This is a genomic window from Roseococcus sp. SDR (assembly GCF_019083995.1).
In the GTDB taxonomy this organism is placed as follows: domain Bacteria; phylum Pseudomonadota; class Alphaproteobacteria; order Acetobacterales; family Acetobacteraceae; genus Roseococcus.
This window is the reverse complement of record NZ_JAHRCU010000012.1, coordinates 1-109,688: the sequence shown is the minus strand read 5'-3', so window position 1 is coordinate 109,688 and position 109,688 is coordinate 1. Positions and strand designations below refer to the sequence as shown.

Genomic DNA, 109,688 nt, shown 5'->3' with positions numbered 1-109,688 from the left:
CGCCCGGCACGCCCATGGCGCCGGCGGCGAGGTCCTTGGCGAAGGAGGCGCCGACATTGACCAGCGCCACGCGGTCCTGCGGGCGCTTCGGGCCGGCCATGGAGGGCTCGACGGTGGAGAGATCGAGCTCGAGCGTGTCGGTGAAGACGGGGTCGGGCGTGTTCTCGTCGCGGAACATGCCCTGCGCCTTGCAGTATTCGCGAACGAGCTTGATGCGGTGCTCATCCCGGCCCGAAAGCGTGAGGTAGCCCAGCGTCATCTCATCCACGGGGAAGAAGCCGCAGGTCGCGCCGTATTCGGGGGCCATGTTCGCGATGGTCGCGCGGTCGGCCAGCGGCATATGCGCCAGGCCGGGGCCGAAGAACTCCACGAACTTGCCGACGACGCCCTTCTTGCGGAGCATCTGCGTCACCGTCAGCACCATGTCGGTGGCGGTCACACCTTCCTTCAGCTTGCCGGAGAGCTTGAAGCCGATCACGTCGGGGATGAGCATGGCGATGGGCTGGCCGAGCATCGCGGCCTCGGCCTCGATGCCGCCCACACCCCAGCCCAGCACGCCCAGGCCGTTGATCATCGTCGTGTGGCTGTCCGTGCCGTAGCAACTGTCGGGATAGACATAGGTCTCGCCGGCCACCGTGTTGGTCCAGACCACCTGGCCCAGATATTCCAGGTTCACCTGGTGGCAGATGCCGGTGCCGGGCGGCACGACGCGGAAATTGTTGAAGGCCTCCTGGCCCCAGCGCAGGAACTCATAGCGCTCGCCATTGCGCTCGAACTCGATGTCCACGTTCTTCTGCAGCGCGGAGGCGGAGCCTGAGACATCCACCATCACCGAGTGGTCGATGACGAGATCGACGGGCACCAGCGGGTTCACCTTGCGCGGGTCACCGCCCAGGTTCAGCAGCGCGTCGCGCATGGCGGCCAGGTCCACCACGGCGGGGACGCCGGTGAAATCCTGCAGCAGGATGCGCGCGGGCTTGAACGGGACTTCCTTCTCGGAATGGCCGGCCTGCACCCATTCGGCGATGGCCTTGGCGTCGTCCACCGTGTAGCTGCGGCCATTCTCGAAGCGCAGCACATTCTCCAGCAGCACCTTCAGCGAGAAGGGCAGGCGCGAGATGTCGCCGATCTGCTTGGCCGCCTCGGGCAGGCTGAAATAGTGGTAGGTCTTGCCATCCACCGTGAGCTGACGCGCCGCCTTGAGGGTGTCGGTCCCGTTCATTGTCTTCTTCCTCACTCTTGCGCCGCGCTTTTAAGCATGGCCTTGTTGAGAGGTCCATGGAGGCCGCCCTGCTGCAAGCGCGAGAATTGGCCTGTTGGCGGGCGGAACGATTGGTCTTCGCCGGGTTGTCCTTCGAGGTTTCCCCGGGCGAGGCCCTGCTGCTGACCGGGGCGAATGGCGCGGGCAAGTCCTCCCTGCTGCGGTTGCTCGCGGGATTGATTCCGGCGGCGGAAGGAACTCTGACCTGGGAGGGCGAGGATTGCCTGGCCGATCCGGCGGCGCATGGCGCGCGGCTGCGCTATATCGGCCACCAGGACGCGCTGAAGCCGGCGCTGACCGCGCGCGAGAACCTCTCCTTCTTCGCGCGCCTCTGGGGCGGGGATGTGGCGGCGGCACTGGCCGCGCTGGAGCTGACGCCGCTGGCCGATCTGCCGGCGCGGGTGCTTTCGTCGGGGCAGAAGCGGCGGCTGGCGCTGGCGCGGCTGGCACTCGCCCCCGCCCGGCTCTGGCTGCTGGACGAGCCCTCGGTCGGGCTGGATGCGGCGTCAGTGGAGCGCCTCGCCCCACTCTTCGCCGCGCATCGGGCGGCGGGGGGCATGATCCTGGCCGCCACCCACCTGCCGCTGCCGCTGCCCGATGCGCGGGAGCTGCGCCTGTGATCGCGTTGCTGGCCCGTGAGCTCCGCCTCGCGCTCCGCCACCCGGCCGATACGCTCTCGGCCGTCATGTTCTTCGTGCTGGTGGCGGCGATGTTCCCCTTCGGCGTCGGCCCCTCGCCCGAATTGCTGACGCGGCTCGCCCCCGGCGTGCTGCTGGCCGCCGCGCTGCTGGCGGCGCTGCTGCCGCTGGACCGGCTGTTCGGCGCGGAGGCGGAGGATGGCTCGTTGGATCAGCTCCTGCTCTCGGGCCTGCATCCGGCCGCCATCGCGGCGGTGAAGGCGCTGGGGCACTGGATCACCACCGGCATTCCGCTGGTGCTGGCCACGCCACTGGCCGCGGCCCTGCTCAACCTGCCGACCGAGGCCTGGCCCGCCGCCATGCTGGCGCTGGGGCTCGCTTCCGCCATCCTGTCCGTCTTCGGCGCGGCGGGGGCGGCGCTGACGCTCGGCGCCCGGCGCGGCGGCGTGCTGCTGCCGCTGCTGGTCCTGCCGCTTTCCATCCCCGCGGTGATCTTCGGCGCGGCCGCCATCGAGGCCGCGGCGAGCGGGCTCGAGCCGCGGCCCTATCTGCTGCTGGAGGCCGCGATCCTGGCGCTCGCGGCGCCACTTGCCCCCCTGGCGGCGGGCGCGGCGCTGCGCGGCGATTGACCGTGCGTGGCTTAGGCGGCGGTTAACCTTCATCCCATAGAGCGGGATCGTTCTCACTCGGATGGAGCGATCCCATGCGCCGCATTCTGGCCCTTTCGGCCTTTGCCTGCCTTCTCGCCGGCCCCGCCTTTGGCGCGAGCTCGCTGTGCGGCGGCCGTGTCGAGGTCCTGGCCATCAGCCCGAAATGGCATGAGCACGCGCCGGGCCTGGCCGCCACCGGCCTCACCGTCGCCGTCGCCAATCGCTCGGGGGAGGCGATCCTGCTGCAGCCCGTACTGACGACCGGCGGCGGGCGGCCGCAGATGGGCCTGCCCCTGATGCTGACCCGCCGCGGCGAGACGGTCTTCGCGCTGCGCGTGCCGGAGGAGCAATCGGCCGGCCTGCCGCCCGAGGCCCTGCTGCGCGGCCTCGGCGCCTCCTGCCGCATGGGGTGAGCGGGGATGGGGGCCCCGGCGGGGCCAGTTGGGGGGGATCGCCCCGCCGGGGGTGCCGCCGCGCCTGGGATGGGGAAGTGGCGCGACGACCTCTGCGAATGAGCCGAGGATCAGGGCTCATCCCGAGACTTGGGGCCGGCTCAGGCGCCCGAGCGGACCAGGACGCGGCAGGTGATGGTGGTGCCGGAAGCGAGGTCCATCGGCAGGTTCAGGCCACCGGCGCCCGACGGATTGCCCAGCGTCGCCACGCCCAGCTGGATCGGTTCGGAGGTGCCATGGGGCGCGAGGCACCGGCGAAGGGGAGCGCGCCCAGCGCGGCGACGGCGAGGCCGGTCAACAGGTGCTGTCTCATCTCGATCGCTCCTTCGTCTTCATGCCAGCGGGCAGGGCCGCCATGCCGATGACCGGAAGCTAGGGCGCAGGGCGGCGCGCGGCCAATCCGCTCTGGCATCGCCGGCCATCGGCGCCGCCTATCGCGGCCCATCCCTTGCCGAGTGACGACGTTCTATTTATGTTCTTGCCCATGGCCAAGGACCGCACCCGCTTCGTCTGCCAATCCTGCGGCGCCACGCACCCGAAGTGGCAGGGCCGCTGCGATGGCTGCGGCGAATGGAACACGCTGGTCGAGGAGAGCACCGCCCCGCGCGCGCCCGGCCCCGCGGGCAAGGCGCCGCCAGGCAAGGGCATCACCTTCGTGGGCCTGGCGGGCGAGAGCGCGCCCCCGCCGCGCCACCTGACCGGCATCGCCGAGCTGGACCGCGTGCTGGGCGGCGGCTTCGTCCCCGCCTCGGCCGTGCTGGTGGGCGGCGATCCGGGCATCGGCAAATCCACCATCCTGCTCCAGGCCGCGGCCCGCATGGCGATGGGGGGCAAACGCGTGCTCTACATCTCGGGCGAGGAGGCGGTGGCGCAGGTGCGCATGCGCGCGCGCCGGCTGGGCCTGGCGGAAGCGCCCATGGCACTCGCCGCCGCCTCGGCCCTCAGGGACATCCTGGCCAGCCTGGAGGCGGAGAATGAGGCGACGCTCGTCGTCATCGACTCGATCCAGACCATGTGGCTGGACGCGCTGGATTCGGCGCCGGGCACCGTGGCGCAGGTGCGGACCTGCGCGGCGGAGCTGATCCGCTGCGCCAAGGCGCGCGGCTTCGCGCTGGTGCTGGTCGGGCACGTCACGAAGGAGGGCACGCTGGCCGGCCCCCGCGTGCTGGAGCACATGGTGGACGCCACGCTCTATTTCGAAGGCGATCGCGGCCACCAGTTCCGCATCCTGCGCGCCACCAAGAACCGCTTCGGCGCCACGGACGAGATCGGCGTCTTCGAGATGACCGAGGGCGGGCTGGTCGAGGTCACGAACCCCTCGGCGCTGTTCCTGGCGGAGCGGCGGGGCAATATCTCGGGCAGCGCGGTCTTTGCCGGGCTCGAGGGCACGCGGCCGGTGCTGGTGGAGGTGCAGGCCCTGCTCTCGCCCAGCAATGGCGGCTCACCGCGGCGGCAGGTGGTGGGCTGGGAGGGCGGGCGGCTCTCCATGCTGCTGGCCGTGCTGGAGGCGCGCGCCGGGCTCAGCTTCGGGCAATCGGACGTCTATCTGAACATCGCGGGGGGCCTGCGGATCAACGAGCCGGCGGCGGATCTGGCCGTGGCGGCGGCGCTGACCTCGGCCATCACCGACCGGCCGACCGATCCGGATGCGGTGTATTTCGGCGAGGTGGGCCTCTCCGGCGAGATCCGGCAGGTCAGCCAGGCCGAGCAGCGCCTGCGGGAGGCGCAGAAGCTCGGCTTCTCCGCCGCCGTGCTGCCGCGCCGGGTGGCGCGGGGGAACAAGCCGCCCGCCGCCATCGAGGGGCTGCGGCTGACCGAGGTGGGCCATCTGGCCGATCTGGTGGCGCCCTTTGCGGCGGGAACGCTGAAGCGAACACGGGATTAGGCCCAAGGTGACAGGAATCGCCGCCCCGGCTACATGGCGGTGCAGCATGACCTGGGCGGATGGCATCCTTCTCCTCGTGATGGTGGCCTCCGCCATCCTGTCGTTCCTGCGCGGCTTCGTGCGGGAATTCCTCGGCATCGCCGCCTGGATCGGCGCGGCGCTGGCCGGTTTCGCCCTGCTGGATCACATCAAGCCGCTGATGGAAGGCACGATCGAGCCCGACTGGCTGGCCGATGGCGTGGCCGTGGGCGGCGTCTTCCTGATCGTGCTGGTGGTGCTGAAGCTCCTCATCCACGCATTGGCGGGCAGCGTCCAGCGCAGCCCTCTGGGGGGTGTGGATCGCTCGCTGGGCGCCATATTCGGGCTGGCGCGCGGCGCCTTCATCGCGGTTCTGGCCTATGTGCTGGCGGGGCTCTTCGTCCCCGCCATCGAGCGCTGGCCCGAGCCCGTGCAGGAAGCCCGCTCGCTGCCCTATGTGGTGGATGGCGCCCGATGGGTTGTCGGCCTGATGCCGGAGGAGTATCGCCCCCGCATCGCAGCCCCGCCGGAACGCCGCGTGCCCACGCAGGAGGAGCTGATGCGCCCGCCTGCCCGAAACCGAAGCTGAAGGTCCCTGCCATGCCCCTTCCCGCCGCGTCTGACGACGACAAATTCCACGAGGAGTGCGGGGTCTTCGGGATCTGGCGGCACAAGGATGCGGCGGCCCTCACCGCGCTTGGCCTGCACGCGCTGCAGCATCGCGGGCAGGAGGCCTCGGGCATCGTCACGCTGGATGACGCGGGCCGCTTCCATTCGCACAAGGGCCTCGGCCTGGTGGGCGATATCTTCGGCGATGCGAAGGTGATGGCGGGCCTGCCCGGCCGCACCGCCATCGGCCATAACCGCTACGCCACCACGGGCGAGACGGCGCTGCGCAATGTGCAGCCTCTGTTTGCCGATTTCGAGTTCGGCGGCTTCGCCGTCGGCCACAACGGCAACCTCACCAACGCCGCCGTGCTGAAGCGCGCCCTGGTGCGCCGCGGCTGCCTCTTCCAGTCCACGACGGACAGCGAGGTCTTCGTCCACCTCATCGCCATCAGCCTCTACTCCACCGTGCTGGACCGGCTCATTGACGCGCTGAAGCAGGTGCAGGGCGCCTATTCGCTGGTGGCGCTGCACAATGGCGGGCTGATCGGCGCGCGCGACCCGATGGGCGTGCGGCCCCTGGTGCTGGGCCGGCTGAATGATGGCTGGGTCCTGGCGAGCGAGACCTGCGCGCTCGACATCGTCGGCGCCGAATTCGTGCGCGACATCGAGCCGGGCGAGATCGTCGTGATCGACGACAGCGGCATCCGCTCGGTGAAGCCCTTCCCGAAGGATGAGAACCGCTTCTGCATCTTCGAATACATCTACTTCGCGCGCCCCGATTCCGTGGTCGAGGGCACGCCGGTCTATGAGACGCGCAAGCGCATCGGCGCCGAACTCGCGCGCGAGAGCCATGTGGCGGCCGATGTCGTGGTGCCGGTGCCCGACAGCGGCGTGCCGGCGGCCATGGGCTATGCCGTGCAGGCCGGCATTCCCTTCGAGCTCGGCATCATCCGCAACCATTATGTGGGCCGCACCTTCATCGAGCCGACGGACCAGATCCGCCACCTCGGCGTGAAGCTGAAGCACAGCGCCAACCGCGCCATGCTGGAGGGCAAGCGCGTCATCCTGGTGGATGACAGCATCGTGCGCGGCACCACCTCCAAGAAGATCGTCGAGATGGTGCGCCAGGCGGGTGCCGCCGAGGTGCACATGCGCATCTCCTCGCCGCCCACCACGCATTCCTGCTTCTACGGCATCGACACGCCCGAGCGCTCCGAGTTGCTGGCCGCGCAGCATGACCTGGCGGCGATGGCGAAGCTGATCGGCGTGGACAGCCTGGCCTTCATCTCGCTGGACGGCCTGTATCGCGCGCTGGGCCGCGAGGGGCGCGACCCGGCCGCACCCGCCTATTGCGATGCCTGCTTCACCGGCGAATACGCCATTCCGCTGACCGACCGCACCGACAACACCGAGGCGCGCGGCAGCCTTCTCAAGGCGGGCGTGTGAGCATGAAGGGGCAGGTTGCGCTCATCACCGGCGCCTCGCGCGGGATCGGCCGTGCGGCGGCGCTGGCGCTCGCCGGCGCGGGCGCGCATGTCGTGCTCATGGCGCGCAGCCAGGGCGGTCTGGAAGAGACGGACGACCTGATCCGCGCGGCGGGCGGGGCGGCCACGCTGCTGCCGCTGGACTTCATCAAGGAGGCCGAGCAGCTCGACATGCTGGGCCCCTCCATCGTGCAGCGCTTCGGGCGGCTGGACATCCTGGTGCATGCGGCCGGGCTGCTCGCGAAGCTGACGCCCGCCGGCCACATCCCGCCGCGCGACTGGGCCGAGAGCCTGGCGGTGAACGCCACCGCCGCCTATCGCCTGATCCGCGCCTGCGACCCGCCGCTGCGCGCCGCCCCCGCCGGCCGCGCGCTCTTCCTGCACGATGTGCATGCGGAGGAGCCGACGGCCTATTGGAGCCTCTACAGCAGCGCCAAGGCGGCGCAGGCCAATCTCGTCCGCTGCTGGGCGGCAGAGGTGACGATGTCGCCGCTCAAGGTCGCGCTGGTCGATCCGGGTCCGGTCGCCACCAAGCTGCGCTCGGCCGGCTTCCCGGGCGAGGACCAGAGCAAGCTGCGCCAGCCGGAGGAGGTGGGGGCCGCCATCCTCGCGCTGCTCGGGCAGGATTTCGCGCATGGGGCGACGCTGCCCATCTGAAGGGCCTGAACCATCAATTACCGCCACGCCTTCCATGCCGGAAACTTCGCCGACTGCATGAAGCACGCGCTGCTGGTCTGGCTGCTGCGCGCGCTGGCGCGCAAGCCGGCACCCTTCCGCGTGCTCGACACCCATGCCGGCATCGGCCGCTATGACCTGGCGAGCGACGAGGCCGAACGCACGGGCGAATGGCGCGCGGGGATCGGCCGGCTGCTCGACATCACCGAGGGGCCGCTCGCCGACTATCTCGACCTCGTGCGCGCCGATGGGGGCTATCCCGGCTCGCCCGCGCTCACCGCCGCGTTGCTGCGCCCGCAGGATCGCCTCGCGCTGGTCGAACTGCATGAGGAGGACCACGCCACGCTGCGCGCGCTGTTCCGGCGCGACAGCCGCGTGGCGGTGCACAGGCGCGATGCCTTCGAGGCGGTGCGCGCGCTGACGCCCTTCCCGGAGAAGCGCGGCCTCGTCCTCATGGACCCGCCCTTCGAGCAGCCGGGCGAGTACGAGCGCCTGACGGCGGCCATCACCGAGGTCTCGCGCCGCGCGCGCGGCCTGGTTCAGGCGGCCTGGTATCCGATCAAGGGCCGCGCGCCGGTGCGCGCTTTCCACACGGCGCTGGCGGAATCCGGCGTGCGGGACGTGGTGGCGGCCGAGCTGCATCTGCGCGAGCCGGTGGATGCGGCGCGGCTCAATGGCTGCGGGCTGATCGTGGTGAACCCGCCCTATGGCTTCGAGGAGGCCGCGCGCGCCATACTGGAGGCGCTGCGCGTGGAATTGTCAGGGGAGGCGGGTGCCGGATGGGCGCTGACGCGGATCGCCGATGAGTGAAGTCATCGTCTATGGCGCCGGCGCCTGGGGCACGGCGCTGGCCATTCATGCGGCACGGCTCGGCCATGGCGTCACCCTCTGGGCGCGCGACGCGGCCCGCGCGGAGGAGATTCAGCGCGCGCGGGTGAACACGCGCCTGCTGCCTGGCGCGAGTTTCCCCGAGGCGCTGCGCGTCACCCATGATCCGGCGCCGGGTGGTGCCAGGCTCGGCATCCTCGCCGTGCCCATGCAGCCGCTGCGCGAGGTGCTGCTGCGGTTGCCGCGCGGGCTTCCGCCGCTGCTTCTGGTCTGCAAGGGCCTGGAGGCCGATACGCTGCGCCTGCCGCTGGAGGTGCTGGCCGAGGCGCGGCCGGACCTCACGGGCGGCATCCTCTCCGGCCCCAACTTCGCGCATGAGGTGGCGGCGGGGCTGCCGGCGGCCAGCGTGGTGGCGGCGCGTGATGCCGCGCTGGTGGCGACCGCGCAGGGGCTGCTCTCCGGCCAGGCGCTGCGCCTCTACGGCAGCGAGGATGTGCTCGGCGTGCAGTTGGGCGGCGCGGCCAAGAACGTGCTGGCGATCGCGGCCGGGATCTCGACGGGGGCGGGACTCGGCGAGAATGCGCGCGCGGCGCTCATCACGCGCGGGCTGGCGGAGCTGTCGCGCCTCGTCATCGGGCTGGGCGGGAAGCCGGAGACTGCGGCGGGGCTGTCAGGCCTGGGCGACCTGATCCTGACCGCGATGGGAAGCTCGAGCCGCAACGCTTCGCTCGGCTTCGCGCTGGGGCGCGGGATGACGCTGGCCCAGGCGCTGGCGGGCCGTGCGGGCGTGACCGAGGGCATCGCGACCGCGCCTGCCCTGCTGGAGCGGGCCCGCGCGGCCGGGGTGGAGCTGCCGATCTGCGCGGCCGTCGTCGCGATGCTGCAGGGGCGCCTCGACGTGCAGGGTGCGCTGGCCGCGCTCATGGCCCGCCCCCTTCGGGGTGAATAGATTTTGCCGCCCTCAGACGCCGCGCGCCGCCTCCGGCGGCTTGGCTCCGCCGCGCCGCGGGCGCGCTGGGCCCGACATCCGGTTGGGCGGCGCCGGCCGCTGTGCGGCCGGATCGTCGGGATGAGGTCAGCGACCCTGGGTCACAGGAACTTGCCGCGCTCGAGGATTTCCAGCGTGTATTCCTTGTAGCTCATGCCCAGTTCCTCGGCCCGCGCCAGCCGTCGCAGCGCGATTTCGCGGGGCGGGGTCTTCCAGGCCTTCTTGTGCGCGCGGCGCCAGACCCAGCCGCGCCAGGCCGTGCCTTCATCCTCGAGCGGCGGACCGCCATTGTGGCCGATGCTGGTCATGCGCCACATCATCCACTAAAATGATCGAATGTCCACCATGATGGCTAACCTCGATGATCTCCTCGCCCGCCGAATCCGGCGCGAGCGCGAGGCGCGGGGCTGGTCCATTGCCATGCTCGCGGCGGAATCCGGCGTCTCCCGCGCCATGATCAGCAAGATCGAGCGTGCCGAGGCGAGCCCGACCGCCGCCCTGCTGGGCCGGCTCTCCGGCGCGCTGGGCCTCACCATCTCCGCCCTGCTGGCCCGCGCCGAGGGCGATGCGGGGGGCGGGCGCGTCTCCCGCGCCGCCACGCAGCAGCTCTGGACCGACCCCGGCACGGGCTATCGCCGCCGCGCCCTCTCGCCGCCCGGCGCCGAGCCCGAGCTGGTGCAGGTGGAATTGCCGCCCGGTGCGCGCATCGCCTACCCGGCGGCGTCCTACCGCTTCCTGCGCGGCCAGGTGGTGTGGCTGGAGAGCGGCGCGCTGGTGATCCGCGAGGGCGAGGAGGAAACCACCCTCGGCCCCGGCGATGCGCTCGCCTATGACCTGACGACGCCGCGCGACTGCGAATTCCACAACCCGTCGGCGACGGAGGAATGCCGCTACATCGTCACCCTCAGCCGGCGCTGAGGGCGGGCGGGGGCCGATTCACGCCTTCGGCATACTGCCGAAGACGATCGGACCAACACGCCGCGGGGCCGATTCACGCCTTCGGCATGCTGCCGAAGACGATCGGACCCGTTATGGCAGCTTCGTCGTCTGCGCGATGGCCAGCAGCGCCTTGGGGCGGGCGGCCTTTTCGGCGATGCCGGAAATCCCCTCGCGCCGGCGCAGCTCGGCCCAGACCTCGCCGGGCGTGATGCCGGCATCCACCAGCAGCAGCATCAGGTGATACAGCACATCGGCCGACTCGCTGATGGTGGCCGCGCGGTTGCGCGCCACCGCCTCGATCACCAGTTCGACCGCTTCCTCGCCCAGCTTCTGCGCCACCTTGGGCGTGCCGCGCGCGATCAGCCGCGCGGAATGGGAGGTGGCGGCGTCGCCGGACAGGCGGCGGGATTCGATAGTGGCCCAGAGCCGGTCCAGCACCGCCGCATCGCCATCCTCGGGCAGCACCAGCGGCTTCAGATGCGCGGCCTCGGCCTTCAGCACGGCCTTGGGGATGCGCGTCTTCTTCGCCGGGATGTTCTTCGGCACCGGCAGCTTGCCGAGCTTGGCCACCTTGACCGTCTTTGCCGCCTTCGGGGCCTTGGCGGCCGCCTTCTTCTTCGTGGCCTTCGCCATCACGCCATCTCCCGGACGCGGCGCACGGGCAGGCCCGCCGCCGCCAAGGCATCCTTGGCCTGTTCGATGCGGAACACGCCATCATGAAACACGCTGGCCGCGAGCAGGCCCGTGGCGCCCGCCCGCGCACCCTCGACGAAATGGTCCAGCACGCCGACGCCGCCGGAGGCCACCACCGGCACCCGCACAGCCGCCGTCACGCGCCGCAGCAGATCGAGGTCGAAGCCCTGCTTCGTGCCGTCGCGGTCCATCGAGGTGAGCAGGATTTCGCCCGCGCCCAGGCTCGCCATGCGGCGCGCCCAGTCCACGGCGTCCAGCCCCGTCTCGCGCCTTCCGCCATGGGTGAAGATCTCCCAGCGGCCGTCCGACACCTTCTTCGCATCCACGGCGACGACGATGCATTGGCTGCCGAAAGCCTCGGCGGCGCGGCGCACCAGGTCCGGCTCGGCCACGGCCGCGCTGTTGATGCTCGCCTTGTCGGCGCCGGCCAGCAGCAGCTTGCGGATATCCTCCACGCTGCGCACGCCGCCGCCGACGGTGAGCGGGATGAAGACCTGCGCGGCGGTGCGGGAGACGACGTCATACATCGTGTCCCGGTTCTCATGCGTGGCGCCGATGTCGAGGAAGGTCAGCTCATCCGCGCCCTGCGCGTCATAGGCGCGGGCCTGCTCCACCGGGTCGCCGGCATCGCGCAGCGAGACGAAGTTCACGCCCTTCACGACGCGGCCTTCCTTCACATCGAGGCAGGGAATGATGCGGAGCGCGAGCACGGATGAATCCCAGGCTTGTCCAGGCATCCGGATGATCCTGGGTGCATGCGATTGGGGTGTTTTTGCAAGGGCGTCAAGCGATGCTTTGGCGACTGGCCAATGACGCGGCGGGGTTCAGCCGCGCCGCATCTCGAAATGCGTCTTGGTCGCGCGGGTGAAGCCCGCCCCCTCGTAGAATCTCCAGGTGGAACCCTGGCGGGAGCCGGTGGCCAGCATCACCTTGTAGCAATCCGCCGCCCAGGCGGCCTCGACCGCCGCGGCCAGCACGGCGCGGCCCAGGCCCCGGCCGCGATACGCCGCATGGGTGACGACATTCTCGATCACGCCGAAGCTGCGCGCCCCGCGCGTGATGTTGGGCACAAGCACCAGCATGCAGCTGGAGACGAGCAACCCCTCATCCTCCGCGACGAAGAGGCGGATGAGGTCGGAGGCCAGCATGGCCCGCCAGGCCGTCTCGGCGGCGGCTTCCGGCACGCGCGGGTCGTTCGGGTTCAGGTGCTGGTAGAGGTCGAGCATCCCCGCCAGGTCGGGCGGAGCGGCGAGGCGGATCACGCCGCCGCCAGCGCCAGCGCCTCGGCCGGCACGATGCGGCCGTCATAGAGGGCGCGGCCCAGGATGCAGCCGGCGATGCCATCCGCCGCCACCGCCTTCAGCGCCTCGATATCCGCGATGGAGGCGACGCCGCCGGAGGCGATGACGGGCGTTTCCAGCGCCAGCGCGAGGGTGCGCGTCTGCTCCACATTCACGCCGCTCAGCATGCCGTCGCGGTCGATGTCGGTGTAGATGATGGCGGCGGCACCGGCATCCTCCAGCCGCAGCGCGAGGTCCCGCGCGGGCAGCGTGCTGGTCTCGGCCCAGCCTTCCGTCGCCACCATGCCGCCGCGCGCATCAATGCCGACGACGACGCGACCGGGGAAATGCCGGCAGGCCTCGCGCACGAATTGCGGGTCCTTCACCGCCGCCGAGCCGAGGATGACGCGGGTCACGCCGCCCTCCAGCCAGGCCTCCACCGTCGGCATGTTGCGGATGCCGCCGCCCAGCTGCACGGGGTTGGGGCTGGCCGAGAGGATGCGGGCCACCGCCTCGGCATTGGCGGGCTTGCCGGCGAAGGCGCCGTCCAGATCCACCACATGCAGCCAGGAAAAGCCCTGGGCGGCGAAGGCGGCGGCCTGCTCGGCCGGGTCTTCGGCATAGATGGTGGCCATCGCCATGTCGCCGCGCTGCAGGCGCACCACGCGGCCCTGCTTGAGGTCGATGGCGGGGTAGAGGGTGAAGCCGCTCACGTCTTGATCTGTCCCAATGCATCGGCCGTGCTGCGGCCGTGCTGCGGCTCCAGCAGGCGGTAATAGAAGAAGCCGGCCACCGTCTCGCCGCCCACGCGCGCATAGGCGGGGTGGCTGCCCCAGCGCACATAGCCCAGCCGTTCGAAGAGCGTGATGGCGCTTTCCTGCGTGGCGCGCACATCGAGGTTCAGCACGCGGATGCCCATGGCCGCCGCGCGCTCCTCGACACGGCGCACCAGCAGGCGCGCCAGGCCATAGCCACGCGCATAGGGCGCGATGAAGGCGTGGGTGAGCTGGGCGGCGAAGCCCTGGGCTTCGTTGTTGCGCGGCGGACGGACGAGCTGCGCGCTGCCCACCACCTGGCCGTCCAGCCGCGCCACGAAGAATTCGCGCTCGGGCACCAGCATCACGCCGCGGAAATGGCGCTCGAGGGCGGAGCGGCTCTGCGCCTCCACCCAGCCGAAGCCGCCGCCCTCCACGATGGCGGCGTTGGTCGCCTCGCAGAGATCGGCCAGGTCATGCGGGTCGAGCATGTCCACGCGGTCCACCTCCAGGCGATGGGCCACGGCCGGATCGGGGCTCATGCGACCTCCACCTGGGGGGTCCACCGCAGGAAATTGGCGAGGATACGCAGGCCGACGCCGGCGCTCTTCTCGACATGGAATTGCGTGCCGACGACGTTGCCGCGGCCGAGGATGGCCGGCACCGGGCCGCCGTAATCGGTGGTGGCGAGCACATCGCCGGCCTCGCCGCCGCGCCAGGCGTAGGAGTGCACGAAATAGGCGTGGTCGCCCGGGACCAGCCCCTCCAGCACCGGATGCGCGCCGGGCGTGAAGTCGAGCGCGTTCCAGCCCATCTGCGGCAGGGGCAGGGGGCTGCCATCCGGCGCCCGGGGGTCCATCTCCGCCACCTCGCCGGGCAGCCAGGCGAGGCCGGGGGTGACGCCATGCTCCAGCCCGCGCTCGGCCAGCAATTGCAGGCCGACGCAGATGCCGAGGAAGGGCTTTTGCCGCACCCGCACCTGCTCATAGAGGGCACCCACCATGCCCTCCAGCGCGTCGAGCCCCGCGCGGCAGGCGGCGAAGGCGCCCTGGCCGGGCAGCACGATGCGATCGGCGTGGATCAGCGTCTCCGGCTCGCGCGTGATCTCGACGGTGATGGGGCCATCGGCCGCATGTTCCAGCGCGCGACAGACGGAGGCGAGGTTGCCCGAGCCGGGATCGATGACGCAGACCCTCATCGCGCCACCTCACCCGCATAGAGCGGCAGCAGGCGCGGCTCGGCCTGGAGCAGGCGGGCCAGCGCGCCATCGGCGGTCTGCGCCTGGACGACATGCGCCAGCGTCCAGCCGCGGCGCCCGAGGGTCCAGCGGCGCAGATCCTGGCCCTGGAAGCCCAGCAGGAGATGCGCGCCGAGTGCGACGGCGATGCCATAGGGGTCGGGCAGCATGTTGATGACCACGAGGCCGATCAGCACGACGCCGCCGGCCAGCCAGGCGCGATGCCGGAACAGCCAGAAGGGGCCGAAGAGGAAGGCCCAGAAGGAGAACCCCTCGGGGATCAGCACCGGCGGTTGCTTCAGGCCGGTGGCGGGCACCGAGCCACGGGCGGCGCCGGGCGGCAGATGCACGGTCCAGCTGCGCATCACCCCTCCAGCACGCCCTTGGTGGAGGGGATGGCGCCGGCCTGGCGCGGATCGGGCTCGACCGCCATGCGCAGCGCGCGCGCGAAGGCCTTGAAGCAGGCTTCCGCGATGTGGTGCGCGTTGGTGCCGGCCTTCTGGGTGATGTGGCAGGTCAGGCCGGCATTCATCACCAGGGCGCGGAAGAACTCCTCGAAGAGCTCGGTGTCCATCTCGCCCACCTTGTCGCGGGTGAAGGTGACACTCCAGGCGAGGAAGGGGCGGCCCGAGATGTCGATGGCGCATTCGGCCAGCGCCTCGTCCATCGGCATGAGGCACTGGCCGAAGCGGGTGATGCCGCGCTTCTCGCCCAGCGCCGCCTTGATGGCCTGGCCGAGCACGATGCCGCAATCCTCGGCCGTGTGATGGAAATCGATATGCAGGTCGCCCTTCGCGTGTAGCGTCAGGTCCAGCAGGGCGTGGCGCGTCAGCGCGTGCAGCATGTGGTCGAGGAAGCCGATGCCGGTCGCGATCTCGGCGCGGCCGGTGCCGTCCAGGTCGAGCCGGGCGGTGATGTCCGTCTCGGCGGTCTTGCGGGCGATCTCGGCGCGGCGGGTCACGGGCTGCATGGGCGCACCTCTAATCCTCCCGGCGCGAGAAGACCAGCGCCGGAAGGCCATGCTATCGGCGCTGTCATGGAACCGATGGACCCAATGCGCCCCTGCGCCTTCCTGGACCGCGACGGCGTGCTGATCGAGGACACCGGCTACCCGCACCGGATCGAGGAGGTGCGCTGGGTGCCCGGCGTCATGGCCGCGCTGCGGCGCCTGAACGCGGCGGGGCTCGCCATCTGCGTCGTCACCAACCAGGCCGGCGTGGCGCGGGGCTATTACGACGAGGCGGCGGTGGGGCGGCTGCATCACTGGATGGCGGGCGAGGCCCGGGCGGCGGGCGCCCGGCTGGATGGCTTCGCCTATTGCCCCTTCCATCCCGAGGCCGAGGAGGCGCGCTATCGCCGCCAGAGCCCTCGCCGCAAGCCGGGGGCGGGCATGATCGAGGATTGGCTCGCCCATTTCCCGCTGCGGCGCGCCGGCAGCTTCCTGATCGGGGACCGGGAGACCGACCTGGAGGCGGCGGCGGCGGCGGGCATTCCCGGCCACCTCTTTCCCGGCGATGATCTGGATGGATTCGTCGCCGCCATCCTGAAGGGAATCTGACCGTGGACTTTCTCGCCCCCGCCTATCTCTGGGTGAAATCCTTCCATCTCATGGCGGTCATGGCCTGGATGGCGGGGCTCTTCTACCTGCCGCGCCTCTATGTCTATCACTCCGAGATCCCGGCCGGCGGCGGGCCGGAGCATGAGCGCTTCAAGATCATGGAGCGGCGCCTGCTGCGCGGCATCATGAACCCCAGCATGATCGCCACCTGGCTGCTGGGCCTGATGCTGGTGGCGACCCCCGGCATCGTCTCCTGGACCTCGGGCTGGTGGCACGTGAAGCTCACCTGCGTGCTGGCGATGACCTGGTTCCACATGTACCTCGCCAAGCACCGCAAGGCCTTCGAGCGGGATGAGCGCCTGTTTCCCCAGCGCCACTGGCGCACCATGAACGAGGTGCCGACGCTGCTCATGATCGTCATCGTCATCATGGTCATCGTGAAGCCCTTCTGAGGCCGCGCCGCGGGAGCCGTTGACGCGGCAGCCCCGGCTGCCTAGGTTATTCCGGTCGGTCCGTCCTGGGCCGATCCCTCCCTCCCGACCGCCGAATTCGCCGAAGCCCTTGCGCGCGGCACGAATTGCGGGGCCCGTGACATCGCCCCCGGCGTCTTCCCCACGATCCACACTCCCGGATGCTGCATGCACCTCTCTGAACTCAAGGCGAAGACGCCGCCAGAACTCCTCGCCTTCGCCGAGGAGCTGGGCGTCGAGAACGCCTCCATCCTGCGCAAGCAGGACATCATGTTCGCCATTCTCAAGACCTTCGCCGACAATGACCAGGCGATCTATGGCGAAGGCACGCTGGAAATCCTCAGCGACGGCTTCGGCTATCTCCGCAGCCCGCAGGCGAACTTCCTGCCCGGCCCCGACGACATCTATGTGAGCCCCGCCCAGGTGCGCCGCTTCGGCCTGCGCACCGGCGACACGGTGGAAGGCCAGATCCGCGCGCCGAAGGATGGCGAGCGCTACTTCGCCATGCTCAAGGTGAACGCGGTCAATTTCGAGCCGCCGGAGGCGCTGCGCCACCGCATCAACTTCGACAACCTGACGCCGCTCTACCCGACCCGTCGCCTGAAGATGGAGATCGAGGGCCAGCCGGAGGTGCCGAAGGGCCAGCAGAAGGACAACACGCATCGCGTGATTGACCTCATCGCGCCGATCGGCATGGGGCAGCGCGCGCTGATCGTCGCACCCCCGCGCACCGGCAAGACGGTGATGCTGCAATCCATCGCCAAGTCCATCACGGCGAACCACCCGGACGTCTTCCTCATGGTGCTGCTCATCGACGAGCGCCCCGAGGAAGTCACCGACATGGCGCGCACGGTGAAGGGCGAGGTCGTCGCCTCCACCTTCGACGAGCCGGCGACGCGCCATGTGCAGGTGACGGAGATGGTGCTGGAGAAGGCGAAGCGCCTGGTCGAGCACAAGCGCGATGTGGTGATCCTGCTGGACAGCATCACGCGCCTCGGCCGCGCCTATAACTCCGTCGTGCCCTCCTCGGGCAAGGTGCTGACGGGTGGTGTGGATGCGAATGCGCTGCAGCGGCCCAAGCGCTTCTTCGGCGCGGCGCGCAACATCGAGGAAGGCGGTTCGCTGACCATCATCGCGACGGCCCTGATCGACACCGGCAGCCGCATGGACGAGGTGATCTTCGAAGAGTTCAAGGGCACCGGTAACAGTGAGCTGATCCTCGACCGCAAGCTCTCCGACAAGCGCGTCTTCCCGGCCATCGACATCACGAAGTCCGGCACCCGCAAGGAAGAGCTGCTGGTGGATCGCGGCACGCTCAGCAAGATGTGGGTGCTGCGCCGCATCCTGAACCCCATGGGCACGCAGGACGCGATGGAGTTCCTCCTCGACAAGCTGAAATACAGCAAGACCAACCAGGACTTCTTTGATGCGATGAACACCTGACGGTGTTCACGCATCTGCGTTGCCTGGCACGCCTGCGGCGTGACGCCTGGCACGCCTGCGGCCTGACGCCCGGCACGCCTGCGGCGTGACGCGATGAACATCTGAGGCGTCATTCGCGGGTCCGCACGCCCTCCAGGATGCGGACCGCGCGGCGCGAGGCCCGGTGGGCGGCGGGCTCATCCATGGCATCGAGCGCCGAGCGGGCCTGCCGAAGGGCAGGCCGCACGGCGCGCCACGCGGTCTCGCCCTGGCTGATGGCCGCCTCCAGTCCCTGCTCAGCCTCCGCCAAGGCTCCCTGCGCCAGCATCGCGCGCCGCCTGGGGCGGTTCACGCCCTCGGCCTCGATGTCATTGTCGCAGCGGGGGCAGAGCACATCGCGCGCGAAGCGCAGCTGCTCCAGCGGCGCGGTGGGCGTTGCGGCAAGGGCGGGCATGGTCACAGGGGGCAACGTCACAATGGCCAGCAAGAGGGCGCGCGCCGCCCATCTTGCCGCCATCTTCCTGGCCGAGGCTTTCCCCATGCCGCTCTTCGCCCTCCTCGCCATCCTGCTGCTGTCCGGCCTCGGCGGCTGCGCGCCCCACGAAGCATATCCGCCGGGCGTCGTGCGCGGCCATGGCGCGCCGCCGATCATTTCGTGGTACGGTTTTCAACCGCGGCGGGAAGTTGCCAACCATCCTGGCAATTGAACGGGCGGGGTGGCTTGATGGGCCGGCTTCTCCATCTTGCTGCCATCTTTGCAACGAACCATGCCCATCTTGCACCTGTGGGAGGACTTCGCGATGAAATCCGTTCTGACGACCTTGGGCGTGATCGCCCTGCTCGGCCTCGGCGCCTGCACCAACCCCAATGATCCCGGCCAACGCGCCGCGGGCGGCGCGCTGATCGGCGCCGGCACCGGTGCGGCGATCGGCGCCATCGCTGGCGGTGGCCGTGGCGCGGCCATCGGCGCGCTGACCGGCGGTGCGGTGGGTGCGGCGACGGGCGTCATCACGACGCCGCAGCAGCAGCCGCAAGCCTACAAGTGATCGCTTGAGCGCGAATATTTTGGCGGCCGCGAGCTTCGCGGCCGCCGTGCATGCCACGCATCGCCGCAAGGGTGCCTCGGCCGAGCCCTATATCAACCATCCGCTGGAAGTGGCGCAGATCCTCGCCGAGCATGACGCGCCCGAAGCCGCCATCCTCGCCGCCCTGCTGCATGACACGGTGGAGGACAGCACGGATGACCCCGAGCCGGTGACGCTTGAGGCCCTGGCCGCGCGCTTCGGCGCCGAGGTTGCGTCCATCGTCGCCGAGGTGTCGGACGACAAGAGCCTGCCCAAGGAGATGCGCAAGGCGCTGCAGATCTCCCAGGCGCCGAAGAAATCCGCCGCCGCGAAGATGGTGAAGCTGGCCGACAAGGTCTCGAACCTGCGCGCCATCGTGGCGGCGCCGCCGGCCAATTGGAACCATGCGCGGCGCGTCGAGTATGTCGGCTGGGCCGGGCGCGTCGCGGCCGGGCTGCGCGGCGTGAACCCCGGGCTGGAGGCGCTGTTCGACCAGACCTACCAGAACGCGATGACCGAACTGGCAAAAGACGCCGCATGAATCTGCCACTCGTCCATGCGCTGGAGCGCGCAACACTGAACGCGCTGCCCTCGCCACGCGTCGTCTTCGACGGCCCCTTCGTCGTGCGCAGCTTTCTGGGCGGCACAGGGCGGGCCAATGCGGCCTGCTCGCTCGATCCCTCGCCCGATCCGGAACTGGCGCAGCGCATCGCGCGCGTGGCCGCGCACTACAAGCGCCTTGGCATGACGCCGCGCTTCCGCTCCGCACCGCTGGACCCGCCGGGTCTGGAAGCCCTGCTGCGCGCCGGCGGCTGGGCCGATGCCGATGAGAGCCACGTCACGCAAGGCCGGGTGGAGGCGCAGACGGACCCCGCGATCCGCATCCTCGACGCACCGGATGCCACCTGGTTCGACGTGCTGGGCACCGTCGAATACCAATCCGCCGCACGGCGCGCCGAGAAGCAGGAGGCGGTGCCGCTCTTCGCCATTCCCGCCGCCTGGCTGGTGCTGGAGGAAGACGGGCAGGCCGCGGCCGCCATGTCGGCCACCTGCGACGGCCGCTTCACCGGCATCTTCGATCTGGCGGTGCGGCCCGAATTCCGGCGGCGCGGGCTGGCGCAGCGGATGATCCGCGCGGCGGCGGCCTGGGGGCAGGGGCTGGGGGCGGAGACCTGCTTCGCGCAGGTGGCCATCACGAACAAGGCCTCCGTGGCGCTCCAGGCGGGGCTGGGGCTCACGGAGGCCTATCGGTACCGCTACTTCGTGCTGCGGTAGGCGCCTTACGGCAGCAGGACGGTGCTGCCGGTGGTCTTGCGGGCTTCCAGGTCGCGATGGGCCTGGGCCGCATCCTTCAGCGCATAGCGCTGGTTGATCTGCAGCTTCACCGCGCCGGACTTCACCACGTCGAAGAGCTCGGCGGCGACATGCTCCATGTCGCTGCGCTTCATCGTGTAGGAACCGAGCGTGGGGCGCGTCAGGTAGAGCGAGCCCTTGGCAGCAAGGATGCCGATGTCGATCGGCGGCACGGCGCCCGAGGCATTGCCGTAGCTGACCATCATGCCGAGCGGCGCCAGGCAGTCGAGCGAGGCGGTGAAGGTGTCGCGACCCACGCTGTCATAGACCACGGGCAGCATGGCGCCGCCGGTGATGCGCTTGACGGCGGCGGGCAGATCCTCGCCGGCCAGAACCACATGGTCGCAGCCATTGGCGCGGGCGAGCTCGGCCTTGGCCTCGGTGCTGACGGTCCCGATGACGGTGCAGCCCAGCGCCTTGGCCCATTGCACCATGATGAGGCCGACGCCGCCGGCCGCCGCATGCACCAGGATCGTCTCGCCCGCCTTCACGCGATAGGTGCTGCGCAGCAGATACTGCGCCGTCATGCCCTGCAGCATCATCGAGGCGGCCTGCTCGAAGCTGATGCCCTCGGGGATCTTCACCAGGCGGTCGGCCTTGTTGGTGCGGGCCTCGGCATAGGCACCCATCGGGCCCGAGGCATAGGCGACGCGATCCCCCACCGCGACTTCGGTCACGCCCTCGCCGATGGCTTCGACGATGCCCGCACCCTCCATGCCCATGGTGAAGGGCAGCGAGGGCGCCTTGTAGAGGCCGGTGCGGAAATAGACGTCGATATAGTTCAGCCCCACCGCCTTCTGGCGGATCAGCGCCTCGCCCGGCTTCGGGTGCGGCAGGGGCACCTCCTCCCACATCAGTTTCTCGGGGCCGCCGTATTCATGGACGCGGATGGCGTGGTTCATGGAGGGTTCCTGGTTCAGAAGAGGGAGGGGAAGGGCAGGTTCAGACTTCGCGCCTCGAGGGCGAGCAGATAGCGCTTCGTTTCGGGTCCATCCAGGCCCGAATAGCCGCCCAGCGCACCATTGGCCGCGACCACCCGGTGGCAGGGGATGAGGATGGGGATGGGGTTGCGCCCATTGGCCTGGCCCACCGCGCGGGGGTGCGAGGCGACCTCGCGCGCGATCTCGGCATAGCTGCGCGTCTCGCCAGCCGGAATGGCGCGCAGCGCGGACCAGACACGGCGCTGGTAGGGCGTGCCGTGCGGGGCGAGCGGCAGCTGGAACTGGACCCGCTTGCCGTCGAAATAGTCGTGCAGCTGGTCCCGCGCCTCACGCAGCAGGGGCGTCGCCTCCTGCTCGCTGCCGCGGCCCCAGTCGAGCGCCACGATGGCCCCGTCCTCTTCCGAGAGGGTGACTTCGCCGAGCGGAGTGTGGAGCGAAAGTTGCGGCATGTTTCCCGATGTTGCGCGCGTGACGGGATGCAGCACCCGGAGGGGGGCGGCGTCAAGCGGCCCCTCCCTTCCGTCGCTGGCGGCGCTTGCTACATGGAGGGTTGAACCCGACCCCAAGGAGGCCGCATGGCCGAGGCCGACCCCCCGCCCTATTTCGAGGCGCATGTCTTCGTCTGCTGCAACCGGCGGCCGGACGGGCACAAGCGTGGCAGCTGCGCGGCCTCGGGCAGCGAGGCGCTGCGCGATTTCATGAAGGCGCGCGCGAAGGAGCTTGGGCTCAAAGGCGTGCGGATCAACCAGGCGGGCTGCCTCGACCGCTGCGAGTTCGGGCCGACGCTGGTGATCTATCCGGAGGGCATCTGGTACCAGGTCCGCACCCGCGAGGATGTTGAGGAGGTGCTCCAGGCGCATCTGGTGGCCGGCGGCCGGGCGCGGCGCCTGATGCTGACCGAGAAAGACGTGCCCCCGGCCAAGGCGTGAGCGTGATCTTCGCGCTGGCCACGGGGGCAGGGCGCTCCGCCGTGGCGGTGATGCGGCTTTCGGGGGCCGGCACGGGCGAGGTGCTGGCGGCCTTGGCCGGGAGGCTGCCGGCGCCGCGCCGGGCGAGCCTGCGGCTGCTGCGGCATGCGGGCGTCGAGCTGGACCGGGCGTTGGTGCTGTGGTTCCCGGGCCCTGGCAGCTATACGGGCGAGGACAGCGCGGAACTACACCTGCATGGCGGGCCGGCGGTGATCGCGGCCGTCGCGGAGGCGCTGGCGGCGCTGGGTGCGCGGCCGGCGGAGCCTGGCGAATTCACCCGCCGCGCCTTCCTGCACGGAAGGCTGGACCTGACCGCGGCCGAGGGCATCGCGGATCTGATCTCGGCCGAGACCGAAGCGCAGCGGCGCCAGGCCCTGCGCCAGGCCGAGGGCGGGCTGGCCGCGCGGCACGCCGCCTGGGCGCAGCGGCTGACGCAGCTCCTGGCGCGGCAGGAGGCCTTCATCGAATTCGAGGAGGAGGACCTGCCTGGCGACCTGGATGCGCGGGTGGAGGCGGATGCGGCGACGCTGCGCGGCGAGCTGGAGGCCATGCTGGCCGAGGGCGATCGCGGCGAGAAGCTGCGCGAGGGGCTGACCATCGCGATCCTGGGCGCGCCCAATGCCGGGAAATCCTCGCTGCTCAATGCGCTGGCGGGGCGGGAGGCGGCGATCGTCTCGGCGCGGGCGGGCACGACGCGGGATGTGGTGGAGGTGCGGCTGATCCTGGCCGGCGTGCCGGTGACGCTGGCCGACACGGCCGGGCTGCGCGAGGCGGCGGACGAGATCGAGCAGGAGGGCATCCGGCGGGCCTTGGCGCGGGCCGAGACGGCGGATCTGCGCCTGCTGGTCTTTGCCGCCGATGCGGCGCCGGATGAGGCGACACTGGCGCTGCGCGGGCCGGACGCGCTGGTGGTGCTGAACAAGGCCGACCTGCCGCATGCCGGGCTGGAGGGGGCGCTGCCCGTCTCGGCGCGGTCCGGCGAGGGGCTGGCGGCGCTGCGGCAGCGGCTGGAGGAGGCCGCGGCAGCCCGGGCCGGGCTGGCGGAGGTCGCCGTGCTGACCCGCCCGCGCCATCGCGCCGCCCTGCGCGAGGCGGTGGAGGAGCTGGCGCGCCTGCCCGAGGCCGGACTGCCGGAACTGCGCGCCGAGGCGCTGCGCCGAGCGCTACGGGCCTTGGGGCGCCTGACCGGTCGCGTGGATGTGGAGCAGGTGCTGGACGTGGTGTTTGGCGAGTTCTGCATCGGCAAGTGATCGCGCGATGAATCGCGCTGGCGTTCGGTCGCTGCTATAGCGCGCGCCATGTGGGATATGCGCTTCGATGTGATCGTGGTGGGCGGAGGCCATGCGGGCTGCGAGGCGGCTGCAGCGGCAGCGCGCTGTGGCGCGCAAACGCTGCTGCTGACGCATGATCCCGCCAAGCTTGGCGAGATGTCGTGCAACCCGGCGATCGGCGGCGTCGGCAAGGGGCATCTGGTGCGCGAGGTGGATGCGCTGGATGGGCTCATGGGCCGCGCGGCGGATGCGGCGGGCATCCATTTCAAGCTGCTGAACCGCAGCAAGGGCCCCGCCGTGCGCGGCCCCCGCGCGCAGGCCGACCGGCGGCTCTACCGGGAGGCCGTGCAGGCGCTGCTGGCTGAGACCGCGAACCTGACCATCCTGGGCGAGCCGGCTGAGGATCTGGTGATCGAGGACGGCCGCCTGCAGGGCGTGGTGACCGGCACGGGCCGGCGCATCGCCTGTGGCGCGCTGGTCATCACCACAGGCACCTTCCTGCGCGGCGTGATCCATATCGGCGAGCAGCGCATCCCGGCCGGGCGCGTCGGCGAAGCGCCGTCGGTCGGCCTGGCTTTGGCACTGGAACGCCTCGGCCTGCCGCTCGCGCGGCTGAAGACCGGCACGCCGCCGCGCCTGGATGGGCGCACGATCGACTGGGCCAACCTGGAGATGCAGCCGGGCGATGCGGAACCTGAGCCGCTCTCCTGGCTGACGGAGGCCATCACCAACCGCCAGGTGGAATGCGGCATCACCCACACCACGGCCCGCACGCATGAGATCATCCGCGGCAGCCTGCACCTCTCGGCCGTCTATGGCGGGCGGATCGAGGGTGTCGGCCCACGCTACTGCCCCTCGGTGGAGGACAAGGTGGTGCGCTTCGCCCAGCGCGAGCGGCACCAGATCTTCCTGGAGCCGGAGGGGCTGGATGACCCCACGGTCTATCCCAACGGCATCTCGACCAGCCTGCCCGAGGATGTGCAGCGCGCGATGATTGCGAGCATCCCGGGGCTGGAACGGACGGTGATCCTGCGGCCGGGCTACGCCATCGAATACGACCATGTGGACCCACGCGCGCTGGGCCCGACGCTGGAGTGCAAGGCCCTGCCCGGCCTGTTCCTGGCCGGGCAGATCAACGGCACGACGGGCTATGAGGAAGCCGCCGCGCAAGGCCTGCTGGCCGGGGTGAATGCCGCGCATGTGGCGGCCGGCAGTGCGGCACCCGCCACGCTGACGCGCGCCGAGGCCTATCTCGGCGTGCTGCTGGACGACCTGACCTTGCAGGGCGTGAGCGAGCCCTACCGCATGCTGACCGCGCGCTCCGAGTATCGCCTCAGCCTGCGCGCCGACAATGCCGGGATGCGCCTGACCGAGAAGGGCATCGCCTGGGGCTGCGTCGGCCCGACTCGGGCAGCGCTGCACCGCCGCTTCGCAGCCGACGTCGCCGCCGCCCTGGACCGTGCCCGGGCCGAGGGCGCGACCCCCGCCGCCTATGCCGCCGCCGGCGTCGCGGTGAACCAGGATGGCCGCTGGCGTAGCGCACTCGACACACTCGCCCTGCCCGCCATGTCGGCCGAGGCGGCGGAGCGTCTCTTCCCCTGGCTGCGCGACCTGCCCCGCCGTGTCCGCGCCTATGTCGAGGCGGAAGCGCTCTACGGCCCCTATCTGGCCCGTCAGGCCGGCGAGCGGGCCCTGCTGGAGCGCGAGGAGGCGCTGGCCATCCCGCCCGAGGTGAACTTCGCCGAGATCGCCGGCCTCTCCAACGAGATGAGGGACCGCCTGCAACGCGCGCGCCCCACCACGCTCGGCGGCGCCGGGCGCCTCCCCGGCATCACGCCGGCGGCCATCGCGGCACTGGCCGTCCATCTTCGCCGGGGCGTTTCACGTGAAACAGCCTGACCAGCCTAGCCTCGATGTTCCACGTGAAACAGAGGCGCGACTGCGGGACTACCTGCGCCTGCTGCTCACCTGGAACGCCCGCATCAACCTGATCGCCGCCGTGCCGGAAGAGGAAGCCTGGCAGCGCCACATCCTGGATTGCTGGCAGATGCTGCCGCTGCTGCCACCCGGCCCGCTGGCCGATATCGGCTCCGGCGGCGGGCTCCCGGGCCTCGTCATCGCCATCGGGCGGGAGGAGGAGACGCATCTGGTGGAATCCGACCGGCGCAAATGCGCCTTCCTGATGGAGGTGGCCCGCACGCTCGGCCTCCACCATGTCCGCGTCCACCCCATGCGAATCGAGGCCGCCCGCCTGCCGAAGATCGAGGTGCTGACCGCCCGCGCCCTTGCGCCGCTCACGGATCTCCTCGCCCATGCCGCACGAATCCTCGCCCCCAGCGGCACCGCGGTGTTTTTGAAGGGCCGAACGGCCGAGGCGGAGTTGACGGCCGCCGCGCCACATTGGCTTATGCGGACGGAGCGGTTCCCAAGCCGCACCGACGCACAAGCGACCATCCTCCGCCTCAGCGAGATACGCCCTGCCGGTGTCTGACCCCGCCACCTTCCGCATCATGGCCCTCGCCAACCAGAAGGGTGGCGTCGGCAAGACCACCACGGCCGTGAACCTGGCCGCGGCGCTCGCCGCGCGCCAGCGCGTGGTACTGATCGACCTCGACCCCCAGGGCAATGCCTCCACCGGTCTCGGCATCGCCCGCGCGGCCCGTGGGGCCGGCAGCTACGCCATGCTGGTCGAGGGCCGGCCGCTGGCCGAGGTGCTGCGGCCCACCGCCATCCCCAACCTCTCCATCATCCCGGCCGACCCGAACCTGGCCGGCGGCGAGCTGGAGCTGGTGGACCTCGCCCGGCGCGAAACCCGCCTGCGCGAGGCGCTGGAAAAGGGTGCCGCCGCGCTCAAGGGCGTGGAGTGGATCCTGCTCGACTGCCCGCCCTCGCTCGGCCTGCTCACGCTGAACGCGCTCGTCGCCGCCGAATCCGTGATGGTGCCGCTCCAGGCCGAGTTCTACGCGCTCGAAGGCGTCTCCCAGATCATCCAGACGCTCGATCGCGTCCGCGCCGGCTTCAACCCGAAGCTGCGCTTGGACGGCATCGTGCTGACCATGTTCGACCGCCGGAACAACCTCTCCGAGGCCGTGGCCGAGGACGTCCGCGGCTTCTTCAAGTCCCAGGTCTACGACACCGTGATCCCGCGCAACGTCCGCGTCTCCGAGGCGCCGTCGCACGGCCTGCCCGTCACCTTCTATGACCCGCGCTCCCCCGGCGCCGAGGCCTATACTCGCCTCGCCGCCGAATTCCTGCGCCGCCACCGCGCCCGCCTGCGCGAGCTCGCGAAGAATGATCTGGAGCGCTAGACCGTGACTCGCGCTGACGGAAGCGCGGGTCACGGTCTGGCCGTTGCTGAGAGGATGATTCACCGCCTCGGTGATTCCACCTCTGCGGATCATGCTCTAATCCTGATCCATGTTGAGTGTGACCATCCGGCGATGACCACACACCGGATGGCCGAGGAGGCCGCCCCATGACGAAACCCCCCGCCCTCGGCCGCGGTCTCTCCGCCCTTTTGGGCGATGCCGCCGCCGTCAGCCCCGGCGCGCCCGGCCTGCGCACGCTGCAGGTCAGCGCCATGGAGCCCGGCCCCTTCCAGCCGCGCGAGGCGATGGATGAGGCGGCGCTGGCGGAACTCACCGCCTCCATCCGCGAACATGGTGTGCTGCAGCCCATCCTGGTGCGCCCCACCAAGGGCAAGGCCAACCGCTACCAGATCATCGGCGGCGAGCGCCGCTGGCGTGCGGCACAGGCCGCCGGCCTGCATGAGGTTCCGGCCCTGGTGCGCGACTTTTCCGACCGCGAGGCGATGGCCGCCGGCCTGGTCGAGAACCTGCAGCGCCAGGACCTGAATGCCCTGGAAGAGGCGGAAGGCTACGGTCGCCTCACGGAGCAGTTCGGATTGACGCAGGAGGCCCTGGCCCGCGCCGTGGGCAAGAGCCGCCCCCACGTCGCCAACACACTCCGCCTGCTGAACCTGCCCGAACGCGTGCGCGAATTGCTGCGCGAGGGCGCGCTGACCGCCGGCCATGCCCGCGCCCTGCTCACTGCGAAGGATCCCGTGGCCCTCGCTCTCCAGGTGGTGGATCGCGGCCTCAATGTCCGACAGGCCGAGGCGCTGGCGGCGACGAAGAATGTCGGCCCCGCGCCGCGCCAACCCAAATCCGACGCCGAGACCCGCGCGCTGGAGCGGCAGATCACCGCCCATCTCGGCCTCAAGGTCACCATCCGGCACGGCCAGCGCGGCGGGCAGGTGGTGCTGGCCTACAAGGACCTCGACCAGCTCGACGGCCTGGTGCGCCTGCTCACGAAATGATGGCGGCGTGCACCAGGTTGCTGATCGTGTTCATCCGCGGCCCGTGGAATTCCTCGGTCTGACGGGTGTTCGAGAGGAAGGCGAAGGACACGCCGGAGGCCGGATCGCCCCAGCAATAGGAAGACCCCACGCCGCCATGCCCGAAGGTGCCGGGATGCGCGATGTCCCCCAGCCCACGAATGGCGGCCGTCTCGCCCCGCAGATGCGGCCCCAGCCCGCGATGCATCGGCATCCCGTTGTATTCATCCGCCCGGTCGCCCGTGTAGTTGCGGATGGCATAGCCGATCATCCGTGGTGAGATGATGCGCCGCCCCGCCACCGCGCCGCCGTTCAGCAGCGCCTGGTAGAAGGCCGCCATCGCCCGCGCCGTGCCATAGCCGCCGCCGCCCGGAATGCCCGCCGCCCGATGCGCGGCCGTGCCCTCCGGCATCCGCACCGAGCCGTCCACGTCGTGCATGTCCACCGTGCGCGGCTGCACCTCGGGCGGCACGCCGACAAACAGCTCCCCCTCCAGCCCCAGCGGCGCGATGATCCGCCGCCGCAGATAGGCGCGGTGGTCCTCGCCCGTCACAGCTCGGATCACGGCGGCCGCCACCCAATGCGCCGAGGCCGGGTGGTAACGCACGCTGCTGCCAGGCTCCCATTCCAGCGTGAAGCCGCAGACCACCTCCCGCAGCAGGGCCGCATCCTCCCAGGCGGCGGCCGGCACCTCGGCACTCGGGAAGCCCGCCTGGTGGGTCAGCAGCTCGATGAAGGTGATGTTGCCCTTCCCGCCCGCCTCGAAGCCCGGCAGGTGCTGCGCGATGGTGTCGGTCAGCCGCAGTCGGCCATCCTCCGCCAACGCCCAAAGCCCGGCAGCGGTGATGACCTTGGTGTTGGAGTAGAGCAGCCAGAGCGTCGCGTCATTCGCGGCGATATCGCGCCGCGCCGCGCCGAAGCTGCGGAAGAAGCCAAGCTTGCCGTGCCGGGCGATCGCCACCTGCGCGCCGGGGTGGTGCCCCGCCGCGATATCGGCCTCGATCCGCGCGCAGAGCAGGTCGAGCTTCGCGGGGTCCAGGCCCAGCTCCGCGGGGCTGGCGCTGGGCAGCGGGAAGGCGTCGGTCATGATCGTTTCCTCCGAAGATCAGCGCATTACGCCAGAGCCTTCGCGGCTTGCCAAACCAGCCCCGGCTTCGCCTAAACTTCCGCCCAAGGGCGCCCCCGAAACACACAAGGCTCGCCCATCGGAGGAGTATTCATGTCCATCACCCGCCGGGCGGCTTTCGGCCTGCCCTTCGGCCTTCCCATGCTCGCCCAGGCGCAGCCCGCGCCAGCCTTTCCCGACCGCGCCGTGCGCTACATCGTGCCCTTCACCCCCGCTGGCCTCACCGACATCATGGCCCGCCTCGTGGCCCAGAAGCTCTCCGAGATCTGGGGCAAGCCCGTCGTGGTCGAAAACCGGGCCGGCGGCAATGCGCTGATCGGCGCCGATGCCGCGGCGAAATCCCCGCCTGACGGCCACACGCTGCTGGCCATCACCCTCACCCATGCGGTGAATGTCAGCCTCTTCCCCAACGCGCCCTATGACCTGATGCGGGATTTCGTGCCCGTCTCGGTGCTGGGTTCGCTGCCGCTCGTCGTGGTCGTGAACGCCAACAACCCCGCGCGCTCGCTGGCCGATCTCATCGCCCAATCGCGCGCGCGCGTGCTCAATGGCGGCTCCTCCGGCAATGGTTCACCGCCCCATCTGGGGCTGGAACTCTTCCGCCGCGTCTCCGGCGCCGGCGGCAACATCACCCATGTGCCCTATCGCGGCGGGGCGCCCGGCGTGACAGACCTCGTCGCCGGCAATCTCGACTTCATGGTCTCCAACCTGCCCGAATGCCTGGCGCAAATTCAGGCCGGTCGCCTGCGCGGCCTCGCCGTCACCAGTTCCGCGCGCCACCGCCTGGTGCCCGACATCCCGACCGTGATCGAGGCCAATGCGCCCGGCCTGGAGATGACCAACTGGACCGCGATGCTCACCAACACCGCCGTGCCCCGGCCGGTGCTGGCGGAGATCAGCCGCGCCACGCAACTCGCCATCCGCGACGCTGACCTGCGCCGCCGCGGCGAGGAAGGCGGCTTCGACATGCTGGGCTGGGAGCCCGACCGCTCCCGGAGCTTCATGCAGGCCGAGGTGGAACGCTGGGGCCGCCTGGTGCGCGAGGCCGGGATCAGAGCGGATTAGTCTTGGCCGACACGAAGGCTTCGCCTCCGTGTGCCTCAGACGCCGGCGGGCCGCCTCCGCGGCTCTCGGCTTCGCCGCACAGGCGGCGGCGCCCGTTCGGGCGCTCGGGCCTGCGTGCCGCGTCTTCCTGACTTCGGCCTCACTCGTTCAGCCCGCGCCCCGGATAGGGGTGCGTGGCCACCCAGTGCCGCGCGATATCCTCGCGCCGCGCCACCCAGACATCGGGCTGGGCCATCACATGGTCCAGCAGGCGCCGCAGCCCCGCAGCCCGCGCCGGCTGGCCCGTGATGCGCGGATGCAGCCCCACCGACATCATCGCGGGCCTGCCGCGCCGCCCCTCATCCAGCATGGTGTCGAAGGCGTCGCGGATATAGCCGAACCACTGCTCGCCATTGCCGATCGCGCCGAAATACTTCGCGTCATTCGTCGCCATCGAATAGGGCACGATCAGGTGGCCCTGCCCCTCGATCGTCACCCAGAAGGGCAGCTCATCCCCATAATGGTCGCTGTCGTAGAGAAAGCCCCCATGCTCGGCGACCAGCCTTCGCGTGTTCACCGAGGGTCCGTAGCGGCAATACCAGCCGGACGGCTTCTGCCCCGTGGTCCGTTCCAGCGAGGCGACAGCGCGCGCGATATGCTCGCGCTCCTCCGCCTCCTCCAGCTCGAAATGCTTGATCCAGCGCCAGCCGTGCGAGCAGACGTCATTCCCGGAATTTCGGATGGCCTGCGCGATCTCCGGATTGCGCTCCACCGCCAGCGCGCAGGCGAACATGGTCAGCGGCAGCCCACGCTCCGCGAACATCCGCGTGATGCGCCAGAAGCCCACCCGGCTGCCATATTCGAACAGCGTCTCGGCCGCCAGATCGCGCCCTTTGGGGATCTGGTTCCGCCCATGCGCCTCGCTGAGATTCGTCTCCGAAAACCCCTCGCCATCCTGCACCGAAGGCTCGGAGCCCTCCTCCACATTCAGCACGAAGTTCAGCGCCAGCTTCGCGCCATTCGGCCAGCGCGGGTCAGGCGGGTTCGCGCCATAGCCGATGAAATCGCGCCTCGCCTCATACGCCATTCACGCCGCCTCCGCATTGACCGGGTCCAGACTGGCCCATAGCGTCCAGCACGATCAATGCCGGGGGGATACGGGGGACAGATGCTCACGCGGCGCGAATTCGACGCGGCGGCGACAGGCGCGCTGGATGGCCTGCGCGTGGTGGACCTCTCCCGCCTCGTCGCCGGCAACATGCTCACCAAGATGCTGAGCGACCAGGGTGCGGAGGTCATCAAGGTCGAACCCCCCGCCGGCGATTCGCTGCGCGCCTGGAAGGTCGGCGGCGTCGAGACCTCCTGGAAGACCTGGTGCCGCAACAAGCGCAGCATCTGCCTCGACCTCCGCCAGCCCGAGGCCATCGCGGTGGTGAAGCGCCTCACCGAAACCGCCGCCATCTTCGTCGAAAGCTTCCGCCCCGGCGTGCTGGAGGAGATGGGCCTCGCGCCCGAATCCCTGCTCGCCCTCAACCCGCGCCTCGTCATCGTGCGCGTCTCCGGCTGGGGGCAGACCGGCCCCTTCGCGCATAAGCCGGGCTTCGGCACGCTGGTGGAGGGCTATTCCGGCTTCGCCGCCATCAACGGCTATGCGGACCGCCCGCCCGTCCTGCCGCCCATGTTCATGGCCGATGCCTATGCCGGCCTGATGGGCTCGGCCTCCACCCTCATCGCGCTGCGCCATGCGGAGCGCACCGGCCAGGGCCAGGTGGTGGACCTCTCGCTCTTCGAACCGATCTTCTCCGTGCTCGAGCCGCAGATGGCGAATTACCGCATCACCCGGAAGCTCAAGCCGCGCACCGGCAGCCGCAGCACCAACACCGCGCCCCGCAACGCCTACCAGACCAAGGATGGCGGCTGGGTCGGCCTCTCCAGCTCGACGCAGGCCATCTTCGTGAAGCTGATGAAGAGCATCGGCCGCCCCGAGCTGGTGGAGGACCCGCGCTTCCGCACCAACAGCGACCGCATCCGCCACATCGAGGACATCGACGCCGTGGTGCGCGACGCCGTGGCGCAACTGACCATGAAAGAAGCCCTCGCCCAGTTCGACCGCGACGGCGTCACCATCGGCCCCATCATGGACGTGGCCGGCCTGGAGACGGACCATTACGTCGCCGGCCGCGAGGCGCTGATCGAAGTGCCCGATGCCGACATGCCCGGCGGCTGGCTGCCCATGCATGGCGAGGTGCCACGCCTCTCCGGCACACCCGGCATCCTCCGCAACCCGGCGCCAACACTGGGCCAGGACAATGACGCGCTGCTTGGCCCGCTGCTGGGCGCGGAAGAACTCGCACGCCTGCGCGCCGCGCGCATCGTGCTCGACGGGGAGACCAAGTGATGGCCCGCATCTGGCGTTCGATGCTCTATGTGCCCGCGAACGTGCCGCGCTTCGTGGAGAAATCCGCGACGGCGGGCGCGGATGCCATCCTGCTCGACCTCGAGGACAGCGTCCCCCATGAGCGCAAGGCGGAAGCCCGCGCGGCACTCGCCACCGCCATCCCCATCGCGCGCGCCGGCGGCTCCGAGGTGCTGGTGCGTGTGAACCGCCCGCTGCGCCTGGCGGTGGGCGATATCGAGGCCGCCGTCGCCGCCGGCGCCGATGGCATCCTGCTCACCAAGGTGCTGGGCCCCGACCATGTCCAGCTCGCCTGCGAATTGCTCACCGGGCATATGCGCATCATCCCCATGGTTGAGACCGCGGCCGCCCTGCGCTCCCTGCACGAGATCGCCCGCGCCTCGCCCCGCGTCGCCGGCCTGCTGATCGGCGCCGAGGACCTGGCCGCCGAATGCGGCGCCGCCGCGGATGACGAGATCATCGCCATGGCCAAACGCCAGATGGTGCTGGCCGCGGTCGCCGCGGGCGTCGCGCCGCTCGGCACGCTCGGCACCGTCGCCGACTACAAGGATGCCGAGAAGGTGCGCGCCCTCGTCGCCCGCTCCAAGCGCGCCGGCCTGGTGGGGGCCAGCTGCATCCATCCCTCCCTCGTGCCGATCCTGAACGAGGGGTTTTCGCCGAGTGCGGCCGAGCTCGACCTCGCCCGCCGGCAACTCGCGGCCGGCGAGGAAGCGGCGCGCGAGGGCCGTGGCTCCTTCGTGGTGGATGGGCTGATGGTGGACGAGCCCATCCTCATCCGCGCCCGCCGCATCCTGGCCCAGGCGGGCGAAGGGTAGAGTCCGATCGTCTTTGGTGTCTCCACCAAAGGCGTGAATCGGCCTTTCAGCGAGGTGATTCCAACACGGCGGCACTTGCATTAGCCTGCGCCGCATGAGCGTCACCGGCCTTCCCCCCTATGATCCGCAAAACATCTTCGCGCGCATCCTGCGCGGGGAGATTCCCTGCAAGAAGGTGCATGAGGACGAGTTCGCCCTCGCCTTCCACGACATCAACCCGCTGGCGCCCACCCACGTCCTGGTGATCCCCAAGGGCCCCTATGTCAGCGCCGCCGATTTCCACGCGGGTGCGACGACGGAGGAGATCGCGGGCTTCTGGCGCGCGGTCGGCGCGGTCGCGAAGTCGCTCGGCCTGGAACAGCCCGGCCACCGGCTCATCACCAATATGGGCCCGCATTCCGGCCAGGAAGTGCCGCATTTCCACGTGCACGTGCTGGGCGGCCGCCCGCTGGGGCGAATGCTCACGCCCGCGTGACCTGATCCGGGAAGGGGATGGAGCGGGCGATGGGAATCGAACCCACGACATTCAGCTTGGGAAGCTGACGTTCTACCTCTGAACTACGCCCGCGCGCCCGCAGAACCTACAGACAGAGGCGCCCCTTCTCAACCCCCACGCGCCCCGGTCGCCTGCAGGATCGGCACCCAGCGCGCCGTCTCCGCCGCCAGGAAGGACCGCAGCGCCTCCGGCCCCGTCGGCATCATCTGCAAGCCCGCATCCGCGAAGCGCGCCTGCAACTCCGGCCGCGCCAGCGCCACCTGCGCCGCCGCCGCCAGCCGCGCCACCATCGGCGCCGGCAGCCCCGCCGGCCCATACATCCCCTGCCAGGAGGAGCTTTCGAAACCCGGCACCACCTCCGCGATGCTCGGCAGATCCGGCAGCAGCTGCGAGCGGCCCGCCGTCGTCACCGCCAGCCCCACCACCTGCCCGGCGCGGGCCAGCGGCGCCAGCAGCGTCTGGCTGTCAATCATGAAATCCACCCGTCCCGCCGTCAGGTCCGTCACCGCCTGGGGCGTGCCGCGATAGGGCACCACGGTGAAATCCACCCCCGCCAGCTTCTTCAGCAATTCCCCCGCGAGGTGCGAGGCGGCACCCACCCCCGTCGTGCCGAAGGTCGCGGTATCCCGCTTCTCCCGCAGCCAGGCCAGAAAGGCGGGAAGGCTGCGCGCGGGGTTCGAGGGGTGCACCGCCAGCAGGAAGGGCTGCTGCGAGATCAGCGTGATCGGCGTGAAGTCCCGCGCCGGATCGGGCGCGTCATTGTAGAGCGCCGGCATCACCGCATGCGCGGCCCCGCTCACCAGCAGCGTCTGCCCATCCGGCGCCGCGCGCGCCACGTTGCGCGCGCCGATGGTGGCCCCGGCACCCGGCTGGTTCTCGATCACCACCGTCTGCCCCAGCTCCGCCCCCATCGGCTCGGCCAGCAGCCGCGCCGCCACATCGATGATCCCGCCCGCGCCGAAGGGCACGATGACGCGGATGGAGCGCGGCGCTTGGGTCTGCGCAAGTGCCGGCGAGGCCAGGACAGAGAAGGCAAGAAGTGAACGGCGGCGCATGGCGGTCTCCCGGATGTTCCGCCATCGTGGCGAAGAACGCCCCGCCCCGGAAGCCCGATCCATGCGCGCCCTCCTCCTGCTGCTGCTCCTGCTGGCGCCCCTCGCCGCCCGCGCCGAGGCCACCCGTGCCACGCGCCAGATGGTCGCCACCGCCAACCCCATGGCCTCCGCCGCCGGGCTCGAGATGCTGCGCGCGGGCGGCAGCGCCATGGACGCCGCCATCGCCGCCCAGGCCGTGCTGAGCCTGGTGGAGCCGCACGCCTCCGGCCTCTTTTCCGGCGGCCTCCTCCTCGCCTGGGACCCCGCCGCCCGCCGCACCTGGCACTGGGATGGCGTGGCCGAGGCCCCCGCCGCCGCCACGCCTTCGCTGACGCAGGACACGGATGGCACCCGCCTGCCCCCCAGCGTCGCCCGCAGCGGCCGCGCCGTCGCCATCCCCGGCAGCATCGCGGCGCTGGAGGCCGGGCACGCCGCGCTCGGCCGCCTGCCCTGGGCCAGCCTCTTCGCCCCCGCCATCCGGCTCGCCGAGCAAGGCTTCCCCCTCCCGCCCTATCTCCACGCCGTGCTCACCGCCCGCGCACCCGCACTGCGCCAGAACCCGGATTTCCGCGCCCTCTTCTACGCCGAGGACGGCACGCCCCACCCCGCCGGCCATACCCTCCGCAACCCCGCCCAGGCCGAGGCGCTGCGCCTCATCGCCGCGCACGGCGCCGCCGCCCTGCGCGAAGGCCCGCTGGCCGAGGCCTTCCTCGCCGCCAGCCGCAACAGCCCCATCCCCGGCCTGATCACGCCGGAGGACCTCCGCGCCTATCGCGCCCTCCCGCGCGAGGCGCTCTGCGGCCAGGCCTTTGGCCACCGCATCTGCACCGCCGCCGCCCCCTCCTCCGGCGGCGTCTCCGTGCTGCAGCAGCTCGGCCTGCTGGAGCGCACGGGCTTCGCCCAAACCACCCCCGGCAGCGCCGAGGCCGCGCATCTCCTCATCGAGGCCGGCCGCCTCGCCCGTGCCGACCGCCTGCGCTGGGTGGGCGATCCGCGCTTCGTCACCGTGCCGGAGGATGCGATGGTCGCGCGCCGCTACCTCGACGCCCGCGCCGAGCTCATCAGCCCGACCCAGGCCCGGTCGGAGGTCACCCCCGGCACGCCCGAGAACGCGCCGATGACGAGCCACATCTCCGTGATGGACGCGATGGGCGGCGCCGTCGCCTTCACCACCACCAACAACCTCAATTTCGGCGCCGACCTGATGGCCATGGGCGTGGCGCTGAACAACGGCAACACCAACTTCGCCGTGAACCCGCAATCCAACTCGCCCAACCGCATGCAGGGCGGCAAGCGCCCGGCCACCACCATGGCCCCCAGCCTGGTCTTCGACGCGACGGGCCAGCCCGTGATCGTGATCGGCGCCGGCGGCGGCTCCTGGATCCCGGACGCGGTGGCCGGCGGTCTGGCCGAGATCCTGGGCTGGAACCGCGACGCCTGGGCCGCCACCGCCCGCCCGCGCCTCGGCGCGCAATCCGGCGTGGTGGAGCTGGAACAGGGCACGCCGGCCGCCGCCCTGGCCCCCGCGCTCACCGCCATGGGCCATGCGCCGCGCGTGGTGGTGATCAACACCGGGTTGCAGGTGATCCGCCGCATCCCCGGCGGGCTGGAAGGCGCGGCGGACCCGCGGCGGGATGGCGCCGCGCTGGGCGATTGAGCGCGGTTTTCGGCGACTCACGCGCTTTCGGACAAATCGCGCACCCCACGCAGCGCGCCCCAGCCCAGGCGTGCCATGGGCGTCCGGCCAATGCGGCCGCCCGCGAAACGATGCGCTGATCCGTGCCGATGCACGGCCATGGGAGTCCAGGCGGAGGCTGTAAATTTTAGGACTAAATGCCTCTTTCGTCAAGCTTTTCCCGCCGCATGAGCAGCGAGGGCAGGAGGAAGCGCCCACCGATCCGCGTCTCCTCCCGCCGCAGCGTCACGAAGCCATGCGCCGCGTAGAAACCCTCCGACGGCAGGCTGGCGAGGCACATCATCTCCGCGACCCCCGCCGCCCACGCCTCGGCCAGGCAATGCCGCAGGATCAGCCCCGCGGCCCCCTGGCGCAGATGGTCGGGATGCGTGCCGAAATGCCGCACATGGCCCTGTCCGGGCTGCGCCAGGCCCGTCGCCGGGTCCTCCAGGTTCCAGCCGCCCACGGCCGCCACCACGTCACCCCGCAGCGCCAGAAAATACCGCCCCGAGGCCAGCAACTCCGGCCGCGCCCGGCTCACCAGCGGCAGGACGGCGTCCAGCGCCCCAGGCTCATACGCGCCCTGCCACAGCGTGCCGTAGGAGGCCGCGAGCACGGCCGAGACCCGCGCCGCATCCTCCGGCGTCGCCACCCGCAGCGTCAGCGCCTCAGCCAAGGAACCCATCCAGCGCCGCCAGCACCTCGCCCGGCGCTTCCTCGGCCAGGTAATGCCCGCTGTTCACCGCATGCCCGCTCACCGGCCCATCGGCATAGGCGCGCCAGACTTCCAGCGCGTCATACCATTGCCCGATCTTCCCCTTCGCACCCCAGAGCGCCAGCACCGGGCATGGCACGCGCTCCCCCGCCGCGCGGCTCGCGCGGTCATGCTCCAGGTCAATGCTCGCCGCCGCGCGGTAATCCTCGCAGATCGCCGTCACCGTGCCCGGCAGGCGCAGCGCGGCCAGGTAATCCGCCCGCGCCTCGGGGTGGAAGAAGCTGCGATCCTTCGGCTCGCGCGAGGTGTGGATATCGAACCACGCCTCCACATCCGCGCTGATCAGCGTCTCAGGCCCCGGATGCGGCTGCGCGAACCAGAACCAATGGTAGTAGCCCAGCCCGAACTTCATGTCGGCATGCTCGAAGTGATGCAGCGTCGGCACGATGTCCATCACGCAGAGCTTTTCCACGCAGGCCGCGTGATCCAGCGCCAGCCGATGCGCGAGCCGCGCCCCGCGATCATGGCTGACGATGCTGAAGCGATCGAAGCCCAGGCCCCGCATCAGCCCCACCACATCCTTCGCCATCTCGCGCTTCGAATACGGCATGTGATCAGCCGTCACGCCCGGCTTCGCGGAAAACCCATAACCGCGGATATCGGCCGCGATCACGGTGAAGCGCTCCGCCAGCTCCGGCGCCACGCGGTGCCACATCGCATGTGTCTGCGGGTTGCCGTGCAGCAGCAAGAGCGGCGGGCCCTTGCCGCCACGCCGGAAGCGCACCGCCATCCCATCCACCTCGCGCGTTTCCAGCGTGAAACCCTCGAAGAACATCCCGGCCTCCCATTGACCCTTGCCTGTCGCGGATTAGCCTGCGGCATCTTTCAACAAGCCAGCAACCCAAGGGGAACTTCCATGGCGCTCGACGACGACAAGCTGTTCAAGAAGGGCCTGCCCATCCGCCGCGCCGTGCTCGGCGCCGAATACGTGGATGGCAGCATGGCCAAGGCCGATGAGTTCATGATGTCCTTCCAGCGCGCCACCACCGCCTGGGCCTGGGGCTGGGCCTGGGGCGACCCGACGCTGGACCGCAAGACGCGCTCCATCATCAACCTCGCCATGCTCACCGCGCTGGGCAAGATCCCCGAGGTGAAGCTGCATGTGAAGGGCGCGCTCGCCAACGGCGTGACGGTCGAGGAAATCAAGGCGACGCTGCTGCACGCCACCGCCTATTGCGGCATTCCCGCCGGCCTCGACGCCTTCAAGGCGACGCATGAGGTGCTGCTGGCCGAGGGCGCCATCAAGCCCAAGGAAGCCAAGCCCGCCAAGGCGCCGAAGAAGGCCGCTGCCCCCAAGGCGAAGAAGTAAGCCATGGCGCGCCTCGCCTTCGCCGGCATCGGCAATATGGGTTGGCCCATGGCGGCCAACCTCATCAAGGCCGGCCATGATGTCACCGTCACCGACATCTCGCCCGAGCGCGTGGCGCGCTTCGTCAGCGAGGTGGGCGGCCACGCCGCCGCCTCGCCCGCCGAGGCGGCAAAGGGCGTGGACGCCTTCCTCTGCATCCTGCCCACCAGCAAGGAAGTGGCGATCGTTGCCGACGCCGTGCTGGCTTCGCTCCCCGAGGGCGCGCTCTTCATCGACATGACCTCGGGCAACCCGACCCGCACGCGCGAGATCGCGGCGAAGCTCGCCACGCGCGGCATCCGCATGGTGGATGGCCCCGTCTCCGGCGGCGTGCCCCGCGCCAAGACCGGCGAACTCGCCATCATGCTGGGCGGCGAGACGGCCGATCTCGACGCCGCCGAGCCCATCCTGCGCGCCATGGGTACCTCGCTGCACCGCTGCGGCGGCATCGGCGCCGGCCAGGCCATGAAGGCGCTGAACAACCTGGTCAGCGCCGGCGGCTTCCTCATCGGCATCGAGGCGCTGCTCATCGGCCAGAAGCTCGGCCTCGAACCCGGGCTGATGGTGGATGTGCTGAATTCCTCGACCGGGATGAACAACTCCACCCAGAAGAAGTTCCGCCAATTCGTGCTCTCGCGGCGCTTCGATTCCGGCTTCGGGCTGGACCTGATGGTGAAGGACCTCTCCATCGCCATCGAGGTCGGCAAGGAAGCCGGCGTGCCCACGCCCCTCTCCGCACTGACGCGCGAACTCTGGGCCGCGGCGGCGACGCATCTCGGGCCGGGCGAGGATCACACGGCGGTGGCGAAACTGTCCGAGCGGCTGGCCAATCAGACGCTCACGGGCGGGAACAGCTGAAGCGAGGGGCTCTGCCCCTCGACCCCGGCAGGAAACCAGTTTCCTGCACCTTCATCAGATGGAAGATCCAAGAAACTCAGTTTCTTGGTGGGTGAGCGCGAGAGGGCAAAGCCCTCTCGCATCAAGCGACCAACGTGCCGCCCGAATACACCGCGAGCGGCGCCGCGCGTGTCACCACCGCCTCCGCCACGCAGCTCGCGCCCAGCAGCACCAGATCGGCGCGATCCCCCACCGCCAGCCCGTACTCCGCGAAGCCGCAGGCCCGCGCGCCGTTGAAGGTCACGGCCTCCAGCGCCAGCGCCACATCCTCATCCCGCCGCAGCTCGTATTTCAGCGCCACCATCGCGGCGCGGGCCAGCATGTCCGGCGCATTGTGCGGGCTCCAGGTGTCGCGGATATTGTCATTGCCCGCGAAGAGCGTGACGCCCAATTCCCGCGCGCGCTTCAAGGGCGGCACGGCGCGGGACGGCGGCACCGAGGTGCACAACGCCACCCCCGCCTCCGCCAGCTGCGCCAGCAGCGCATCCGCCCGCGGCGCCGCCACATCGCCCAGCGCGAAGCCATGGCTGATGATGACGCGCCCCTGCATGCCCAGCGCCCGCGCGCGTTCGGCGATCAGCTCCATGCTGAAGGCGCCCAGCTCACCCGGCTCATGCAGATGGATATCCACCGGCTTGCCGTGCCGCGACGCCAGCTTGAAGACGATGTCCAGATGCCGCACCGGATCGCGATCGATCAGCGAGGGGTCCAGCCCACCCACCACGTCGCAGCCCAGGCGCAGCGCCGTATCCAGCCAATCCTCCACGCCCGGCATGCGCAGGATGCCCGATTGCGGGAAGGCGACGAGCTGGATCTCGATCCGCCCGCGCATCTCGGCCCGCAGCGCCAGCAGCTTCTCGACATGGGTGAGGCGGCTCTCCTCATCCACATCCACATGGCTGCGCAGCCGCGTGGTGCCAGCGGCCAGATGCGCCTCGCACAGTGCGCGGCCCTCGCGCATCGCATCCATGCCGATGGCGCGGCGCGTCGCCTTCTCATTGTTGATGCGATCCATCAGCGAGGGGCCGACCTCATTGCGCCACCAAGGCTGGCCCCAGAGCGTCTTGTCCAGATGGCAATGGCCTTCCACCAGCCCCGGCAACAGCAGGCGCGGCGCGTCATGCCGCGCGCTCGGCGTCAGCGCCGCAATGCGCCCCTCCGCCACATGCAGGTCCACCGCGGGCCCGCCGAGCGGGCTGACGTGCTCCAGGATCATGCCATCACCCAATCGCGAAACAGCGCGAGATCAATGTTCCCGCCGCACAGGATCGTCGCCACGCGCTTGCCGCGCATCCGCTCGCGCTCCTGCATCAGTGCCGCGAAGGGCGCGGCGCCGGCGCCTTCGGCCAGGTTGTGCGTGTCCGTCCAATAGGCGCGGATGGCGTCGCGCACCTCGTCATCCGTGACGGTGACGACGCGCGCAGCCCCCTTCAGGATCATCTCCAGCGCGGCCGGGTCGGGGATGCGCGTCGCCATGCCATCGGCCTTGGTGATCGCGCTCGGCGTCTCGATCACATGCCCGGCCGCGAAGCTCCGCGCATAGGCATCGGCACCCGTGGATTGCACGCCGATGATCTCGGTCTTCAGCCCCAGCAGGTCCCGCGCCATGATGCAGCCGCAGATGCCCGAGCCGAGGCCGATCGGCACATAGAGCGCATCGAGCGGCGGCGCGGCGCGGAACAGCTCCAGCGCATAGGTGGCCACGCCGCGCACCAGGTCCGGCGCGAAGGAGGGCGCGAAATCCAGCCCGTGCTCGGCCGCGTAATCCCGCGCGAATTGCCGCGCCACGTCAAAATCCGCGCCGTGCTCGATGAGCGTCGCACCTTGCGCGCGCATGGCGGCGTTCTTCTCGGTGGAATTGCCGATGGGCACCACGATGGTGACGGGAATGTCCGCTTTCGCCCCCGCATAGGCCAGCGACTGCCCGTGATTGCCACGCGTGGCGCTGACCACGCCCTTGGAGCGCAGCGTCTCGAAATAGGTCAGCCCGCCGCGCAGCTTGAAGGCGCCGGTGGGCGTGTGGTTCTCATGCTTGACCCAGACCTCGCATCCGGCGCGTTGCGCCAGCAGCGGCCAGGCATATTGCGGCGTGGCAGGAAAATGCCGCCGGATCAGGGCTTCGGCGGCTTCGAGCGCGGGGAGAGTGAACATGCCCGCAGGCTAGAGGGGCAGGGCGGCGAGGGAAAGCGAAGACCGAAGAGGAACCAGACCGCCCCGCGAGGATCCGGCCGCAAATGCGGCCGGCGCGCCCGGCGCATGAGGGCAAAAAAACGGCTCGCACCCTCCGAGGATGCGAGCCGAATAGGCGAGCCGGAACGCTTCAGCGTTCCGAAGCCAAGCGGCCGGAGGCCGCGCCCGGCGCCTGAGGGCACCAAAAAGACTCAGCAAACGCTACTGCGTTTGCTGGATAGCGCTCAGCATCCAGGGGCCGCCCTGCACGCGGACGAAGGTCCAGAGCTCCGTCTGCTCCTGCCGCGCATTGGGGTTGCCCTCGGTGATGGCGCCCGTCTTCAGGTCGCGCGTCCAATCCACCAGCGACATGCGCATGGCGACCGTCGCGTAGTCCCGCGCGCCTTCGTTCCAGGCCTCGGCCAGGTCGCCCTGCTCGAGCTTCACGTCGCGCGTCTCGTTCTTCCAGCCGCGCTGGGCCAGCGCCGCGTAGTCGTCGCGGAAATACTGCACCATCTCCGGCGTCGCGAGGCGCGAGAGGGCGGCGATGTCCTCGCGCGACCAGGCGGCGTTGATCTCGATGAGGCTGCGCTCGAAGGCCTGGAAGTCGGCCGCCTGCACACCGATCTCATCCACCGGCTGCGCCGGGCCACGGCCCATACCGCCACCACCCATCATGGTGCGCTGCTCGGGCTGCGCCTCGCGCATCATGCCGTTCGGCACGCCGGCCGGCGCCGGCTGCTGCCGGAAGCGGCGGAACAGCGCCATGGCGAGGAACACCAGACCCGCGATCAGCGCCAGCTGCAGCATGAAGCCCAGGATGCCGGCGAGGCTGCCGAGGCCCGAGAAGAAGCCGCCACCGGCCAGCAGGCCGAAGAGGCCCGCGCCGAGCAGGCCGCCCATCAGCCCCGCCATCATCGGGTTGCGCGCGAAGAAGCCACCCGGCGCGGCGGCCGGGCGGGCCGCGGCGGCCCCGGGCGCACCGGCCGTCGCAGGCGCGGAGGGCTGCGTGGCCGTGCGCTCCATCGGGCGCGCCGGCTGCGGCGCGGTGTTCGTCGGCGGCGGCGCCTGATAGGTCCGCGCGCCCCGGCTGCCCGAGGAGGAGCGGCCGCCCGGCGCGGCCTCGGCCAGGGCCGGCGCCAGCACGAAGGCGGCGGCGGCCAGAAGGGTCAGAAAGCGTGCAGTGCGGCGCATGTTCGTGGCAACTCCCGGAGGAAACCTGTCTTTCCTGCAATATAGGGGCAAGGAACCCGGATTGCGAGGCTCTTCGCATCCCCCCATGCTGAAACCCATTGCAACAGGAGGCGTTGATGGCTTGGCGAAACATCCTGGCGGGGGCGGCGCTGGCCGCGACCCTCACGCTTCCAGCGCTCGCGCAGACGCAGCCGCCGCGCATCTTCCGCATGGCGACCAGCGTGGATGCCGCCACACTCGACCCGCACGCCACCAACGCGCTCTTCACCTTCCTCGTCGTCTCCCAGGTCTATGAGAGCCTGACGCATCGCGGCGACGACCTGCGCGTGCATCCCGGCCTCGCCACCGCCTGGCGTCAGGTGGAGCCCACGCGCTGGCGCTTCACGCTGCGCCCCGGCGTGAAATTCGCGGGCGGCGAGGATTTCACCGCCGATGACGTGGTCTTCAGCATCACCCGCGCGCTGGCGCCGACCAGCAACTACGGCATCTTCGTGGACACGGTGCTCCGCGCCGAAGCGGTGGACGAGCTGACGGTGGACATCGTCACCCGCGTGCCCGACGCCGTGATCCCGGACAAGATGACGCGCGTGCTCATCATGGATCGCGGCTGGTCCGAGGCGAACCGCAGCACCGTGCCGCAGAACTTCGCCCAGCGCGAGGAAATCCCGGCGGTGCGCATGGCGAACGGCACCGGCCCCTTCGTGATCCGCTCGCGCGAGGTGGATCAGCGGACCATCATGGTGCGCAACCCGAACTGGTGGGGCATCGCCGCCGGCGTGGCGCCGGCCGGCAACATCACCGAATACCACCACATCACCCTGGGTTCGGACGCGACGCGTGTCGCCGCCCTGCTCTCGGGCGAGGTGGACATGGTGCATGTGGTGCCGGTGCAGGATGTGGCGCGCATCCGCGCCAATCCGCGCCTGCGCGTGCTGGAGGGGCAGGAGAACCGCACCGTCTGGCTCGGCTTCCGCCAGGATGTGGATGAGCTGCCCGGCAGCGACATCCGCGGCCGCAACCCCTTCAAGGACCTGCGCGTCCGCCAGGCCGTGGCGCATGCCATCGATGTCGAGGCGCTCCGCCGCGCCACCCTGCGCGGCCAGGCCGTGCCCACCGGCTCCATGTGGACGCAATTCGTGAATGGCTGGGACGCCTCCACCGATGCGCGCCTGCCGCTGGACCGCGACCGCTCCCGCCGCCTGCTGGCCGAGGCCGGCTATCCGCAGGGCTTCTCCGTGCCGCTCGACTGCCCCGTCGGCACCTATGACGAGGCCTGCCAGGCCATCGCCGCCATGCTCAACCAGGTGGGCATCCGCGTGACGCTGGCGCTGCACCCGAACGCGGTCTTCACCCAGCGCATCCGCCGCCAGGAAACGGCCTTCTACGCGCTCTCCTGGGGCGTGCCGACCTTCGATGCCAGCTACACGCTGCGCGCCATCATGGCCTCGCGCTCCATCGGCGGCGCCGCCACCTGGAACATGGGCGGCTATTCCAATCCGGCCTTCGACGCGCTGCTGCCGCGCATCGACAATGAGGGCGATCCGGCCGCGCGCCGCGCGCTGATGATCGAGGCGCACAAGCTGCACAACGCCGATCTCGGCCATGTGCCGCTCTATCACATGATGATCCCCTGGGCGCATCGCCAGGGCATCCAGATGCAGCACCGCGCGGACAACCAGTTCCAGGTGCGCGAGATCAAGGTGGATTGATGCGCGCGATCGTGAAGCGCGCCGCGGAGCTCCGCGGCTTCCGCATCGCGCCCGGCGACAGCAATTACTTCGCCTGCCTGCTGGACCCGCTGGCCGATGGCGCGGCCTTCACCCTGGTGGTGGAAGTCTTCGCCCCCGGCGGCGCCACGCCGCCCAACACGCATCGCGCGGCGCAGGAGGCCTTCTTCGTCCTGCGCGGCACGGGTCGTGCGCGGGCGGGCGACACCTGGCAGGAGATCGGCCCCGGTGACACGCTGCTGCTGCCGCCCGGCATCGAGCACGTGGTGGAAAACCCCGGCCCCGGAAAGCTCTATTGCCTGACGCTGATGGTGCCCGACGAGGATTTCGCGGCGCTCATCCGCGCCGGCATTCCCGTTGAACTGGATGCGGAGGACATCGCGGTCCTCACCGGCCGCTAGCTTCAAGCTCCGTCAGCAGCCGCCGCCCGGCCGCATCGTCCAGCCCCAGCGCGAAGGCCTGGCGCAGCGCGGCCACCGCCTCGGCGCGCCGGCCCAGCTCCGCCAGCGCCACGCCGCGCCCCAGATACAGCGCGGGCACCCCGGCGGTGAGCGCGATGGCCGCGTCATAGGCCGCCAGCGCCTCCTCCCATTGCCCGAGGCGCGCATGGACCGTGCCCTTCGCGTGATGCGGCCGGTGATCCGTCGCATCCAGGGCGATGGCTCGCGCCAGGGCCTGCAGCGCATCCGGCGTGCGGCCCATCGCGGCCAGGGCCTCGCCGCGCCCGGTATGCCCATCGGCCAGGTGCGGCGCGAGGCGCAGCGCCGTCTCGAAGGATGCGAGGGCCGCCGCATCCTCGTTCTGCCGCAGCAGCGTGTGGCCCATCCCCGCATGCGCCGGCGCATAGGTCGGATCGAGCGCCACGGCCCGCCGCGCGACGGAAGCCGCCTCCGCCAGCCGCCCCATGAAGCGCAGGATGCGCGCCTCCTCGATCAGCCCGTCGCGATCGTCATCATCCAGGCGCTGCGCTGTCCGCGCCGCCGCCAGCGCCTCCTCATACCGGCCCAGCTCGCGCAGCAGGACGGCCGAGGAGAGATGCGCCCAGGGCGAGTTCGGATCGAGCGCCAGGCCGCGCGCCTGCGCCTCCAGCGCGCCCTGCCGGTCGCCCAGGGCGCGCAGCGCCAGCGCACGGCCATAATGCGCCGAGGCGCGCGGCGGCCCCTGCTCCATCACCAGGTCCAGCAACTCCAGCGCGCGCGCGGCATGGCCCGAACGCACCAGCGAGCGCGCGAAGAGGAAGTCGATCGTCGCCACCGCATCGGCATCCTCGACGCGGCGTCGCAGCAACAGCAGACGGTCGCGGATCTCCTCCTCCTCCGCATCCGTCTCGGCGATGTACCAGGCATAGAGCCGAGGGGCGACGACGCGCCAAACCTCGGGCGCGGCGCGCAGCAGCAGCGGGTCCGCCCCCTCGGCCGCGGGCCCTTCCACATCGGCGATCACGCCATGCCCGGCGAGGCGCAGGCGCAGGCGCATCCTGTCGCCCGCCACGATGATCTCGCCCGAGAGCTTGCGCTCCGGCCAGCCCAGCAGGTTGCGCAGCAGCGCCGCCAGCCCGCGCAGCGAAAGCCCGGCGGCAGGGATGTTCAGATCGGGCTCGGAACCCTCCAGCTCCGCGCTCGGCCGGTGCAGCGTCTCGGTGCGGACGGCATGCGCCGTGGCGTTGATCGCATCCAGCAGCCGCCGTGCGGCGACCGCGCCCGAAAGCCCGCTGTCGGAGAGACTCGTGGGCACGGCGATTTCGGAAATCTCGATGGGCTGGCGCGCCGCCTCGCGCACCACCATCACCACGGCCAGCACCGCGAGAACCAGCGGCAGCGTGCCCAGCAGCAGCCTCTGGCCGAACTCCCAAAAGGCGACGGCGCGGTTCCATCCGCGCCGGATCAGCCCCGGCGGGCGGGCTTCGGCGGCGGGCGTTTCATCGGCATCCATGCCCGCCAGGAAAGCGCCCTAGCCGGCGGCCTGCAAGCGCCCGCGCCGCGCCCATTGCACGCCCAGCAGCACGGCGCCGATGGCGAGGCCCACCCAATGCGGGGCGGGTATGGCGTCCGCCACCACCACCTCGATGATCGCGGGGAAGACCATGAGCAGGCCGCCCAGCGCCATCAGCCAGCGCTCCACCGCGTTCATCGCGGTGATGGCGTAGCCCTGGCAGGCCGAGGAGAGGGCGGCGAGGCCGAGGGTCGCGAAGAACACCTGCTCCACCACATCCATCCAGTCCATGCCCGGCAGCATGTTCAGCAGCAGGCCGACACCCTGCGGGTCCGTCACGAAGACGAAGGGCAGCACGAAGGCGGGCAGGGTGTATTTCCAGGCCATCAGCGTCGTGCGGTAGGGCCCGGCGCCGGTGATCGCCGCCGCGGCGAAGGGAGAGAGCGCGGTGGGCGGCGAAACCTCGGAGAGCACCGCATAGTAGAAGACGAACATATGCGCGGCATAATCCGGCACGCCCAGCTTCATCAGCGCGGGCGCGGCCACCACGGCGCAGATGATGTAGCTGGCCGTCACCGGCACCGCGAGGCCGACGACCCAGACGATCAGCGCCGTGTAGATCGCCGTGATGATGAGCGAACCGCCCGCCGCCTGGATCGCGATGTCGGAGAATTTCAGCCCGAGGCCGGTCAGCGTGATGCAGCCCACGATGATGCCCGCACAGGCGCAGGTGGCGGCGATGCCGATCGCCTGCTCGGAGCCCGCCGCCAGCGTGCGGATCAGCTTCATGGGATAGAGCGCATGCTCGCGCGAGAGGAAGGAGAGCGCGACCGCGAGGCCCATGGCGTAGAGCACCGAGAGCGTCGCCGAATACCCCATCGCCATGAAGACGATGATCGCGATCAGGCTGGTGAAGTGGTACCAGCCGCGCCTGAACATCGCGCCGACCTTTTCGACCTGCATCGGCACGTCATCCTTGCCGCCGCCGGCCGCGCGGATGCGCCGCTGGTCCAGCTCCACCATGAAGAGCAGCGAGGCGTAGAAGAGGCAGGTCGGGATCACCGCCATCAGCAGCACGTCGAGGTAGCTGATCTTCAGATACTCGGCGATCAGGAAGGCGGCCGCCCCCATGATGGGCGGCGAGATGATGGCGCCGAGGCCACCGGCGGCCAGCAGCCCGCCCGCGTCATGCGGCGTATAGCCCACGCGCTTCATCATCGGCCAGGCGACGGTGCCGATGGTGACGGTGGTGGCGACGCCCGAACCGGACGGCCCACCCAGCAGGAAGGCCGAGAGCACGACGGTGCGCCCCGCGCTGGAAGGCTTGCCGCCCGTGGCCGCGAAGGAGAAATCCACGAAATACTTGCCCGCACCCGTCGCGCCCAGGATCGCGCCGTAGATGGTGAAGAGGATGATCAGCGTGGCGCTGACATCCACCGCCGTGCCGAAGATGCCCTCCAGCGTGATGGAGATATGCGGGATCAGCCGCTCCTCGTCATAGCCGCGATGCGTCCAGGGGGCGGGGAGGTGGTTGCCGTAGAAGGCGTAGAGCAGGAAGGCGATGGCGACGACGGGCATGATCCAGCCCGTGCAGCGCCGCGTGACTTCCAGCACCAGCGCGATGAGCATCCAGCCCACCACGATGTCCATCGGCTCGGGGAAGATGATGCGGTCCTGCAGGTCATCGCCGCCGGAGATCAGGTACCAGGTGACGTAGATGCCGGCCGCCACCAGCGCCCAGTCCCAGGGCAGGAAGCGGTCGCGGAAGCGGCGCGCGACAGGGAACAGGAAGAAGCCCAGCACCATGGTGAAGCCCACATGCGCGAAGCGCAGCGTGGTGGTGGGAACGATGCTCCAGGCCGCATAGAGGTGGAACAGCGACATGGCGAGCGCCAGGCCCACCGCCACCACGCCCAGCGCGCCGGTAAAGCGGTTCATCACCCCCTCTTCGGACTCGATCAGCTTCTCGACGCGGGCGGCGGTGGCCGCATCCATGCTGTTCGGGTCGATCTCGGGCGGCAGGGAGCTCTGGGACATGGCGGATACTCAGATGGCTAGAGCATGATGCGTTGAGGCGGAATCGCCGAAACGCTGAATCATCCTCTCAACAAAGGTGAGACCGCTGTGCGGTCTCAAGAGAAACGGCCGGGTGGCGACACCCGGCCGTGAGGCGAAGCCGTCTGCCGGGCTCAGCCCAGCGTGGCGCCGGCATTGCGCCAGAAGGCCTCGGCCGCCGGGTGCCAGGGCACGCCCGCCGCCGCCGTCTTCTGCTGCGCGAGCGTGAAGTCGCGCGCGGCGGAATGCACGCGCGCCCAGTCCTCGCGGTTCTGCCAGAGGATGGTCAGCATCTGCGTCACCAGCGCCGGCGCCGCATCCTCGCGCACGGCGAGGATGTTCGCGACCGAGAGCTGGTTGTTCGGCGCGTTCTGGCCGGGATAGGTGCCAGGCGCGATGGTCTCGGCGAAATAGACCGGGCCATGCTCGCGCACGATCGGGTCCAGGAACTCGGCATGGTCGATCAGCACCAGCTGCGTGCCCGGCGTGGCCGCGAGGTCGGTGATGGCCGAGGTCGGCACGCCCGAGACGAAGAAATAGGCGTCGATCTTGCCGTCGCGGATCGCATTGGTGCTCTCGGCCGGGGAGAGGCGCTCACGGCCGCGGAAATCGCGGTTGATGTCGAGGCCGGCGGCCTGGATCAGGCGCAGCGCGAACAGCTCGGTGGCCGAGGCGGGCGCGCCGGTCGAAATCCGCTTGCCGCGCAGGTCCGCCATGGTGCGGATGTTGCGGTCCGCCGTCGTCACCACCTGCATGCGGTTGGTGTAGAGCACGGCGATGGCGCGCGTGGGCACCACGCGGCCACGGAAGGGGCCGGCGCCGCGCACGCTGTCCACCGCCGCATCCACCTGGCCGAAGACCAGCTGCGCGCGGTTGGCACCGAGCAGTTGGAAATTCGCGGTGGAGCCGGCCGTCACCTCGGCCGTGGCGGAAACGCCCGGAATGCCGCGCGTCAGGTAGTTCGCGAGCGCGCCGCCCAGCGGGTAATAGACGCCGCCCGTGGTGCCGGTGGCGATGGCGATCTGCTGGGCCGCCTGGGCATGAGCCTGATGGGGGGCGAGCTGCGGCGCGGCCAGAAGGCCAAGGCCGGCACCCAGGGCGGTGCGGCGGGAAAGCTGGGTCATGAAATCATCCTCCGGCGGGTTTGTTTTCTGGACACGCGAATAGGGGCAACCGCGTCCAAACGCAAAGGGGTTGCGCTGCCTCAAGGCGAAAGCGGCCCTCACGCTGCATTCTTTGCATCAGGAGGATCGCAACGTGACCCAATTGACCGCCCGAGACCTGATGACCCCCGACGTCGTCTCCGTGCCGCCCGAGACGCCCGTCCTCGCCGTGGCGCGCCTGCTCTCCGAGCGCGGCATCAGCGCCGTGCCGGTGCTGGGCGCCCATGGCGAGGTGCTGGGCGTGGTGACGGAAGCCGACCTGATCCGCCGCCTGGCCGGCCAGGAGGATCCGAAGCCCGGCTGGTTCGCCAGCCTCTTCGTGGACCCCGCCGCCGAGGCCGAGCGCTACGCCCGGACGCATGGCGTCCGCGCGCAGGACATCATGACCGAAACGGCGCTGACCGTGGGGGAGGCCGACACCGCCGCGCACATCGCCCATTTGATGGAGGAGCGGAACATTCGCCGCGTCCTCGTCGTCACCGATGGCCGCCTGCGCGGCATCGTCAGCCGCGCCGACCTGCTGCGCGCCCTGGTGGCGCCCATGCCGGAGGAGGGCGAGTTCAGCGACAGCCGCCTGCGCAGCGCCGTCATCGCCGCCATGCGCAAGCAGCCCTGGGCCGATAGCTTCTACACGCTGGTGGATGTGAAAGACGGCGTCGTCACCTTCCACGGCTTCATGCGCGACGAAGGCGTGCGCCGCGGCCTGCGCGTGCTGGCCGAGGCCATTCCGGGCGTGAAGGGCGTCAAGGACGAGACGCAACCCATGCCCAACTACATCTTCGCCGGGGTGTGACCCCCGGCGCCGGACCCGCCCGTGCTTATCGCGGCGCGGGGCCCGGGCAATCGGGCAGGAAGGCGTTCGCCACGCTCCAGGCATCGGGCAGCCGGCTCAACTGGTTGATCTGGCCCGGCACCCGCAGCACGCCGATCAGCGCATCCACAGGCTGATAGGAGGTCATGGTGAAGGTCTGCGAAGGTGGATCCCAGCGCGCACCCACCGGGAAATTGCCGCCCAGCACCGGGCGCACCGTGAGCCGCACGGTGCCGGCGGACTGGTTCTGAAACTGCGCGCGATAGCTGACGAGGGTGTGGTCCGCCCTCACATCCGGCACCGCATAGGCCTGATACACCACCAGCCGGCTCACCGTGGCCGGCGGCACCGGCGGGAAGGGCAGCATGGCGACACAGATCTCGCGCTGCTGCGCGGCGGCCGGCAGGGTCACGCCCGCCACCCCCGCCAGGGCCAGGGCGGCCAGGACAATCCTTGAAGTTTTCATGGGCTCGTTTCCTTCACCGGTCGCGGGACTGCGCCGCGGTGGCGAGGACAGCAGGCGCCGCCTTCGCCCGCAACACCAATCGTTTCGGCCAATGCCCGACATCGGCGCCGCCCCAGGGAGGAGATGAAACCCTCGTCATGTCATGTGTTTCACATGGCGGCAGCCCACCCGGGCAGTGCTACCGTTTCTCCGGCGATTTCAATCGCCTAAGGACGATATAACATCACGGAGGAAACGGCCCATGAAGGCCCAGTCACGTGGCTTGCTGTCACGTCGCGCGCTTTTCGCGTGCTTCGCCTGTGGTTCCGCCCATCTGGGCCTGCAGGCCAATCCGGTCTCCGCGCAGGGGGCCGGGCAGAGCTGGTCGCCCCCGCCCGCCGCGCAGCGCTGCCCCTCCCGCTGGGGGCCCAATGATCGCCGCGGCTCGATGAACCTGCTGACGCCCGATCGCATCCGCAACGCCGCTTCCATGATCCGCGAGGGGCGCAAGATCGAGATGGGCCATGTGCTCAGCACCAACATGCCCTTCTTCGGCACGCGCCGCTTCGACATCCACCAGAAGCAGACCTTCTGGAACCCGCAGGCGAACAATCGCGGCTCGAACGAGGAGCTGGTGATCAGCGAGATCGGCCAGGTCGGCACGCAGTTCGACGGCTTTCCGCACCAGACCATCGGCAACGAGGTCTATAACTGCGTGGACCTGCCCTCCATCATGTCCCGCACCGGCTTCACCCAGATGGGGATCGAGACGGTCGGCACCATCATGACGCGCGGCGTGCTGATCGACGTCGCCGGCCTCAAGGGCGTGCAGACCCTGCCCGACACCTATGAGATCACGGTGGCCGACCTCGAACAGGCGCTGAACCGCCAGCGCGTGGAGCTTCGCGAGGGCGACGCGATGATCATCAACACCGGCTGGGGCCATCTCTATGGCCGCGAGAATGCGCGCTACGTGGCCGGCTGCCCGGGCATCGGCGTGGCGGCGGCCGAATGGCTGATCGCGAAGAACCCCATGCTGCTGGGCGCCGACAATTGGCCGGTGGAGGTGGCGCCATCGAAGACCATGCCCAGCGCCTCGCTGCCCGTGCACCAGATCGCGCTGGTGGTGAATGGCGTGCATCTGCTGGAGAACATGAACCTGGCGGAGATCGTCGCCTCCGGCCGCAACGAGTTCTGCTTCATGATGCAGCCGCTGCGCGCCCAGGGCTTCACCGGCAGCACCGTCTCGCCCGCCGCGCTGTTCTGAGGCGGCCATCCTGCCCGGGGGGACCACCCCGGGCAGGACCCCACGCCGGCAGACGACGCGGCAATTCACGAGGCGCACCGTGGGGCCATTGCCAGGGGCCGCGTCATGGGCGCGCGCCACGGTCGTCACATTGAGCTGGCTGTTGCTGCCCGTCCCGAACCGCAGATTCGAGATGACGCCCTGCGCGCCAAGCTGGACCGGCTGCGTCGGGCCGCCCGTCAGGGTCACATGGCTGGGGAAGCTGGTGAACTGCACCTCCGCGGCGACCGCCGCATGCGTCGCGTTCCGCAGGAAGATGAAATCGTCGAAGGCGCTGCCATTGGCCTGCTGATAGACCGCGTCGATGAACACGCGGCCGTTGCAGGCGGTGGGCGCCTGCGCGCGCGCCTGCTGCGCGGGGAAGGCGAGGGCGCTGGCCATCAGGGCCGCGGCAATCATGCTCCGGGACAAGGGCGTTTCTCCGGGCGGCGGCGCACCAGGATGGCTCCGTCCGTGCCGGGCAGCCTGGCCAAGCCCCGGGTATTGCCAGATCGGCAATTCCTTTCGACGCGATCGGCCCGCCGATCCCCGGCGACAGCCTGGCGCCGCCCTGGCATCATCCCCGAATGCGATGGGCGCGGATCTCCCTGGTGCTGCTGGCGGCGCTCCTGGCCGGGGCCTGGCTGCTCGACCGCGCCTTGCCGCCCCCCATGGCGCGCTTCGAGAACGCGGCGCGCATCGTCACCGCGCGCGATGGCCGCACCCTCTCCGTCTGGCCCGCGGCGGGCGGCGTCTGGCGCCTGCGCACGCGGCCTGAGGATGTGCCGCCGCATCTCCTCGCCCTGCTGATCGCCGCCGAGGATCGCCGCTTTTACGCACATCCCGGCGTGGACCCGCTGACCCTGGCGCGCGCCGCCGCGCAATGGGTGCGCGCGGGACGCGTCGTCTCCGGCGGCTCCACCCTGTCCATGCAGGCGGCGCGGCTGCTGGAGCCCCGCCCGCGCAACCTGCGCAGCAAGCTCATCGAGATCGCGCGCGCGCTCCAGCTCGAATGGCGCCACGGCAAGCGGGGCGTGCTCGAGATCTGGCTGACCCTCGCCCCCCAGGGCGGCAATCTCGAAGGGCTGCGCGCCGGCTCCCTCGCCTGGTTCGGCCGCCCGGTCCAGTCGCTCGATGCCGGCGAGGCCGCGTTGCTCGTCGCCCTCGCCCGCCGGCCCGAAGCGCTGCGACCCGACCGCCACCCCGACGCCGCCCGCCGCGCGCGCGACGCCGTGCTGCTCGCCCGCGCGCCCGACATCGCGAGCCCCGCCGAAATCACCCTCGCCGGCGAGGTCCCCACGCGCCGCCTGCCGATGCCCCGCCACGCGCCGCACTTCGCGCGGGATGGCAGCACCACTCTGGATCTCGACCTGCAGCGCGCCACCGAGGCCATCGCGCGCGAGGCGCTGACGCGCCTGCCCGAGCGCGTCTCCCTCGCCATCGTCGTGAGTGATCTCCGCACCCGCGAGACCCGCGCGCTGGTCGGCGGCGACTGGATGAACCCGGCCCGCGCCGGCGCGCTGGACCTCACGCGCGCCGTGCGCTCGCCCGGCTCCACGCTCAAGCCGCTGATCTACGCGCTGGCCTTCGAAGCGGGCGTGGTGACGCCCGAGACGCTGATGGAGGACCTGCCCCGCCGCTTCGGCGACTACGCGCCCGAGAATTTCGACCGCGCCTTCCAAGGCCGCCTGCGCATCGCGGATGCGCTGCGCCAGAGCCTGAACCAGCCCGCCGTGGCGCTGCTGAACGAGGTGGGCCCGCTGCGGCTCGCCAGCGTCATGAAATCGGGCGGCGCCGTGCCGCGCCTGCCGCCCGGGGCCGAGCCCTCGCTGCCGCTGGCGCTCGGCGGCGTCGGCCTAACCCTGCGCGAGCTGGTGGGCCTCTATGCGCGCCTGGGCGATGGCGGCGCGGGGCTGATCGAACCGCGCGCCGCCAACCTCGCCAGCGCCATCCTCGTGCAGCCCATCCCCGGCGGCGGCCCCGCCGGCATCGCCTGGAAGACCGGCACGAGCTGGGGCGGCCGCGATGCCTGGGCCATCGGCATGGACCAGCGCCATGTGGTGGGCATCTGGGTCGGACGGCCCGATGGCACACCCATGCCCAACGCCACCGGCGCGCGCCTCGCCTTGCCCCTGCTCGGCCAGGTCTTCGAGCGCCTGCCCCCCGCGCCGCGCCAGGGCTTCACGCCACGCCCGCTATCCGCGGGCCTCGCGCCCACCACCGATGCGCTGCGCCTGCTCTTCCCGCCGCCCCGCGCAACGCTGCCCGAAGCCGGGCGCGTGGTGCTGCGCGCCGCCGGCGGCCAACGCCCGCTGACCTTCCTGGTGGATGGCGCGCCGCTCACGACGGACCCCGCGCGCCGCGAAGCGAGCTGGGTGCCGCCCGGCCCCGGCTTCTATCGGATCACCGTGCTCGACGCCGAAGGGGCGGCGGCCCGGACCGAGCTGCGCGTGCGATGAGCGCGGAGCTGCGCGGCGCGAGCCTCTATGTGCTGGCCGCCTTCGGCCTCGGCTTCCTGCTCGGGCCGCTGCGGGAATTCGTGCTGGCGCCGCGCATCGGCCGCGTCGCGGCGCTGCTGCTCGAACTGCCGCTCATGCTCGGCTTCTGCGCCTGGATCGCCCCGCGCCTCCTGCGCCGCTGCCGCGTGCCGCCCGGCCGCGCGCGGTTGCGGATGGGCTTCACCGCGCTCCTGCTGCTGCTGGCGCTCGAGTTCTTCGCCGGCGTCGCGCTGCGCGGCTGGGATCTGCGCGCCTGGCTGGCGCAGTTCACGACGCCGCCGGGCCTCGTCACGCTGCTGGGCTATCTCGTCTTCGCCCTCATCCCGCGCTGGGTCCGAACGCCATGAAGCCCCTCATCCCGCTGCTGCTCCTCGCCCTCGCCGGTTGCGTCACCACCAGCGGCAGCACCGCCGATGACCGGCGCTGGATCACCCAATGCGTCCGCGACAATGCCGATGAGGGCGCCTCCCGCCGCGTCGTCACCGCCTATTGCACCTGCATGGTGAACCGGATGAGCAACAACGAGACGCGCTCCGTCACGCAATGGGAGCGCGCGAATCCCCGGGCCCGCCGCGAATGCTCGCGCGAGGCCGGCTGGACATGACACCAAGGAGATTCCCCATGCGCTTCCCCGCCCTCGCCGCCCTGCTCCTTCTGGCCGCGCCCGCCGTCGCGCAGCTGCCCGACGCGGCCGGCTGGATCCGCCGCTGCATGGAGGACAGCGCGAACCAGGCCGCCGCGCCGCTGGTGCGCATGACCTATTGCACCTGCCTCGTCAGCCAGGCGAATGACGCCGGCGCCGCGACGATCGAAGCTCTCGAGCAGATCCTCCCCGACGCCCGCCGCCAATGCCGCGAGATCGCGGGCTGGCGCTGAGCGCGGCGCCTATCGGCAGCCCGTGCGCTCCGCTTCCTCCCGCGCCATCTGCGTGCGGAACGCGACCTGCCCGAAAATGGCCGAAAGCCGCGCCAGGCTCGCTTCCGACGGCGCGCCTTGCGCCGCGCGCTCGGCCTCGCGCGTCAATTCCGCCAGGCGCGGGCAGCCGCAGCCGGTGAAGGTGGCGGCGGCGCCCGACAGCGCCCGCAGCACCGTCTCGCCCCGCGCGCGGCCCTCCATAATGCCGGGCACCGGCAGCGCCGCCTCCCGCGCCACCGCGCGCAGCGCGGCCAGCCCCTCGCCATAGGCGCAATAGGGGCGGGGCAGGCCTTGCGCCATGAGCAACGGCGACGTCGCCAGGAGGATCAGGAGATTCCGCATCGCGCCAGCGCCTCCCGCATGTGGCCGGGGATCGGCGCCTCGACGCGCGCGATGCCCGGCAGCACCAGGGCGCGCGCCAGCAGGTGCATCGCCCCCGCGCCGCCGCCATAGCGCGCATCGCCCAGGATGGGGCAGCCCAGATGCGCCATATGCGCGCGAAGCTGATGCGTGCGCCCGGTGCGCGGCGTGAGTTCCACCGCCGTCAGCGCAGCACCGCGCCCCAGCACCCGCCATTCCGTGCGCGCCGCCTGGCCCGCCGCATCCACCACCATGCGCCAGCCCTCCGCCTGGCTGCTGACCTTCAGCAGCGGCGCCTCGCAGACGCCGCTCTCACCCGGCGGCGCGCCGGCCAGCACGGCCCAATAGGTCTTTTGCGCCAACCCCTCGGCGAAGAGCGCGTTGAGTGCGGCGATGGCCGGCTTGGTGCGGCCCAGCGCCAGGCAGCCCGCCGTATCCGCATCCAGCCGATGCGCCGGCTGCGGCAGGTGCCGCTTGCCCTGGCGCAGGGCCGGCAGCCAATCCTCCAGCGAGGCGCCGCCGCGCGGGCCGCGATGCACGGAGAGCCCCGCCGGCTTGTCCAGCACCAGCACCTCCGTATCCTGGTGCAGGATGCGCGCGGCGATCGCTTGGCTCAGCGGCGCAGAAGGAGGTTCCGCATGGCGGCGTTTCGGCTTCACTGCTTCCCCGAATCCGGTGGCTGCTACAAGGTCGCCCTCATGCTCGCGCTGTGTGGCGCGGAGTGGGAGGGCATCCCGGTGGACTACTACCACGGGGAGACCCGCACGCCCGAATGGCGCGCGCGCGTCAGCGTGATGGGCGAGGTGCCGGTGCTGGAGCATGCCGGCCGAAGCCGCACGCAATCGGGCGTGATCCTCACCTATCTCAGCCGCACCCTCGGCCGCTTCGCCGCGGCGGATGAGGAGGAGCAGCTGCGCTGGCTCTTCTTCGACAACCACAAATTCACCAGCTACCTCGCCACCTGGCGCTGGCTGCACAGCTTCACCGCGAACGCGGACCCCGCCGTGGCCGCCGCCTTCCGGGCGCGGGCCGAGACCGCCTTCCGCGTGGTGGAGGCGCAGCTCGAAGGCCGGGCCTTCCTGCTGGGCGACGCGCCCTGCATCGCCGACATCTCGATGCAGGGCTACCTGCACTTCCCGCAGGAGGAATGGCCGCTCGACATGGCGGCCTTTCCCAATATCAGCGGCTGGATCGCGCGCTTCCGCGCGATGCCGGGCTGGAAGGCGCCCTATGACCTGCTGCCCGGGGCGCGCTTCCCGAAGCCGTAAGGGCTACTCCGCCGCGGCCGCCTCGCTCACCACGCGCGGCTGGCTTTTCATCCAGGCGAAATACAGCTCCCGCGCCTTGGCGGCGAAGGGGCCGATCGGCAGGTCGCGGCCATTGTAGCGGATGACGGGCTGCACCTTGGCGTAGTTGCCGGTCGAGAAGATCTCATCCGCCGTCTCCAGCTCCTCCGGGCGCACCGCGCGCTCTTCCACCGGCACGCCCGCCTCGCGGAAGAGGGCGAGGACGCGCTGGCGCGTGATGCCGTTGAGGAAGGTGTGGTTCACCGCGGGCGTGACCACCACGCCATCCTTGGCGAACCAGAGGTTGGAGCTGGCGAATTCGGCGATATTGCCGGCCACGTCGCTCATCACCGCCATGTCGTGCCCGCGCTCATTCGCCCAGGCCGTGGCGCGCGCGCCGTTCGGATAGAGGCAGGCGGCCTTCGCATCGGTCGGCGCCATGTCGGTGGCCGGCTTGCGGAAGGGCGTCAGCATCGCCGAGAAGCCGGCCCAGGCGGGCAGCGGCGTGTCATAGAGCGAAAGGATGAAATCCGTGCTGTTCGGATCCGGCCGCGCCGCGCCCAGCCCCTGGCGGATGAAGAACATCGGCCGGATGTAGAGCGTCGCTTCCGGGCCCATGCGGCGGATGCCCTCCTCGCAGAGCGCCTGGATCTGCGCCGCCGTCATCATGGGCTTCATGCCCATCACCTCGGCCGAGCGCAGCGCGCGGGCGCAATGGCGATCCAGGTCCGGCGCCCAGCCGGTGATGGAACGCGCGCCGTCGAAGATGACCGAGCCCAGCCAGAAGCAATGGTCCATGGGCCCGATGATCTTGGGCTCCTCGGTCGTCCATTCGCCCTTGTACCAATACACGCCGGCCATCATCCGCACTCCATGCTGCAATGCCGATTTTGCCACGTCAGGCCCGGCTGTTGAAGTAGGCCAATTCCCGCGTATCGGCCCAGGCGAGGCGCAATTCCACGGGTTTCCCGTCCACCGCATAGGCGATGCGCTGGATGAACAGGGCTGGCTCCTTCGCGCGCAGACCGAGCCGCGCGGCGACGCGGGGCACGGGCATGGCGGCGCGGAGCTGCTCATCAATGCGGGTCACGCTGATGCCGAATTCGCGCTGATACAGGTCATAGACCGTGCCCGGCCGCCCGCTGAAGCGCGCGCCATCCAGCCCCGGAAACAGCGCCGCCGGCAGGAACAGCGTCTCCAGCATCGCGGGCCGCCCGCCCAGATGCTGCAGATGCCGCGCGCGCAGCAGCGGCGCTTCGCGTTCCACACCCAGCGCGGCCGCCTGCGCGCGATCCGCCCGGCGCTCCGCGAAATCCAGGAATTCCGTGCGCGGCAATTCGGGCGCGCCATCCGGCCGGCGTAGGTGGAAGAAGCGGAAGAGCCGCTCGGGCGTATGTTCGGCCACGAAGGTGCCGCGCCCCTGCTGGCGGCTCAGCACGCCCTCGGCCACCAGCCCATCCGTCGCGCGGCGGATCGTGCCGATCGCGCAGGAAAACCGCTCGGCCAGCAGCTTCTCGGCCGGCAGCGGCGTGCCGGGCGGAAACTCGCCGGCCGCGATCTCGGCCACGATCGCCGCGCGCACCTGGCGCCAAAGGGGTGTCTCGATATTCATTCAACTCATCTAGGTCATATAGTTGACTTGGGTTCAAGAGGGGCCTAGCGTCCCCGTCATTGAACAGGAGGACACGCGATGACGATCCATTTCGTCGTGCATGACGAGGGCGATTCCGTGGGGGTCGTGGTGGTCGAGGGCCTGAGCGCCAGCAACCGCATCAACGGCTGGATCATGGACCAGGACAAGATGATCGAGTTCGACGCGAAGTCGGACATCCCGATCGGCCACAAGCTGGCGATCAAGCCCATCAAGAAGGGCGACACGATCATCAAGTACGGCATCGACATCGGCCGTGCGATCGCCGACATCGCGCCGGGCGAGCATCTGCACGTCCACAACGTCAAGACCAAGCGCTGGTAAGGGGGAAGGCCACATGGCAATCAATCTGAAGGGCTCCTCCTTCGAGGGCTGGCGCCGCGAAAACGGCCGCATGGGCGTGCGCAACCACGTCATCATCCTGCCGGTGGACGATCTGTCCAACGCCGCCGCCGAGGCCGTCGCGAACAACATCAAGGGTGCCATGGCGATCCCGCACGCCTATGGCCGCCTGCAATTCGGCGCCGACCTCGAGCTGCATTTCCGCACGCTGATCGGCACCGGCTGCAACCCCAATGTCGCCGCCGTCATCGTCATCGGCATCGAGCCCGGCTGGACCGGCAAGATCGTCGAGGGCATCGCCGCCAGCGGCAAGCCGGTGGAAGGCTTCGCCATCGAGCAGAATGGCGACCTCAACACCATCATGAACGCCTCGCGCGCCGCCTATAAGATGGTGAAGCACGCCTCCAAGCTGCGGAAGGTGAAGGCGCCCCTGCAGGAGCTCTGGGTCTCGACCAAGTGCGGCGAGAGCGACACGACCTCCGGCCTCGCCTCCTGCCCCACCGTCGGCAATGCCTTCGACAAGCTCTGGGAAGCCGGCCACACGCTGGTCTTCGGTGAAACCACCGAACTCACCGGTGGCGAGCATCTGGTGGCCGCGCGCTGCAAGACGCCCGAGATCCGCGAGAAGTTCATGGCGATGTTCGACCGCTACCAGGGCGTCATCGAGGCGAACAAGACGAGCGATCTCTCGGACAGCCAGCCCACCAAGGGCAATATCGAGGGTGGCCTGACCACCATCGAGGAAAAGGCGCTCGGCAACATCCAGAAGATCGGCAAGAAGTGCCTGGTGGATGGCGTGCTGGACAAGGCCGAGGTGCCGACCGGCCCCGGCCTGTGGTTCATGGACAGCTCCTCCGCCGCGGCCGAGATGGTCACGCTCTGCGCGGCCTCGGGCTATGCCGTGCACTTCTTCCCGACGGGCCAGGGCAATGTCATCGGCAACCCGATCCTGCCGGTGATCAAGCTGACCGCCAATCCGCGCACGCAGCGCACCATGAGCGAACACATCGATGTGGACGTGACCGGCCTGCTGCAGAAGCGGATGAACATGGATGACGCGGGCGAGGCGCTGCTCGACTGCATGATCCGCACCGCGGACGGCGAACTCACGGCGGCCGAACTGCTCGGCCATCGCGAATTCTCGCTCACGCGCCTTTACGAAAGCGCCTGATCCGGCACCATCGCCCCCATCCCGAATGGATGGGGGCGATGGCTAGGATTGGAACACCCTATTTCGGCTGGCGCGTCGTCTGGGCCGCCTTCACCATCGCCATCTTCGCCTGGGGCATCGGCTTCTACGGCCCCGGCATCTTCCTCGAGGCGCTGCACGACCGGCATGGCTGGTCCGTCTCCCTCATCTCCGCCGCCATCACCACGCATTTCCTGCTGGGCGCGCTGCTCGTCGCGCGCTTCCCGGCCGTCGAGGCGCGCCTCGGCATCACGCGCCTGGTGCTGCTGGGTGCGGCACTGACCGCGGCCGGGTTGCTCGGCTGGTCCTCCGCCACATCCCCCTGGCACATCTTCCTGGCCGCGATCTTCAGCGGCGCGGGCTGGGCGCTGACCAGCGGCGCCTCCATCAACGCCATGATCACCCCCTGGTTCGACGCCCGCCGCCCGGCCGCGCTGGCGCTCGCCTTCAACGGCGCCAGCATGGGCGGCGTGGTCTTCGCGCCGCTCTGGGCGCTGCTCATCACGCAATGGGGCTTTCCGGCAGCCGGCGCCGCCGTCGCCGCCGCGACCTTCGCCGTCATGGTGACGCTCGCCCTGCTCTTCCTTCGCCACACGCCGCAAAGCATGGGCATCCCGCCCGACCTGCCGGCACCTCGCGCCACCGCCGAGGCGCCCAGCCTGCCCCCCGGCCGCGCCATCTGGCGCGTGCCGAGCTTCCTGCGCCTCTGCGCCGGCTTCAGCCTGGGGGCGGCCGCGCTGGTCGGGCTCCTGGCCCACCTGTTTTCGCTGATCTCCCCCACGCTCGGCATCTTCGGGGCGGGCCTGGCGCTCAGCCTCATCACCCTCTGCGCCGTGGCCGGCCGCACGCTGCTCGGCTGGGCGCTGCCGGTCGGCGCGGATCGCCGCCGCGCCGGCGCCTGGAACTTCGCGCTGCAGACCATCGGCACGCTCATCCTGCTCGCGGCGCTCGATGTCTCGGCGCCGCTGCTGCTGCTGGGCTGCGTCGTCGTCGGCCTCACCGTGGGCAACATGCTCTCGCTGCCGCCGATGATCGCGCAGGCGGAATTCACCCGCGCCGATGTCGGCCGCGTCGTCGCCCTCGTCACCGCCGTGAACCAGGCGACCTATGCGCTGACCCCCGGCGGCTTCGGCCTGCTGCGGGACCTCACCGGATCGGGTGCGGCCGTGCTCGTCGCGGCGGCCTTGCTCCAGGCCTGTTCAACGCTCATCCTCTTCCGGCGCTGATGCTCGATTTCTCGCCCTTCCACGCCCTCGGCCTCCTGGCCCGCACCTGGCCCTTCCTGCTGCTGCGGCTGCTGACCTATGGCGCCATCTCCTTCGCCTATGTGGCGCTCACCGCCGGCGGCGCGGGCATCGGCTGGCTGATCGGCGCGCTCGGCTCGCAGGATTTCCGCGAATTGGCGACCCTCCTGGGCGGCGCCATCGGCTTCGGCACCACCTTCGGCATCGTCTATCTGCTGCGCGAATACATGCTCTATCTGCTCAAGGCCGGGCATATCGCGGTGATGATCGAGCTGATGGAGGGGCGTGGCCCGCCCAGCGGCCGCGCGCAGATCCGCCACGCCATCGCCCTGGTGCGCGAACGCTTCATCGAGGCGAGCCTCCTCTTCGCGCTCGACCAGCTGGTGCGCGGCGTGCTGGAGACGATCTTCGCGCTGATGCACGGCCTCTCGCGCATCCTCATTCCCACGGGCGTGGTGGGGCAGCTCCTGTCGCTGCTGCATGCCATCATGCGCCTGCTGGCCGGCGTGGCGGATGAGGTGATCCTCGGCCACGCGCTCCGCACCCAGGCCACCAACCCCTGGAACGCCGCGCGCGAGGCCCTCGTCCTTTACGCGCAGAATGCCGGCGGCATGTTCCGCAACTCGGCCTTCCTGCTGCTGATCGGCTGGGTCCTGAGCCTGCTGATCTTCCTCCTCCTGCTCACCCCGGCCGCGGGTTTGACCTATGCGATCCCGGGCGCCTGGTCGGCCGGGGGGCTGGCCTTCGCGCTGGTCTTCGCCTGGTCGGTGAAGGCGGCGTTGATCGAGCCCTTCCAGGTGGCCTGCCTGCTGCAGGCCTTCTTCCGCCTCAGCGCCGGCCAGCAGCCGGATCCCGCCTGGGAGGCGCGGATCGCCAAGGCCTCGCGCCCCTTCCGAAGCCTGATCGAGCGGGGCCTGGGCGGCGCCGCTGGCCGCTGACCCTTGGCGGCGGCCCCCGCCACCCCTTATCTACCGCGATGGCCGCTCCCGCTCCTGTCTTCGACAGCCCCGATCCTTCCTTCGCCGACCTCCTCGCCGCGCGCCCCGCGCTGGCCATGGACCCCATCGCCGGGCTGATGGTGGAGGAGGTCTCCCTCGCCCGCATCGCCGATGTGGTCGGCACGCCCACCTGGGTCTATTCCGCCACCACGCTGCGCCGCCGCGCCCGTGCGCTGAAGGATGCCCTGGCCGAGGCCGGGCTCGACGCCTCCATCCATTTCGCGACCAAGTCCAACCCGGCGCTGGCCGTCGTGAACCTGCTGCACCAGGAGGGCCTCGGCGCCGATGTGGTGAGCGAGGGCGAGCTGCGCGCCGCCCGCGCCGCCGGCGTGCCGGCGGATGGCATCGTTTTTTCCGGCGTCGGCAAGACCGAGCGCGAGATGCGGCTCGCCCTGGCGGAGGACATCCTCCAGCTCAACATCGAATCCGCGGAAGAAGCGGAGATGCTGAGCGCCGTCGCGGCGTCGATGGGCAAGCGCGCCCGCTGTGCGCTGCGCGTGAACCCGGATGTGGACGCCAAGACCCACGCCAAGATCACGACCGGGCTGACCGAGAACAAGTTCGGCGTGCCCATCGCCATGGCGCCCGCGCTCTATGCGAAGATGTGCGCGCTGCCCGGCCTCGATCCCGTGGGGCTCACCGTGCATATCGGCAGCCAGATCGCCCAGGGTGTGGCCTCCTACCGCGCCGCCTATCAGCGCCTCGGCCTGCTCGTCCGCGAGCTGCGCGCCGCCGGCCACCCGGTGCTGCGCGTGGATTGCGGCGGCGGCCTCGGCATCCCCTATCGCGATGAGACGCCGGGCACGCCCGCCGCGCTGGCCGGCGCCATCAAGGCGGGCCTCGGCGATCTCGGCGTGAAGATCATGCTGGAGCCCGGCCGCTGGATCTGCGGCCCGGCCGGCGTGCTGCTGGCCCGCGTCATCGTCGAGAAGCAGGCCACCACCCGCCGCTTCGTGATCGTGGATGCCGCGATGAATGACCTGCTGCGCCCGGCCATGTACGAGGCCTGGCACGGCATCCTGCCCGTCTCGGCCGCGGCCTTCCATGCGCCGCTTTCGCCGGCAGATGTGGTCGGACCTGTCTGCGAAAGCAGCGACACCTTCACCAAGGGGCGCGACCTGCCGGCCCTGCCCCCCAATTCGCTGGTGACTTTCCTCGATGCCGGCGCCTACGGTGCCTCCATGAGCAGCACCTACAATGCGCGTCCGCTCGCGGCCGAGGTGATGGTGGAAGGCAACCGCTTCGCCATCATCCGTGACCGCCAGTCGCATGAGGCGCTGCTGGCCGGCCAGCGCCTGCCGGGCGACCGCTCCGGCTGGGCCACGTGACGCCCGCCGGCCTCGCCCGCAAGCGCCTCCTCGCCCGGGGCGCGCTGTGGTGGGAGGCCACCTGGCCGGCGCTCTGGCCGGCGCTTGGCACGCTCGGCCTCTTCGGCGTCTTCGCATTCGCCGGCATCCCGGCGCTGCTGCCCGGTTGGGCGCATGTGCTGATCCTGGCCGCGTTCCTCGCCGCCCTGATCCTCGCCCTCCGTCACGGCTTCGCCGGCTTCCGCGCGCCCGACGCCGCCGCCGTGGACCGCCGCCTGGAGCGCGCCACCGGCCTGAAGCACCGCCCGCTCGCCGCCCTGCAGGACCAGCCCGCGACGCAGGACCCGGACGGCCTGGCCCTCTGGGCCGCGCATCAGTCCCGCATGCGGCGCCTCATCGCGCGGCTGCGCGTGGGCACGCCGCGCCCCGGCCTCGCCGCCCGGGACCCGCGCGCCTTCCGCGCCGGCATCCTCGTCGCCTTCTGCGCCGCCCTCTTCGCCGCCGGCGGCGATGCGCCCGCCCTGCTCGCCCGCGGCCTGGTTCCGCATTTCGGCAGCGCGCCGCCGCCCGCCGCCCTTCGCGTCGAGGCCTGGGTCACGCCCCCCGCCTATACCGGCGCGCCACCCATCTTCCTGCCCGCCCAGGGCGGCAGCGCCACCATCCCGGCCGGCAGCCGCCTGCAGATCGCCCTCTCCGGCGGCCTCGGCTCTGCCCTGCCCGAGATCAGCGGCCTGCCCGGCCTCGCCTTCGAGGCGCTGGGCGGCGGCAGCCACACCGCCCAGGCCAGCATGCTGGCCGGTGCCCGCATCACCATCCGCCGCGACGGCACCGAGATCGCCACCTGGAACCTCGCCGTCCAGGCCGATGCACCCCCCATCGCCGCCTTCACCGAGGCGCCCGGCCGCTCGCCCCGCGGCCTCGCGCTGCGCCTGCCCTGGCGCACCGAGGATGACTGGGGCGTGGTCGCGCTCCGCGCCGAATTCCACCTCGCCGCCCGGCCTGAGGCGGCGCCCATCACGCTGGAGATGACGCTCCCTTCCGCCGCGCCGAAGCAGGCGCGCGGCCTGGCCCAGCCCGATCTCTCGGCGCACCCCTGGGCCGGTCTGCCCGTGCAGCTCCGCCTCATCGCCCGGGACGGCGCCGAGCAGGAAGGCCGCTCGGAGGAGGTCACCCTCATCCTGCCCGAGCGCAGCTTCAACCACCCGGTCGCCCGCGCCATCATCGAGATCCGCAAGGGCCTCTCGCTGAACCCCACCGCCCGCCCCGACGCGATGCGCGAAATGGACCGCATCACCCAGGCGCCCGAGGCCTTCGAGCATGACCCCGGCACGCTCCTGGCACTCCGCACCGCCCGCGGCCAGCTCCAGCGCGACCGCCGCGCCGAGACCATCGGCGAGGTGCAGGAGCTTCTCTGGGAAGCGGCCCTCGCCCTCGAGGAAGGGCGCGACACCCGCACCGCCCGGGCGCTGGCCGAAGCGCAGCGCCAGCTCCGCGAGGCGATGAACGAGGCCGAGCGCACCCCCCAGGCCGAGAACGAACAGCAGCGCAGCGAAGTCGAGCGCCGCATCGAGCAGCTGCGCGAGGCGATCCGCCGCCATCTGGAAGCCATGGCCGAGCGCCTGCAGCGCGAAAACGCCGAAGCGCTGCCCTATGACCCGCAGCAGCGCATGCTCGACCAGCGCGACATGGACCGCCGCACCCGTCGCATGGAGGAAGCGACCCGCCAGAACCGCATGGAGGATGCCCAGCGCGAACTGGCCGAGCTCGAGGAAATGCTCCGCGCCCTGCAGGAAGGCCGCGTCGCCCGCTCCGAATCCCCCGAGCGGCAGCGCCAGCGCGAGCGCGGCCAGCAGCAGATGGGCGCCGTGCAGGACATGGTCCGCCGCCAGGGCGAGATGGTGGACCAGGGCTCCCGCCGCGCCGAGCAGCAGGAGCAGCGCGCCGCCCAGCAGCGCCGCCAGGCCCAGCCCTGGAACCAGCGCCCCGGCCAGCCGGGCCAGACCACGCCCGAGCAGCAGCAGCAGGCCGAGCAGGAACAGCAGCGCCAGCTTCAGGCCGAGGCCCGCCGCCAGCGCGCCCTGCGCCGCGCGCTCGGCGAACTCATGCAGCAGCAGGGCGACCTGACGGGCGAAGTCCCCGAAGCGCTCGGCCAGGCCGACCAGGCCATGCGCGAGGCCATGGAAGCGCTCCAGGATGGCCGCGACGCCCGCCCCGCCCAGCAGGAGGCCATGCGCCGCCTGCAGGAAGGCGGCCGCCAGATGGCCCAGCAGATGCAGCGCCAATTCGGCCAGGGCCAAGGCGAAGGCGAGGGCGAAGAGGAAGGGATGGGCGAGACGGAGATGGGCGGCGAGGGCCAGGATGGCGAGCAGCAGCTCGGCGAAGGCCGCGACCCCCTCGGCCGTCGCGCCCGCGAGAACACGGGCAATGCCGATAATGGCAGCGACACCCGCGTGCCGGATGAGGCGGAACAGCTCCGCACGCGGCGCCTACAGGACGAGTTGCGGCGGCGCGGCGCCGAACGTGAGCGGCCGGCGGAAGAGCTGGATTACATCGATCGGCTCTTGAGGCGGTTCTGATCCGAGAGGGCTTTGCGAGAGAGTTTTTTATGCCCTCAAGCGCCGGGCGCGGCCTCCGGCCGCTTGGCTTCGCGCCGCGACGGGCTGTGCGAGCGGCCAAGGCGGTCTGGGCGCGGCGCGCGCTTTGCGCGCGCATCCTCGTTGGGCCGTCCTGACCCGCTTCAGCGCAGCCTGGCCGCCAAGCGAGCCATATCCTCCAGATGCGGAACGCCCAGATCGGGCACCAGGCTCACCACCTGGCAGCCCGCGGCCAGACCGGCCGCAACGCCCGTGGCGCTGTCCTCCACCACCAGGCACTCCGCCGGCGCCACGCCACAGGCCTGGGCCGCCGCCAGATAGAGATCCGGCGCCGGCTTGGGCCGCGCCACATCCTGGAAGCTGAACACGCGGCCCTCGAAAAACCCCTCGAAGCCCAGCACGCGCATCTTCATGCCCAATTCAGCGCGGGCGGAATTGGAACACACCGCCATCGGCAAGCCCGCCGCCGCCACCGCCTCCAGCGCGGCCCGCGCACCCGGCATGGCCGTGACGCCGATCTCCATCTCCCGCGCGATCCGGTGGCTCAGCGCCAGGCCCCATCCCTCCGGCACAGGCCCCACGCGCCCCTCGATGATCGGCAGCATGTCCGGCAAGGAAAGCCCCAGGAACTCGCGCTGCGCCGCGTGCCCGTCCAGCACCCAGCCGAGCGCGGTGATCTCCTCGGCCACGATGCGGTTGGACAGCGTCTCGCTATCCGCCAGCACGCCGTCGCAGTCGAAGAGAACCGCCCCAATCACCTTGTTGAGGATCACGCCGCCTTCGCCAGCTTTGCGTCCTGCGGCTCGGCCCCAAGGGAGGATTTCATGCGCGCATGCGGGCAATCCCCATGCTGCTTCGGGCATTGCCGCGCGCCGGCGAAGCTGCACAGCGCCCGCCCCGAACCGCGCGTCCGCAGCACCAGCTCGCCCAGCGCCTCGATGAAGCCCGCATCGCTGTTCTGCGCCGGCACGCGGAAATAGCCGGGGATGCCCAGATGCTCGGCCTCCTCCCGGTATTCCACATCCAGCTCCACCAGCGTCTCGGAATGCTCGGAAACGAAGGCGATGGGGCTGATCAGGATCGCCACCTTCTCCTTCGCCGCGCGCTCGATCTCATCCTCGGTGGAGGGCCCGATCCATTTCTGCGGCGTGACGCGGGACTGGTAGCAGACCACGTGATCCAGCTCGGGGATGGTCAGGTGCTCGATCACGGCGGCCACGGTGCTTTCCACCTGCCACTGATAGGGGTCGCCCGCCTTCACGATGCTCTCCGGCAGCCCATGCGCCGAGAACAGGATGCGCAGCGGAACATCCGCCGGCAGTTCGGCCCGCGCCTTTTCATAGGCCTCCTGCACCATCCGCGCGGTGGAGCGCGCATAGCCTTCATCCGAATGGAAGCAGCACAGCGCCGTCGTCGGCACGCGCAGCCCGGCCTTCTGGCAGGACTCATTCCAGGCGGTGATGGAGGAACCCGTCGTCGTCGTCGAAAACTGCGGATAGAGCGGCACCAGCAGCACCTCGTCGGCGCCCCAGGACTGCACGGCGCTCACCGCCTCATCGCTCATCGGGTGCCAGTAGCGCATGGCGACGAAGCTGCGCCATTCCACCCCCGGCTCCCGCGCGCGCAGCATGGTCTCGAGGTTGCGGCCCTGCTCCTCGGTCAGCTCCCGGAGCGGGGATTTCCCGCCCAGCACGGCGTAGTTCTCCTGTGCGGGCTTGGTGCGCCGCCAGGCGATCAGCTTGGCGAGCCAGGGCCGGACGAAGCCCGGCACCCGCAAAATGGCAGGGTCGCTGAACAGATTGACCAGGAAGGGCCGCACGCTTTCCGGCGCGTCAGGCCCCCCCAGATTGAACAAGACCACCGCAACGCGCCGCGCCATTCAGCCAAACCCCCGGATTCAACCCCGCACATACCCTCTCCGGGCAGGGTTTCAAGCGGCGCGGATGATTTGCAGCAATTCCACGACATGTTCCGGGGGCGTTGTGATCTCCACGCCATGCCCGAGATTGAAGATGAAGGGCCGCCCCTTCATGGCCGCCAGGATGCTCTCCGCCTCCCGCCGCAACGCGGGGCCGCCCGCGATCAGCACCTCCGGATCGAGGTTGCCCTGGAGCGCCACGGTCTTCGGCACATTGGCCGCGGCCCAGGCCGGGTTCATCGCCGTATCCATGCCGCAGGCCTGCACCCCCGTCTCGGCGGCATATTCCGCCAGCATGGGGCCGGCCAGGCGTGGGAAGCCGATGACCGGAATGCTCGGCCGCGCAGCCTTGATGGCGGCCCGCAGGCGCTTGTTCGGCTCGATCACCCATTTGCGGAAGGCATTGGGTGCCAGCTGCCCCGCCCAGCTGTCGAACAGCATCAGCGCCTCCGCCCCCGCATCCACCTGCGCGATCAGATAGGCGAGCGTCGCCGCCTCCAGCTTTTCCACCAGCGCGCCGAACAGGGCCGGATTGTCATGGATCATGCGGCGGGCATGCTTGAACTCACCGCCGCCCTTGCCCTCGACCATGTAGCAGGCGACCGTCCAGGGCGAGCCCGAGAAACCGATCAGCGTGGTGTTCGGATGGTCCTTGGCCAGCCCCGCCTTCACCCGGCGCACCGTCTCCATGATCGGCTCGGCCTTTGCCGCCGCGCCAGCCACATCCAGCCTGTCCACGCCCCCTTGATCCGTGATCGGCGGCAGGCGCGGGCCTTCCCCTTCGGCGAAGGTCAGCCCCTGGCCCATCGCCCAGGGCACGATCAGGATATCCGAGAAGAGGATGGCCCCATCCATGCCATAGCGCCGCACCGGCTGGATCGTGACTTCGGCCGCGAGTTCCGGATTGAGGCAGAGATCCATGAAGCTTCCGGCCTCGCCGCGCATCGCCCGGTATTCGGGCAAATGCCGCCCCGCCTGGCGCATGAGCCAGACCGGAGGGGGCCAGACGCTCTCGCCGGAGAGCACTCGGAGAAGGGGCTTGTCTGTCATGCCCAGGACCATCCCAGGAAAAAAGGAAAAGAAGAAGAGTGGTGGTGGTTTGTAGGGGGTGTGAATCACGGGGACGCAGCTTGTCCCGGAAACATCCACAGGCTTATCCGGCGGGGCCGATCCGCCGCGAAGCCAAGCCGGGCCTCGCTTCGCCGATGCTTGTCCCGAAGCGGCGCACCCACCGCCGCGATTCATCCCAGGCTGGAGAAAATGTCCCGTTTGTCCCCGCTGCCAGTCGGCCTATCCTGCTCACGGCCATTTCATCCCCGTTTTCCCCAGCCCCGCACGGATTGATCCCCAGCCCTATGCCCAGCCGCAACACCAACCTGCATCTGGTTTCCGACAGCACGGGCGAGACGCTGAACAGCATCGCCCGCGCCGCCATCGCCCGCTTCGACAATGCCGGCGTCATCCAGCATCGCTGGTTCCTGGTGCGCAGCCGCATGAATCTGGACCGCGTGCTGGAAGGCATTGAGCAGGAGCCCGGCCCCGTCATCTTCACCCTGGTGGACCGCAGCCTGCGCCACGCGCTGGAAGAAACCTGCGGCCGCCTCGGCGTGCCCTGCCTCTCCGTCCTCGATTCCGTGATGGACCTCCTCCAGGCCGAGATCGGCGCCCGCGCCACGGAAAAGCGCGCCGCCCAGCACGTGATGGACGCCGATTACTTCCGCCGCATCGACGCGATGCACTACGTGCTGAGCCATGATGACGGGCAGGGCACCGCCGGCATCATGAATGCCGATGTCGTGCTTGTCGGCGTCTCGCGCTCCTCCAAGACGCCCACCTGCTTCTATCTCGCCAATCGCGGCGTGAAGGCGGCCAACGTCCCCCTCGTTCCCGGCGCGCCGCTGCCGCCCGAGCTGGAAAACCCACCCTGCCCGGTGGTGGGCCTCACCATCGACCCTGTCTCCCTCATCGATATCCGCCGGCACCGCCTGAAGCTGATCGGTGCCAGCGGCGTGCGCGTGGGCGAGAATGAGTATGTGGACCCCGATGCGGTGAAGCAGGAAATCCTCGCCGCCCGCCGCCTCTGCGCCGCGCATGGCTGGCCGGTGATCGACGTCACCCGCCGCAGCATCGAGGAAACCGCGGCCACCGTGATGCAGCAGGTGGAGCTCTGGCACCAGCGCCGCGGCAGCCAGGCCGCGCCCGCACCCGAGGACCCCGCCGCCCCCGTTCTGGGCACCCCTTCATGAGGCTGATCCTCGCCTCCCAAAGCCTCTCCCGCCGCGCGCTGCTGGAGGGCGCGGGCCTCGATTTCGAGGCCATGCCCGCCGCCGTGGACGAGAGCGCCATCAAGGAAAGTGCCAAGGCCGAAGGCGTCAGCGCGGCCGACACCGCCATCCTCCTCGCCGATGCCAAGGCTGCCCGCATCGCCCGCCGCCACCCGGAGGCGACCATCATCGGTGCCGACCAGCTCCTGGTCTGCGATGGCGAATGGTTCGACAAGCCGGCCGATCTCGCCGCCGCCCGCGGCCATCTGCTCAAGCTCCGCAACCGCGCGCATGAGCTGATGACGGCCGTCGTCGTCTGGCGCAACGGCCAGCGCGCCTGGCACCATTTGGCCACACCGCGCCTCGCCATGCGCGATTTCTCCGACGCCTTCCTGGACGAGTACCTGGCGCGCGAAGGCGGCTTCGTCACCTCCAGCGTCGGTGCCTATCGGCTGGAGGGCATGGGCATCCAGCTCATGCGGGACATCCGTGGCGAACACACGGCGATTCTGGGCCTGCCGCTGCTGCCGCTGCTGGCCTATCTGCGCGATGCGGGGGTGGTGAAGGGGTGAATAGACGAGAGGGCTTTGCCCTCTCGTGCTCTCCCACCAAGAAACTGAGTTTCTTGGATCTTCCAACTGATATGGGTGCAGGGAACTCGTTCCCTGCCGGGGTCGAGGGGCAGAGCCCCTCGCTCAAACAATCACCCCAGCCTCCCGCAGCCGCGCCACCTCCGCTTCCGAATAGCCCAGCTCCGCGCAGAGTTCGTCATTCTGCGCTCCAGGCGGCGCCAGATCATGCCGCAGGCCGGGGCGCTCGCCATCCAGCGTAATCGGCAGCGCGGGCAGCTTCACCTGGCGCCCATCGGGCAGTGTCAGCGGCACGAGCCCGCCGCTCGCATTGAGATGCGGGTCGTCGAACAGATCCGCCGGCTTGCCGATCGGCGCATAGGGCAGGCCCAGCGCCTCGCATTTCTCCATCAGCGCCGGCTTGGTGTAATGCCGCAGCGCCGCGGCGATGACGGGAATGGTCCGCGCCCGCTGCGCCACGCGCTGCTGCTTGGTGGCGAGCGATGGATCGGCGCCGAGTTCCGTCAGCCCGAAGGCCTCGCAAAAGGCCGGCCAGGCCGTGTCGGTGACGACGCCGACAAAGACCTGCCCGCCATCCGCCGTATCGAACACGTCATAGACGGGCCAGGCCGGCGTGCGCTTGCTCATCGGCGGCGGCGCGGTGCCGGTGATGGCCGTCTGCGCCATGTGCTGCGCCATCAGCAGCGCCACCGTCTCGAACAGCGCCGCCTCCACGTAACGCCCGCGCCCCGTCTGCGCGCGTTCCGTGACCACGGAGAGAATGGCGATCGCCGCCGAAAGCCCGCCCATGATGTCGATCACCGAAGCACCGGCCCTGAGCGGCTGCCCCTCCGGTCCCGTCATGTAGGCGAGGCCGCCCATCATCTGCACCACCTCATCCAGCGCGGTGCGGTGCTGGTAGGGGCCGTTCAGGAAGCCCTTGCAGGAGCAATAGATCAGCCGCGGATTCTCCGCACTCAGCGCGGCATAGCCGAGGCCGAGCTTCTCCATGGCACCCGGCCGGAAATTCTCGATCAGCACATCGCTCGAGGCGACGAGCTTCTTCACCAGCGCGAGGCCCTCGGGCGTCTTCATGTCCACGCAGAGCGAGCGGCGGTTGCGCTGGAAGCTCGCATAGAAGCCGGTGCCCGAGCCCGTCAGCGCGCGGGTCGAATCCCCCTTCGGCGCCGGTTCCACCTTCACCACATCGGCGCCGAGATCGGCCAGCACCATGCCCGCCGTCGGCCCCATCACCATGTGGGTGAATTCAACGACCTTGAGGGCGGAAAGTGGCGAGACGGTCATGCGGGCAACCTGCGAAGCGTGGAAGCCCCGATCATGCCCCCGCGCCCGCTTCCATGCCAAGGAACGCCCCGCAAAGCGCCGCGATCCGCACCGCCGCCCGGCCATCCCCATAGGGTGAGACCCCGCGCGCGAAGCCGCCGCCGGGGCGCGGATCCTGCAGGAAAGCAGCCACTGCCGTCTCGATCACCTCTGCCTCATGCCCCACCAGCCGCGCGAAGCCTGCCTCCACCAGCTCCGGCCGCTCTGTCTCGGCGCGCAGCACGAAGACCGGCTTGCCCAGCGCTGGCGCCTCCTCCTGCAAGCCCCCGCTGTCGGTCAGCACCAGCGCGCATTGCTTCAGGAGTGCGGCCATGTGGAGGTAGTCCACCGCCTCGATCAGATGCACGCGCGGCAGCCCGCCCAAGAGCGGCCGCACCACGGCGCGCAACTCCGGGTTCGGGTGCATCGGATAGACGAATTCCACATCCGGGAAGCGCTCATGCAGTGCCACGACGGCACGGCAGATGCCCTCCAGCGCAGGCCCGGTGTTCTCGCGCCGATGAATGGTCAGCAGCACCATCCGCGCGCCCGGCGCGACCGGATGGCCGGGGGGCAGATCAGGCCGCGCGGCCACCTCCAGCAGCGCATCCATCACCGTATTGCCGGTGACATGCACGCTCTCGGCCGCGATGCCCTCGCGCAGCAGGTTCTCCCGCGCGCCCGCGCTGGGCGCGAAATGCAGCGCCGCGATGCGCGCCGCCGCCACGCGGTTGAATTCCTCCGGGAAAGGGTAGGCCATGTCGCCGGTGCGCAGCCCGGCCTCCACATGGCCGAAGGGAATCTGGCGATGGAAGCTCGCCATCGCGGTGGCCAGCACCGTGGTCGTATCGCCCTGCGCCAGCACCAGCGCGGGCGCTTCGCGCGCCAGCAGCGGATCGAGCCCTTGCAGCAGCCGCGCGGTCAATTCGGAGAGAGACTGCCCCGGCCGCATCACGTCCAGCGTCAGATCGGGCGTGATGCCGAAGATCGCCAGCATCGGGCCGATCATGTCCCGATGCTGGCCGGTGCTCAGCACGCTCACCTGCGCCCAGGGGCGCGCCCGGAGCGCGGTGATGACGGGCGCCATCTTCACCGCCTCCGGCCGCGTCCCGAGGACGCAGAGGATGTGCCTTGCGCTGTTCAGCCCTTGGCCACCTTCACGGCCGCCTTGGCCGCGCCCACCATCAGGCCGACCTCATTGGCGATGGTGACGAGCTTGAAGCCCATCTTGATCATCCGGTTCGCGTATTCCGGCGTGCCATTGTGCAGGCCAGCCGAGATCCCGCGCTTGGACGTCTCCTTCAGCAGCATCTCGTAGATGTTGAGGATGAAGGGGTCCTCCACATCCAGCTTCGGCGTCAGGCCATAGCTGAAGGAGAGGTCGGACGGGCCGATATAGATGCCGTCGATGCCGGGCACGTCGAGGATGGCCTGGATGTTCTCGATCGCCTGCTTGGTCTCGATCATCGGAATGACGAGGATCTCGTCATTCGCCGTCGCCTGGTAATTGCCCGAGGAGCCATAGGCGCCGGCGCGGATCGGCCCGTTGGAGCGCGTGCCCCCCGGCGGATACTTGCTGTACTGCACCAGATTGGCCGCTTCCTGCGGCGTGTTCACCATGGGGCAGATCACGCCATAGGCGCCGGCATCCAGCACCTTGCCGATGATCCCCGGCTCGTTCCACGGCACGCGGACCATGGGCGTCGCGCCCGAGCCCGAGGCCGCGATGCCCTGGAAGCAGGACACGCAGGAGAGGTAGTCCTGCACGCCGTGCTGCATGTCCACCGTGACGGAATCCCAGCCGCACTGGCTGTACATCTCGGCGCTGAACGCGTTGGGGATGGCGAGCCACCCGTTCACCACGGCCTTGCCGGCCTTCCAGGCTTCCTTGACCTTGTTCGCCATCGCTTTCCTCCTGCGTTGCATGCGAGAATGGGAGGCTAGGACGGAAGCGGCCGGCTGGTAAGACCTTCAGGGGCACTCCACGCGCAGGCCACCGGCGACGGTGCCAAGGCTCGGCTGCCCCATGCTCTTCGGCCATTGCACCAGCGGGACCTGCGTCTCCTGCGTCGCGTAGAGCGTCATGCCGCGCGCCGTCGCCAGGCTCATCACGCCGGACGGCCCGGTATAGGTGATGACCACGCTCACCGGCCCCGCCGTGTGGTTCATCAGGCTGCCCGAATAGAGCCAGGGCCGCCGCGCATCGCTGACCGAGCGCGGATCGAGCGTGACATTGGTCAGGCTCACCCGCCCACCGCAGAACTGCGCGAGCTGCGCCTGGGCCGGCGCCGCCGAAACGGCGAGGCCCAGGGCCAGCAGCGGAAGAATGGGACGGAACATGGCGGTCTCCTCTGGATGCCCGGAGCATGGAGGCCGCCCCGCCGATGGGCAACGCCACGCGCCCCATCGCGCCCATCGGCCCGGCCGATGATGCAACCCAGCCCTCCCGCCCCCGCCATCGCCCAACACCGCGGAACGCGGCATGATGGCGCGCTACCGGAAGGACACGCCATGAACACCCTCGCGAGTGCGCTCCCCTTGGGCCCCGTGGATGCCGTCATCGCCGCCTTGCGCGCCCTGCTGGGCGACCGCCTGAGCACGAACGACGCCATCCGCCAGCAGCACAGCCGCGGCGAGGATACGACGGCGCCGACGCTGCCCGACGCCGTCGCCTTCGCGAGCACGACGGCCGAGGTGAGCGAGATCCTGAAGCTCTGCCACCAGCACAATGTACCGGTGACACCTTTCGGCGCCGGCACCTCGCTGGAGGGCCATGTGAACCCGGTCCGCGCCGGCATCACGCTCGACCTCAGCCAGATGACCGCCATCCTCGAAGTGAACGCCGAGGACATGGATTGCAGCATCGAACCCGGCGTGACGCGCCAGCAGCTCAACGAATTCCTGCGCGACCAGGGCCTCTTCTTCCCGGTGGACCCGGGCTCGGTCTGCACCATCGGCGGCATGTGCGCCACGCGCGCCTCCGGCACCAATGCCGTGCGCTATGGCACCATCCGCGAGAACGTGCTGGGCCTGGAAGTCGTGCTGGCCGATGGCCGCGTGATCCACACCGGCGGCCGCACGCGCAAAGGCGCCAATGGCTATGACCTGACGCGCCTCTTCATCGGCAGCGAGGGCACGCTCGGCGTCATCACGAAGATCCGTCTGCGCCTGCACGGCATCCCGGAAGCGACCAGTGCCGCCGTCTGCCAGTTCCCGACGCTGGCCGATGCGGTGAACAGCGTCATCACCGTCATGCAGCTCGGCATTCCCGTGGCGCGGATCGAGCTGCTGGACGAGGTGCAGATGGCCGCCTGCATCGCCTATTCGAAGCTGGAGGGCTATGCGCCGGTCCCCACCCTCTTCCTGGAGTTCCACGGCACCGAGGCCGGCGTCGCCGAGCAGGCCAACGCGGTCGAGGCCATCACGGCCGACCACAACGGTTCCGGCTTCGCCTGGGCGCGCGAGGCCGAGACGCGCAACAAGCTCTGGAAGGCGCGGCATGACGCCTATTGGGCCGGCATCGCCTATCGCCCGGGCAAGCGCGGCATCACCACCGATGTCTGCGTCCCCATCTCCCGCCTCGCGGAAGCCTTGCTCGGTGCCAAGGCCGATATCGAGGCGAGCGGCTTCGAGGCGCCGATCGTCGGCCATGTCGGCGACGGCAATTTCCACACCATCATCCTCGTCGAGGAGGGCAATGCCGCGGAGATGGAGCGCGCCTGGGCGCTCGACCGGCAGATCGTGCAACGTGCGCTCGACCTCGGCGGCACCTGCTCGGGCGAGCATGGCATCGGCCTCGGCAAGCGCGAGTTCATGGAGGCGGAGCACGGGATGGAGGCCATTGCCGTGATGCGCAGCCTGAAGGCCACGCTCGACCCCAAGGGCATCCTCAATCCGGGCAAGATGTTCCGCAATTGAACCCCATCGCCGTTCCCTTGCTGGCCCTGACGCTGGGCCATGTGTTTTCCAACGCCGTCCGCACCCTGCCCGCCGTCGCCACCGATGTGCTGACGCGCGACCTCGCGATCAGCGCCGAGACGCTGGCCGCCATCACCAGTGCCTTCCCCGCCGCCTTCGCCGCCGCGATGATCCCTGTCGGTGTCGGGCTCGATCGTTACGGCGTGAAGCCGGTGGCGCTGACACTGCTCGCCATCGCGGTGCTGGGCTCGGCCCTGGCCGCCATCGCGCCCTCGGCCGCCACGCTGCTGCTGGCGCAGATCGTCCTCGGCATCGCCTGTTCGGGCATGATGATGTGCCCGATGACCTATGCCGCGCGCGGCGTCTCCCAGGCGGAATTCGGCCTCTGGGCCGGCCTCGTGCAGGGCTTCGGCAATTCGGGGATGATCCTCTCCGCCTCGCCGCTCGCCTGGCTGGTCGAGGTCTCGGGCTGGCGCGCGGGCTTCTGGGCCTGCGGTGCGCTGGCGCTCTTCGCCCTGCTCGCCGTCTTCTTCACGGTGAAGCATGAGCGCCCGGCCGAGGCCGCGCGCGTCAGCATCTGGCAGAATGCGCGGGAGGTGATGCAATTCGCCACCTCGCCGCGGCTGCGCGGGCTGATGGCCATCGCCTTCGTTTCCTTCGGCGCGGTGCTGGGCGTGCGCGGGCTTTGGGGTGGCCCCTGGCTCATGGAGATCAAGGGCATGGGCCGGATCGAGGCCGGCCACCTGCTGCTCCTCTGCACCTTCACGCTCGTGGCGGGGCCGGCGGTCGCGGGCTGGCTGGTGGGCCGGTTCGGGCATCTGCGCGGCATGCTGCTGGGCGGCCATCTCGCCGCCGCGGGCTTCATCACGCTGCTGGTTCTGGGCGGCCCGCTGGCCTTCCCGGCCTGGGCGGATGGGGCGCTGCTGGTGCTCTTCGGCGCCAGCATCACCTTCCAGATCCTCTGCTTCGCCCTGCTGCGCAGCCTGGTCCGGCCGGAGGAAGCGGGGCGCGCGCTCTCGGCGCAGAACATCTTCTTCTTCGGGGGTGCCGCCGTGCTGCAGGGGCTGAGCGGCCTGGCCGCTTCCTTCGGCGGCGTGGCCGCCGCCCTGCTCACCTTCGCCGTGGCGCTGGTGCTGGGCTCGGCGCTGTTCATCCGCTGGCAAAGGCCGTGACGCAAAAAACCCAGCCCCGGGGCAGGGGCTGGGCTGTTGCGAAGCGCGCCGTGATGCTCAGCGCGGGCAGGTGACCTGGGTGTAGCGCATCATGTCGGCCTGGCTGAGCTGGCCCGTGCCCGAGGGGTTGGTGAAGCTCTGGCTGCCCAGCAACACGGTCACCTGCTGGTAGCTGGCCAGATGGGCGATGGTGCTCCCGTTCTGCGCACCCATGATGTGCGGCGCGGTGAAGCGCACGGTGTAGCGGATCGTCTCGCCCGACTGATTCTGGAGCTGCACGTAATAGGGCACCGTCGAACGGGAGCCGTTGCTCTGCACATTGCTGTAGAAGGCGTTGGCGACGATTCGGCCATCGCAGTAGCGGGCCATCTGCGCCTGGGCGCCCATCGAGGCGAAGGCGATGGGCAGGGCGGCCAGGGCAGCGAGCGTGAAGCGCTTGGACATCAGAAATCTCCTCGTCATCTGTCAGGCCCGGTTCATTCCGTCCTGATATTGGGACGCTACCGAGGGTGATCCATCGGCACCAATCCGTATGATCTTGGTTTTTGATAGGCGTCGCCTATCGCGCGTCAAGCGTCGCCCATCTGAGGCCGCTACTCAAGCCATGCGCGCCAGATCGATCAGTTTTTTCAGGAGTTTGCCGGGGCTGGCGGGAAGGAAGCCCTGGGCCGCCGCGCAAGCCGCCGCATGGCGCGGCCCGGCCGTGGCGAAATCCGCCAGCGCGGCGGCCCAGGCATCCGCGTCCTGCGGATCGAGCAATTCCGCCACCCCTGCCACATATTCGCGATGCGCCGGAATGTCGGAGGCGATGACCGGCACGCCCAGGGCCAGCGCTTCATGCACCGGATAATCGAAGCCTTCCTCGAGCGAGGGCGCCAGCACGGCGATCGCGCCGCGCATCAGCCGCGCCATGGCCAGGTCGCTGAGCCCTTCGGCGCGCAGCAGCCGGATGCCGGCGGGCGTCTCGCCCAGCCCGGCCAGCACCGGGGCGGCATCCAGCCCCGGCGCGCCCGCCAGCAGGATGTCGAAGCCGGCGCCTCGTGGCAGGCGGCGGCAGGCCTCGGCCAGCAGGCCCAGATTCTTGCGGCGTGTCAGCAGCCCCGGCACCAGGAAGAAGCGCTGGGCCGTGCCAGGCGGGCTGTCCCGTTCGAGAAAGGGCTCGGCCAGGGGCGGCGGCACCACCGCGATGGCAGGGAGCCCCAGGCCAAGGCGCGCGGCCGCCTCCGTGATCTGCGTGCGCGAAGCCTCGGAGATCGTCACCAGCCGCGCCTGTCGTGCGGCGAGATGCCGCAGCATCCGCAGCATGCGCGCATCGCTGCCCGGCGCGGCCAGGGCGGAATCACGCAAGGGGATGGCGTCATAGAGGCAGGCGAGCATCCGCCCGCCCGGCGGCAGCGCCTCCAGCAGGCGCGGCTCATCCAGGTTGCGCTGTGAGAGGTTCACATAGATCGCGCCCTGCAGCGCCTCCGGCGCCTCCAGCAGCATGCCCCGGCGCTGGTAGCTGAGCTGTGCCCGGAGATTGCGCCCGGCATCCACCAGCGGCACGTGCCGGTCCGTCAGGCGGGGGCGCGCCGGAGGAAACACGCGCGCCTCGCTGGCCAGATAGGCCACGACACGCCGCGAGCCCTCGTCATCGACGCTGCCGCGCCAGCGCGCCGCGGCCTCTTCCGTCAGGCGCCGCACCGTGGCGGGGGTGAGGCTGCGGATCACGCCGCCATCGGTGAAGACGAAGCGGGATTGCGGCTCCTCCCGCAGCAGATGGCGCGCCATGGCCAGCTCCACCCGGTCGATGCCGCCCGGCGCCGGGCGCACCGCGCGCCACAGCAGGCGCGAAACATCGAGCGCCAGCGGCGTCATGGACCGGCGCCGGGCGGCGTCAGGGCGATGGTCATGCGCTCATAATCGCCCGCCGTCGCCATCAGCAGCCGCGCGAGCGAGAGGCGCGGGGCCACCACCGGGACGGCGCCGGCGCGCCGCACCAGCGCGCGGATGGCGGGGCGCCGGATCTCCATGTCCAGGCTCCGGTAGCCGAGGCGCGTCGCCTCCGCGACCGCGGCCGCCATCAGCGCGCCCCCCACGTCGCGGCCGCGCTTGTGCCCGCGCCAGGCCTTCAGCACGTCGAGCCCGTAGATATAGGCGCCGCCGGGCCGGGGCCGGGTGCGCGCCTCGATCCAGGAGAACACCGCCCAGGCGTGCAGCCCGCGCCGCCAGCCCTGGCCGCGGATGAAATCGGCCAGGCGCGGCGCGAAGGGCCCCTTTCCTGCGTATTTCAGGCTGAGATAGCCGGCGAGTTCGCCGCCCACCGTCGCCACCAGGAAGCGGTCCGCCCGCATTCCCGGCCGGAACAGCGCGTGGCGTGCCGCGTCGTCGCCCAGCAGCGCAGCGAGGCCGGCGCGCCCGGTGGCCGCCAGTTCCAGCACCTGCTCGCCCACCGGCCCGGGGATCAGCGGGCCGACCACCAGGGGTGCGTCAGAAGCTGTCATCGAGCCAGAACCACTGCTCCAGATGCTCCAGCACCACCGGTTCGATCACGCCGTTCAGGAAGGCGACGTCGTCCAGCAGGCCCTTCGGTTCCTGGGGCAGCTCGATCACGTCGCTGATCGTCACGCGGAAGCGCCGTCCCGGCAGGCGGGTGGTGTGCCAGAGCACCATCGCCGCGCCGGTGTGCCGCGCGAGCTTGGCCGCGATGGCGAGGTTGCCATTGGCATGCGGCGGCCGGCCGAAGAGCGGCGCCATGAGCCGCCCGTGGCGCGCCTCATCCACGAAGATGGCCAGCAATCCGCCCTCCTTCACCTCCTTGTAAGCGGCGCGCACGCCCGCATGGTCCCGCGTGAGGTAGCGCATGCCGTTGCGGCGCCGCAGGTCGTTGATCACCCAGGTCTGGCCGCGCGTCTCCCACTCGATGGGCGCGCAGGCGGCGCTGAGGCCGAGCGCCTTCAGCGCTTCCAGCATCACCTCCCAATTGGCGGTATGCAGGCACAGCGCGATGACGCCGCCGCGCCGGAAGGCCTCTCGCGCGCCATCGGCGACCTGGATCTCGAGGCGGCCGGCGGCCATGTAGCGGCCGATGGTCGGCGTCTCGCCGATATAGGCGCCGATATTCTGCAGGAAGGCCTCCACCCAGGCCTCGATCTGGTCGTCACTGGCCCAGGGGCGGTGGCGCCGGAGGTTGGCGCGCGCCCGCTCCAGCACCCAGGGCCGCTCGCGCCGGATATAGGCGATGATGCCGGGGGCGGCGAGGCGCGGGCCGAGGTCGATCGGCATGTGGCGGAAGACCAGGTATTGCCCGATCTCCCAGGCATCCAGCAGCCAGTTGCGCAGCGTGGGCGCGCGCCGGTCGGCCAGGATGGCGGCCAAGGTGGCGGCGGGGTCCGTCTCCTCCCTCATGCGCGGTCCTCGAGCCGGACCATGATGGGCGCATGCGGCCTGAGCGAAAGGCGGCAGACCGGCTCTGCCACGAAGCCGGGGGCCAGGCGCAGCCGGAAGGCGCGCGCCACCATGGCGAGGCAGAGGATCGCCTCGGTCAGGCCGAAATTCAGCCCGGCGCAAATGCGCGGCCCGGCCGAGAAGGGGATGTAGCTGTAGGGCACCGGCGCCGGGCCTTCGAGGAAGCGCTCGGGCCGGAAATGCATCGGCTGCTCCCAGAGATCGGGCGAGCGGTGCAGGAGCCAGGGCACCACCAGCACCAGCGCATCCTTCTCCACCGCGATCCCGCCCACCTTGGTCGCCTCCCTCGCCTGGCGCGGGAGGATGGGGACGGGTGGATAGAGGCGCAACGCCTCCTCGATCACGGCACGCGCGTAGGGCAGGCGGGGCACGTCCTCGGCCATGGGCTCGCGATCGCCCAGCACCGCATCCAGCTCGGCATGCAAGGCGGCCTCGGCCCAGGGCGCCTTGGCCAGCAGATAGAAGGCCCAGCTCAGCGTCGCCGCCGTCGTCTCGTGCCCGGCCATGAAGATCGTCGCCGCCTCGTTGCGCAGCGCCTGCACGTCGAGCCCCAGCTCCGGGCTGCGCTGCATGCGCCGCACCAGCATGTCCACCATGGAGCCATGCTCGCCCCGCCCGGCGACATGCTCGGTGATCACATGCTCGACCACACCATGCACGCGGGCGATGGCGGCGCGCATGGCCTGGCCGCGGCCGACCGGCCAGCCCTCCGCCGCACCGAGGAAGAAGGGGAGGTTGAAGCTGTCGATCCCCGCCTGGTAGCGACCGAACCCCTGGACGATGCCCTCCAGCGCCTCCGCCCCCAGCCTCGTCCCGAAGATGGAGCGCGCGATGATCTGCGCCGTCAGCCCCGCCATGGCGGGCAGCAGGCTGATCACCTCGCCACCGCGCCAGCCGGCCAGCATGTCCGTCACCGCGCCGGTCATCATGGGCGCGTAGAAGGGCACCTGCGTCTTGTGCGCGATGTCCGCCACCAGCGGCCGCCGCCGCCGCCAGGTCTCGCCGTCGGAGATGAACAGCCCGTCGCCCAGCAGCGGCGCCAGGGCGCGGCGCATCATGGGGCCCTTGCGCTCGAAGACATCGGCGCCGCTGACGAAGACCGCCTTGATCGAGGCCGGGTCGTTGAAGACGCAGATCTGCCGCCGCAGCAGCCGCATGGCGAAGTCGCGCGCGGCATAGGTCTCGCGCGTCCAGACGCCGATCAGGCTGTGCCGCGCCATCAGCGCCAGGCGCAGGCTCCCCGGCTCGCTCTCCAGCGGCGCGGGATGCGCGGGGATGAGCCAGCCCGGGCCGGCCTCCTCGATGATCGGCGGCTGCAGCGAAAGGCGCGTCACGTCAGCGGGAATCCTCGGGGTGCCGGCGCAGCAGCCGGCGCTGCACGGCCTCCAGATAGCGCGCCCAGGGTCGCCCGGCCCAGAGCAGCAGGCCGGCGCCGAAGCCTGGCGCCACGCGGCGCGCGCCGCGGTCGGCGGCGGCCAGGATGCGTTCGGCCACGAAGCCGGGGCTGAGCGCCTTGTGCCCGGCAGCGAAGCGCGCGGTGAAGGCCGGGCGCCGCGCGCGCTCCTCCGCCAGCTGCGGCGTCTCGGTATCGGGCGGGAAGGCGGTCAGGACCCGCACCCCATGGGCGCCAAGCTCCAGCTCCAGCACCTCCCCCAGGCCGCGGACCGCCCATTTCGAGGGCGCATAGGCGGCATAGCCGGCAAAGCCGCCGAGTGCCGCGGCCGAGGCGACCAGCACGACCTGCCCCCGCCCGGCCTGCGCCATGGCCGGGGCCAGGGCATGCAGCACGTTCACGGTGCCGAGGGCGTTGGTCCGCAGCTGCGCCTCATGTTCGGCCAGCGGCTGGTCCAGGAAGCGGCCGGGCCAGGCGATGCCGGCGCTGGTCACGACCCAGGCGGGCGGACCGAGGCGCGCCAGCAACCCGGCCATGGCGGCGGCCACCGCCGGACCATCGCCCACATCGAGCGCCAGGGCCTCGGTGCGCCGCGTCCCGAGGCGCGCCCGGGCGGCCTCCAGCCGGCCGGCATCCCGCGCGACGAGGACGAGGTGACAGCCGCGCGCCAGCAACCCGGCCGCCAGGGCCTCACCGATGCCGCTCGAGCCGCCGGTGACGAGCGCCCAGCCCGGCTGGCTGGCCTGCAGGGCATGCGCATGTTCGGGGAGGGCAGGTGGCGCCTCGGTCACGGTCCGGGCTCCAGGCTGGGTGCCTCCCCGGGACATGCCCGCGGGCGGCCCCTTGGGAGGAAGGGGGGGTCGGAGAAACTTGAATCCGCCAACGGAAATAGCGTATCCGATTGTAAGCGGAAGGCAATCTTCATGTCCTTTCGCGCGCGTACAGCCTTTTGCACGGTCTTTTGCAAAGGCCGAAGAGGCATGCCGGAACCCCGGCGTGGACCAGTGGGAAAGGAAAACACCGGGCGGGCCGCGGGGCCGGCCCCAGCGCGTTCAGGGGATGATGCACCCGGACTGAACCCACCGCACCAGACCACCCTTTGCAGGCACCCGCATGGGGCCCATCCTCGCCACCCCTAGCCTCCTGGACACTGCGTTGATCCTGAACTTTCCCGTTCCGCTCGACATTCTCGGCCTCGCCGTCCGGCTCCCGGGGGCTGGCGATCTCCGCGCCCTCTGGTCGCTGCTGGAGGCCGGGGGCTCCGCCGTGCGGGACATTTCGCCCGCCGATCGCTGGCGGCCGGAGCGCTTCCTGAGCCCGGACACCACGGCGCGCGGCACCGCCTATACCTTCGCCGGCGGCTATCTGGAGGATGGTCTCTTCTTCGACGCCGCGGCCTTCGGCATGTCCCGCCGTGAGGCGGAGCAGATGGACCCGCAGCAGCGCGTCATGCTCGAGGTGACGTGGGAGGCGCTGGAGGATGCCGGCATCGCCCCCTCCAGCCTCGCCGGAAAGCAGGTTGGCGTCTTCCTCGGCGCCTCGGCCACCGACTATGCCGACGTGCCGCTGCTCGACGTCTGCGCGCTCGACGCGCATTTCATGACGGGCAACAGCCTGGCCCTGGTCTCCAACCGGATTTCCTACGCCTATGACCTGAAGGGGCCGAGCCTCACCCTCGACACCGCCTGCTCCTCCTCCGTGGTGGCACTCGCCCAGGCGGCGGCGGCGCTGGAGGCCGGGCGCATCGAGCTCGCCATCGTCGGCGGCGTGAACATGCTCTCCTCGCCGGCGCCCTTCATCGGCTTCTCCCGCGCCGGCATGCTCTCCCCCACCGGCCGATGCCGGCCCTTTTCCGCGAAGGGTGACGGCTATGTCCGGGCCGAAGGCGCGGTGGCCCTGGTGCTGGCCCGGCCCCGTTCCGGCCTGGGTTCCGCCTGGGGCGCCGCCGCCCCCCGCGCCACGCTGCACGCGATCGGCGTGAATTCCGACGGCCGCACCAACGGCATCTCGCTGCCGTCCGTCGCCGGCCAGCGGGATCTGCTGGAGGCGATCTACCGCCAGGCCGGCATCTCGCCCGACGCGCTGGCCTTCGTCGAAGCCCATGGGACGGGCACCCGCGTGGGCGATCCGATCGAGGCGCGCGCCATCGGCGAGGCGCTGGGCCGACACCGCAGCGCGCCACTGCCCGTGGGCTCGGTGAAGTCCAATATCGGCCATCTGGAATCGGCCTCCGGCATGGCGGGCCTGGCCAAACTCGTCCTCTCGCTGAAGCACCGGCGCTACCCCAAGACCCTCTATCTGGAGGAGCTGAACCCGGACATCGACGTGGCGGGCCTGGGCCTGGCCCCGGCCGCCGGGATGGTGGAACTGGCGGCCGAGGGGCCGCTGCTGGCGGGCCTGTGCAATTACGGCTTCGGCGGCACCAACGCCCATGCGGTGATCGGCACCGCGCCCGCCGCCACGCCCGCGCCCGCCGCCGCCGCCGCCGCCGCCGCGCGCTACCTCGTCATCTCCGCGCACAGCAAGGCCGCCCTGCGGGAGCTGGCCGCCGCCTATGTCGAGCCGGTGGAGCAGCTCGGCGCCGCCGCCGTCGCCGCCGCCGCCCAGGTGGGGCGGGACCGGCTGCCGCATCGCCTCGTGCTGGACCTCGCGCAGGGCGGCGCCGTCGCGCCGGCGCTGATGGAGCCCGAGACGCCGCGCCCCGATGTCGCGCTGGGTGAGGCCATCGCCCGGCAGGCGCGCGTCGCCTTCGTCTTTTCGGGCAACGGCACGCAATGGCCCGGCATGGGCCGCGCCGCCTATGCCGGCAATGCCCACTTCCGCGCCGCCTTCGACGAATGGGCCGCGCGCATCCGCGCCGCCGGCGGCATCTGCCCGCTCGAGACCATGCTGGCCGAGGATGTGGCCCAGCGCATCGCCGCCACCAGCGCCATGCAGCCCCTGCTCATGGCCATCCAGCTCTCGCTCTGCGCCGCGCTGGCCGCCGAGGGGCTGCGGCCCGATGTGGTGCTCGGCCATTCGGTGGGCGAGGTGGCCGCCGCCGCCGCCTCCGGTGCGCTGACGCCGGAGGATGCCGCCCGCCTCATCGTCGTTCGCAGCGCCGGGCAGGAGGCGGTGCAGGGCCTGGGCGGCATGGCCGTCCTGGCCTGCGACGCCGCCCGCGCCGCCGAGATCATCGCCGAGGCCGGGGCCGAGGCCGGGACCGGCGAGGTCGAGATCGCGGCGCGCAACGCGCCTGGCTCCACCACCCTCTCCGGCACCGGCCGGGGCCTGGCCGAGGTGCTGCGCACCGCCCGCCGTGCGCGCATCGCCTCCGTCACGCTCGACGTCGCCTACCCCTTCCACAGCCGCATCCTCGACCCGGGGCGCGAGGAGACGGTCGCGGCGCTGGCGGGCCTCACCCCCGGGCCGACGCGCGTGCCGATGATCTCCGCCGTCACCGGCAGCGAGGTGGCGGGCACGGCGCTGGACGGCGCCTATTGGTGGTCCAACATCCGCGCCCCCGTGCTGTTCCAGGATGCGGTGACGACGGCGCTGGAGCGCGCTGAGCTGTTCATCGAGATCGGGCCCCGGCCGATCCTGGGCGCGCTGGTGGCCGATGTCGCACGCCATGCCGGGATGCGCGCCGCCGCGATGGCGACGCTCACCCAGGCGCGCGGCCCCGAAGAGGCAGACCCCATCGCCCGCATCCTGCTGGAGGCGGTGGTGCGGGGCGCGCCGCTTGCCACCCCCGAGCCCGCCCCCCAGTCCACCCCCCAGTCCACCCCCTCGGCGGCCGCCTCCCCCGCGCCGGGCGTGCGCGACCTGCCGCTGATGCGCTGGGATCGCCAGGAATACGTGATCTCCGCGACGCCCGAGGCCTATGGCATCTACGGCCCGAGCCATGGCGGCGGCCCGCTGCACCCGCTGATCGGCGTGCGCGTCGCGCCCATCGGGGCCGAGTGGCGCCAGATCCTGAGCGTGCCGACGCAGCCCTTCCTCGCGGGGCACCGGGTGGACGGGCAGGTGATCCTCCCCGCCACCGCCTATATGGAGATGATGGTGGCGGTGGGGCGCGAGGTGCATGGCACCAGCCGCCTGCGCATCCTCGACCTCGACATCCTGCGCGCCCTCAGCCTGGACCAGCCGCAGGAGGTCAGCATCCTGTGGCACGAGGCGGAGCGCGTGGTGGAGATCCGCGCCCGGCCCCGGCTGGATGCCGGCGCAGGCTTCACCCTGCACGCCCGCGGCACCGTCCTCCCCGAGACCGCCGCCCAGCCGCATCCGCGCCCGCTGCCGCCCGTGCTGGCTTCGGGGGGTGGCGCCACGCACGACGCGACGGCGATCTACGCCGCCACCGCCGCCTGCCGCCTGGGCTATGGCGGCGCCTTCCAGGTGGCGACCGGCGCCCGCGTGGCGGAGCAGACCGTCATCACAGAGATCGCGGGTGTGGCGCCCGACCTCGGCTTCTTCGCGGACACGCTGGTGTTCGAGCCCGGCAGCTATGACGCCGCCTTCCATGGCATCTTCCTGGGCATCCCGCAGAAGCCCGGGCAGGTGCTGGGCGAATTGCCGGTGCGGATCGGCCGCCTCTCGCTCTTCACGCCGGGCGAGCCGGTGACGCGCTCCGTCGCGCGCCTGGTCCGCCAGGCCGCCGATGCGCGTGTCTTCGACATCGAGCTCCTCTCGGCCGAGGGCCGGCTCGTCGGCCGGGGTGAGGGCGTGGTGATGCGCCGCGTCACCTTCGCCGCCTGGCGCGAGGCCGACCGTATCATCGAACAACGCCTGCAGCCCTGGCGCGCCGGCCCGGTCGAGCTTTGCGCCGCCATGGCCGAGGCGCTCGACCAGCCGATCCCGATGCCCGACACCAGCGCCCGCGCGGCCCTGATCGGCCTCGCGCTCGAGATCGCCGGGCATGTGGTGAGCCGGGTCGAGGAGGGCCGCACCTCCGAGCGCAGCCCCGACCTCATGGGCCCCATCGCGCCGCCGGCGCGTGTCATCTGGCGCGCCCTGACCGAGGCCCGGCAGGAGGCCGAGCAGATGGCCGGCGGCGATGCCGCGCCCGTGCTCCCAGGCCGCCTTGCCGGTCAGCCGGCCGCTCCGGCGTCTCCCCTGGTCTCCCCCCTGGGTGCGGCGCTGGCCGGCTTCGCGGCGCGCCACCCGGGGGCGAGCGCCGATCTCCGCCTCGCCCTGCACGCGCTGGAGGCGCTGCCCGCCATCCTCGCCACCGGCCAGGACGCACCTCCCAATGCCGACCTGCTGGACGCGGCAGAGAGTGCCTCGGTCTTCGCCGCCCCCAGCCTGGACGCGCTGGCCACGGTGGTGGGTCGCCTCGCCGCGCCCGGCGAGGGCGGCCGGCTGCGCCTGCTCCTGCTGGAACCGGGCCTCGCCGGGCTTCTGCCGCGCCTCCTGCCGCGCCTCCGTGCGGGCGAGATCTCACTCGCCATCCTCGCCGCCGATGTGGAGGCGGCCGAGCGCCTCCTGGCCCGTGCCGGCGCCGCCCGCGCCGTGCCCGTGCTGGGCCCGGAAACGCCGCCCGGCGGCGCGGTGTTCGACCTCGCCCTCTGCGCCGCCGTCATGCCGCTGGATGGCGGGCAGCCCAGCCCGCTCGACCTGCTGACCGGCCTCGGCGATGCCGCGCCGCCGCTGCTGGTCGCCATCCCGCCGCACCACCCGGCCATCGACGTGCTGCACGCCGCCACACCCGGCTGGTTCCGCTTCTCGCCCTCGCCCGAGCAGCCCGTCGGCGTCTGGCCCTATCCCTCCGAGGTGGATGAGGCGCTCACGCAGCACGGCTTCGTCCCGCTGCTCCAGGCGAGCTTTCCGGGCTCCGCCGAGCGGCTGGTTTTCGCGCAGCCGCCCCACCGGCCGACGGAGGCCGAACCCCCCCTGCACCGCACCCTTGCCCTGCTCGGCGAGGAGACGGGCTTCGCCGACCACCTGCCGGGCTTCGCCCTCCAGCCGATCGTCACCGCGGCCGAGGCCGCCGCCTGGGTGGCCGCCGTGCCGGCCGCCGAAGGCCCTGCCGTGCTGATCGAAACCGGCCCCGCCACCGCTCCGGATGAAGCGGCGGCACTCTCGGCCCGCATGCTGCGCCTGCGTGAGCTGGCCATCGCGCTCAGCGAGGGCGAGGCGACGGCGCGGCTTTACGTGGCGCTGGAGCAGGGCGCGGACGGCCTGCCCACGCCCATGTCGCAGGCCATGGCCGGCTATGCGCGCTGCCTGATGAACGAGTTTCCCGCCGTCGAGACCTGCCTGCTGGCCTGGACGCCCGATGCCGCACCCGAGGCGGTGAGGGCCGCGCTCCAACGCCACATCGCCGAGCCGCTGCTGGAGCGTGAGCTCCGCCTGACCGCGGGGGGCGTCCTGGTGCCGCGCGCCACGCGCCGGATGGAGGCGCGCGCCCGTGCGTTGGCGGAGGGCGAGCGCAGCCTGCTCGGCATCGGTCCGCGGGGCCTGGATGATTTCGCCTGGGCCGCCGGGCCGCGCCTGGCCCCCGCGCCGGGCGAGGTCGAGGTCGCCGTCACCGCGACCGGCCTCAATTTCCGTGACGTGATGCTGGGCCTGGGCGTGCTGGATTCCGAGATCCTGGGCGAGGGGCTGACCAGCGGCTCGCTCGGCTTCGAATTCGCCGGCCATGTGCTGCGTGCGGGCGAAGGCGTCGAGGGGCTGGAGCCGGGCGACCCCGTGATGGGCTTTGGCGCGCAGGCCTTCGCCTCGCACCTCACCCTGCCGGCCGACCGCCTGTTCCCTCTGGGCCAGGTGCTGGCGGAGGAAGCGGCGGCTGCGGTGCCCGTGGCCTTCGTCACCGCCTGGTTCGGGCTGATCGAGCGCGCGGGGCTGAAGCGCGGTGAGACGGTGCTCATCGAGGGGGCCGCCGGCGGCGTCGGCATGGCGGCGGTGCAGATCGCGAAGGCGCATGGCGCAATCGTCGTGGCCGCGGCGGGCACGGCCGAGAAGCGCGCCCTGCTGCGCCACCTGGGCGCCGACCACGTGGTGGATTCCCGCGCGACCGATGTCGAGGACCGGATCCGCGCCGCGGTGGGCGGCGTGGATGTGGTGCTGAATTCGGTGGCGGGCGACGCCATGCGGGCCGCGCTGCGCCTCGTGAAACCCTTCGGCCGCTTCGTCGAACTCGGCAAGCGCGACTTCTACGACAACACGCGCCTCGGACTGCGTCCCTTCGTCAGGAACATCACCTATATCGGCGCCGATATCGACCAGCTCCTGGCGCATGACCCGGCGGCGGTGCGCCGCATGGTCAGCGTCATCATGGTGATGTTCGAGACGGGGCGCCTGAGGCCCATCCCCTACCTCGCCTTCGAGGGCGGCCGCGTGGGGGATGCCTTCCGGCTGATGCAGGCCTCCGGCCACCTGGGCAAGATCCTGGTGCGGCCGGCTTCCGTCGCCCTGCCGCCCACCCCCGAGGCCGCCCCCTTCCGGCCGGCGCCGGGCGTGCATGTGGTGCTGGGCGGCACCGGCGGCTTCGGGCTCGAGACCGCGCTCTGGCTCGCGGCGCAGGGCGCGGGCACGGTCGTCGCCGTCTCCCGCCGCGGTGCGGTGGAGGAGGCGATGGCCCCGCGCGTCGCGCGTGCGCGGGCCGCTGGCACCGACCTGCGCGTCGAGGCGCTGGACATCACCGACGCGGCTGCCGTCGCCGCCGCCTTCGCCCGCTGGCGCACCGAACTCGGCCCCATCGCCGGCGTGATCCACTGCGCCATGGTGCTGGAGGACGGGATGATCCTCGGCCTCACGCCCGAGAAGATCGCCCGCGTGCTCGGCCCCAAGGTGACCGGCATGCGCGCGCTGGAAGCCGCCATCGCGGGCGACGCGCTGCAATACCTCGTCGCCTATTCCTCCTCGACCACCTTCGTGGGCAGTCCCGGCCAATCCTCCTATGTGGTGGGCAATGCCTTCCTCGAGGGCGCGATGCTGGGGCTGCGCGCGCGGGGCGTGCCGGCGCTGGCGGTCTGCTGGGGCGCCATCTCCGATGTCGGCGTCATCGCCCGCACGCGCGGCCTGGCCGAACGCCTGCGCGCGGCCACCGGCGTCTCCGGCGTCACCTCGGCCGAGGCGCTGCACCACCTGGGCACCCTGCTGGCCGACCCGGCCGCGGCACCCCCGGTCAGCGCCTATTCCGTGATCCGCTGGTCGCCCGCTGCGAACAAGCTCGCCGTGCTGCGCTCGCCCTATTTCGCGGATGTCTTCGCCGAGCAGGGCCTGGCCGGCGCCGGGGGCGGCCCCAAGGGCGGTGATGAGGTGCTGGACCTCTCCGCCCTCTCGCCCGAGGCGGCCACCGAGGCGCTGCTCGGCCTGATGCGGGAGGAGGTGGCCCGCATCCTGCGCCTGCCGCCGGAGGCGGTGGAACCCGACCGGCCGCTGATCGACATCGGCCTCGACAGCCTCATGGCGCTGGAGCTGCGCCTGGGCGTGGAGAAGCGGACGGGCGTGGAACTGCCGCTGACGACGATGGGGGGCAACCGCTCGATCCGTGACCTTGTCGGCCGGATCGTGGGCACCCTTTCGGCGCAAAGATCCCAATGATCGGGACCGGAGCAGCCGCCAGCCAAAAAACGAAGTCGAGGCCCGATTTGAAGAGGGCCTCTCAATTCAGGCGCATGCCCAAGCTTTATGCTGCGCTGCGTGATCGCCAGGCTGATGCGTCCGCCCACCCGTAGGGACGTCTCCTCAATAGCCTCTTGGAGTCTCGAATTTCTTCCGAACATGCATTAGCATCTACAAGCGGTTGATCTTTCGCTTGAATCCATGCCCCCCACGGTTCACTTTCGGTTCAGAACTGCCGCGTTATATGTAACATTGTAAGTGAGACCATGCGCTGATGAACCTGAGGCTGCCCCCGACGGAGCTGGATGTGACGGGCCTCGGTCGCGAGGTGGCCGCGCCTGCGCCTGCGGCCGGGCTTCCCTCGGCGCATGTCACCGACCGGCGTCAGCCTCGCACCCGTGCCCTGCGCCAGGATGTGCCGAAGCACGATCTCTCCTTTGAGAGCCTGCCGGCCTATCGCGAGATCCTGCTGGAGCGTCAGGTCGGCCCCGCGCTCGGCTTCACCAATCCCTATTATCGCGTCCATGACGGCCGCGCCGCCACCCGCACCTCCATCGAGGGGCGGGAGCTTCTGAACTTCTCCAGCTACGACTACCTCGCGCTGAACGGGCATCCGGAAGTCCTCGCCGCCCATGAGGAGGCCGGCCGGCGCTATGGCACCAGCGTCTCCGCCAGCCGCATCACTTCCGGCGAGCGGCCAGTGCATCGCGCGCTCGAAGCCGCGCTGGCCGAAATCTACGAGGCCGAGGCCGGTGCCCTCTTCGTCAGTGGCCATGCCACCGCGGCCTCCGTCATCGAGACGATCCTGGGTCCCAAGGACCTGATCATCCATGACTCGCTGATCCACAATTGCGTCGTGGTCGGCGCGCAGGGTGCGCGCTGCCAGCGCAAATCCTTCCGCCACAATGATCTGGACGACCTCGAGAACTACCTGACGCTGACGCGCCATCTCTTCGAGCGCGTGCTGATCGTCACCGAGGGCCTGTTCTCCATGGATGGCGACGGGCCGGACATGTTCCGCCTCCTCGAGATCAAGGAGCGTTTCCAGGCCTGGCTGATGGTGGATGAAGCCCATTCGCTCGGCGTGATCGGCGCCACGGGCCGTGGCATCGCCGAGCATTGCGGCATCGACCCGAACCGCGTGGACATCTGGTTCGGCACGCTCTCCAAGACGCTGGTCGGCTGCGGCGGCTATGTCTGCGGCAGCCAGGTGCTGATCGACATCCTGAAGGCCCGCGCGCCCGGCCTGGTCTACAGCGTGGGCATGCCCGCGCCCGTCGCCGCCGCCTCGCTCAAGGCGCTCGAGATCATGCGCCGCGAGCCGGAGCGCGTGGCGGCGCTCCAGGCCAATGGCGCGCATTTCCTCGCCGGCGCCCGCGCCCGCGGCCTCGATGTGGGGTCGAGCTGGGGCTTCGGCGTGACACCCGTCATCCTCGGCACCGACATCCGCACCTTCGCCATGGCCCAGGAGCTCGAGCGGATGGGGATCTACAGCTTCCCCGTCAGCTCCCCGGGCGTACCCAAGGGCACCTCGCGTCTGCGCTTCTTCCTCTCGGCGGCGCATGAGCGCGCCCAGATCGACACCGCTCTCGACGCCGTGGCGACGATCCTCGATCGGTCGTGATCCCGCGACGCGTGAATGGGGGTTGGCTGGCCAAGCCTGAGGCGCGGCTGCTCGATGCCATGGTGCATCATGTGCCGGCCCGTATCGGCCCCGATACGCTCACCGGGATCGGCATCTTCGGCGCGGCGCTTGGTGCCGCGGGCTTCGCGCTCGGCGTTTCGAGCCTCTTCTCGCTCCTCCTGGTCTTCCTGGGCTTCGGGCTGAACTGGCTGGGGGATTCGCTGGACGGCAAGGTGGCCCGCCACCGCCGCATCGAGCGCAAGGTCCAGGGCTTCGTGCTGGACAATGGCGTGGACCTGATCTCCTACACGCTGGTGACGGTGGGCTTCGCAGCCTCGGGCCTCGTTTCCCTGCCCATCCCCTTCCTCCTGCTTGCGCTGTACATGCTGCTGAGCAATCTCGCTTTGGCGCGGATGCTCATCACCGGCGTGCACAACCTCGCGATCGACACGGTCGGCACGACGGAGCTGCGCGTCTGCTTCATGCTCCTCGCGACGCTGCTCTATCTGCTGCCCGGCGTGTTCCTCGCGATGGTGCCTGGGCTCGGCCTCTCGGTGCTGGATGGACTCTCCCTGCTGTGGGCCGGCATCATGCTGGTGAATTTCGGCTTCGTCCTGCGCCGTGACATCCGTGCGGCGGGCCTCGCCGACCAACGGCAGGCGCGGGCCGATGCCCGGGCCGAGGAGAACGACGCGTGAGCATCTGGCGCCAGCACACCACCCCGGAGGAAATCCACAGCCGCGCCCATGGCTCGGTCAACGGCCTGCTCGACATCCGCATCACCGAGATCGGCCCCGATTTCCTGCGCGGCGAGATGCCGGTGGATGAACGTCACGTGCAGCCCTTCGGCATCATCCATGGCGGCGTCTCCGTCGTGCTGGCCGAGACGCTGGGCAGCGTCGCCTCCATGATGGCCTGCGAGCCGGGCTTCATGGCCGTCGGTCTCGAGATCAACGCGAACCATCTGCGCCCGCTGCCCAAGGGTGGTCGCGCCTTCGGCCTCTGCACGCCGGTCCGCATCGGCCGCAGCGTGCATGTCTGGAACATCGAGCTGCGGCGCGAGGATGGTGAACTCTTCTGCGTCTCGCGCCTCACCACCTCCATCATCGAGAGGAAGCCCAGCAAGTGAGCAAGCCCAAAATCGCGCTGATCGGCACCGGCGGCACCATCGGCTCGCTCGGCCGCGGGCCTTTCGACATCGCGGACTACGCGACGCTGGGCAAGGTGATGGATGCCGAGCAGCTCCTTGCCTATTGGCCGCAGGTGCATGAGGTGGCCGAGGTGGTCGCGGTGAAATACGCGGCCGTGCCCTCCACCGCGCTTGGCCCCAAGGAGTGGCTGGAACTCGTCCGCCTCTGCGACCAGGTGGTGGCCGACATTCCCGGCCTGGACGGCATCGTCATCACGCATGGCACGGCGACGCTGGAGGAGACGGCGTATTTCCTCTCGCTCACCGTGAAGGTGGAGGTGCCGGTCGTCCTTGTCGGCGCGCAGCGGCCTTCCTCGGGCCTCTCGTCGGATGCCGGCATGAACCTCGCCAATGCCTGCCGCGTGGCGGGCGACAAGCGCGCGCGCGGCCTCGGCGCCCTGGTGCTGCTGAATGACGAGGTGCATGCGGCGCGCGAGGTGACCAAGACCAGCACCTCCCGCCTGCAGACCTTCCGCAGCCCGGATTTCGGCTGCCTCGCCCATGCCGACGCCGACGCCATCGCCTGGTATCGCCGGCCGCTGCGCAAGCTGGGCCGCGAGACGGAGTTCGACGTGCGTGGCCTCGCCACCCTGCCGCGCGTGGACATCGTCTATTGCTATGCCGGCGCCGATGGCGCGGCGGTGGACGCCTTCATCGCCGCCGGCGCGCAGGGCCTGGTTTCCGCCGGCTTCGCGCCCAGCTTCGTCACGCCTGCGCTGGGCGAGGCGATGACCGCCGCGATGGCCGCTGGCACGCCCATCGCCGCCAGCACGCGCGCGGGCTCGGGACGCATGTTCTACACGACGCGGATGCGGGAGGCGGGCTTCCTGAACGCCGACAACCTCAATCCGCAGAAGGCGCGCATCCTGCTCATGCTCGGCCTGACGGTGACGAAGGACACGGCCGAGCTGAACCGCATCTTCGCGGAATACTGAGCGCCCCTCACGCGAGCTTCGCGTAGCCCTCGCGCCAAGCGTCCGGCATCGGCGCGGGGCGGCGGGTGACGCGATCGGTGAAGACGATCACGCTCTCGGCGGTCGCGAAGCAGCGCCCCTCCACGAAGAGCGACTGCGCGATGGTGATGGAGCTGTTCCCCACCTTCGCGATCCGGCTGCCGATGCGCACCAGCCCCGGGTAATGCGCCTCCGCGAGATATTCGATCGTGACACGGCGCAGCGCCGAGGCGAGCGGCCGTTCGCGCGGGATGCCGGCGACGGCGCTGATGATCTCGCCGCGCCCGGCCTCGCAGAGCGCCGCGATGGAGGCGTTGTTCACATGGCCATTCAGGTCGGTGTCCTGGATGCGGAGCTTCTCCTCCGTCCAGAAGGGAAATTCAGCGGACACGCATGCCCCGATCCGTGATGACCACCTCACTGATGCGGCAGATATCCACGTTGCGCAGCTCGTCCGTCGCCGTGGTGATCCAGACGATGCGAAAATCATACGGCACTTCATTGGCCAGGCGGAAGCGCACGCTCCGCCGCGGATAGACCTCGGCGGTGCCGAGCCGGTTGGTGCCCCAGCTCCGGACGCCGGTCGGGTTGTAGTAGATGCCGGTCACGATGCTGGAGGATTCGTTAGTGACGCGGATGTTGGTGTCGCAGCGCTGCGCCTGCGCGGCGGTGGACAGCGCCGCCAACAGGGTGACGGCGAGCAGCGACGCGCGGGACAGCATGGCGTTTCCTATTTTTTGCACACCCGCATCTGAGAGGATGCACGCCCGGCCGGCAAGCCCTGCGGCGAGGTCAGCTCACCCGCAGTCCGGCATTGGTGACCGTGATCTGCGACGCGCGGCACACATTCACCTGCCGGACCTCGGCCGAGCGGCCATTGTCCCAGACCACACGGAAATCATAATTGCCCGCATTGGCGAGCCGCACCGCGGAGCTCTGCCCCGGCCGCATCACGGCCGAACCCAGCCGGTCCGGTCCCCAGCCGCTCAGGGAGGAGTGGCTGTAGTAGAGGCTGAGCACCGTGTTGGACGAGTTGTTCACGAAGCGCATGCTCGTGTCGCATACGGCCGGCCCCGAAGTCACGACGGGCTGCCGCGCATCCGGCGTGCAGGCGCCGAGCAGCAGGCCGGTGGCGAGAAGCCCAGGGACGAAGAGAAGGCGCATCACAAGCTCCGATCATGACGGTGTTGTGATGCGAGTGTAACTAAGGGCCGGGGGGCCGCAAGACGACCCCGCCTTCAGCGGGCGGTGATCCCGAAATCCCCGACGCTGACCGGCGTCTCCGTGCAGATGGTGACGCGCCGCCGCTCCGTCGCCTGGCCGTCGGCCCAGAGCAGCCGCATGTCATAGACACCGGGCCCTGGCGCGCGGAGCGTCTTGCTCTGCCCAGGCGCCATCACATCGCGCCCCAGCATGTCCGGCCCCCAATTCGTCAGCGCCGCGTCGCGCAGATGCAGGCGGGAGACGATGCGCGCCGAATTGTTGGTGACGCGCAGCGTGCCCTCGCAGGCCGGGCCGCGCGGGGCGGCCGCCGTGGTGGCCGGGCGCGGCTCGGGCGGCTCGGTGGCGCAGGCGCCCAAGGTGAGGGCGCTGACGAGCAGTGCCGCCGCGAGCCGCGCGCTCATGCGCGCCCGGCAGCCTTGTCGGCCTCGTAGCGCGCCTTGTTCTCGGCATTGGCGGGATAGAGGCCGGGCAGCGCCATGCCGGCATCCACCTGCTTCATGATCCAGCCTTCCAGGCGCTCCTGCTCCACGCTTTCCTCGGTCACGGCCTCGACCATGTCCTTCGGGATGAGCACGCAGCCATCGGCATCGCAGACCACGACATCGCCCGGGAAGACGGCCACGCCGCCGCAGCCGATCGGCTCCTGCCAGGAGACGAAGGTGAGGCCGGCGACGGAGGGCGGCGCCGCACCGCCGGCGCACCACACGGGCAGGCCCGTGCCGTTCACGCCCGCCACGTCACGCACCGCGCCATCCGTCACCAGGGCGGTCACGCCGCGCTTGGCCAGCCGCGCGCAGAGGATATCGCCGAAGATGCCGGCATCGGTCACGCCCATGGCGTCGGCGACCGCGATCACGCCCTCGGGCATCGCCTCGATCGCCGCGCGCGTGCTGATCGGGCTGGACCAGGAGGCGGGGGTGGCCAGATCCTCGCGGGCGGGGACGAAGCGCAGCGTGAAGGCCTCACCCACCAGGCGCACATTCTGCGCGGCCGGCGTGAAGGGCGCGGCCTTGCGCATCCAGACATTGCGCAGCCCCTTCTTCAGCAGCACCGTCGTCAGCGTCGCGGTGGTGATCTTCTCGAGCTTGGCCTTGGTCTCGGCGGAAAGCGCCATGGGGGTTCTCCTGAACGATGCGGCGCTTTTCCGCCCGGGCGGGGCCAGCGTCAATCGGGGCGGGTCATGGGAAATGGCCCTAAAGAAAGTGAGGGGGCACGATCCGCCGCGCCCGGGCCTCCCGGCTCAGTTCCTCGCGGTAGTCGGGGTGCGCCAGCCCGATGATCGCCTTCGCGCGCTCCGGCACGGAACGCCCCTTCAAATTCACCATCCCGTACTCGGTGACGACGAACATCTGGTCCGAGCGCGGCGTGGTGACCACATTGCCCGGCGTCAGGTCCAGCACGATGCGGCTGCGCCGCTCGCCCCGCCGCTCATAGGTGGAGGCCAGGCAGATGAAGGACTTGCCGCCCTTCGACGCATAGGCCCCGCGCACGAATTGCGACTGCCCGCCCGTGCCGCTGATGTGGCGATGCCCATCGGATTCCGAGGCCGCCTGGCCCTGCAGATCGAGCTGCGTCGTGTTGTTGATCGCCACCACGCGGTCATTGCGGGCGATGATGTCGGGCATGTTCGTCTCCTCCACCGGGCGGCAGAGGAAGTCGTCATTGTGCCTGAGCGTGTCGTAGCTGGCGCGGCTGCCCAGGCAGAAGCTGTAGGTGACCAGGCCCTGGTCGAAGCTCTTGCGCAGCCCGCTGACGCGCCCGGCGCGGTAGAGCTCGACCAGCCCGTCATTGAGCATCTCGGTATGGATGCCGAGGTCGCGCACGCCGGATTCCAGCAGCAGCGTCGTCACCGCATTGGGCATGCCGCCGATGCCCACCTGCAGGCAGGCGCCATCCTCGATCTCGGTGGCGATGAGGCGCGCGACGGCGCGGTCCACCTCGCTCGCCTCGGCGTTCGGCAGCTCGGGCATCGGCGTGTCATCGCCCTGGATGATGTAGTCCACCTGGTCACGATGCACGCGCACATGCGTGCCCACCACGGGCGGCATGTCGGGCGTGATTTCCAGGATCAGCGTCGTCGCGCGCTCCACCACGGCCGGGTGCCAGATGCTGACGGGGCCGAGGTTGAAATACCCCTCCGCATCCATGGGCGAGGCCTTGAGGATGGCGATGTCCAGCCGATCGATGAAGCGCCGGTAGTAGTCCGGGATCTCGCCCAGATGGCAGGGGATGTAGTGCGTCAGCCCCGCATCATGCTTCTTCCGGTCATAGCCGGAGAAATGCCAGTTGTAGAACGCGAAGTGGCGCCGCTCGGGGTCGGCTTCCAGCGTCGCGCGCGGGCGCATGCTCAGGCAGTTGCGGATGCTGACATCGTGCAGCTCCGTCTTGCGCGCGGCCAGGGCGCGGTCGAAGGCATCGGGCTGGTTGAAGGTGGCGCCGTAATCCAGCCAGTCGCCCGGCTTCACCAGGGCCGCCGCCGCCTCGGGCGTGATCTCGCGGCACGCGCGGCCGCCGCTGCGGTTGATCATCGTCACGCCGTCTTCTGCTCGGCGAGGCCGAGCTCCGCGATCATCGCCTCGCGCATCAGGTATTTCTGCACCTTGCCGGTGACGGTCATCGGGAATTCCTCGACGAAGCGGATGTGGCGCGGAATCTTGTAATGCGCGATCTGCCCCTGGCAGAAATCGCGGATCTCCTCGGGCGTGGCACTCTCGCCGGGCTTGAGGCGGATCCAGGCGCAGATCTCCTCCACGAAGCGCGGATCGGGCACGCCGATCACCTGCACCTCCGCCACCTTCGGATGGCGAAACAGGAATTCCTCCACCTCGCGCGGGTACACATTCTCGCCGCCTCGGATCACAAGATCCTTGATGCGGCCGACGATGTTGCAGAAGCCTTCCTCGTCAATCACCGCGAGGTCGCCCGTGTGCATCCAGCCGGCGGGATCAATCGCCTCCTTGGTGCGCGCCTCATCGCCCCAATAGCCGAGCATGACGGAATAGCCGCGCGTGCAGAGTTCGCCGGGCTGGCCGCGCGGCACGACGCGCCCTTCGGCATCCACGATCTTCACCTCGATATGCGGCTGCACGCGGCCCACGGTGGAGACGCGGCGCTCGACGGAATCCGTGGTGGAGGACTGGAAGCTGACGGGGCTCGTCTCCGTCATCCCATAGGCGATGGTGACTTCCGCCATGTTCATGTCGGCGATGCAGCGGCGCATCACCTCGATCGGGCAGGGCGAGCCCGCCATGATGCCGGTGCGCAGGCTGCTGAGATCGAACTTCGCGAAGTCGGCGTGGTTCAGCTGCGCGATGAACATGGTGGGCACGCCATAGAGCGAGGTGCAGCGCTCCGCCGCCACCGCCTCCAGCGTGGCCAGCGGATCAAAACCCTCGCCCGGATAGACCATGGTCGCGCCATGCGTGGTGCAGCCCAGATTGCCCATCACCATCCCGAAGCAGTGATAGAGCGGCACGGGGATGCAGATGCGATCCTCCTGCGTGATGCGCTGCGCCTCGGCCACGAAGTAGCCGTTGTTGAGGATGTTGTGGTGCGTCAGCGTCGCCCCCTTCGGCGCGCCGGTGGTGCCGGAGGTGAACTGGATGTTGATCGGGTCATCCATCTGCAGCCGTGCCTCGATGGCGTGCAGCTTCGCACGCGCCTCGGCCGGCGCGGGCTGCATCAGCTCGGCGAAGTTGCGATAGCCCTTCTGCGTCTCGGGGCCGATCTGGAAGCGGTGGCGCAGCGTGGGCAGCTTCTCCGCGCCGAGGATGTCCAGCATCGTCACATATTCGCTGGTCTTGAAGCGCGTGGCGGTGACGATGGCGGCACAGCCCACCTTGTTCACCGCGTATTCCAGCTCGGACAGGCGGTAGGAGGGGTTGATGTTCACCAGCACCAGGCCCGCCAGCGCGGTGGCATACTGCGTCAGCGCCCATTCGGCATTGTTGGGGGACCAGATGCCCACGCGCTCGCCCGGCTCCAGCCCGGCGGCGAGCAGATTGGCCGCGACGTTCTCGGCATGCGCCAGCATCTCCGTGTAGGTCCAGCGCACGGATTGCTGCCGCGCGATGAGCGCCAGCCGGTCGGGCACGCGCGCGACCGTGTTGCGGAAATTGGTGCCGATCGTCTCGCCCAGCAGTGGCGTGGACGAGGCGCCATGGACGTAGCTCAGCATGATGCGATCCTCCGCAATTGCGCCGTGGCCTGGAGGATGAGCACCTCCGGCGGGGCGGTGATGTCGAGCACCAGCGCCGCTTCATCCGGCGCGGGCGGTTCCAGTGTGGCGAATTGGCTGGCCATGAGCGAGGGCGGCATGAAATGCCCCTCCCGCGCCGCTTGCCGTGCCGTGATCATGCCCGGTTGGCCCGAGAGATGCAGGATGCGAAGCCCCGGCACGGCGCCGCGCAGCCGGTCCCGATAGGCGCGCTTCAGCGCCGAGCAGGCGATCACGCCACCGCCTGTCTGCGCCGCGAGCCAGGCGCCCAGCGCATCCAGCCAGGGCCAGCGATCCTCATCCGTCAGCGGAATCCCGGCCGACATCTTGGCCACGTTGCTGGCGGGGTGAAACGCATCCGCATCACCGAAGGGCAGCGCCAGCGCCTGCGCGAGCTTCGCGCCGATGGTGGATTTGCCCGAGCCGGAGACGCCCATGACGAGGAGATGGAGGGTCATGTGCAAGCCGCAAAAGAATGAGCGCCGCTCTCCGAGGATGCGCGCGCAAAGCGCGCGCCGCGCCCAGACCGCATTGGCCGCCGGTGCACCCGCCGCGGCGCGAAGCCAAGCGGCCGGAGGCCGCGCCCGGCGCTTGAGGGCATCAAATTTTCACCTTCGGCTCAAGATGCCCGCCGAAGCCTTTGCGCATCGCGCTCAGCGCCTTGTCCGCGAAGCTCGCCTCCTGGCGCGAACGGAAGCGGGCGAAGAGCGCCGCCGCCAGCACCGGCACCGGCACCGCCTGCTCGACGGCCGTATCCACCGTCCAGCGCCCCTCGCCGCTGTCGCTCACATGGCCGCTGTATTCCGCGAGGTCCGGGTCATAGGCCAGCGCCTGGGCGGTCAGATCCAGCAGCCAGGAGGAGACGACGGAGCCGCGCCGCCAGGCCTCGGTGATGTCGGGCAGGTCGAGCGCGAAGGGCGCGGCGCGCATCAGGTCCAGCCCCTCGGCCATGGCCTGCATCATGCCGTATTCGATCCCGTTATGGACCATCTTGGCGTAGTGCCCCGCGCCATTCGGCCCGCAATGCACATAGCCCTGGGCGGGGCGCGCATCCCGCGCCTCGCGCCCCTCGGTCGGCAGCGCCGTGCCCGCGCCCGGCACGAGTGCGGCGAGGATCGGGTCCAGCCGCCGCACCACCTCCGCCGGCCCGCCGATCATCAGGCAATAGCCGCGCTTCAGCCCCCAGACGCCGCCCGAGGTGCCGATGTCGAGGTAGTGCAGCCCGCGCGCTTCCGCCTCCGCCCCGCGCCGCGCGGAATCCTTCCAGAAGGAATTGCCGCCCTCGATGATGGTGTCGCCCGGGCTCAGCAGCCCGTGCAGCTCCGCCAGCGCGGCTTCCGTGATCTCGCCGGCCGGCAGCATCACCCAGACGGTGCGCGGCGCGCGCAGCAGGCTCACCAGCTCCCGCAGGCTCGTCGCGCCCACAGCCCCCTCGGCGACGAGCGTGGCCACCGCCGCATCATCGCGGTCGAAGGCGACGCCCTCATGCCCCGCCTGCATCACGCGGCGCAGGATGTTCCCGCCCATCCGGCCGAGGCCGACCATGCCGAGCTGCATCTCGCTTCCCCCTTTTCTTACGGCGTGTTCAGATGCCTCAAACGCCGTCCGAGGAAAATCATGATCGCAATTCCCGAACAAGGCCAGGATTGGCCCGCCCTCAAGCAGGCCCTGCTGGAGGCCAAGGCGCGCGACTATTCCTGGAAGCGCGGCCGCATGGCGGTCTTCTTCTACTACCTGGACGAGGCGCTGGAGCGCATCCAGCAGGAGGCCTATCAAACCTTCTGGACCGAGAACAATCTCGGCCAGCGCGCCTTTCCCTCGCTGGCCAGGCTGGAGGGCGAGGTGGTGCAGATGGGCCTCTCGCTGATGCAGGCGCCCGAGGGGGCGGCCGGCACCTTCACCTCCGGCGGCAGCGAGAGCATTTTTCTCGCCATGCTGGCGGCGCGCGAAAAGGCCGGCGTGGCGAAACCCAACATCGTCCTGCCCGACACGGCACACCTCACCTTCGACCGCGCCGCCTGGTACCTGGGCATGGAGGCGCGCCGCGTGCCGGTGGATGCGGCACGCCTGAGCGACGTGGCGGCCATGGCGGCCGCGATGGATGCGAACACCGTGGCGCTCATCGGCTCCGCGCCCAACTACCCCTTCGGCGGCATCGACCGCATCGCGGAACTCGGCGCGCTGGCTGAAGCGCGCGGCGTCTGGCTGCATGTGGATGCCTGCGTGGGCGGCTTCCTCTCGCCCTTCCTGTCACGCCTCGGCGTGGCCCTGCCCGCCTGGGATTTCAGCGTCCCCGGCGTCACCTCCATCAGCGCCGACATCCACAAGCACGGCATGGCGCCGAAGGGCGCCTCGCTGCTGCTGCTGCGCGACGCGGCGCTCAAGGCGCATCACCGCTTCGAGAGCAAGGCCTGGGCGCGCGGCATGTACGCCGCCCACACCGCGCAGGGCACGCGGCCGGGGGGTGCGGTGGCCGCCGCCTGGGCGGTGATGAACCACCTCGGCCAGGCCGGTTACCTCGATTGCGCGCGGCGAATCATGCAGGCCCGCGCCACCATCGCGGCGGGCATCGCGGCGATCCCGGGCATGGAGGTCCTGCCCGGCAACCACGCCATCCTGGTCTATCGCAGCACGGATGCGGCGCTGCCCATCGGCCGCGTGGCCACGGCGCTGGATGCGCGCGGCTGGCTGGTCAGCCGCCAGCAGGAGCCGGACGGCATCCACCTGCACCTCAACCCGCTGCATGCCGAGGTGGCGGAGGAATACCTGGACGACCTCCATGCGGCGGTGGCCGAGGCGCGCGAAGGCGCGGCCCCGGAAATGGCGGCGGGCCGCGCCTACTGAGCGCGGCCGCCCGCCGGATCACGCCGGAGGTGAGGTGGGGGCGCGCCGCCCGACCCAATCCGCCAGCCGGAACATGAAGGGATTGACCGCGATCGAGATGATCGCGGCCGCCAGGATCAGGTCCCGCCCCGCTTCCGGCAGCACGCCCTCGGTCACGGCGAGGCCGGCCAGGATGAAGCTGAACTCCCCCACCTGCGCCAGCGCGGCGGCGATGGAGAGGGCCGCCTTGGTCTCCAGCCCGCGCAGCCGCGCGATGGCATAGGCCGCGACCGTCTTGCCGATCAGCACCACCAGCACCGTGCCGATCAGCGCCAAGGGTTGCCGCAGCACGATCCCCGGGTCGAACAGCATGCCGACGGCGACGAAGAACAGCACGGCGAAGGCGTCGCGCAGCGGCAGCGTCTGCTCGGCCGCCTTCTGCGACAGCGCCGATTGCCCCAGCACCAGCCCCGCCAGGAAGGCGCCCAGCGCGAAGGAGACGCCGAACAGCACATAGGCCAGGTAGGCGATGCCCAGCGCCGTCACCAGCGCCGCCAGCGAGAACAGCTCGCGCGAGCGCAGCCGGCCGACCCAGGACAGCGCCCAGGGCAGAACGCGCGCGCCGACCACCAGCATCAGCGCCACGAAGATCGCGACCTTGCCCAGCGTGATGAGCAGCATGAGCGCGACACCCTCCGCGCCGCCCAGCCCGATCATCAGGCCCGCCGCCGGCCGGTCCTGCGTCACCGCGGCCAGCACCGGCACCAGCACCAGGGCGACGACCATCGCCATGTCCTCCACCACCAGCCAGCCGACGGCGGTGTGGCCCTGGGTGGTCGCAAGCTCCCCGCGCTCGGTCAGTGCGCGCAGCAGCACGACGGTGGAGGCGACGGAGAGGCAGAAGCCGAAGATGATCCCCGCCGCGTCGCCCCAGCCGAGCAGCCGCGCCAGGCCCCAGCCCAGCAGCGTGGCGCAGCCCATCTGCAGCAGCGCGCCGGGCACGGCCACACCCCGCGCATCCGCCAGCTCGCGCGGCGAGAAATGCAGCCCCACGCCGAACATGAGCAGGATGACGCCGATCTCGGCCAGCTGCTGCGCCGCATCCAGATCCGCCACGAAGCCCGGCGTGGCGGGTCCGATGACGATGCCGGCGGCGAGATAGCCCACAATGGTCGGCAGCCGCACCGCGCGGGCCGCGAGGCCCAGGAAGAGCGCGAAGGTCAGGCCCAGCGCGATGGTGGCGATGAGGCCCGTCTCATGCGGCATCGAGGTATCTCGATGCCAGATGCGCCTGGAAATCCATGGGATCGAGCGGCTTGCCCGTCGCCGCCCGCAGCAGGTCCTGGAAGCCGAGGCTCGCGCCATGCGCATGCACATTCACGCGCAGCCAGCCGACCAGCGGCGCGAGATCCCCCTCGGCCAGCGCCGCATCCAGCCCGGGCGTCGCCGCCCGCGCCGCCTTCATGAGCTGCGCGGCGGCCATGGCACCCAGCGTGTAGCTGGGGAAATAGCCGAAGCCGCCATCATGCCAATGGATGTCCTGCAGGCAGCCCCGCGCATCATCCGGCGGCGTGATGCCGAGCAGCCCGCGCAGCCCCTCCGCCCAGGCGCCCGGCAGATCGGCGATGGCGAGCCTGCCTTCGATCATCGCGCGCTCCAGCCGGAAGCGCAGGATGACATGCGCCGGATAGGTCAGCTCATCCGCATCCACGCGGATGAAGCCGCGCGAGACGCGCCGCCAGAGCTTCGCCAGGTTCGCCGGCGCATAGGGCGCGGCATCCCCGCCATAGAGCCTGTGCAATTCGGGCCCCAGGAAGCGCAGGAAGGCATCGCTCCGGCAGGCCTGCATCTCGATGATCAGGCTCTGCGATTCATGCGCCGCCATGCCGGCGGATTCCCCCACGGGCTGCCGCGCGTAATCCCCGGGCAGCCCGCGCTCATACAGCGCATGCCCCGTCTCATGCAGCACGCCGAGCAGCGCCTTGGCCGGGTCCGTCTCGCTGTAGAAGGTGGTGATGCGCACATCGCTGGGCGTGCCGCCACAGAAGGGATGCACGCTCTCATCCAGCCGCGAATGATCCGCCTCGAGCCCGAGCCGCAGCGACAGCCGGCGGCAGAGCTCGCGCTGCTTCTCCACCGGGAAGGGGCCGGGGAGCGGCAGGGGCGCGCCGCGCCGGGCCTGGATCTCCTCGGCGCGGGGCAGGGCCTCGCGCAGCCAGGCCTCATAGGCGTTGAAGACCGGCTCCACCTCGGCCGCCGTGACACCGCGCTGATAGCCCTCCATCAGCGCGTCATAGGGGGCGAGGCCGGTGGCGGCGGACAGCGCCTGGGCCGTCTCCCGCTGCAGGCGCAGCACCTCCTCCAGCGCGGGGCGGACCATGGCGAAGTCCGACTTCGCCTTGGCCTCGCGCCAGATCTTCTCGCAGGCGGAATTGGCGCGCGCGGTGGCTTCCACCAGCGACGTCGGCAGGGCCGTCGCACGCGCATGGGCGCGGCGCATCAGGGCGAGGTTCGCCGCCTCCCATTCGCCCGTCGCCTCGGCGGCGCGCAGGTCCTCGGCCACCTCGGGCGCGGTCATCATGTCATGCGCGAGGCCGGCCAGCGTCGCCAGCTGCTCGCCCCGCGCGGCCCCGCCACCCCGCGGCATCATGGTGCTGGCATCCCAATGCAGGATGGCGGCGGCCTCCCCCAGGGCGCCCAGCCGGGCGGCGCGCTGCGTCAGGCGGAGATAGGCGGGGTGGCTCATGCGTCGCGGATCCGTCGTCGGGCCCAGAGAAGGAAGATCGCGGTCCAGGCCAGGGCCAGGCCGAACCATGTCACCGCATAGCCCAGATGCGGGTTGTTGGGCGAAGGGAAGCCATGCGCGGCATCGGGCACCGGCCCGCGCTGCGGCGGCGGCGTGGAGCCGAGGCCGGACGGCAGGGGCGCAGCCCCGGGCACCACCACCGTCAGCGCATAGGGCGCCGCATCCGGCGCGCCCAGCGCCTCGGCGATCGCGCGCGGATCGAAGCTGTAGAAGCGGCGCCCCGCGGGGTCATCCTTCGCGGCGAACAGCCCGCGCCGGTCGCCATAGCGGGCATAGCCGCTGACCGTCACCTCGCCCTCCGGCCGCTGGATCTGGTCACCCCCCGTGAGCGGCGCCCAGCCGCGCTCCACCAGCAAGGGCGGCTGGCCCGGCCGGTCCAGCACGGTGACGAGGCTGCCGCCCAGCACCGGCCCGCGCACCTCCAGCCCCAGCATGGCCTCGGCCCCCGGGCGGAAGCGGCCGGTTGCGGTGATATGCGCGAAGGGGGGTGGGTTGCCCGTGGCCTCGACCGGCCCGCGCGCCTGGGCGGCGGCGAGCTCGGCCAGCAGCCCGTTCTTCCAGGACAGCCGCTGCAACTGCCAGGTGCCGAGGCCGAGCAGCAGGGCCAGCACCGGCAGGGCCAGGAAGCTCGGCAGGATCAGGCGTTGCCAAGGGACCGGGCGTTTCTCTGAAGGGGTCATCACCCCCCCCATTTGGCCCAACTTCACCCGGTTGTCAGGGTTAGTTCTTCACTTCGACGAGCGTGAAGAGCGCGAGCGGCGGGCAGGCTTCCATGCGCTCGATCTCGGCTTCGCCCTCGCCCAGCAGGTCGCTGAGCTTGAAGTCCGGGTGCCAGCCCAGGATGCGCGCCAGCGGTGCCGTCGAGCGCTCCAGCCACCAGCGGAAGCCATGGTCGGCGGCAAAATGGTTCACGAAGAGCAGGTGCCCGCCCGGCCGCACCACGCGCGACATCTCGGCGTAGAGCTTGCGCGCATCCGGCACCACGGAGGCGGTGAACATCGCCACCGCGATGTCGAAGCTGTCATCGGCGAAGGCCGTGTTCTCGGCATCCATCTCGAGCAGGCCGTGGCAGGCGGTGATGCGCTCGGCCGCCACGCGCTCCTGCGCCTTCAGCAGCATGTCGCGCGAGAGGTCGATGCCCACCACGTCCAGATCCGGCCGGTAATGCGGCAGGGCGAGGCCGGTGCCGACCCCCACTTCCAGGATGCGGCGGCCCGCGGTCTGCGAGATGCGGTTGACGGCGCTGACGGCCGCGCGCCGGCCGAAGGCCGAGACACCGCCGAAGACCAGGTCATAAACGCCCGCCCAGCGCCGATAGGCGTCACGGACGGAGGCGGCGTCCAGCGCGGCCCGGGGATGGGCGCGCTCGCCCTCGGAAAGCCCAAAGGTTGGAATGTGACGATCCCCTGTTCGATCGGGGTCAGGGGTTAGCGCGGCCATGGGGGGCGTGCAAGCGGGATTGTGGAGGTCATGTTGCATGCCCGGTATGGGTTTCCGGCCGGGCGGGGCCTTGAGGGGGGCGCTGGGGCAGGGCGGTCAGCACGCCGCCGGCCGCGATGATCACGGCCCCCAGCAGGGTGATCCCGTCCGGCCAATCGCCAAAGACCAGGATGCCGGCGCAGCTCGCCCAGATGAGCTGCGTGTAGGAGAGAGGCGCCAGAAGGCTGGCCGGCGCCCGGGCATAGGCCAGCACCAGCAGCCCATGGCTCAGCGCGCCCAGCATGCCGATGGCGATCAGCACGCTCCATTCCACCGCGCCGGGCGCGATGAAGACGAAGGGCTGCGCCAGGCTGGTGGCCAGCGCGGCGGCGAGGCCGGTGTGGAAGATCGTGACCCGGCTGTCATCCAGCGCGGCCAGCCGCCGGGTGAGGATCTGGTAGAAGGCGAACATGGTGGCGGTGCCGAGCGGCAGGAGATAGGCCCAGTCCAGCGGCGCGCCGGTCAGGAAGGGCGGCCGCACCGCGACGAGGACGCCGATGAAGCCGAGCGCCACGCCGAACCAACGCCGGAGGCTCACCCATTCCCCCAGCAGCAGCGCCGCCAGCGCCACGGTGATCAGCGGTGAGGCGAAGCCCACCGCCGTGGCGTCGGCCAACGGAATGCGCGCGACCGAGGCTGTGAACAACAGGCTGCACGCCCCCAGCAGCAGCGAGCGCAGCGCCTGCAGGCCCGGCGCGCGGGAGCGCCAGGGGAAGCGGCCCATGGCGATGCGCAGCGCGATGGCCACGGTGACGGTGGAGAAGATGAACCGCGCCCAGATGATCTGAAGCACCGGGAATTCCGCCGTCATGAGCTTCAGCATCGTGTCCATCACGACGAAGATCATGAGGGCGCTGAGCTGCAGAAGGACGCCGGCCATGGGGTGCGAGCCTAATGCGTCACCCCGTGTGGCGATACCGCGCGGCGGCGGGATTCTGGCATGTGCCGGGCGTCAGGCGGCACATGCCAAGCGACACCGGGTGCGCGGAACGCCCCCGATGCGGTTGGGTCCGAAGCCTGGCTTCAGGCCGCGTCCTCGCGGCGGTCCTTCACGCGGACATAGGCCAGCGCCGCGTGCTCGGCGCAGTACGGCTTGCCGCTCATCGCGGGCTCCGAGCAGAAGCGGAAGCCCTTGGTGCCGGGCTCGCCGATCGGCCAGCAGCAGGCCTTGCTGCTGACGCGCGGGAAGGCGCGCACCACGCTCGCCGCCGGCTTGGGCGGCAGGGCCAGGATGGTGGGCGCCACCGGCTTCGGCTCCTCGCGCCGCGGGGTGGCCGCCATGGGCATGGCGGCGCGCAGCGGCGGCAGGGTGGGCCGGCGGCCGGTCGCGACGGGCCGCGGCGTGGCCGGGTCACGGCGGATCGGGCTCGGGCGGGCCGGCAGGTCCAGGCGATGGGCCTTGCCCACCACGGCATTTTTCGAAATGCCCATCCGGCGACCGATCTCGGCGGTTGAATGCCCCTCGGCCCAGAGGGCGCGCAGGCGGTCAATGGCTTCGTTCGTCCAGTCCATGGAATGCAATCCCCCGTCCCTGATACTACATAGAGTAGCAAAATGGAGGATTGACACACAAGCGCTGGATAATTTCGATTCGCCAGAAACTTGTGGAAAAGCCTTGGCGCCTGACTTTCGGATTCAGAAACAGAGGGTTGTGAGTCCCTCGAATCAGCGCCCGCGGATCAGCACATAATTCACCGTGAGCTCGATCGTCACCCCATTGGGGTCCGCCCCGGGCGGAAAAGCCGGCAGGCGGGCCCCCTGGAAGGGGAAGGTCGTCCCGAAATTCAGCGAGGGCGAGGTGGAGGGGCCCACCAGCCGGACATTCCGCACGGTCCCGTCCGGGGCGGCCGTCACCACCACCCGCACCACGCCATCCTCGCCCAGCGCCACCGCGCGCTCGGGATAGCTCAGGTTCTGGTCCAGCCAGCGGCGGAAGGCCGCGCGCCAATCCGCGCCCACCTGCGCGCCGGTGACGCGCACCGAGGGGTCGGTCCGTGGGCGGCCTTCCAGGAAGCGCGGATCCACCGTCGTGTCCGTGCCGCGCGCCTGGGGCCGGCCGGCCGGCGGGGCCGCGGGCCGGCCAAGCTGCACGCCGCCGGGCACCCAGATGCCGGGCAGGTTGGGCTGGGCCGGCTGGGCGCGCTGTGCCTGCTGCTGCTGTTGCGGCTGGCGCTGTGGCGGCGCGGGCGGCGTCGGCGGC

The 109,688-nt window shown here is 70.6% G+C and carries 113 protein-coding genes and 1 tRNA gene (1 of these 114 running past the window's edge); 55 read left to right on the top strand and 59 right to left on the bottom strand.

Annotated elements, in window-relative coordinates:
* A protein-coding gene (gene acnA / locus KTR66_RS14800; protein ID WP_213613704.1) for an aconitate hydratase AcnA crosses the window boundary here: on the bottom strand, positions 1-1,222 show its 5' end (the start). It extends 1,469 nt beyond the left edge of the window; only the first 1,222 of its 2,691 coding nucleotides appear in the window; it begins with the start codon at positions 1,220-1,222; its stop codon lies off the left edge, out of view.
* A gap of 56 nt (positions 1,223-1,278) precedes the next feature.
* Here acnA and ccmA point away from each other — a divergent pair, with 56 nt between their 5' ends.
* The 9 genes from ccmA to KTR66_RS14755 all read left to right on the top strand — a co-directional run bounded on the left by ccmA (position 1,279) and on the right by KTR66_RS14755 (position 9,449).
* Entirely contained in the window at positions 1,279-1,881 is a 603-nt protein-coding gene (gene ccmA, locus KTR66_RS14795) for a heme ABC exporter ATP-binding protein CcmA (RefSeq protein ID WP_249732144.1), read from the top strand.
* Positions 1,878-2,528: a heme exporter protein CcmB gene (ccmB, locus tag KTR66_RS14790; RefSeq protein ID WP_213613702.1), complete on the top strand. Its 651-nt coding sequence runs from the start codon at positions 1,878-1,880 to the stop codon at positions 2,526-2,528. The genes ccmA and ccmB overlap by 4 nt, the downstream gene beginning before the upstream one ends.
* A gap of 74 nt (positions 2,529-2,602) precedes the next feature.
* A complete protein-coding gene (locus KTR66_RS14785) occupies positions 2,603-2,962 on the top strand; it encodes a hypothetical protein (protein ID WP_213613700.1) in 360 nt (119 codons plus the stop codon).
* 523 nt (positions 2,963-3,485) lie between these two features.
* Positions 3,486-4,886, top strand: a complete 1,401-nt coding sequence (gene radA, locus KTR66_RS14780; RefSeq protein WP_213613698.1) for a DNA repair protein RadA — start codon at positions 3,486-3,488, stop codon at positions 4,884-4,886.
* A 46-nt stretch (positions 4,887-4,932) separates the two neighbouring features.
* On the top strand, positions 4,933-5,493 hold the full coding sequence (locus KTR66_RS14775; protein ID WP_213613696.1) for a CvpA family protein: 561 nt from the start codon (positions 4,933-4,935) through the stop codon (positions 5,491-5,493).
* An 11-nt stretch (positions 5,494-5,504) separates the two neighbouring features.
* Positions 5,505-6,959, top strand: a complete 1,455-nt coding sequence (gene purF / locus KTR66_RS14770; protein WP_213613694.1) for an amidophosphoribosyltransferase — start codon at positions 5,505-5,507, stop codon at positions 6,957-6,959.
* 2 nt (positions 6,960-6,961) lie between these two features.
* The gene (locus KTR66_RS14765; protein WP_213613692.1) at positions 6,962-7,654 is read left to right on the top strand and encodes an SDR family NAD(P)-dependent oxidoreductase; all 693 of its coding nucleotides are present in this window, start codon (positions 6,962-6,964) and stop codon (positions 7,652-7,654) included.
* A 12-nt stretch (positions 7,655-7,666) separates the two neighbouring features.
* On the top strand, positions 7,667-8,482 hold the full coding sequence (locus KTR66_RS14760) for a 23S rRNA (adenine(2030)-N(6))-methyltransferase RlmJ (protein WP_213613804.1): 816 nt from the start codon (positions 7,667-7,669) through the stop codon (positions 8,480-8,482).
* Positions 8,475-9,449 (top strand): NAD(P)H-dependent glycerol-3-phosphate dehydrogenase, encoded by a 975-nt coding sequence (locus KTR66_RS14755; RefSeq protein WP_213613690.1) that lies wholly within the window; start codon positions 8,475-8,477, stop codon positions 9,447-9,449. Before KTR66_RS14760 ends, KTR66_RS14755 begins: the two co-directional genes overlap by 8 nt.
* A gap of 140 nt (positions 9,450-9,589) precedes the next feature.
* Here the strand turns inward: KTR66_RS14755 and KTR66_RS14750 are convergent, their stop codons facing one another.
* On the bottom strand, positions 9,590-9,796 hold the full coding sequence (locus KTR66_RS14750; RefSeq protein WP_249732142.1) for a hypothetical protein: 207 nt from the start codon (positions 9,794-9,796) through the stop codon (positions 9,590-9,592).
* A 37-nt stretch (positions 9,797-9,833) separates the two neighbouring features.
* Between KTR66_RS14750 and KTR66_RS14745 the strand changes: the two genes are divergently transcribed.
* Complete coding sequence (locus KTR66_RS14745) at positions 9,834-10,406, top strand: helix-turn-helix domain-containing protein (protein WP_249732141.1); 573 nt, start codon at positions 9,834-9,836, stop codon at positions 10,404-10,406.
* A gap of 111 nt (positions 10,407-10,517) precedes the next feature.
* Here the strand turns inward: KTR66_RS14745 and KTR66_RS14740 are convergent, their stop codons facing one another.
* From KTR66_RS14740 to hisB, 8 genes are all read right to left on the bottom strand, one after another.
* A complete protein-coding gene (locus tag KTR66_RS14740) occupies positions 10,518-11,060 on the bottom strand; it encodes a phosphoribosyl-ATP diphosphatase (RefSeq protein ID WP_213613684.1) in 543 nt (180 codons plus the stop codon).
* A complete protein-coding gene (hisF, locus tag KTR66_RS14735; RefSeq protein ID WP_213613682.1) occupies positions 11,060-11,830 on the bottom strand; it encodes an imidazole glycerol phosphate synthase subunit HisF in 771 nt (256 codons plus the stop codon). Before hisF ends, KTR66_RS14740 begins: the two co-directional genes overlap by 1 nt.
* 114 nt (positions 11,831-11,944) lie before the next feature.
* Positions 11,945-12,382, bottom strand: coding sequence for a GNAT family N-acetyltransferase (locus KTR66_RS14730; RefSeq protein ID WP_371819136.1), 438 nt, complete (start codon positions 12,380-12,382; stop codon positions 11,945-11,947).
* Positions 12,379-13,113 carry a 1-(5-phosphoribosyl)-5-[(5-phosphoribosylamino)methylideneamino]imidazole-4-carboxamide isomerase gene (gene hisA, locus KTR66_RS14725; protein WP_213613680.1) on the bottom strand — a complete coding sequence of 245 codons (735 nt, stop codon included), beginning with the start codon at positions 13,111-13,113 and terminating at the stop codon, positions 12,379-12,381. Before hisA ends, KTR66_RS14730 begins: the two co-directional genes overlap by 4 nt.
* Entirely contained in the window at positions 13,110-13,697 is a 588-nt protein-coding gene (locus KTR66_RS14720) for a GNAT family N-acetyltransferase (RefSeq protein ID WP_213613678.1), read from the bottom strand. Before KTR66_RS14720 ends, hisA begins: the two co-directional genes overlap by 4 nt.
* Positions 13,694-14,353, bottom strand: a complete 660-nt coding sequence (gene hisH, locus KTR66_RS14715; protein ID WP_213613676.1) for an imidazole glycerol phosphate synthase subunit HisH — start codon at positions 14,351-14,353, stop codon at positions 13,694-13,696. The genes KTR66_RS14720 and hisH overlap by 4 nt, the downstream gene beginning before the upstream one ends.
* Positions 14,350-14,757 carry a DUF2628 domain-containing protein gene (locus KTR66_RS14710; protein ID WP_213613674.1) on the bottom strand — a complete coding sequence of 136 codons (408 nt, stop codon included), beginning with the start codon at positions 14,755-14,757 and terminating at the stop codon, positions 14,350-14,352. The genes hisH and KTR66_RS14710 overlap by 4 nt, the downstream gene beginning before the upstream one ends.
* Positions 14,757-15,362, bottom strand: a complete 606-nt coding sequence (gene hisB / locus KTR66_RS14705; protein WP_213613672.1) for an imidazoleglycerol-phosphate dehydratase HisB — start codon at positions 15,360-15,362, stop codon at positions 14,757-14,759. The genes KTR66_RS14710 and hisB overlap by 1 nt, the downstream gene beginning before the upstream one ends.
* 75 nt (positions 15,363-15,437) lie before the next feature.
* Between hisB and KTR66_RS14700 the strand changes: the two genes are divergently transcribed.
* The 3 genes from KTR66_RS14700 to rho all read left to right on the top strand — a co-directional run bounded on the left by KTR66_RS14700 (position 15,438) and on the right by rho (position 17,863).
* On the top strand, positions 15,438-15,950 hold the full coding sequence (locus tag KTR66_RS14700) for an HAD-IIIA family hydrolase (protein WP_213613670.1): 513 nt from the start codon (positions 15,438-15,440) through the stop codon (positions 15,948-15,950).
* Positions 15,947-16,402: a protoporphyrinogen oxidase HemJ gene (gene hemJ / locus KTR66_RS14695; protein ID WP_213613800.1), complete on the top strand. Its 456-nt coding sequence runs from the start codon at positions 15,947-15,949 to the stop codon at positions 16,400-16,402. The genes KTR66_RS14700 and hemJ overlap by 4 nt, the downstream gene beginning before the upstream one ends.
* Before the next feature lie 186 nt (positions 16,403-16,588).
* Entirely contained in the window at positions 16,589-17,863 is a 1,275-nt protein-coding gene (gene rho, locus KTR66_RS14690; RefSeq protein ID WP_213613668.1) for a transcription termination factor Rho, read from the top strand.
* A 109-nt stretch (positions 17,864-17,972) separates the two neighbouring features.
* Here the strand turns inward: rho and KTR66_RS14685 are convergent, their stop codons facing one another.
* Complete coding sequence (locus KTR66_RS14685; RefSeq protein WP_213613666.1) at positions 17,973-18,302, bottom strand: hypothetical protein; 330 nt, start codon at positions 18,300-18,302, stop codon at positions 17,973-17,975.
* 79 nt (positions 18,303-18,381) lie between these two features.
* Between KTR66_RS14685 and KTR66_RS14680 the strand changes: the two genes are divergently transcribed.
* The 4 genes from KTR66_RS14680 to KTR66_RS14665 are packed head-to-tail and all read left to right on the top strand — an operon-like array spanning position 18,382 to position 20,181.
* Entirely contained in the window at positions 18,382-18,549 is a 168-nt protein-coding gene (locus tag KTR66_RS14680) for a hypothetical protein (RefSeq protein WP_213613664.1), read from the top strand.
* A gap of 60 nt (positions 18,550-18,609) precedes the next feature.
* Complete coding sequence (locus KTR66_RS14675) at positions 18,610-18,888, top strand: YMGG-like glycine zipper-containing protein (RefSeq protein ID WP_249732139.1); 279 nt, start codon at positions 18,610-18,612, stop codon at positions 18,886-18,888.
* A 4-nt stretch (positions 18,889-18,892) separates the two neighbouring features.
* The gene (locus tag KTR66_RS14670; RefSeq protein ID WP_213613662.1) at positions 18,893-19,447 is read left to right on the top strand and encodes an HD domain-containing protein; all 555 of its coding nucleotides are present in this window, start codon (positions 18,893-18,895) and stop codon (positions 19,445-19,447) included.
* Positions 19,444-20,181, top strand: a complete 738-nt coding sequence (locus KTR66_RS14665) for a GNAT family N-acetyltransferase (RefSeq protein WP_213613660.1) — start codon at positions 19,444-19,446, stop codon at positions 20,179-20,181. The genes KTR66_RS14670 and KTR66_RS14665 overlap by 4 nt, the downstream gene beginning before the upstream one ends.
* A gap of 5 nt (positions 20,182-20,186) precedes the next feature.
* On the opposite strand, the gene KTR66_RS14660 is transcribed toward KTR66_RS14665, so the two are convergent.
* Together KTR66_RS14660 and KTR66_RS14655 are read right to left on the bottom strand one after the other, a co-directional pair.
* Complete coding sequence (locus KTR66_RS14660; protein WP_213613658.1) at positions 20,187-21,161, bottom strand: quinone oxidoreductase; 975 nt, start codon at positions 21,159-21,161, stop codon at positions 20,187-20,189.
* A 14-nt stretch (positions 21,162-21,175) separates the two neighbouring features.
* Entirely contained in the window at positions 21,176-21,649 is a 474-nt protein-coding gene (locus KTR66_RS14655; RefSeq protein ID WP_213613656.1) for a methylated-DNA--[protein]-cysteine S-methyltransferase, read from the bottom strand.
* Between the two features lie 126 nt (positions 21,650-21,775).
* On the opposite strand from KTR66_RS14655, the gene KTR66_RS14650 reads away from it, so the two are divergent.
* From KTR66_RS14650 to KTR66_RS14625, 6 genes are all read left to right on the top strand, one after another.
* On the top strand, positions 21,776-22,129 hold the full coding sequence (locus tag KTR66_RS14650) for a ferredoxin (protein ID WP_213613654.1): 354 nt from the start codon (positions 21,776-21,778) through the stop codon (positions 22,127-22,129).
* A complete protein-coding gene (gene mnmE / locus KTR66_RS14645) occupies positions 22,126-23,418 on the top strand; it encodes a tRNA uridine-5-carboxymethylaminomethyl(34) synthesis GTPase MnmE (protein ID WP_213613652.1) in 1,293 nt (430 codons plus the stop codon). The genes KTR66_RS14650 and mnmE overlap by 4 nt, the downstream gene beginning before the upstream one ends.
* Positions 23,419-23,466: 48 nt before the next feature.
* A complete protein-coding gene (gene mnmG / locus KTR66_RS14640; RefSeq protein ID WP_213613650.1) occupies positions 23,467-25,338 on the top strand; it encodes a tRNA uridine-5-carboxymethylaminomethyl(34) synthesis enzyme MnmG in 1,872 nt (623 codons plus the stop codon).
* A complete protein-coding gene (gene rsmG / locus KTR66_RS14635) occupies positions 25,325-25,930 on the top strand; it encodes a 16S rRNA (guanine(527)-N(7))-methyltransferase RsmG (RefSeq protein ID WP_213613648.1) in 606 nt (201 codons plus the stop codon). The genes mnmG and rsmG overlap by 14 nt, the downstream gene beginning before the upstream one ends.
* A gap of 19 nt (positions 25,931-25,949) precedes the next feature.
* Positions 25,950-26,747, top strand: coding sequence for a ParA family protein (locus KTR66_RS14630; protein WP_213613796.1), 798 nt, complete (start codon positions 25,950-25,952; stop codon positions 26,745-26,747).
* Positions 26,748-26,914: 167 nt separating this feature from the next.
* A complete protein-coding gene (locus tag KTR66_RS14625) occupies positions 26,915-27,757 on the top strand; it encodes a ParB/RepB/Spo0J family partition protein (protein WP_213613646.1) in 843 nt (280 codons plus the stop codon).
* On the opposite strand, the gene KTR66_RS14620 is transcribed toward KTR66_RS14625, so the two are convergent.
* Complete coding sequence (locus tag KTR66_RS14620; RefSeq protein WP_213613644.1) at positions 27,747-28,862, bottom strand: serine hydrolase; 1,116 nt, start codon at positions 28,860-28,862, stop codon at positions 27,747-27,749. The genes KTR66_RS14625 and KTR66_RS14620 overlap by 11 nt on opposite strands.
* A gap of 132 nt (positions 28,863-28,994) precedes the next feature.
* Here KTR66_RS14620 and KTR66_RS14615 point away from each other — a divergent pair, with 132 nt between their 5' ends.
* Positions 28,995-29,966: a tripartite tricarboxylate transporter substrate binding protein gene (locus KTR66_RS14615; RefSeq protein ID WP_213613642.1), complete on the top strand. Its 972-nt coding sequence runs from the start codon at positions 28,995-28,997 to the stop codon at positions 29,964-29,966.
* Between the two features lie 139 nt (positions 29,967-30,105).
* On the opposite strand, the gene KTR66_RS14610 is transcribed toward KTR66_RS14615, so the two are convergent.
* Positions 30,106-31,032 (bottom strand): polysaccharide deacetylase family protein, encoded by a 927-nt coding sequence (locus KTR66_RS14610; protein WP_213613640.1) that lies wholly within the window; start codon positions 31,030-31,032, stop codon positions 30,106-30,108.
* A gap of 81 nt (positions 31,033-31,113) precedes the next feature.
* On the opposite strand from KTR66_RS14610, the gene KTR66_RS14605 reads away from it, so the two are divergent.
* From KTR66_RS14605 to KTR66_RS14595, 3 genes are all read left to right on the top strand, one after another.
* Positions 31,114-32,343, top strand: a complete 1,230-nt coding sequence (locus KTR66_RS14605) for a CaiB/BaiF CoA-transferase family protein (RefSeq protein WP_249732138.1) — start codon at positions 31,114-31,116, stop codon at positions 32,341-32,343.
* The gene (locus KTR66_RS14600; protein ID WP_213613636.1) at positions 32,343-33,176 is read left to right on the top strand and encodes a CoA ester lyase; all 834 of its coding nucleotides are present in this window, start codon (positions 32,343-32,345) and stop codon (positions 33,174-33,176) included. The genes KTR66_RS14605 and KTR66_RS14600 overlap by 1 nt, the downstream gene beginning before the upstream one ends.
* A 94-nt stretch (positions 33,177-33,270) precedes the next feature.
* Positions 33,271-33,651 (top strand): histidine triad nucleotide-binding protein, encoded by a 381-nt coding sequence (locus tag KTR66_RS14595; protein ID WP_213613633.1) that lies wholly within the window; start codon positions 33,271-33,273, stop codon positions 33,649-33,651.
* 18 nt (positions 33,652-33,669) lie between these two features.
* Here KTR66_RS14595 and KTR66_RS14590 read toward each other — a convergent pair.
* Positions 33,670-33,744, bottom strand: a tRNA-Gly gene (locus KTR66_RS14590).
* A gap of 35 nt (positions 33,745-33,779) precedes the next feature.
* A complete protein-coding gene (locus tag KTR66_RS14585) occupies positions 33,780-34,727 on the bottom strand; it encodes a tripartite tricarboxylate transporter substrate binding protein (protein WP_213613631.1) in 948 nt (315 codons plus the stop codon).
* A gap of 61 nt (positions 34,728-34,788) precedes the next feature.
* Between KTR66_RS14585 and KTR66_RS14580 the strand changes: the two genes are divergently transcribed.
* Positions 34,789-36,423 carry a gamma-glutamyltransferase family protein gene (locus KTR66_RS14580; protein ID WP_213613629.1) on the top strand — a complete coding sequence of 545 codons (1,635 nt, stop codon included), beginning with the start codon at positions 34,789-34,791 and terminating at the stop codon, positions 36,421-36,423.
* Between the two features lie 172 nt (positions 36,424-36,595).
* On the opposite strand, the gene KTR66_RS14575 is transcribed toward KTR66_RS14580, so the two are convergent.
* Positions 36,596-37,117, bottom strand: a complete 522-nt coding sequence (locus KTR66_RS14575; RefSeq protein ID WP_213613627.1) for a GNAT family N-acetyltransferase — start codon at positions 37,115-37,117, stop codon at positions 36,596-36,598.
* Positions 37,110-37,991: an alpha/beta fold hydrolase gene (locus tag KTR66_RS14570; RefSeq protein ID WP_213613625.1), complete on the bottom strand. Its 882-nt coding sequence runs from the start codon at positions 37,989-37,991 to the stop codon at positions 37,110-37,112. Before KTR66_RS14570 ends, KTR66_RS14575 begins: the two co-directional genes overlap by 8 nt.
* Before the next feature lie 81 nt (positions 37,992-38,072).
* Here KTR66_RS14570 and KTR66_RS14565 point away from each other — a divergent pair, with 81 nt between their 5' ends.
* Complete coding sequence (locus KTR66_RS14565; RefSeq protein WP_213613623.1) at positions 38,073-38,525, top strand: carboxymuconolactone decarboxylase family protein; 453 nt, start codon at positions 38,073-38,075, stop codon at positions 38,523-38,525.
* Positions 38,526-38,528: 3 nt separating this feature from the next.
* Positions 38,529-39,422 (top strand): NAD(P)-dependent oxidoreductase, encoded by an 894-nt coding sequence (locus tag KTR66_RS14560; protein ID WP_213613622.1) that lies wholly within the window; start codon positions 38,529-38,531, stop codon positions 39,420-39,422.
* Between the two features lie 121 nt (positions 39,423-39,543).
* Here the strand turns inward: KTR66_RS14560 and KTR66_RS14555 are convergent, their stop codons facing one another.
* The 3 genes from KTR66_RS14555 to KTR66_RS14545 all read right to left on the bottom strand — a co-directional run bounded on the left by KTR66_RS14555 (position 39,544) and on the right by KTR66_RS14545 (position 42,824).
* Positions 39,544-40,677: an amidohydrolase family protein gene (locus KTR66_RS14555; RefSeq protein ID WP_249732137.1), complete on the bottom strand. Its 1,134-nt coding sequence runs from the start codon at positions 40,675-40,677 to the stop codon at positions 39,544-39,546.
* Positions 40,674-41,612 (bottom strand): threonine dehydratase, encoded by a 939-nt coding sequence (locus tag KTR66_RS14550; protein WP_213613618.1) that lies wholly within the window; start codon positions 41,610-41,612, stop codon positions 40,674-40,676. Before KTR66_RS14550 ends, KTR66_RS14555 begins: the two co-directional genes overlap by 4 nt.
* A 240-nt stretch (positions 41,613-41,852) precedes the next feature.
* The gene (locus KTR66_RS14545; protein WP_213613616.1) at positions 41,853-42,824 is read right to left on the bottom strand and encodes a TIM44-like domain-containing protein; all 972 of its coding nucleotides are present in this window, start codon (positions 42,822-42,824) and stop codon (positions 41,853-41,855) included.
* Between the two features lie 116 nt (positions 42,825-42,940).
* Here KTR66_RS14545 and KTR66_RS14540 point away from each other — a divergent pair, with 116 nt between their 5' ends.
* Together KTR66_RS14540 and KTR66_RS14535 are read left to right on the top strand one after the other, a co-directional pair.
* Positions 42,941-44,533 (top strand): ABC transporter substrate-binding protein, encoded by a 1,593-nt coding sequence (locus KTR66_RS14540; protein ID WP_213613614.1) that lies wholly within the window; start codon positions 42,941-42,943, stop codon positions 44,531-44,533.
* A complete protein-coding gene (locus tag KTR66_RS14535; protein WP_213613612.1) occupies positions 44,533-44,952 on the top strand; it encodes a cupin domain-containing protein in 420 nt (139 codons plus the stop codon). Before KTR66_RS14540 ends, KTR66_RS14535 begins: the two co-directional genes overlap by 1 nt.
* Here KTR66_RS14535 and KTR66_RS14530 read toward each other — a convergent pair.
* The 3 genes from KTR66_RS14530 to KTR66_RS14520 all read right to left on the bottom strand — a co-directional run bounded on the left by KTR66_RS14530 (position 44,939) and on the right by KTR66_RS14520 (position 49,662).
* The gene (locus KTR66_RS14530; protein ID WP_213613610.1) at positions 44,939-46,483 is read right to left on the bottom strand and encodes a tetratricopeptide repeat protein; all 1,545 of its coding nucleotides are present in this window, start codon (positions 46,481-46,483) and stop codon (positions 44,939-44,941) included. The two genes, KTR66_RS14535 and KTR66_RS14530, sit on opposite strands and share 14 nt — an antisense overlap.
* Before the next feature lie 18 nt (positions 46,484-46,501).
* Positions 46,502-48,520, bottom strand: coding sequence for a TRAP transporter fused permease subunit (locus KTR66_RS14525; RefSeq protein ID WP_213613608.1), 2,019 nt, complete (start codon positions 48,518-48,520; stop codon positions 46,502-46,504).
* A 152-nt stretch (positions 48,521-48,672) separates the two neighbouring features.
* Positions 48,673-49,662 carry a TAXI family TRAP transporter solute-binding subunit gene (locus KTR66_RS14520; RefSeq protein ID WP_213613606.1) on the bottom strand — a complete coding sequence of 330 codons (990 nt, stop codon included), beginning with the start codon at positions 49,660-49,662 and terminating at the stop codon, positions 48,673-48,675.
* Between the two features lie 133 nt (positions 49,663-49,795).
* Between KTR66_RS14520 and KTR66_RS14515 the strand changes: the two genes are divergently transcribed.
* Positions 49,796-50,494 (top strand): CBS domain-containing protein, encoded by a 699-nt coding sequence (locus KTR66_RS14515; protein ID WP_371819134.1) that lies wholly within the window; start codon positions 49,796-49,798, stop codon positions 50,492-50,494.
* A gap of 25 nt (positions 50,495-50,519) precedes the next feature.
* On the opposite strand, the gene KTR66_RS14510 is transcribed toward KTR66_RS14515, so the two are convergent.
* Positions 50,520-50,978: a hypothetical protein gene (locus KTR66_RS14510; RefSeq protein WP_213613604.1), complete on the bottom strand. Its 459-nt coding sequence runs from the start codon at positions 50,976-50,978 to the stop codon at positions 50,520-50,522.
* A 241-nt stretch (positions 50,979-51,219) separates the two neighbouring features.
* On the opposite strand from KTR66_RS14510, the gene KTR66_RS14505 reads away from it, so the two are divergent.
* The 5 genes from KTR66_RS14505 to KTR66_RS14485 all read left to right on the top strand — a co-directional run bounded on the left by KTR66_RS14505 (position 51,220) and on the right by KTR66_RS14485 (position 55,616).
* Positions 51,220-52,224, top strand: a complete 1,005-nt coding sequence (locus KTR66_RS14505; protein ID WP_213613602.1) for a cyclase family protein — start codon at positions 51,220-51,222, stop codon at positions 52,222-52,224.
* 629 nt (positions 52,225-52,853) lie between these two features.
* Positions 52,854-54,701, top strand: a complete 1,848-nt coding sequence (gene pbpC, locus KTR66_RS14500) for a penicillin-binding protein 1C (protein WP_371819133.1) — start codon at positions 52,854-52,856, stop codon at positions 54,699-54,701.
* Complete coding sequence (locus KTR66_RS14495; RefSeq protein ID WP_213613598.1) at positions 54,698-55,087, top strand: hypothetical protein; 390 nt, start codon at positions 54,698-54,700, stop codon at positions 55,085-55,087. The genes pbpC and KTR66_RS14495 overlap by 4 nt, the downstream gene beginning before the upstream one ends.
* Positions 55,084-55,344, top strand: a complete 261-nt coding sequence (locus tag KTR66_RS14490) for a hypothetical protein (protein ID WP_213613596.1) — start codon at positions 55,084-55,086, stop codon at positions 55,342-55,344. The genes KTR66_RS14495 and KTR66_RS14490 overlap by 4 nt, the downstream gene beginning before the upstream one ends.
* 17 nt (positions 55,345-55,361) lie before the next feature.
* On the top strand, positions 55,362-55,616 hold the full coding sequence (locus tag KTR66_RS14485; RefSeq protein ID WP_213613594.1) for a hypothetical protein: 255 nt from the start codon (positions 55,362-55,364) through the stop codon (positions 55,614-55,616).
* Between the two features lie 9 nt (positions 55,617-55,625).
* Here the strand turns inward: KTR66_RS14485 and KTR66_RS14480 are convergent, their stop codons facing one another.
* A complete protein-coding gene (locus tag KTR66_RS14480; RefSeq protein ID WP_213613592.1) occupies positions 55,626-55,997 on the bottom strand; it encodes a hypothetical protein in 372 nt (123 codons plus the stop codon).
* A complete protein-coding gene (locus KTR66_RS14475; protein WP_371819132.1) occupies positions 55,982-56,674 on the bottom strand; it encodes an RluA family pseudouridine synthase in 693 nt (230 codons plus the stop codon). The genes KTR66_RS14480 and KTR66_RS14475 overlap by 16 nt, the downstream gene beginning before the upstream one ends.
* On the opposite strand from KTR66_RS14475, the gene KTR66_RS14470 reads away from it, so the two are divergent.
* Complete coding sequence (locus KTR66_RS14470; RefSeq protein ID WP_213613590.1) at positions 56,654-57,283, top strand: glutathione S-transferase family protein; 630 nt, start codon at positions 56,654-56,656, stop codon at positions 57,281-57,283. The two genes, KTR66_RS14475 and KTR66_RS14470, sit on opposite strands and share 21 nt — an antisense overlap.
* 3 nt (positions 57,284-57,286) lie before the next feature.
* On the opposite strand, the gene KTR66_RS14465 is transcribed toward KTR66_RS14470, so the two are convergent.
* Positions 57,287-58,162, bottom strand: coding sequence for a branched-chain amino acid aminotransferase (locus tag KTR66_RS14465; RefSeq protein WP_213613588.1), 876 nt, complete (start codon positions 58,160-58,162; stop codon positions 57,287-57,289).
* 37 nt (positions 58,163-58,199) lie between these two features.
* Positions 58,200-58,913, bottom strand: a complete 714-nt coding sequence (locus tag KTR66_RS14460; protein ID WP_213613586.1) for a GntR family transcriptional regulator — start codon at positions 58,911-58,913, stop codon at positions 58,200-58,202.
* Positions 58,914-58,991: 78 nt separating this feature from the next.
* Between KTR66_RS14460 and KTR66_RS14455 the strand changes: the two genes are divergently transcribed.
* Genes KTR66_RS14455 through KTR66_RS14430 form a run of 6 tightly spaced genes read left to right on the top strand, consistent with a single transcriptional unit; the run spans position 58,992 to position 66,608 of the window.
* Complete coding sequence (locus tag KTR66_RS14455; protein WP_213613585.1) at positions 58,992-59,276, top strand: UxaA family hydrolase; 285 nt, start codon at positions 58,992-58,994, stop codon at positions 59,274-59,276.
* Positions 59,277-59,289: 13 nt separating this feature from the next.
* Positions 59,290-60,465, top strand: coding sequence for a UxaA family hydrolase (locus KTR66_RS14450; RefSeq protein ID WP_249732136.1), 1,176 nt, complete (start codon positions 59,290-59,292; stop codon positions 60,463-60,465).
* 38 nt (positions 60,466-60,503) lie between these two features.
* Positions 60,504-61,709 (top strand): MFS transporter, encoded by a 1,206-nt coding sequence (locus tag KTR66_RS14445; protein ID WP_213613583.1) that lies wholly within the window; start codon positions 60,504-60,506, stop codon positions 61,707-61,709.
* On the top strand, positions 61,709-62,665 hold the full coding sequence (locus KTR66_RS14440) for a hypothetical protein (protein WP_213613581.1): 957 nt from the start codon (positions 61,709-61,711) through the stop codon (positions 62,663-62,665). The genes KTR66_RS14445 and KTR66_RS14440 overlap by 1 nt, the downstream gene beginning before the upstream one ends.
* 38 nt (positions 62,666-62,703) lie before the next feature.
* The gene (gene lysA, locus KTR66_RS14435; RefSeq protein WP_213613579.1) at positions 62,704-64,053 is read left to right on the top strand and encodes a diaminopimelate decarboxylase; all 1,350 of its coding nucleotides are present in this window, start codon (positions 62,704-62,706) and stop codon (positions 64,051-64,053) included.
* Positions 64,050-66,608, top strand: a complete 2,559-nt coding sequence (locus KTR66_RS14430) for a TIGR02302 family protein (RefSeq protein ID WP_213613577.1) — start codon at positions 64,050-64,052, stop codon at positions 66,606-66,608. Before lysA ends, KTR66_RS14430 begins: the two co-directional genes overlap by 4 nt.
* A gap of 161 nt (positions 66,609-66,769) precedes the next feature.
* Here KTR66_RS14430 and KTR66_RS14425 read toward each other — a convergent pair whose 3' ends face one another.
* From KTR66_RS14425 to hemE, 3 genes are read right to left on the bottom strand one after another with little or no spacing between them, the layout of a single operon-like run.
* Positions 66,770-67,399: an HAD-IA family hydrolase gene (locus KTR66_RS14425; protein ID WP_213613575.1), complete on the bottom strand. Its 630-nt coding sequence runs from the start codon at positions 67,397-67,399 to the stop codon at positions 66,770-66,772.
* Positions 67,396-68,505 (bottom strand): ferrochelatase, encoded by a 1,110-nt coding sequence (gene hemH / locus KTR66_RS14420; RefSeq protein WP_213613573.1) that lies wholly within the window; start codon positions 68,503-68,505, stop codon positions 67,396-67,398. The genes KTR66_RS14425 and hemH overlap by 4 nt, the downstream gene beginning before the upstream one ends.
* A gap of 51 nt (positions 68,506-68,556) precedes the next feature.
* On the bottom strand, positions 68,557-69,594 hold the full coding sequence (gene hemE, locus KTR66_RS14415) for a uroporphyrinogen decarboxylase (protein ID WP_213613571.1): 1,038 nt from the start codon (positions 69,592-69,594) through the stop codon (positions 68,557-68,559).
* A gap of 305 nt (positions 69,595-69,899) precedes the next feature.
* Here hemE and KTR66_RS14410 point away from each other — a divergent pair, with 305 nt between their 5' ends.
* Together KTR66_RS14410 and KTR66_RS14405 are read left to right on the top strand one after the other, a co-directional pair.
* Entirely contained in the window at positions 69,900-70,790 is an 891-nt protein-coding gene (locus KTR66_RS14410; RefSeq protein WP_213613569.1) for a pyruvate, water dikinase regulatory protein, read from the top strand.
* Entirely contained in the window at positions 70,787-71,380 is a 594-nt protein-coding gene (locus tag KTR66_RS14405) for a nucleoside triphosphate pyrophosphatase (RefSeq protein ID WP_213613567.1), read from the top strand. Before KTR66_RS14410 ends, KTR66_RS14405 begins: the two co-directional genes overlap by 4 nt.
* 123 nt (positions 71,381-71,503) lie before the next feature.
* Here KTR66_RS14405 and KTR66_RS14400 read toward each other — a convergent pair whose 3' ends face one another.
* From KTR66_RS14400 to KTR66_RS14385, 4 genes are all read right to left on the bottom strand, one after another.
* Complete coding sequence (locus tag KTR66_RS14400) at positions 71,504-72,682, bottom strand: CaiB/BaiF CoA-transferase family protein (RefSeq protein ID WP_213613565.1); 1,179 nt, start codon at positions 72,680-72,682, stop codon at positions 71,504-71,506.
* A 31-nt stretch (positions 72,683-72,713) separates the two neighbouring features.
* Positions 72,714-73,826: a non-hydrolyzing UDP-N-acetylglucosamine 2-epimerase gene (gene wecB / locus KTR66_RS14395; protein ID WP_371819141.1), complete on the bottom strand. Its 1,113-nt coding sequence runs from the start codon at positions 73,824-73,826 to the stop codon at positions 72,714-72,716.
* Between the two features lie 14 nt (positions 73,827-73,840).
* Entirely contained in the window at positions 73,841-74,605 is a 765-nt protein-coding gene (locus KTR66_RS14390) for an HpcH/HpaI aldolase/citrate lyase family protein (protein WP_213613561.1), read from the bottom strand.
* 66 nt (positions 74,606-74,671) lie between these two features.
* Positions 74,672-75,040 (bottom strand): hypothetical protein, encoded by a 369-nt coding sequence (locus KTR66_RS14385; RefSeq protein WP_213613559.1) that lies wholly within the window; start codon positions 75,038-75,040, stop codon positions 74,672-74,674.
* 171 nt (positions 75,041-75,211) lie between these two features.
* Between KTR66_RS14385 and KTR66_RS14380 the strand changes: the two genes are divergently transcribed.
* The gene (locus KTR66_RS14380) at positions 75,212-76,618 is read left to right on the top strand and encodes an FAD-binding oxidoreductase (RefSeq protein ID WP_213613557.1); all 1,407 of its coding nucleotides are present in this window, start codon (positions 75,212-75,214) and stop codon (positions 76,616-76,618) included.
* Positions 76,615-77,790 (top strand): nitrate/nitrite transporter, encoded by a 1,176-nt coding sequence (locus tag KTR66_RS14375; protein WP_213613555.1) that lies wholly within the window; start codon positions 76,615-76,617, stop codon positions 77,788-77,790. Before KTR66_RS14380 ends, KTR66_RS14375 begins: the two co-directional genes overlap by 4 nt.
* A gap of 57 nt (positions 77,791-77,847) precedes the next feature.
* Here the strand turns inward: KTR66_RS14375 and KTR66_RS14370 are convergent, their stop codons facing one another.
* The 6 genes from KTR66_RS14370 to KTR66_RS14345 form a co-directional block, all read right to left on the bottom strand.
* Positions 77,848-78,234, bottom strand: a complete 387-nt coding sequence (locus KTR66_RS14370) for a hypothetical protein (RefSeq protein ID WP_213613553.1) — start codon at positions 78,232-78,234, stop codon at positions 77,848-77,850.
* A gap of 153 nt (positions 78,235-78,387) precedes the next feature.
* A complete protein-coding gene (locus KTR66_RS14365) occupies positions 78,388-79,647 on the bottom strand; it encodes a glycosyltransferase (protein ID WP_213613551.1) in 1,260 nt (419 codons plus the stop codon).
* Positions 79,644-80,273, bottom strand: coding sequence for a hypothetical protein (locus KTR66_RS14360; protein ID WP_213613550.1), 630 nt, complete (start codon positions 80,271-80,273; stop codon positions 79,644-79,646). The genes KTR66_RS14365 and KTR66_RS14360 overlap by 4 nt, the downstream gene beginning before the upstream one ends.
* A complete protein-coding gene (locus tag KTR66_RS14355; protein ID WP_213613549.1) occupies positions 80,260-81,177 on the bottom strand; it encodes a lysophospholipid acyltransferase family protein in 918 nt (305 codons plus the stop codon). The genes KTR66_RS14360 and KTR66_RS14355 overlap by 14 nt, the downstream gene beginning before the upstream one ends.
* Positions 81,174-82,571, bottom strand: a complete 1,398-nt coding sequence (locus tag KTR66_RS14350) for a cytochrome P450 (RefSeq protein ID WP_213613548.1) — start codon at positions 82,569-82,571, stop codon at positions 81,174-81,176. The genes KTR66_RS14355 and KTR66_RS14350 overlap by 4 nt, the downstream gene beginning before the upstream one ends.
* A gap of 1 nt (position 82,572) precedes the next feature.
* Positions 82,573-83,421 (bottom strand): SDR family NAD(P)-dependent oxidoreductase, encoded by an 849-nt coding sequence (locus KTR66_RS14345; protein WP_213613546.1) that lies wholly within the window; start codon positions 83,419-83,421, stop codon positions 82,573-82,575.
* A 364-nt stretch (positions 83,422-83,785) separates the two neighbouring features.
* Here KTR66_RS14345 and KTR66_RS14340 point away from each other — a divergent pair, with 364 nt between their 5' ends.
* The 5 genes from KTR66_RS14340 to KTR66_RS14320 all read left to right on the top strand — a co-directional run bounded on the left by KTR66_RS14340 (position 83,786) and on the right by KTR66_RS14320 (position 94,922).
* Positions 83,786-91,153, top strand: coding sequence for a type I polyketide synthase (locus KTR66_RS14340; RefSeq protein WP_213613544.1), 7,368 nt, complete (start codon positions 83,786-83,788; stop codon positions 91,151-91,153).
* A 295-nt stretch (positions 91,154-91,448) separates the two neighbouring features.
* Positions 91,449-92,798, top strand: a complete 1,350-nt coding sequence (locus KTR66_RS14335) for an aminotransferase class I/II-fold pyridoxal phosphate-dependent enzyme (protein ID WP_213613542.1) — start codon at positions 91,449-91,451, stop codon at positions 92,796-92,798.
* Positions 92,799-92,809: 11 nt separating this feature from the next.
* Entirely contained in the window at positions 92,810-93,496 is a 687-nt protein-coding gene (locus KTR66_RS14330; protein WP_213613540.1) for a CDP-alcohol phosphatidyltransferase family protein, read from the top strand.
* Positions 93,493-93,927 carry a hotdog fold thioesterase gene (locus tag KTR66_RS14325; RefSeq protein WP_213613538.1) on the top strand — a complete coding sequence of 145 codons (435 nt, stop codon included), beginning with the start codon at positions 93,493-93,495 and terminating at the stop codon, positions 93,925-93,927. Before KTR66_RS14330 ends, KTR66_RS14325 begins: the two co-directional genes overlap by 4 nt.
* On the top strand, positions 93,924-94,922 hold the full coding sequence (locus KTR66_RS14320) for an asparaginase (RefSeq protein ID WP_213613536.1): 999 nt from the start codon (positions 93,924-93,926) through the stop codon (positions 94,920-94,922). The genes KTR66_RS14325 and KTR66_RS14320 overlap by 4 nt, the downstream gene beginning before the upstream one ends.
* Positions 94,923-94,929: 7 nt before the next feature.
* On the opposite strand, the gene KTR66_RS14315 is transcribed toward KTR66_RS14320, so the two are convergent.
* The 9 genes from KTR66_RS14315 to gnd all read right to left on the bottom strand — a co-directional run bounded on the left by KTR66_RS14315 (position 94,930) and on the right by gnd (position 101,937).
* Positions 94,930-95,331, bottom strand: coding sequence for a thioesterase family protein (locus KTR66_RS14315; RefSeq protein WP_213613534.1), 402 nt, complete (start codon positions 95,329-95,331; stop codon positions 94,930-94,932).
* Positions 95,321-95,662, bottom strand: coding sequence for a hypothetical protein (locus KTR66_RS14310; RefSeq protein ID WP_213613532.1), 342 nt, complete (start codon positions 95,660-95,662; stop codon positions 95,321-95,323). Before KTR66_RS14310 ends, KTR66_RS14315 begins: the two co-directional genes overlap by 11 nt.
* 70 nt (positions 95,663-95,732) lie before the next feature.
* Positions 95,733-96,104 (bottom strand): hypothetical protein, encoded by a 372-nt coding sequence (locus KTR66_RS14305; RefSeq protein WP_213613530.1) that lies wholly within the window; start codon positions 96,102-96,104, stop codon positions 95,733-95,735.
* Between the two features lie 74 nt (positions 96,105-96,178).
* A complete protein-coding gene (locus tag KTR66_RS14300) occupies positions 96,179-96,565 on the bottom strand; it encodes a hypothetical protein (RefSeq protein ID WP_213613528.1) in 387 nt (128 codons plus the stop codon).
* Complete coding sequence (locus tag KTR66_RS14295; RefSeq protein ID WP_213613526.1) at positions 96,562-97,278, bottom strand: ribonuclease activity regulator RraA; 717 nt, start codon at positions 97,276-97,278, stop codon at positions 96,562-96,564. Before KTR66_RS14295 ends, KTR66_RS14300 begins: the two co-directional genes overlap by 4 nt.
* A gap of 79 nt (positions 97,279-97,357) precedes the next feature.
* Positions 97,358-98,692 (bottom strand): acetyl-CoA hydrolase/transferase family protein, encoded by a 1,335-nt coding sequence (locus KTR66_RS14290; protein WP_249732148.1) that lies wholly within the window; start codon positions 98,690-98,692, stop codon positions 97,358-97,360.
* 2 nt (positions 98,693-98,694) lie between these two features.
* On the bottom strand, positions 98,695-100,341 hold the full coding sequence (locus KTR66_RS14285; RefSeq protein WP_213613522.1) for an AMP-binding protein: 1,647 nt from the start codon (positions 100,339-100,341) through the stop codon (positions 98,695-98,697).
* Entirely contained in the window at positions 100,335-100,838 is a 504-nt protein-coding gene (locus KTR66_RS14280) for a gluconokinase (protein ID WP_213613520.1), read from the bottom strand. The genes KTR66_RS14285 and KTR66_RS14280 overlap by 7 nt, the downstream gene beginning before the upstream one ends.
* 142 nt (positions 100,839-100,980) lie before the next feature.
* A complete protein-coding gene (gene gnd / locus KTR66_RS14275) occupies positions 100,981-101,937 on the bottom strand; it encodes a phosphogluconate dehydrogenase (NAD(+)-dependent, decarboxylating) (protein ID WP_213613518.1) in 957 nt (318 codons plus the stop codon).
* A gap of 60 nt (positions 101,938-101,997) precedes the next feature.
* Between gnd and KTR66_RS14270 the strand changes: the two genes are divergently transcribed.
* On the top strand, positions 101,998-103,224 hold the full coding sequence (locus KTR66_RS14270) for an aminotransferase class V-fold PLP-dependent enzyme (protein WP_249732132.1): 1,227 nt from the start codon (positions 101,998-102,000) through the stop codon (positions 103,222-103,224).
* 18 nt (positions 103,225-103,242) lie between these two features.
* On the opposite strand, the gene KTR66_RS14265 is transcribed toward KTR66_RS14270, so the two are convergent.
* The 7 genes from KTR66_RS14265 to KTR66_RS14235 form a co-directional block, all read right to left on the bottom strand.
* Entirely contained in the window at positions 103,243-104,469 is a 1,227-nt protein-coding gene (locus KTR66_RS14265; protein WP_213613514.1) for a cation:proton antiporter, read from the bottom strand.
* The gene (locus KTR66_RS14260) at positions 104,459-105,949 is read right to left on the bottom strand and encodes a carboxypeptidase M32 (RefSeq protein ID WP_213613512.1); all 1,491 of its coding nucleotides are present in this window, start codon (positions 105,947-105,949) and stop codon (positions 104,459-104,461) included. Before KTR66_RS14260 ends, KTR66_RS14265 begins: the two co-directional genes overlap by 11 nt.
* On the bottom strand, positions 105,946-106,689 hold the full coding sequence (locus KTR66_RS14255; protein ID WP_213613510.1) for an SURF1 family protein: 744 nt from the start codon (positions 106,687-106,689) through the stop codon (positions 105,946-105,948). Before KTR66_RS14255 ends, KTR66_RS14260 begins: the two co-directional genes overlap by 4 nt.
* Before the next feature lie 40 nt (positions 106,690-106,729).
* A complete protein-coding gene (locus KTR66_RS14250; RefSeq protein ID WP_213613508.1) occupies positions 106,730-107,449 on the bottom strand; it encodes a class I SAM-dependent methyltransferase in 720 nt (239 codons plus the stop codon).
* A gap of 28 nt (positions 107,450-107,477) precedes the next feature.
* Positions 107,478-108,368: a DMT family transporter gene (locus KTR66_RS14245; protein ID WP_213613507.1), complete on the bottom strand. Its 891-nt coding sequence runs from the start codon at positions 108,366-108,368 to the stop codon at positions 107,478-107,480.
* 143 nt (positions 108,369-108,511) lie between these two features.
* Positions 108,512-109,000 (bottom strand): GcrA family cell cycle regulator, encoded by a 489-nt coding sequence (locus KTR66_RS14240; RefSeq protein ID WP_213613505.1) that lies wholly within the window; start codon positions 108,998-109,000, stop codon positions 108,512-108,514.
* 153 nt (positions 109,001-109,153) lie between these two features.
* Positions 109,154-109,688, bottom strand: a 535-nt coding sequence (locus KTR66_RS14235; RefSeq protein ID WP_213613503.1) for an energy transducer TonB, incomplete at its 5' end; no start/stop codon positions are given.

What these genes read in the sequence shown, in the direction of transcription:
- KTR66_RS14560 (WP_213613622.1), top strand. Translation starts at nt 38,529, where the DNA reads ATGGCGCGCCTCGCCTTCGCCGGCATCGGCAATATGGGTTGGCCCATG.
- KTR66_RS14455 (WP_213613585.1), top strand. Translation starts at nt 58,992, where the DNA reads ATGACGATCCATTTCGTCGTGCATGACGAGGGCGATTCCGTGGGGGTC.
- hemH (WP_213613573.1), bottom strand. Translation starts at nt 68,505, where the DNA reads ATGGCGCGGCGCGTTGCGGTGGTCTTGTTCAATCTGGGGGGGCCTGAC.
- KTR66_RS14365 (WP_213613551.1), bottom strand. Translation starts at nt 79,647, where the DNA reads ATGACGCCGCTGGCGCTCGATGTTTCGCGCCTGCTGTGGCGCGCGGTG.
- KTR66_RS14390 (WP_213613561.1), bottom strand. Translation starts at nt 74,605, where the DNA reads ATGGCGAACAAGGTCAAGGAAGCCTGGAAGGCCGGCAAGGCCGTGGTG.
- KTR66_RS14535 (WP_213613612.1), top strand. Translation starts at nt 44,533, where the DNA reads ATGCGCGCGATCGTGAAGCGCGCCGCGGAGCTCCGCGGCTTCCGCATC.
- KTR66_RS14305 (WP_213613530.1), bottom strand. Translation starts at nt 96,104, where the DNA reads ATGCGCCTTCTCTTCGTCCCTGGGCTTCTCGCCACCGGCCTGCTGCTC.
- KTR66_RS14485 (WP_213613594.1), top strand. Translation starts at nt 55,362, where the DNA reads ATGCGCTTCCCCGCCCTCGCCGCCCTGCTCCTTCTGGCCGCGCCCGCC.
- KTR66_RS14480 (WP_213613592.1), bottom strand. Translation starts at nt 55,997, where the DNA reads ATGCGGAATCTCCTGATCCTCCTGGCGACGTCGCCGTTGCTCATGGCG.
- KTR66_RS14250 (WP_213613508.1), bottom strand. Translation starts at nt 107,449, where the DNA reads ATGGCCGCGCTAACCCCTGACCCCGATCGAACAGGGGATCGTCACATT.
- lysA (WP_213613579.1), top strand. Translation starts at nt 62,704, where the DNA reads ATGGCCGCTCCCGCTCCTGTCTTCGACAGCCCCGATCCTTCCTTCGCC.
- KTR66_RS14700 (WP_213613670.1), top strand. Translation starts at nt 15,438, where the DNA reads ATGGACCCAATGCGCCCCTGCGCCTTCCTGGACCGCGACGGCGTGCTG.
- KTR66_RS14710 (WP_213613674.1), bottom strand. Translation starts at nt 14,757, where the DNA reads ATGCGCAGCTGGACCGTGCATCTGCCGCCCGGCGCCGCCCGTGGCTCG.
- KTR66_RS14265 (WP_213613514.1), bottom strand. Translation starts at nt 104,469, where the DNA reads ATGCCGCATGAGACGGGCCTCATCGCCACCATCGCGCTGGGCCTGACC.
- KTR66_RS14630 (WP_213613796.1), top strand. Translation starts at nt 25,950, where the DNA reads ATGGCCCTCGCCAACCAGAAGGGTGGCGTCGGCAAGACCACCACGGCC.
- KTR66_RS14620 (WP_213613644.1), bottom strand. Translation starts at nt 28,862, where the DNA reads ATGACCGACGCCTTCCCGCTGCCCAGCGCCAGCCCCGCGGAGCTGGGC.
- KTR66_RS14765 (WP_213613692.1), top strand. Translation starts at nt 6,962, where the DNA reads ATGAAGGGGCAGGTTGCGCTCATCACCGGCGCCTCGCGCGGGATCGGC.
- KTR66_RS14720 (WP_213613678.1), bottom strand. Translation starts at nt 13,697, where the DNA reads ATGAGCCCCGATCCGGCCGTGGCCCATCGCCTGGAGGTGGACCGCGTG.
- KTR66_RS14355 (WP_213613549.1), bottom strand. Translation starts at nt 81,177, where the DNA reads ATGAGGGAGGAGACGGACCCCGCCGCCACCTTGGCCGCCATCCTGGCC.
- KTR66_RS14675 (WP_249732139.1), top strand. Translation starts at nt 18,610, where the DNA reads ATGCCCATCTTGCACCTGTGGGAGGACTTCGCGATGAAATCCGTTCTG.
- KTR66_RS14785 (WP_213613700.1), top strand. Translation starts at nt 2,603, where the DNA reads ATGCGCCGCATTCTGGCCCTTTCGGCCTTTGCCTGCCTTCTCGCCGGC.
- KTR66_RS14300 (WP_213613528.1), bottom strand. Translation starts at nt 96,565, where the DNA reads ATGAGCGCGCGGCTCGCGGCGGCACTGCTCGTCAGCGCCCTCACCTTG.
- KTR66_RS14290 (WP_249732148.1), bottom strand. Translation starts at nt 98,692, where the DNA reads ATGATCAACCGCAGCGGCGGCCGCGCGTGCCGCGAGATCACGCCCGAG.
- KTR66_RS14545 (WP_213613616.1), bottom strand. Translation starts at nt 42,824, where the DNA reads ATGCGCCGCACTGCACGCTTTCTGACCCTTCTGGCCGCCGCCGCCTTC.
- KTR66_RS14520 (WP_213613606.1), bottom strand. Translation starts at nt 49,662, where the DNA reads ATGACCCAGCTTTCCCGCCGCACCGCCCTGGGTGCCGGCCTTGGCCTT.
- KTR66_RS14495 (WP_213613598.1), top strand. Translation starts at nt 54,698, where the DNA reads ATGAGCGCGGAGCTGCGCGGCGCGAGCCTCTATGTGCTGGCCGCCTTC.
- KTR66_RS14295 (WP_213613526.1), bottom strand. Translation starts at nt 97,278, where the DNA reads ATGGCGCTTTCCGCCGAGACCAAGGCCAAGCTCGAGAAGATCACCACC.
- KTR66_RS14570 (WP_213613625.1), bottom strand. Translation starts at nt 37,991, where the DNA reads ATGTTCTTCGAGGGTTTCACGCTGGAAACGCGCGAGGTGGATGGGATG.
- KTR66_RS14755 (WP_213613690.1), top strand. Translation starts at nt 8,475, where the DNA reads ATGAGTGAAGTCATCGTCTATGGCGCCGGCGCCTGGGGCACGGCGCTG.
- KTR66_RS14505 (WP_213613602.1), top strand. Translation starts at nt 51,220, where the DNA reads ATGAAGGCCCAGTCACGTGGCTTGCTGTCACGTCGCGCGCTTTTCGCG.
- KTR66_RS14745 (WP_249732141.1), top strand. Translation starts at nt 9,834, where the DNA reads ATGATGGCTAACCTCGATGATCTCCTCGCCCGCCGAATCCGGCGCGAG.
- KTR66_RS14580 (WP_213613629.1), top strand. Translation starts at nt 34,789, where the DNA reads ATGCGCGCCCTCCTCCTGCTGCTGCTCCTGCTGGCGCCCCTCGCCGCC.
- ccmA (WP_249732144.1), top strand. Translation starts at nt 1,279, where the DNA reads ATGGAGGCCGCCCTGCTGCAAGCGCGAGAATTGGCCTGTTGGCGGGCG.
- KTR66_RS14270 (WP_249732132.1), top strand. Translation starts at nt 101,998, where the DNA reads ATGATCGCAATTCCCGAACAAGGCCAGGATTGGCCCGCCCTCAAGCAG.
- KTR66_RS14360 (WP_213613550.1), bottom strand. Translation starts at nt 80,273, where the DNA reads ATGACAGCTTCTGACGCACCCCTGGTGGTCGGCCCGCTGATCCCCGGG.
- KTR66_RS14510 (WP_213613604.1), bottom strand. Translation starts at nt 50,978, where the DNA reads ATGAAAACTTCAAGGATTGTCCTGGCCGCCCTGGCCCTGGCGGGGGTG.
- KTR66_RS14740 (WP_213613684.1), bottom strand. Translation starts at nt 11,060, where the DNA reads ATGGCGAAGGCCACGAAGAAGAAGGCGGCCGCCAAGGCCCCGAAGGCG.
- KTR66_RS14585 (WP_213613631.1), bottom strand. Translation starts at nt 34,727, where the DNA reads ATGCGCCGCCGTTCACTTCTTGCCTTCTCTGTCCTGGCCTCGCCGGCA.
- KTR66_RS14565 (WP_213613623.1), top strand. Translation starts at nt 38,073, where the DNA reads ATGGCGCTCGACGACGACAAGCTGTTCAAGAAGGGCCTGCCCATCCGC.
- KTR66_RS14550 (WP_213613618.1), bottom strand. Translation starts at nt 41,612, where the DNA reads ATGTTCACTCTCCCCGCGCTCGAAGCCGCCGAAGCCCTGATCCGGCGG.
- KTR66_RS14370 (WP_213613553.1), bottom strand. Translation starts at nt 78,234, where the DNA reads ATGTCCAAGCGCTTCACGCTCGCTGCCCTGGCCGCCCTGCCCATCGCC.
- KTR66_RS14650 (WP_213613654.1), top strand. Translation starts at nt 21,776, where the DNA reads ATGGCCGAGGCCGACCCCCCGCCCTATTTCGAGGCGCATGTCTTCGTC.
- mnmG (WP_213613650.1), top strand. Translation starts at nt 23,467, where the DNA reads ATGTGGGATATGCGCTTCGATGTGATCGTGGTGGGCGGAGGCCATGCG.
- KTR66_RS14525 (WP_213613608.1), bottom strand. Translation starts at nt 48,520, where the DNA reads ATGTCCCAGAGCTCCCTGCCGCCCGAGATCGACCCGAACAGCATGGAT.
- KTR66_RS14450 (WP_249732136.1), top strand. Translation starts at nt 59,290, where the DNA reads ATGGCAATCAATCTGAAGGGCTCCTCCTTCGAGGGCTGGCGCCGCGAA.
- hisH (WP_213613676.1), bottom strand. Translation starts at nt 14,353, where the DNA reads ATGAGGGTCTGCGTCATCGATCCCGGCTCGGGCAACCTCGCCTCCGTC.
- KTR66_RS14660 (WP_213613658.1), bottom strand. Translation starts at nt 21,161, where the DNA reads ATGAACCACGCCATCCGCGTCCATGAATACGGCGGCCCCGAGAAACTG.
- KTR66_RS14595 (WP_213613633.1), top strand. Translation starts at nt 33,271, where the DNA reads ATGAGCGTCACCGGCCTTCCCCCCTATGATCCGCAAAACATCTTCGCG.
- KTR66_RS14680 (WP_213613664.1), top strand. Translation starts at nt 18,382, where the DNA reads ATGCCGCTCTTCGCCCTCCTCGCCATCCTGCTGCTGTCCGGCCTCGGC.
- KTR66_RS14260 (WP_213613512.1), bottom strand. Translation starts at nt 105,949, where the DNA reads ATGAGCCACCCCGCCTATCTCCGCCTGACGCAGCGCGCCGCCCGGCTG.
- KTR66_RS14465 (WP_213613588.1), bottom strand. Translation starts at nt 58,162, where the DNA reads ATGGCCGGCGTGTATTGGTACAAGGGCGAATGGACGACCGAGGAGCCC.
- KTR66_RS14555 (WP_249732137.1), bottom strand. Translation starts at nt 40,677, where the DNA reads ATGATCCTGGAGCACGTCAGCCCGCTCGGCGGGCCCGCGGTGGACCTG.
- KTR66_RS14240 (WP_213613505.1), bottom strand. Translation starts at nt 109,000, where the DNA reads ATGGACTGGACGAACGAAGCCATTGACCGCCTGCGCGCCCTCTGGGCC.
- KTR66_RS14750 (WP_249732142.1), bottom strand. Translation starts at nt 9,796, where the DNA reads ATGACCAGCATCGGCCACAATGGCGGTCCGCCGCTCGAGGATGAAGGC.
- KTR66_RS14460 (WP_213613586.1), bottom strand. Translation starts at nt 58,913, where the DNA reads ATGAATATCGAGACACCCCTTTGGCGCCAGGTGCGCGCGGCGATCGTG.
- KTR66_RS14335 (WP_213613542.1), top strand. Translation starts at nt 91,449, where the DNA reads ATGAACCTGAGGCTGCCCCCGACGGAGCTGGATGTGACGGGCCTCGGT.
- KTR66_RS14605 (WP_249732138.1), top strand. Translation starts at nt 31,114, where the DNA reads ATGCTCACGCGGCGCGAATTCGACGCGGCGGCGACAGGCGCGCTGGAT.
- KTR66_RS14380 (WP_213613557.1), top strand. Translation starts at nt 75,212, where the DNA reads ATGAACACCCTCGCGAGTGCGCTCCCCTTGGGCCCCGTGGATGCCGTC.
- KTR66_RS14255 (WP_213613510.1), bottom strand. Translation starts at nt 106,689, where the DNA reads ATGACCCCTTCAGAGAAACGCCCGGTCCCTTGGCAACGCCTGATCCTG.
- KTR66_RS14615 (WP_213613642.1), top strand. Translation starts at nt 28,995, where the DNA reads ATGTCCATCACCCGCCGGGCGGCTTTCGGCCTGCCCTTCGGCCTTCCC.
- KTR66_RS14280 (WP_213613520.1), bottom strand. Translation starts at nt 100,838, where the DNA reads ATGACCCTCCATCTCCTCGTCATGGGCGTCTCCGGCTCGGGCAAATCC.
- KTR66_RS14540 (WP_213613614.1), top strand. Translation starts at nt 42,941, where the DNA reads ATGGCTTGGCGAAACATCCTGGCGGGGGCGGCGCTGGCCGCGACCCTC.
- KTR66_RS14410 (WP_213613569.1), top strand. Translation starts at nt 69,900, where the DNA reads ATGCCCAGCCGCAACACCAACCTGCATCTGGTTTCCGACAGCACGGGC.
- purF (WP_213613694.1), top strand. Translation starts at nt 5,505, where the DNA reads ATGCCCCTTCCCGCCGCGTCTGACGACGACAAATTCCACGAGGAGTGC.
- KTR66_RS14385 (WP_213613559.1), bottom strand. Translation starts at nt 75,040, where the DNA reads ATGTTCCGTCCCATTCTTCCGCTGCTGGCCCTGGGCCTCGCCGTTTCG.
- KTR66_RS14400 (WP_213613565.1), bottom strand. Translation starts at nt 72,682, where the DNA reads ATGACCGTCTCGCCACTTTCCGCCCTCAAGGTCGTTGAATTCACCCAC.
- gnd (WP_213613518.1), bottom strand. Translation starts at nt 101,937, where the DNA reads ATGCAGCTCGGCATGGTCGGCCTCGGCCGGATGGGCGGGAACATCCTG.
- KTR66_RS14445 (WP_213613583.1), top strand. Translation starts at nt 60,504, where the DNA reads ATGGCTAGGATTGGAACACCCTATTTCGGCTGGCGCGTCGTCTGGGCC.
- KTR66_RS14490 (WP_213613596.1), top strand. Translation starts at nt 55,084, where the DNA reads ATGAAGCCCCTCATCCCGCTGCTGCTCCTCGCCCTCGCCGGTTGCGTC.
- KTR66_RS14665 (WP_213613660.1), top strand. Translation starts at nt 19,444, where the DNA reads ATGAATCTGCCACTCGTCCATGCGCTGGAGCGCGCAACACTGAACGCG.
- radA (WP_213613698.1), top strand. Translation starts at nt 3,486, where the DNA reads ATGGCCAAGGACCGCACCCGCTTCGTCTGCCAATCCTGCGGCGCCACG.
- KTR66_RS14610 (WP_213613640.1), bottom strand. Translation starts at nt 31,032, where the DNA reads ATGGCGTATGAGGCGAGGCGCGATTTCATCGGCTATGGCGCGAACCCG.
- KTR66_RS14310 (WP_213613532.1), bottom strand. Translation starts at nt 95,662, where the DNA reads ATGCTGTCCCGCGCGTCGCTGCTCGCCGTCACCCTGTTGGCGGCGCTG.
- KTR66_RS14600 (WP_213613636.1), top strand. Translation starts at nt 32,343, where the DNA reads ATGGCCCGCATCTGGCGTTCGATGCTCTATGTGCCCGCGAACGTGCCG.
- KTR66_RS14530 (WP_213613610.1), bottom strand. Translation starts at nt 46,483, where the DNA reads ATGGATGCCGATGAAACGCCCGCCGCCGAAGCCCGCCCGCCGGGGCTG.
- hisB (WP_213613672.1), bottom strand. Translation starts at nt 15,362, where the DNA reads ATGCAGCCCGTGACCCGCCGCGCCGAGATCGCCCGCAAGACCGCCGAG.
- KTR66_RS14470 (WP_213613590.1), top strand. Translation starts at nt 56,654, where the DNA reads ATGGCGGCGTTTCGGCTTCACTGCTTCCCCGAATCCGGTGGCTGCTAC.
- KTR66_RS14245 (WP_213613507.1), bottom strand. Translation starts at nt 108,368, where the DNA reads ATGGCCGGCGTCCTTCTGCAGCTCAGCGCCCTCATGATCTTCGTCGTG.
- KTR66_RS14775 (WP_213613696.1), top strand. Translation starts at nt 4,933, where the DNA reads ATGACCTGGGCGGATGGCATCCTTCTCCTCGTGATGGTGGCCTCCGCC.
- rho (WP_213613668.1), top strand. Translation starts at nt 16,589, where the DNA reads ATGCACCTCTCTGAACTCAAGGCGAAGACGCCGCCAGAACTCCTCGCC.
- hemE (WP_213613571.1), bottom strand. Translation starts at nt 69,594, where the DNA reads ATGACAGACAAGCCCCTTCTCCGAGTGCTCTCCGGCGAGAGCGTCTGG.
- KTR66_RS14285 (WP_213613522.1), bottom strand. Translation starts at nt 100,341, where the DNA reads ATGCTGAGCTACGTCCATGGCGCCTCGTCCACGCCACTGCTGGGCGAG.
- KTR66_RS14625 (WP_213613646.1), top strand. Translation starts at nt 26,915, where the DNA reads ATGACGAAACCCCCCGCCCTCGGCCGCGGTCTCTCCGCCCTTTTGGGC.
- KTR66_RS14405 (WP_213613567.1), top strand. Translation starts at nt 70,787, where the DNA reads ATGAGGCTGATCCTCGCCTCCCAAAGCCTCTCCCGCCGCGCGCTGCTG.
- KTR66_RS14655 (WP_213613656.1), bottom strand. Translation starts at nt 21,649, where the DNA reads ATGCCGCAACTTTCGCTCCACACTCCGCTCGGCGAAGTCACCCTCTCG.
- KTR66_RS14440 (WP_213613581.1), top strand. Translation starts at nt 61,709, where the DNA reads ATGCTCGATTTCTCGCCCTTCCACGCCCTCGGCCTCCTGGCCCGCACC.